Source organism: Pseudogulbenkiania sp. MAI-1 (assembly GCF_000527175.1).
Lineage (GTDB): Bacteria > Pseudomonadota > Gammaproteobacteria > Burkholderiales > Chromobacteriaceae > Pseudogulbenkiania.
Genome location: NZ_AZUR01000001.1, coordinates 3,180,772 through 3,293,247, shown reverse-complemented (window position 1 = coordinate 3,293,247; position 112,476 = coordinate 3,180,772). Strand labels below are relative to the sequence as shown.

Genomic DNA, 112,476 nt, shown 5'->3' with positions numbered 1-112,476 from the left:
ATGCTCCGCCATGACAGGAGGGGGGGGGCGCCATGAAAAACCCTCCGGTCCCGCAGGGCTGACGGAGGGTTTTCTCTCGATGGCGACCGGGCCGGCTTTATTCCGCCGCCTGCTCCGCCGTGGTGCCGGCAGGCTCGACCGGTGCCGGCACGGCCGCCGCCTTGGCGGCGATCTGGCCCTCGGCGGCCTGCTTTTCTTCCGCCGTCACCTCGCCAGCAGGCTTACAGGACAGGTCGAAGCGCTTGCCGCCACGCGCCAGCGCTTTGATGTAGCGCGGCTTGCGGCAATGGTTGGCGACCACGCGGGCGATCAGCACCGCATCGAACTGCGGCAAGGCGGCGATCAGGCTTTCGTGGATGCCGATGGCCAGCGGACGGAATTGGCGGAACACCTCGAACTTGCTGTAAACATGTTCCGCGATCATTTCGGTCTGCTTTTTCTTGCTCAGACTCTGAACCGCGCTCTTGAGAGCAGCACCCAGTGCCGTTTCGGTATTTGGCTTCATGAACTTCAATCTAGTCGGTTGATGGCGGGCAGAATATCATCCACCCGACCGAGGCTTGCCCGTGCCCGCCTCGATTCCCAAACGCTACCTCCGGCAGGACCGGTAACGCCCACAGAAGGCGTATCTTATGCCAAAACTCCGGCAAAAGTGAAACACCGGTAGACTCGGAATGCCCTTTTGAGGACAGGAAACATCACGTTGCAGGCGTCCACGGCGGCATGAATGCGTCGCGGCGACCCGGATACAAAAAAGCCGCAGCTCTCGCTACGGTCTCGTTCGTCGCTCAGTTCAGTTTGGTGCCCGGGACCGGGGTCGAACCGGTACACCTTGCGGCGAGGGATTTTAAGTCCCTTGTGTCTACCAATTTCACCACCCGGGCATGGAGGCGAGATTCTAGCCCAGTGTGCCCCGGCAGGCAATCTGCTGCCGGCGGGAGAGGACTGGGGTCATTTCTTCTCTTTGTCGTGAAATGCCTTGCTCCGATAGGTAATCACCCGGTTTTTCCCGAGCCGTTTGGCTTCGTACAGGGCCTCGTCGGCGGCTTCCAGCAAAAGGAGCGAGGAGTCGCCGCGCTGGGGAGTGATCGATGCCCCGCCCACGCTGATGGTCACGAACTCGGCAACGCTGGATGCCTCGTGGACGAGGTGCAGGGCCTCGACGTCGCGGCGCAGCTTTTCGCCCAGGTATTGCGTGCCGCTCAAGGGTGTGGCGGGCAGGATCACGGCAAACTCTTCGCCGCCGAAGCGCGCGGCCAGATCGGTCGAGCGCTCGGGGCTTCTCTGGATGGTCTCGGCCACCTGTTTCAGGATGTCGTCCCCGGCCAGGTGGCCGTAGGTATCGTTGTAGCGCTTGAAGTCGTCGACATCGATCATCAGCAAGGCGAATGGGCTCTGTTCCCGCACCGCCCGTTTCCACTCCGCCTCCAGGTACTCGTTGAAGCGCTTCCGGTTGTTGAGCCCGGTCAGACCGTCGACATTGGTCAGCCGCAACAGCTCGATGTTCATCTCCAGCAGTTGTTGCTGGCTCTCACGCAGTGCGCGGTAGGCGTCGTCGCGTTGGATCTGGTTCAGATAGGCCTTCGAGTGGTGGCGGATGCGGGCGATCAACTCGATCGGATCCGGCAGCTTGACCAGGTAATCGTTCGCGCCCAGCCGGAACGCCTCGCTCTTCACGGCGGGCTCTTCCTTGGTGGATAGCACCACGATGGGAATGTCCTGCGTGGCCGGGTTGTCGCGGTACTGGCGCACCAGCGTCAGCCCGTCCGCCCCCGGCAGGACCAAGTCTTGCAGGATCACCGTCGGCTTGATCTCTTCGGCACACCGGATGGCCTCGTCCGGATCGCTGCAGAAATGGAAGTTGATATCCGGCTGGCTGGCCAGCGCCCGGCGGATGGCCTCGCCGATGATGGCCTGATCGTCTACCAGCAGCACCATGACATCGTATCGGTTGGATAGCGGCATGGCGGCGTCCTTATGGTGAAGTTCGAGCATGATCGTCCCTTACGCCTTCCCGGAGAAGGCTCCGACCACCTTGGCGGCGATGCGGTCCACAGGCAGGATTTCCACCGCCGCCTGCAGTGCCGCCGCGGCCTTGGGCATGCCGTAGACGGCGCTGCTGGCCTGGTCCTGCGCAATGGTATGGCATCCCTGGTCGCGCAACGCCTTCAGGCCCTCGGCGCCATCCCTTCCCATGCCGGTCAGCAGCACTCCAACGGTTTCGCCCTCCCAGAGCCGGCTGACGCTATGGAAAAACACGTCGACCGACGGCCGGTACACGTAGTCGGCCGGTTCGGCCGTGTAGCCCAGCCGGTGGCTGTCCTTCAGCACCAGATGATCGTTGGTCCCCGCCAGCCAGACGACGCCACCGGCCAATTGATCCCCTTCGCGCGCGAGCCGGACCGGCAGTGCCGAATGTTGGGCCAGCCACGTCGCCATGCTGGCGGCGAAAGGCTCGTCGACGTGCTGGACGATGACCACGGCGGCGTCGAAATCGCGCGGCAGGCCGCCCAGCACGGTGGCCAGCGCGGCAGGACCGCCCGCCGAAGCGCCGATCGCCAGCAGCCGGGTGGGGGGAGGGCGCCGGGCGGGTGGGGGGCTGCCGAACAGCGTGCCGTCCGCCGGGGTGTTCCGTTCACGCAGCAGCTTGTCGATGGCGGCGATCTTCGCCAGCAAGGGCCGGGCACTGTTGTGCGAATTGCCCATCCCCAGCATCGGGGTATCGATGGCGTCGAGGGCGCCGTGCCCCATGGCCTCGAATACCTGCCAGGCGTTGGTTCCTACGTTGACCGTCACGATCAGTATCGCGCACGGCGACTCGGCCATGATCCGGCGCGTCGCCTCCACGCCATCCATGCCCGGCATGATCAGGTCCATCAATACCAGGTCCGGGGTGTCCCTGGCGCACATCTCCACGGCGTGAGCGCCATCCATGGCGACCCAGGCCACTTGGTGTTCCGGGTGAGCGAGCACGGCGCGGCGCAGCGCTTCCACCGCCATGGGCATGTCGTTGGCGATGCCGATTCTCATCGCTCGGCCTCCCCGATCAAGTCTGTCACGGCCTGCAGCAAGGTTTCGTCGTGGAAGCTGCCCTTGGCCAGGTAGTAGTCTGCTCCGGCCTCGAGACCGCGCCGGCGGTCTTCCTCGCGGTCCTTGTAGGACACCACCATGGCCGGCAGCGCCTTCAGGGCCGGATCGTTGCGGATCAGCGTCACCAGCTCGATCCCGTCCATGCGCGGCATGTCGATGTCGGTGACGACCAGATCGAAATGGCCGGCGCGCACCGCGTTCCAGCCGTCCATGCCGTCCACCGCCACCTCGACCTCGTAGCCGTGCTGGCCGAGCAGTTTGCGTTCCAGTTCGCGCACCGTGAGCGAGTCGTCTACCACCAGCACGCGCTTGCGCAAGGATGGCGCATCGCCACCGGTGCCACGCCGCACCTTGTTCAACTGGCCGGTCGATACCAGCTTCTCCACCGAGCGGATCAGGTCGGCGACGTCGACGATCAGAACCGGCGAGCCATCCTCCATCAAGGCGCCGGCGGAGATATCCTTGATCTTGCCGAGGCGTGGGTCGAGCGGCTGGACCACCAGCTCCTGTTCGCCGAGGAAGCGATCGACCAGCAGGCCATAGAGGTGATGGTGCTCACCGATGACGACGAGCGACAGTTCCTCTTCGCCGAGATCGGTCGCTTCGCAGCCCAGCACCTGGTGCGCTCCGACCAGGCCGATGCGTCGCCCGTTGAGCGGAAAATGCTGGCGGTCCTCGATCAGCTCGATGTGCGCCTTCGGCAGCTTGAGAGTACGGTCGATGTAGGCGAGCGGAAAAGCGTACGGCTCGCCGCCGATCTCTACCAGCAGCGTGCGCACCACCGACAGCGTCAGCGGCAATTGCAACTGGAAGTGCGTGCCGTGCCCCGTCCGGGAGACGATGCGCACGCTACCTCGCACCTGCTTCACCATGTCCTGCACCGCGTCCAGCCCCACGCCACGGCCGGAAATCTGGGTGACGCTTTCCTTCATGGAGAAGCCCGGTAGAAACAGGAACTCCAGCAGCTCTTCCTCGCTCAGCCGGCTGGCGGTTTCGGCATTGGTCAGCCGACGCTCGACGACGGCGCGGCGTACTGCCGCCAGGTCGATGCCGCGACCATCGTCCAGTACGTTGACCAGCAGCATGCCGGCGCTGTGGCGCGCTTCCAGCACGATGCAACCCTCGGCGGGCTTGCCGCCTGCCAGCCGCTCCGCTGGTGTTTCGATGCCGTGGTCGACGGCGTTGCGCAGCAGGTGGCCTAGCGGCGCATCGAGCCGCTCCAGGATGTCCCGGTCCACCGGCGTGGCCTCGCCGCGCAGTTCCAGTCTGACCTGCTTGCCAAGCGTGCGTGCGAGGTCGCGCACCAGGCGCGGAAACGCCTGCACGCCATCGGCGAAGGGGCGCATGCGGCATGCCACCGCCTCGCCGTACAAGCGATGCGAGAGGTCGATGGCGCGGCGATCGAACTGCTCCAGCTCGGCCAGCCGTTGCCGCAGGAACTGCTGGCAATCGAGCAGGCGGCCCAGGGCTTCGTCCAGAGCCGCCTGCGCCCGCTCGTCGGGTGCGAACTCCGACATCAGCTCGCGCAGCCGCTCGAACGACTTGCCGGCATCGGCGTGTTGCCGTTTCAGGCGCAGCAGCGACTCATGAAACGGCGTCAGCCAGCGCGACGCTACCAGCGACTCGCCCGCCAGGGCCAGCAGCCGATTCAGGTTGTCGGCGGTGACGCGCAATACGCGCTCGGTGGCGCGCTGCTCCTGAGCCGCGCCGCTGTCGGCGACAGCCTCGGGGGAGGGCGGCAAGGGCGGGGAGGCGGCCGTCCCGGCGTCGACGGCGGGACTCTCCACTACTGGGGTCTCTGCCTTTGGCGGCTCGGCTTCCTGCGGCGCAGCGCTCGCGCCATCCCCTCCGGCCTCGACGCCGTCGGCCTCGTCGGCGGTATGCCGTGCCAAGGCGGCGAGAAATTCCTCCAGCCCCTGGCCGTCCTCGGAGTTCCCCTGGGGGCCAGGAGCCGGAGCCGTGGCGATCTGCCGCAACAGGTCCACGCCGCGCAGCAACAGGTCGATCTGCCCCTGCCGCAGCGTGATGCGCCCCTGCTGGGCCGCGACGAAACAATCCTCCATCGCATGGGCCACGCTGACGCCGGTGTTCAGCCCGATGATGCGGGCTGCCCCCTTGAGCGAGTGTGCCGCCCGCATGCAGACCTCGAGCTGAGTGGCCTCGGCCGGCTCGCGCTCCAGCGCCAGCAAGCCGGCAACCAGCACTTGCGCCTGGTCGTCCACTTCCATGCGGAACAGCTCGAGCATGGAAAACTGGCTGAGGTCTTCTGTGCTCACGCGAGACTCCGGTTCAAGGTATGAAACAGCGCTGGCTCGTCGAGACAGCCGACGGATTTGCCGTTCCAGGGCAGGATCGCCGTGCAGTAGCCGGCCCCAGCGCGGACCGCGGTCGCCGGCACGTCTTGCAGTACCCGTGGGGAAAAGCGGTGAATGCCGTGCACCTCGTCGACGGGAAAGATCAGTCGCCGGCCCTCGTGCTGGACCACTAGCAGCCGCCGGGCGGCAGTGCGCGGCGGAGGAGCTGTCTCCCCCTGAAGATCCAGTCCCAGCACGCTGCCCAGCGAGACGCAGATCAGCAGCTCGCCGCGCACATTGCCGAGGCCCAGCACCACCCCGTTGCGGCGGTGCGGGAGGGAGTGGATGGCGCACAGATCGGCGACTTCGACGAACACGCCGGTCGGCAGTGCCAGCCATTCCATGCCGATGCGAAAGATGACAACGGAGCGGGTATCCTGCTCTTGAGGCAGTTTCGTCTCGGCGATATGGCGCGTCCATTCCGCCGTCGTATCGTCGGGGATGGCTCCATCCAGCAGTACCGCGGCGGCGCCGGCGTAGACGGGGCAGTTGCGACAGTGGATATGCCGTTCCAGTTCGGGACACGAGCTGTCGCCCCGTACGCCGATTCGGTTCCAGCAGTCGTGCAACTGGGCACGGGAAGAGGGGGGCATCGGCTGGGTCATATCAGCCTCCCGTGCGGCTCTTTAGGCGCCGGGCCCGAGCATGCAGACGCTGTGCGCTGTCCATATGCCCCTGCTTTTCCAGCAGTAGTGCCAAGTGGATCAGAGCTTCGCCGTGCTCGGGGTCGAGATAGAGCGCCTTGCGGTAAAAGGAGGCGGCTTCCGCTGCGTCGCCACTGGCATCGTTCACCAGCCCCAGCAAGTGGAACACCCGCGCCGAGGGGCCGTGGGTGTCCAGATGGGCCAGGCACAGGCGGGCTGCCGCCGCGAACTGTCCCTGATCGGCGAGGCGGCTGGCGGCATCCAGCTCGGTTTCGGCCTGCCTGGGCAGGCCAGGAGAGGGTACAGGCCGGGATGGGGGAGGGCTGGCCGGCCGGCTCGCCGCTGCTTGCCGGGGGGGTGGGGGCAGGAGAGGCTTGGCCGGTGCCGCCCTCGTCGTCCTAGCCGGTGCTGGCCAGGGCGGCTGCTCCGTCCGTTCGGCCTTGTGGAAGGCGAATGCTCGCGACAGCTGTGCCGGGACGAAGCCCTGGCTGGTCAGCAGGCTGGTTTCGGCATGGCCGACGAACAGCAATCCATGCGGCGCGAGTAGCTGGCCCAGCACGGCGATCGCCTGCTCCTGGGTGGGCCGGTCGAAATAGATCAGCAGGTTGCGGCAGAAGATCAGCTCGTAGCTGGCTGCTTGCGGAAATGACAGCGGAGAAAACAGGTTGCCCTGGCGGAACTGTACCAGCCGGCGAACCGGCTCGATCAGCCGGTAGCCGTGCCCGGTCGCCTCGAAATAGCGTTCGCGAAAGCCCAGGTCGCGGCTGCGAAAGGAATGCTTGCCGTAGCAGGCGGCACGGGCCTTCCCCAGCGCACGCTGGCTGATGTCGACGGCATCGATGTGGAACTGCCCCGCCGAAAAGCCCGCATCCAGCAAGGCCATCGCCATCGAGTACGGCTCCTCGCCGGTGGCGCAAGGCAGGCTCAGCAGCCGCAGCGGAGTGCCCGGCACGGTGCGAAGCGTTCCCTTTCTTGCCACCTCGACCAGCGCGCTGAAGGCTTCGCCGTGACGGAAGAACCAGGTTTCCGGTACCACCAGCGCCTCGATCAGCTCCTGCAATTCGGCCGTGGAACTCTGCAAGCGGTCCCAATAGGCCTGCAAGTCCGGCAGACCGCAAGCCTGCTGCCGCTCCTGCAGCGCGCGTTCGAGCGTCACCTCGCCAATCGTCGCGGCGCTCAGTCCCATTGCCTGCTTCAGCAGCCTCTCGAACTCGATCAGGGCCATCATGCCGTCACCGGAGGGTTATACAGCACGTCACGCACGGCGGCCGGCAGCAGCGTGCCGATGTCCAGCCACTGCACCATTCCCTGGGCATCGCTGGTTACGGGGCCGAGATAGGGCGCCTCGGCGTTGCTGATGCCCGGCGAGACGAAATCCTCCTGCCCGCGCCGGAGTGTACCGGTCACCCTTTCGGCAATGAGTCCCAGCCGGCGCCGCACCTGGCGGGAGTCGGGGTAATCCACCACGATGAGACGGGTGCTCAGGCGTGCCTCCGCCGGCCGCTGCAGCGCAAGCTGGCACAGATCGACGACCGGCACCGGCGTGCCGCGATAGTTGAAGGCGCCAGCCACACCCGGCGGCGCCAGCGGAATCCGCTTGATGTGGAGCAGCGGCAGTACTTCAACCACCTGCCGGGCATCCACGACGTAGCGCTCGTCGCCGAGCTGGAACAGAAGGAAAAGCATGGTCGATGCCCCGTTGCCGCCAGCAGCTGCGCGATCCTAGGCCTGCAGCTTGAAGCGGGAGATGCCGCCCAGCAGAAGATTGGCGACCTGGTTCAGATCGTCGATGGCAGTGCTCGACTGGCGCAGCGACTCGACCGTCTGCTGTGCCGCCTCGCTCAGCTGACCCAGGGCCTCAGTGATCTGCTCGGCGCCCGTCGCCTGCGCTTGCATCCCTTCGTTGACGGTTTCGAAGCGGGGTGCCAGCGCCTGCACCTGCTGGATGATCTGCGACAGCTGGCTGCCGATATGCTGCACTTCCTGCATGCCGCGCCGAGTCTCCTCCGCAAACTTGTCCATGCCCATGACGCTGGCGGAAACGGCCGACTGGATTTCTTTCACCATCTGCTCGATGTCGTAGGTGGCGACGGCGGTCTGGTCCGCCAGCCTTCGGATTTCGATTGCCACCACGGAGAAACCCCGTCCGTACTCGCCGGCCTTTTCCGCCTCGATCGCCGCGTTGAGCGACAGCAGATTGGTCTGGTCGGCCACCTTGGTGATGGTGGTCACCACCTGGTTGATGTTGCCGGCCTTCTCGTTGAGCACCGCCAGTTTGGCGTTGATCGAGCCGGCCGCCGCCATGACCTGATGCATGGTCTCTTCCATGTGGGAGAGACCGGTCTGACCGCTGCCGGCCAACATGGCCGAATGCTCGGCCACCTGGGAGACCTCGCCCATGGTTTTGACCAGCTCGCGGGCGGTGGCGAAGATCTCGCGCGAGGTGGCTCCGATCTGGAGGGTTGTCGCTGCGATCTCGCTCGCGGTCGCCTGCTGCTCGCGGGCAGTGGCGGCGACTTCGGTAACGGAAGTGGTTACCTGCATGCCGGATTTCTGCACCTGTCCTACCAGCGCGGCCAGTTCGTCGCTCATGCGGTCGAAGCCGTCTGCCACAGAGCCGAATTCGTCGCGCCGCGCGAGCTGCATGCGTGCGGTGAAGTCGCCTTGGCGCATCACGTCCAGCACGCCGAGCAGGCGGCCAAGCGGCTGGGCAATCGCCTGCAGCAGGAAATAGCCGCAGATGAAGGCCGCCAGCAGAGTGACCACCATGCCCGTGATGATGACCATCCGGGTACGGACGATGTCCGCCATGATGGTGCTTTCCGCTCTGTCGCTATTGGTCTTGTTGAGCGCCACGATGGCCTGGATGGCACTGCGGGTCTTCTCGAATGCCGGCCCCAGCTCATGCCGCAGCAGGGCCTGCGCCTCACGGTTTTTCGCGCCATCGCTCAGCTTCAGGATGTCCGACTGGATACGTGCGTAAGGCTCGCGCAGCTTTTTGAACGCCTCGAACAAGGCACGGTCCCGCGTGGTAAAGATGGTGGTCTCGTATTGGGCGGCCAATTCATCGAGCCGGCGCTGGTTTGCCAGCAACTTCGTGTGGAACGACTCCTCCTCGGCCTTGCTCTCCCAAACGAGGTGCTGCGTCAACACCAAGTTTTCCAGCCAGGCGGCTTCGAGTTGCTGGCTATAGTAGACGCCGGGCGCACTGTCCCGATCCAGGGCCACGACATCTTCGTTGATGCTCCCGAGACTCGCCAGGGCGAGCGCTCCCTGCACCGCCATCAGCAGCAAGATCAAGGCGAAGCTTCCCAGGATCCGCTGCCGGATCGTCCAGTTTTTCATGGATGCAGACTCCCGTTCCGTGATGAACCAGGGCTGTACGGCATCGCTCGCCGCCATCGGTTCGTGGGTGGGTGGTGGTTCACATCGCTAGGGCTACATACTTACAGAGTCTTTATAGACAAAAATCCTAATTAAGAATAAAAGCATAATCAGGATATATATTGCGGGGCGGCGGCAATTGCGCGGCTGCCGGCGGGCGGCGTTGCAGGGGAATGGCTTGATGCTGTGGCCAGGGGTGAACTGGAAAAGAAAAAAAGCCCTGAATCATCAGGGCTTTTTATCTGGAGGCGGGGGTCGGAATCGAACCGGCGTCCACGGCTTTGCAGGCCGCTGCATAACCACTCTGCCACCCCGCCATTGACTGGAGTCTCGACCCGTTTTCACGTGTCGATCAAAACTGGAGCGGGAAACGAGGCTCGAACTCGCGACCTCAACCTTGGCAAGGTTGCGCTCTACCAACTGAGCTATTCCCGCATGGTGCGATTGCATCTGACAGACGGTGGAGCGGGAAACGAGGCTCGAACTCGCGACCTCAACCTTGGCAAGGTTGCGCTCTACCAACTGAGCTATTCCCGCGTCTGTGAAACGAAATCAGGTTATCCGGTATTTGGAGCGGGAAACGAGGCTCGAACTCGCGACCTCAACCTTGGCAAGGTTGCGCTCTACCAACTGAGCTATTCCCGCATCGCCGGATATCAATGGAAGAACTGGAGCGGGAAACGAGGCTCGAACTCGCGACCTCAACCTTGGCAAGGTTGCGCTCTACCAACTGAGCTATTCCCGCTTTGTCTTTCACTGTCTCGCTGCATTGCTGCGGCGAGAGACTGCGAATTATAAGGATTAATCGGCCTCTGTCAACAGCTCAGAGATCGATTTTTTTGCCGGCGAACTCGCGCGCCGCCATGCGCAGGTAGTAAACCATTGACCACAAAGTCAAAATCACTGCCAGCACCATGAACACGTTGCCCAGCACCAGGGTGTTCAGTCCGGGTACGATCGGGCCGGCGTAGAGCAGGAGCAGGATGGCGACCATCTGCGCGGCGGTCTTGAGCTTGCCGATGTAGGCCACGGCCACGCTCTTGCGCGTGCCCATCTCGGCCATCCACTCGCGCAGCGCCGAAATGGCGATCTCGCGGCCGATGATGATCATCGCCATCCAGCCTTCGGTGCGCGACAACTGCACCAGCAGGATCAGCGAGGCGGCGACGATCAGCTTATCGGCCACCGGGTCGAGGAAGGCGCCGAAGGCCGAGGTCTGCCCCAGCTTGCGCGCCAGGTAGCCGTCGAGCCAGTCGGTCACGGCGGCGAGCGCGAAGATGACGGCGCCGGTGATGTTGCGCATGTGGGCCAACAGCATCGTGTCGGGCAAAAAGAAAATGGCCACGAAGATCGGGATCAGGGCAACCCGGAGCCAGGTCAGGAATATCGGCAGGTTAAACGGCATCGTTGTGGTCTTGTTATGTTCAGTGCAGGGCGTTGTAGATCTTTTCGGCCAGGGTCAGACTGATGCCCTCCACTTGGGCGAGGTCGTCGATGCTGGCCGCCATGACCCCGCGCAGTCCGCCAAACCGGGTCAACAGCCGTTGGCGACGCTTGGCTCCCACGCCGCCGATCTGTTCCAGCGAGGAGGCGGTGCGCGCCTTGCCGCGCCGGGCGCGGTGCCCGGTGATGGCGAAACGGTGCGCCTCGTCGCGCACGGTCTGGATCAGGTGCAGCGCGGGATGGTCGTGCGGCAATTGTAGCGTCTTTTGCCGGTAGGGGAGGATCAGCGTTTCCAACCCCGGCTTGCGCTCTTCGCCCTTGGCCACGCCGACGATGGGCAGGTTGAGGCCGATGTCCTCGAACACCTCCAGCGCCACGCCCACCTGGCCCTTGCCGCCGTCGATCAGCACCACGTCGGGCAGCTTGCCCTCGCCCTCGGCCAGCTTGCTGTAGCGCCGCGTCAGCACCTCGCGCATCGCGCCGTAATCGTCGCCGGCCTTGGCCGTGGTGATGTTGTAGCGGCGGTATTCCGAGGGCTGCATGTCGCCGCGGTCGTACACCACGCAGGAGGCCACGGTGGCCTCGCCCAGGGTGTGGCTGATGTCGAAGCATTCCAGCCGCTCCACCCCCTCCAGCTCCAGCACTTCGTTGAGCCGGGCCAGACGCTGGCTCTGCGTGGCGTGGCTGGCGAGCTTCTGCTGGATGGCGAGGCGGGCATTCTTCTCGGCCATTTCCAGCCAGACCCGGCGCTCGCCGATCGGGTTGCTGACGATGGCCAGGCGGCGCTCGGCCTGCTGCTCGAGGTAGTCGCGCAGCGTGGCTGAGACCGTGCCGTTGACGATGATCACCGGCGGCAGCGGCGCGCCCAGGTAGTGCTGCGCCAGGAAGGCTTCGAGGTTGGCCGAAGCGTCGCTGTCGTCGCTGTTGACCGGGAAGTAACTCTTGTCGCCCAGGTGGCGCCCGCCGCGGATCATCACCAGGTTGACGCAGACCACGCCCTGCTGTTCGGCCACCGCCACCACGTCGGCGTCGTGGCTGACGTTGCTCGACACGAACTGCTTCTCCTGCACCCGCGAGAGTGCCTGGATCTGGTCGCGCAGCGCGGCGGCCTGCTCGAACTCCATCGCCGCCGAGGCGGCCAGCATGCGCTCGGTCAGGGCGTCGATCAGCTCGCTTTGCTTGCCTTGCAGGAAGGCGGTGGCGTTGGCCACGTCGGCGCGGTATTCCTCCTCGCCGATGTGGCCGACGCACGGCGCCGAGCAGCGCTTGATCTGGTACAGCAGACAGGGGCGCGAGCGGTTGGCGAACACCGCGTCCTCGCAGGTACGCAGGCGGAACACCTTCTGCAGGATCTGGATGCTCTCGCGCACCGCGTAGCTGCTCGGGTAGGGCCCGAAGTACTGGTGCGGTTTCTTCGGGTCGCCGCGGTAGTAGGCCAGTTGCGGGTAGTCGTGCGCCGACAGCATCAGGTAGGGGTAGGACTTGTCGTCGCGGAACAGGATGTTGTAGCGCGGCGCCAGCGCCTTGATCAGGTTGTTTTCCAGGATCAGTGCCTCGGCCTCGGAGCGCGTCACCGTGGTCTCGATCGCGGCGATCTGGCGCACCATCAGCTGGATGCGCGGGCTCAGGTCGCTCTTCTGGAAATAGGAACTGACGCGCTTTTTCAGGTCGATGGCCTTGCCGACGTACAGCACCTTGCCGGCGGCGTCGAGCATGCGGTAGACGCCGGGCAGGTTGGGCAGATGGGCCAGGACGGGCTTGGGGTCGAACGGTGTGCTGCTACTCACTAAAACTCTCGTCTCACTTGCACCAGGTGGCCACGTCCTGCTCGGACTGGCGGATCATGTCGTTGCGCTGGGCATCGGTGGCCAGCGCGTTGCTGCCCGGCAGGCGGATGCGGCCGTTGAGCTGCAGGCCGGACAGGTTGTTCTTGGCGCGCAGGCAGTTCTCCGCGCGGATCTTGCGGTTGAGTTCCTCGGCCTGCTTGGCCAGGTCGGTCTTGTCGTTGCCCTTGTCCCCGGCCTTGGCGGCCGGCGCCGATGCCTCGGCCTTGGCCGGCGGCGGGGCAGGGGGCGCCTTGACGTCCAGCCGGCTGGCCTTCCGTCCCGGCGGCGGCTGGTCGGAGAACACGGTGCGCCCGGTGGCGTCTTTCCAGGTATAGACCTCGGCCCTGGCCGGCAAGGACAGCAGAATAAAAGTGCACCACCACCACGGTTTCATGTCGCCCCCTCAATAACCAAAAGACAGCGCGGAATTGCGAGGCATTGTACGGGCCGCTCCCGCCCGCGGCAAAACCTCTCGCACGCGGCTTTTGCCAACTGCCCCCGTCTTTCGATATAATGTTTATTTGCCGCAAAGGAAACGCCAGATGCGTATCATCGAGAAAGCCTATACTTTCGACGACGTTCTCCTCGTCCCGGCCCACTCTTCGGTACTGCCGCGCGACGTTCAGCTTCACACCCAACTCTCCCGCAACATCCGCCTGAACCTGCCCATGCTGTCCGCAGCCATGGACACGGTGACGGAAGCCCGTCTGGCCATCGCCATGGCCCAGGAAGGCGGCATCGGCATCATCCACAAGAACATGTCGATCGAGCGCCAGGCCCAGGAAGTGGCCAAGGTGAAGCGCTACGAGAGCGGCGTCGTCAAAGACCCGATCACCATCGCCCCGGACATGCTGGTGTGCGATCTGATCAACCTGACCCGCCAGCACAGAATCTCCGGCCTGCCGGTGGTGCAGAATGGCAAGGTGGTGGGGATCGTCACCAACCGCGACCTGCGCTTCGAAACCCGTCTGGAACAGCCGGTGTCCTCCATCATGACCCCGCGCGAACGCCTGGTGACGGTGAAGGAAGGCGCCAGCATCGATGAGGCGCGCGAGCTGATGCACACCCACCGCCTCGAGCGCGTGCTGGTGATCAACGACGCCTGGGAGCTCAAGGGCCTGATCACCGTCAAGGACATCATCAAGACCAGCGAACACCCATTCGCCTGCAAGGATAGCCAGGGCCGCCTGCGCGCCGGCGCCGCCGTCGGCGTCGGGGCCGGCACCGAAGAGCGCATCGCCGCGCTGGCCGCCGCCGGCGTCGACGTGGTGGTGGTGGACACCGCCCACGGCCATAGCCAGGGCGTGCTCGACCGCGTGCAGTGGACCAAGCGCAACTTCCCGCACATCGACGTGATCGGCGGCAACATCGCCACCGCCGACGCCGCGCTGGCCCTGCTCGACATGGGCGCCGACGCCGTGAAAGTCGGCATCGGCCCGGGTTCGATCTGCACCACCCGTATCGTGGCCGGCGTCGGCGTGCCGCAGCTGACCGCGATCCACAACGTGTCCGAAGCGCTCAAGGGCACCGGCGTGCCGATGATCGCCGACGGCGGCATCCGCTTCTCCGGCGACATCGCCAAGGCCTTGGCGGCCGGCGCCGACTGCGTGATGCTGGGCGGCATGTTCGCCGGCACCGAAGAAGCGCCGGGTGAAGTAGAGCTGTACCAGGGCCGTTCGTACAAGTCCTACCGCGGCATGGGCTCGCTGGGCGCCATGACCCAGGGCTCGAGCGACCGCTACTTCCAGGACAACGAAGCCAACGTCGACAAGTTCGTGCCGGAGGGCATCGAAGGCCGCGTGCCGTACAAGGGCCCGATCGCCCAGGTGATCCACCAGCTGGTGGGCGGCCTGCGCTCCTCGATGGGCTACCTCGGCTGCCGCACCATCGACGAGATGCACGCCAAGGCGGGCTTCGTGGAGATCACCTCCGCCGGCATGCGCGAGTCGCACGTGCACGACGTGCAGATCACCAAGGAAGCGCCGAACTACCACGTCGACCGCTGATCCCGCTGACGTTTCCGTACGGCAAAAACCCGCTTCTCCGGAAGCGGGTTTTTTCATGCACGGGTCTACACTGGAACAAGGTTGGCCGACAGCGCCAAGGGTTTTCTTTTTCCAGACCGCTTTCGAGGATCGACGAATGCGCTGGCTCATCGCCCCCGATTCTTTCAAGGGTTCGCTCACCGCCCGCCAGGCGGCTGAAGCCATGGCATGCGGCATCCGCCGTGCCGAACCGGCCGCCGAGTGCCGCCTGTGCCCGATGGCCGACGGCGGCGAGGGCACGCTGGACGCACTCTACGCGGCCGTGGGCGGGACTTGGTACACGGCCACCGTGACGGATGCCGAGGGGCGCCCGTGTGAGGCCGCATGGCTGCTGCTGCCGAACGGCCTGGCGGTGATCGAAGTGGCGCGCGTCGCCGGCTTGCCCGATATCGGCGCCAGCAGCGTGGACGAGCGCGATACGCGCGGGGTGGGTGAACTGATCCGTGCCTGTCTCGATGCCGGGGTGCGTCATATCGCCGTCGGCCTCGGCGGCTCCAGCACCAACGACGGCGGCGCCGGCTGCCTGGTCGGGCTGGGAGTGCGGCTGCTGGACAAACAGGGGCAGCCGCTGCTCCCGCATCCCGATCAGTTGGCCCGTGTGGCGGTGGTCGACCCCTCCGGGCTGGATGCACGGCTGGAAGTGACCAAGCTGGAGATCTGGTCCGACGTGAGCAATCCGCTGCTGGGCGAGCATGGTGCGACGGCGGTGTTCGGCCCGCAGAAGGGTGTCGCGCCTGATGCCGTGGCGGCACTCGACGCGGCCATCGCGCATTTTGCCGTCGCCGCCGACCACGCTTTCGGCCAGCCTTGTGCCGATCTGCCGGGCAGCGGCGCGGCGGGAGGGCTGGGCTACGCCCTGCATCTGTTGGGCGGACGCTCGCATTCCGGTGCCGCGGCGCTGGCGGAACATGCCGGCCTGCTCGAGGCCGTCGCCCAGGCCGACTGGGTGCTGACCGGCGAAGGCTGCAGCGATGTCCAGACCCTCTCCGGCAAGGCACCGGCGCGGGTGGCCGAACTGGCGCAGGAGGCCGGGGTGCCGGTCAGCCTGCTGTCGGGAGCCGTGCTGCCGGACGCGACGGGCCGGCTGGCCGAAACGTTCGACGGCTGCTTTTCGCTGTGCAATCGTCCGTTGCCGCTGGACACTGCGATACGGGAGGCCGGGCCGCTCTTGGCGCAGGCAGCGGAGCAACTGGCGCGTGCGGTGCTGGCGGGAAGGAGGGGATCATGAAGCGCCAACTCGGATCGACCGTGCTGGAAGTCTGGCAGGGAGACATCACGCGGCTCGACGTGGACGCCATCGTCAACGCCGCCAACAGCAGCCTGCTCGGTGGAGGAGGGGTGGACGGCGCCATTCACCGTGCTGCCGGACCGGAGCTGCTGGCCGAATGCCGCACGTTGGGCGGCTGCCCGACCGGCGAGGCGCGGCTGACGGGCGGCTATCGCCTGCCGGCGCGCCACGTCATCCACACCGTCGGCCCGGTCTGGCACGGTGGCACGGCCGGTGAGGCGGAGCTGCTGGCCTCGTGCTACCACAACAGCCTGCAGCTGGCCGCCGACCATGGTCTGCACAGCCTGGCGTTCCCGGCGATCAGCTGTGGCGTCTACGGCTATCCGCTGCACGCGGCGCTGACCATCGCCTGCGAGGCGGTCGCCGGCTGGCTGCAGACGCACGAGCACGCCATCCGGCTGGTGCAATTCGTCGCCTACAGCCCGGCGATCCGCCAGGAGTGGGAAGCGGTGCTGGCAGCGTTGCCTCTGCCCGATTGACGCGGGCTGTCTCCCTCCCCGGCGGTTCTCCCTGAATGTGGCCGGCGTTTGAGCGGGGCACGGCCGAACGGCCGTTCCAAGGTTATAAACAAACGATCTTGGTATTCGCCGGCACGCACCTATATGATGACGGGCGATAATGTGTGGCCAATCTTTGGTCAAGGGAGAATAAGCAATGCGCATCGCCAATACCGTTACCGATCTGATCGGCAATACCCCGCTGGTGAGGCTGAATCGCCTGACGGCCGACTGCGGCGCCACCGTGGTGGCCAAGCTGGAATTCTACAACCCGGCACACAGCGTCAAGGACCGTATTGCCGTCGCCATGATCGATGCGGCGGAAAAGGCCGGCAAGATCGGCCCGAACACCATCATCGTCGAGCCGACTTCCGGCAATACCGGCATCGGGCTCGCCATGGTCTGCGCGGCGCGCGGCTACAAGCTGGTGATCACCATGCCGGAAACCATGAGCCGCGAGCGCCGCATGCTGCTCAAGGCCTACGGCGCCGAGCTGATCCTGACCCCGGGGCCGGACGGCATGGGCGGCGCCATCGCCAAGGCGCGTGAACTGGTCGAATCCGATCCGGACACCTATTTCATGCCGCAGCAGTTCGAAAACCCGGCCAACCCGGCCATCCACCGCAACACCACGGCTGAAGAGGTGTGGAACGACACCGACGGCCAGGTCGATATCTTCGTCGCCGGCATCGGTACCGGCGGCACCATCACTGGCGTGGGCGAGGTGCTCAAGGCGAGGAAGCCGGGTGTCAAGATCGTCGCGGTGGAGCCGGACGCCTCGCCGGTGCTGTCCGGCGGCGCCAAGGGGCCGCACCCGATCCAGGGCATCGGCGCCGGTTTCGTGCCGCCGATCCTGAACACCGCCATCTACGACGAGATCATCCGCGTCAAGAACGACGATGCCTTCACCACCGCGCGCGACATGGCCAGCAAGGAAGGCCTGCTGGTTGGCATCTCCTCCGGTGCGGCGGTCTGGGCAGCGCTGCAACTGGCGCGGCAGCCGGAAAACGCCGGCAAGCTGATCGTGGTGGTGCTCCCGTCGTTCGGCGAGCGCTACCTGTCGACCGCACTGTTCGAAAACCTGGCCTGAGTACCTGACCCGGCGCGGGCACCCGTCACACCGGGTCGCCCGCGCTCCGGATAGGCATTACAATGGGGCCATGAAAAAGCTCGCCCTCATCTTCATGGCTGCCGCCACGCTGAGCGGCTGTACCATCATTCCGACCTTGCCGGAACCCGGTGTTCAGCAACCCCCGCGCAAGCCGCCGGCGGTGGCGCCCAGCAAGGTGGATCTGCTGCTGAAGGAGGCCAACCGGCTGGCCGACGAAGTGAAGGCAGGGCGGCTGAGCCGCACCGCCGCCGCCGATCAGCTCAACGCCTACCGGCTGCGCGCCGCCGGTCCCAACCTGGTCGACGACAACACCTTCGCCACCTACCGCTACATCGCCGTGGAGCGTGACGCGGGCCGCATGAGCCCGACGGAAGCGCAGGACAAGATGGACGCCAAACTGCGCGAATGGCTGCGCGCCTGGCCGCGCCTGCGCCAGAAGCCGGCCGATCCGGCGTTCACCAATTTCCTGCTGAAGGTCTACCGCCTGCCGCCGCTGGGCTACTAAACCATGGCCAAATCGCCTTCCCCGAGCCCCTGCCCCTGCGGCAGCCTCCGACCCTATGCCGATTGCTGCGGCCGCTTCATCGACGCCGCCGCCGATGCTCCGACGGCCGAAGCCCTGATGCGCTCGCGTTACACCGCCTACACCCTGGGTCGGGAAACCTACCTGTTGGCAACCTGGCAAGCGGCTACCCGCCCGGCGGCGCTCGACCTGGCCGACGATGCCGGCAAGGTGAAATGGCTGGGCCTGGAAGTCCGCCGTACCGAACAGGGCGGCGAGCACGACGAGGCCGGCGTGGTCGAATTCGTCGCCCGCTACAAGGTCGGCGGAAGGGCGCATCGTCTGCATGAAACCAGCCGTTTCCAGCGGGAGGACGGTCGCTGGTTCTACCTGGACGGCGAGCTGCACGAGGGCTGAGCGGCGCCTCATTGGCACGCCCTATCGCCGTTCAGGCCTGCCCGTTTTTTTCTTATCCTCATGGTGTTTTCCGCCTCCTGTCCTATTCTTAGAGGAGGTCTCTTGGGAAAGTGGAGAGGGGGAAAATGGGTGACGCCATCGCGCAACTGCTGACCGGGTTCAACACGTCGACAGACCCGGGCGAACCGCTTTGCGATCTGTCCAGTTCGTCCGTGCGTCTCGTCAAAGCGCCGGTGAGGGCGGATTTGAGCCTGCAACTCGAAGCGATGGCACATGTTCTGCATACTTCACCGGAATGCCTGGCCGGCGCCATTCTGAATGCCGCCATTGTCGACCTGGAAGAGCATCTCGATGATGCCCTGCTGAGCAAGGTGCAGCAGGAATGCCAGGCCATCATGGAGGCCAGCCGGCCGGAAAATAATCCCAGCGTCGTATTCAATATTGGTGGTACCTGAGTCTTTTCTTTCCCGCCTCCGGGCGACGTCGTTGCGGCTCCCCTCCGGGCTGTAATGGATGGTGCGGCTGGCGATCGGTTTGTCTGGTCTGAATCAAGAGGTGGCAAAAGCGCAGTGATGTCTTTGAGCTGCCTGGACTATGTCTGGCAATGGGGAACTTATCCTTAACGGAAGGAGCGAAGAGATGACAAGGGCGTTGGATGAACTGGTAACCCGCTTGGAGCACTGCCGTGAAGAAGGTCGTTGTTCCAAGGCGGTGTTGGAGATGGCTGCGGCGCGCGATCTGTCGATCTCGCTGGATCACGAGACCTGCGGCGAGTTGCGGGCGTTGGCTCAAGTGTTCAGTTGCGAACCCGCCGAGCTGGCCAGTGCCATGTTGCGTGCCGCCTGCGTCGATTTGCAGGGTCATCTGGACGATGACCTGGACAAATTGGCCGCCGCAGCGGAGCAACTCGTCAACGATCCCTGCGTTGGCGTGGCCAGCGAGGAAATTTAGCGACATCAAGAACAGCACGGGCCACGATTCTGGCCCATTGAAGAAAAACCGGCATGATTGCCGGTTTTTTTAATGGTTCTTATATGAGCGCGCTGGGGCAGGCCGGCATCAGAGCAGGGCTTCGATCTTGCCCGCCAGCGCCTCCGGTTTGGTCAGTGCCGAGTGGCGTGCCACGATCCGCCCCTGGCGGTCGATCAGGAACTTGGTGAAGTTCCATTTGACCCGGCGCGTGCCCAAGAGACCCGGTTTGGTTCGGGTCAGGTAATCCCACAACGGATGCGCTGTCGCGCCATTGACGTCGATCTTGCCGGCCATGGGGAAGCTCACGCCGAAATTCTTCTGGCAAAAGGCGCCGATCTCGGCGGCATCGCCCGGTTCCTGCTGGCCGAACTGGTTGCAGGGAAAGCCGACAACGACCAGCCCGCGGTCGCGGTAGCGCCGGTATAGCGCCTCCAGCCCGGCGTATTGCGGGGTGTAGCCGCACTGGCTGGCGGTGTTTACCAGCAGGAGCACCTTGCCGGCGTAATCCTGGAGCCTGGCCGGGGAACCATCCAGCAGCGTGAAATCGAAAGCGTACAGAGGGGCGGACATGATCAGTCGTCGTGAGGAGCCGTTCTGTATGGTAGCCGGGAACAGAAAACGGTTATAGCGATTTTACAGAAACGGACACAAACATGTTTTCGGCATAAAAAAAGGGACGAGCGGCAAGGGGGAACCGCAACGCCCCAGTAAGAAAGGTAGTCTCATGTATTCATTCGGCTTTTTGGTCGATAAACCACTGAGAACCTAGTGTTTATCGTAGTTCAACTGCCGGAAATTGCGAGCGACTTTTACAGGGCGCCAGGGCGAAAAAAAATCCCGCCGAGGGCGACGGGATGGGGACTGGAACGGACCGGATTCACGGTTTCGGCAGGGTAACCCCGCTTTGCCCCATGTATTTGCCGTCACGGTCGCGATAGGACACCGCACACTCTTCGTCCGACTCGAAAAACAGCACCTGCGCCACGCCTTCGTTGGCGTAGATTTTCGCCGGCAGCGGGGTGGTGTTGGAGAATTCCAGGGTCACGTAGCCTTCCCATTCCGGCTCGAACGGCGTCACGTTGACGATGATGCCGCAGCGCGCGTAGGTCGATTTGCCGAGGCACACCGTCAGCACGCTGCGCGGGATGCGGAAATATTCCACGGTGCGCGCCAGTGCGAACGAGTTGGGCGGAATGATGCAATAGCCGTCGCCCGACACCTCGACGAACGATTTCGGGTCGAAATTCTTCGGATCGACGATGGTGCTGTTGATGTTGGTGAATACCTTGAATTCATCGGCGCAGCGGATGTCGTAGCCGTAGCTCGAGGTGCCGTAGGAGATGATCTTCTGGCCGTCGTCGATCTTGATCTGGTTCGGCTCGAACGGCTCGATCATGCCGTGTTGCTCGGCCATGCGGCGGATCCACTTGTCGGATTTGATGCTCATTGTCGGAAGGGCCGGGGATAGTGAAGATGAGCGGATTTTACCCTTCCGCCCCATCGCTCGGCCAGTGTACTAACGAGCTAGTCCTCGACCGGGCAGCGTTTTGCTGACAATTACACTTGGTCATCCTACAATCTGTCCTGATTTTATTCACTTTGGCAATCGCCGGCCGGCTTGGCGGCTGCCCGACACAGGACGTTTTCATGCAAGGTCATCCCAAAATCATCGAGTTGCTGAATGAATTGCTGGCCGAGGAACTGTCGGCTGCCGACCAGTACTTCATCCACGCCGAAATGTACAAGGACCAGGGGCTGCAGCAGTTGTTCGAGCGTATCGACCACGAACGCGAGGACGAACTGGAGCACGCCCGCACGCTGATCGCCCGCATCCTGTTCCTCGGCGGCAAGCCGAACGTCGCCAAGCGCGTGCCCATCGTGGTCGGCGAGGACGTGCCGGCCATGCTGAAGAGCGATCTCGAGGTGGAATACCGCGTCGGCGCCCTGCTCAAGTCGGTGATCGCGCACTGCGAGAGCGTCCAGGACTTCGTCACCCGCAGCGAACTGATGGTGCTGCTGGAGGAAACCGAGAACGACCATGCCCACTGGCTGGAACAGCAGATCAAGCTGATCGAACTCACCGGCCTGGAGAACTACCAGCAGTCGCGCATGTAAGTTGCCTGCAGGGCGGGCCGAAACAGACAGGGGTGCCGCTGGCACCCCTTGTCATTTGCTTGCCCGCCGTATCAGATGCCGTGCTGCACCACCTTGGCGACGCGGCGCAGCAGCGGGTACGGCGCAACAGGCTCGGCCAGACGCAGGCGGATCGGGCCACCCAAGGCCTCGATGACGGCACCGGCGCGGTCGTCGATGGCAATGCGGCTGCCGCAGCGCAAGGCGATGTCCGTACCATGCTGGGTGAGCCAGCCGGCTCCGCCGATGCACTCCCAGCGGCTGCCGGCGGGGAGCCGGAAAATCTCATTGGGGTTCAAGCTGATCAGGGTTTCCATGGCATGACTCCTAAGGTTCGGGTAAAGATCACGCCTATAGCCTACCCCTATGGTTTTTTCGTCGGCAGAGGCAGTTCAATGTCATCTGCACAGGTATAGTTGAGCCAATTGATCAACTGTACTGCTCGATTCGCGCCACAACTGCACCTGACCGCTCCCAGGACGCTGATGCAAGATGACACCATGAAACCCGAACTCCTCCCCCTGTACGAACAGGTGGCCGACGAAATCGCCGCGACCATCGCCAGCGGCACGCTCAAGCCGGGCGAGCGGCTGCCGTCGCTGCGCAGCATGAAGCAGCGGCGCCAGGTCAGCATGAGCACGGTGCAGGAGGCGTTCAGCGTGCTGGAGGACAGGGGGCTGATCGAAGCGCGGCCGCAGTCGGGCTATTTCGTGCGCCGGCGCCTGCCCTCCGCGCCGCCGGCCTGCTCCACGCCGCAGCCGCAAGCCTTGCCGGTGGTCACCAACCCGCTGATGTGGCGCTTCCTGCGTTACGTCGCCAGCGGCAGCGATCTTGGCTTCGCCAACGCCGTGCCGGCGCCGGAACTGTTCGCGGTGGGATCGCTGCAGAGCAAGCTCAACCAAGTGGCGCGCCGTCGGCCCGAACTGTTGTCCGGCTACGGTCGCAGCGACGGCCTGCCGGAGCTGCGCCGCCAGATTGCGCGCCGCACCGTGGACTGGGGGCAGGCGCTGGAAGTGGACGACATCCTGATCTCCAACGGCTGCATCGAGGCGCTCAATCTCTGCCTGCAGGCGGTGACGCGGCCCGGTGACGTGGTGGCGATCGAATCGCCGTGTTACTTCGGGCTGTTGCAGCTATTGGAGGCGCGTGGTCTCAAGGGACTCGAGATACCCACCGACCCGCTGCACGGCATGTCGCTCGACGCGCTCGATCTGGCGACCCGCACCGGCGACGTCAAGGCGGTGATCGTGGTGAGCAACTTCAGCAACCCGCTCGGGGCGCTGCTGCCGGAAGACACCAAGCGGCGCATGGTGGAGATGCTGGCGGAGCGCGGCATCCCGCTGATCGAGGACGATATCTACGGCGAGTTCTACTTCGGCCGCGAGCGGCCGCTGCCGGCCAAGGCGTTCGACCGCAGCGGCAACGTGCTGTACTGCGCCTCGTTCACCAAGCAGGCCGCGCCCGGCATGCGGGTAGGGTGGGTGGCCGGCGGGCGCTTCCATGCCGAATTGCAGATGCGCAAGTTCTCGCTCACTTTCTGCACGCCCCCCTTGCTGCAGGCGGTGATGGCCGAATTCCTCGCCGCCGGCGGTTTCGACCGCCACATGCGCCAACTGCGTCGTGCCCTGCGCTCCCAGGTGAGCGCCACGATCGATCTGGTCACGCGCCACTTTCCGGCGGGCACCAAGCTGGCCGAACCCCAGGGCGGTTTTCTGCTGTGGCTGGAGCTGCCGCCGGGAGGCGATTGCCTGGCGCTGTTCGACGCGGCGCTGGCCGAGGGCATCGGTTTTGCCCCCGGCCCCTTGTTCTCACCTTGCGGCGAGTACGGCCGCTGCCTGCGCCTCTCCTGCGGCATGCCGTTGACGCCGGAGCGGGTGGTCGCGCTCAAGCGCCTCGGAGAACTGGCCTGCCGGCTGACGACGTGAGGTCCTGCGCCGACCTGCCTAATCTCGGCCATATCGAGGCCCAACGCTGTCGCCACTCCGATGCCATAAAAAAGAGCCGGTGCTCCGGCTCTTGTGGGGTTTTGCGTCGCGATGCGAGGCTCACTCGTCCCAGGGCACGTCGACCTCGCCGGCCACAACCGCTTCGGCGGTGGCGACGGCCGGCTGCGGCTTGGCCGGCGCGGCGGCCTGTGCCTCTTCCAGCCCGCCCAGGGCCTCGACCAGTTCGTCCACCAGTTCGCCCAGTTCTTCCACCATCAGCGTGAAGGTGGCCTCGAACAGGCTGTCGCGATCGTCGCCGGCCTGGCTGGCTTCTTCCTGCAGCACGTCCAGGAACTGCAGACGCTTGAGCTGCAGCGCGTCGGTCAGCACGAAGCGGATGCGTTCGCGCCAGATCAGGCCGACGCGCGTGACCTGCTTGCCGGTGGCGATGTGCTGGCGGATCTCGTCGGCGGTCAGGTCCATGCGCGTGCAGCGGATCACCGCGCCGTTCTCGCTGCCGTCCTTCAGCTCGCATTCGGCGTCCAGTTCGAAGCCGGCCGGCGCCTCGCCCTCGGCCAGCCAGGCGGTCATGGCCGCGTGCGGGGCGAGCTGGGTGCGCGGCAGGGCGGCGGGGAAGGGCGGCAGCGCCTCGCGCAGCTGGCTCACCAGCGCTTCGGACTTGCTGGCGGTGGCGGAGTTCACCATCAGCCATTGCCGGCGACCGTCCAGGTAGGCGCTCAGCCGGTTGCTGCGCACGAAGGCACGCGGCAGCAGATCGTCGGTGATCTGCTCCTTGAGCGCCAGCTTCTCCTTGCGACCGACCTTGCGCAGCTCCTTGTCTTCGATCTCGGCCACCTTGGCATCGACGAATTCGCGGATCACCGACGCCGGCAGGACCTTGTCTTCCCGCTTCAAGGCCACCAGCTGGCAGCCGCGCGCGCTGTACACCGGCGATTCCTGATGCCCGGCCGGCGCGACCCAGCCCTCGCTGAACCAGTCCAGTCCGCTGCAATGCTGAAACGGTCTTTTCTCCAGCGCATCAGTCAGTTGCGTCACGTCGGGGATGGCATCCCCGCTCAAACGATAAAAAGATAGTTGCTTAAACCACATATTTGCCCGATAATGCGCGTCCTCTGAGGCCGAACATTGTATCGCAGAAGCGATGCCGGACGGTGAATAACTTGGAGCCGCAAAAATCGGAATCGGGGTGTAGCTTAGCCTGGTAGAGCGCTACGTTCGGGACGTAGAGGCCGGAGGTTCGAATCCTCTCACCCCGACCAGAAATTTGATGAAGCGCTTGCGAACATCAAATGATTTTTGTAAAATGTGTTTTCTCTGAATTTTATTCAGAACTTCGGGGTGTAGCTTAGCCTGGTAGAGCGCTACGTTCGGGACGTAGAGGCCGGAGGTTCGAATCCTCTCACCCCGACCAAGATTCAAAAAAAGCCTTGATGAGCAGCATACGTCAAGGCTTTTTTACCAAGTTTGGTGTGCCGGTATAGCTCAGTTGGTAGAGCAGCGCATTCGTAATGCGAAGGTCGGGGGTTCGACTCCTCTTACCGGCACCAATAAAATCAAGGGGTTGCGAGATGCTTTCTCGCAACCCCTTGATCATTTCCAGTTCAGTGTCATGGCGGGAGGATGAGTCAAACGCCGCCTCCCTGAGGATCGAGGCCGTGGCCGGTCAGGCGCTCGCGCAACTCCTCCAAAAAGCCGCGCTGCCCAGGCAGGATACGCCGCAGCGCTTCGTCGAACACGAACCATTCTGCGCGGTCGACCTCGGGCACCTCGAGCAGCTTGCCCGAATGCGGCGGCCATTCGAGCGGAAACGTGTTGGATACCAGCAGGTTCACATCCCAATCGCCTTCACAGGCCCACACGTCGATCAGCTTGCCGCTCGGCTGCTTGCGCCGGGTCAGCGGTATGAACGGCCCCAGCGGCCGATAGCCGGTTTCCTCTGCGCACTCGCGGAGGGCCGCCTGCAACGGTTCTTCGCCAGCCGCATATTCGCCCTTGGCGATCGACCAGGCGCCCAGATCCTTCTTGGCCCAGAACGGCCCGCCGGGATGCACGAGCAGCACCTCGAAGCGCTCGCCGTTCTTGCGGTAGGGCAGAATGCCGGCACTGGTCTTGGGCATGGCAGCCTCCTTGTCAACCTGCCTTCAGCATAGACAACCGTTGGAGCCACCCCGCAGCAGTGCCGCCCTACCTGAACGGCATCAACCCGCGTTGAGCGTGCGGCCAGGTACCCGCGAGCTTAACCGAACACCGCCACCACCTGGCGTGATAGCGCCACCAGCTCGCCGTCCGGTCCGAACAGGTGCGCATCCTGGCTGCTGTAGCCGTCGCGCGCCGCGACGATCCCGGCATCCATGCGCCACCACTCACCCGACGCCACCGGCGGCAGATGGCGCACGAACTCGAGCGACCAGCTCAAGGTGCTGGCCGGTGTCGGCTGGGGCAGTAGCGACAGCGCCGGTGGCGGAATCGCATCGGCCAGCGCCACGATATGCGCCTCTTCCAGCATCCCTTCGTCGCGCTGGCGCAGGCGGATGCGCGTGCCAGGGTGCTGGCTGCCGGTAAACGGAATGCCGCCTTCAAGCCAACGGTAAACGTAATGCCGAGTGAAGTTGGGCACCACACCGGGGATAAACGGCAGCTCCGGCCCTTCCTGTTGGTCCGGCAGCGGTTTGCCCGGCTGCGGCGCAACTCGCACGATGGATTCACGCGCGGCGCCGAACACGGCCACCACGGTGGCGGCGGTCTGCTCGCCGTCCATCAGGCGCGCCTCCATCTGCATTGCCGCTCGGCCCTGGCGCAAGGTTTGCACCTGGATGCGCACCTTGCCCGGCAACACCGGCGCGATAAAGGTGGTCTGCAGTGACCACAACGGCGGCGCCTCCGGCATCGCCAGGCGCATGGCGCGTAACGCCAGCATCGCTTGCAGGCCGCCGAACAGGGTGCGCCCCTGCGCCCAGTCTTCGCTCACCTCTGCGTTGAACCAGCCCGGCACACACGCCGAGACCGACTGCAGTAATTCATCGATATGCATGTCCTGCCCCTCTGTTATTGTAAACGGACGTTTGAATTTCCCACTCTACTCCGGATCGAAGAGCTGGTCGAGGAGGGGCGCGTGTCGGTTGGCAAGATGCCACCCAACGATCGGATCCAATCGGTCACGACTACCCATGCGGTGCCTTCAAACAAATAAAAAAGACCTTGGCCGCTACATGCAGCCAAGGCCTATGTTCCCATTGCGGCAGCGAAGCTGCCCGCTACCTTTCCCAATATCCCGGCGTGTTGTAGATCTTTTTCAGATAGTCGATGAAGAAGCGCACCTTGGCCGGCAGGTAGCGCTGCTGCGGGTAGACGGCCTGGATGTCGTAGGCCGGTACCGCGAATTCGTCGAGCACGGTGATCAGTTCCCCCCGTTTGAGCTCTCCCGCGATTTCCCAGGTGGAGCGCCAGCCGATGCCCAGGCCTTGCTTCACCCAGTTGTAGAGCAGTTCCCCGTCGTTGCAATCCAGGTTGCCGCTGACCTTCACCGCTACCAGCCGGCCGTCCTTCAGGAAGGTCCAGCCACGGGGCTGGCCGCCCTGCAGATTGAAGGCCAGGCAGTTGTGCTGAGCCAGGTCCTCCAGGCTCTGCGGGGTGCCGTGGCGCTCGAAGTACGCCGGTGTGCCGCACACCACGCGGCGGTTGCTGGCCAGCTTTACCGCCACGTAGTTGGGGTCGGTGACCTCGCCGATGCGGATGGACATGTCGTAGCCCTCGCGCACCAGGTCCACTACGCTGTCGGTGAGGTTGAAGGAGAGCTTCAATTCCGGGTAGAGGGTCTGGAAAACCTGGCCGAGAGGGGCCACGTGGCGGCGTCCGAAGGCGGCCGGGGCCGACACCACCAGGTGACCGCGCACCTGGTTGCGGCCGGCGCTGATGGTCGATTCCAGTTCGTCGAACTCCTTGAGGAACTGGCGCGCCTGGTCGAGGAATTGTTCTCCCAGGTCGGTCAGATGCAGGCCGCGCGTGGAGCGGTGCATGAGCTTGACCCCCAGGCGGCCTTCCAGGCTGTCCAGGCGACGCCCCATGACCACCGGCGTGACCCGCTCCGCCTGGGCCGCGGCGGCGAAGCTGCCTTTTTCCGCCACCAGGACGAAGCTCTTGAGTTCCGTGTAGCGATCCATCTCGAACCTCCGGGAGTGCTTCCTGGCCGCTCGGGCCAGGAGCGATCAGTCCGTCTGCGGAGAATCGGGCGCGGCCGTGCGACTCTGTTTCGAGCGGCGCCCCGCTTCCCGTATGAGCCATCCCGCATCCACGGCATGGCGCCGGCGTCTCATGCGGCCTCGCGCTGACCGGCAAGGGCGGCCACGCCGGCGCGGGCAACCTGGGCATCCTCGCCGGCCTTGACGCCGGAGACGCCGACCGCGCCGATCACCAGGCCGCCGACCACGATGGGCTCGCCGCCTTCCAGCGGTACCACCGGCATCGCCAGCGCGGCGAAGCGGCCGTTGTTCACCATGTCCTCGAAAGCCTTGCTCGGCTTGCCGCTGAGTACGCAGGTGCGTGCCTTTTCAGGGGCGACGGCGGCGCTCATCAGCGGTGCGCCGTCCATGCGCTGCAGCCACAGGGCATGGCCGCCGGCATCGCATACGGCGATGCTGACCGCCCAGCCCTGGGCTGCTGCCTCGGCTTCGGCTGCGGCGGCGATGCGTTTGACCTCGTCCAGGGTCAGTATCTTGCTGTCTCTCATCTGCGGTTTCCTTCTTGCCTATCGGCGCTCGCCGAGATCGGTGAAACGGATCGCTTGCGCACCCTTCCACAGCACGGTGCGCCCCATGTCCATCAGTTGATCGGCGCCTTCGACCACGGTCAGGAAGTGGTTGCCCGCCAATTGGCCCATCTTGCTCGCGAACTGGCTGCTGCCGTAGGCGAACAGGATCTCGGTTTCGGAAAAACCTCCCGGGTAGAGCAGGATGTCGCCGCGCGAAGGGTGATTGGTGTGGTTCTCGAAGCCGAGCCCGGTATCGAAATCGCCGAGCGGCACCCACACCGCTTCGCCGCTCCAGCGCGAATGGATCACCTGATTGGAGAAGGGCAGCAGCTTCAGGAAGGCGGCGCAGGTACGCGGCGCGGCTTCTTCTTCCAGGCGGGCGACGAAATGGTAGGAACCGACATCGATGGACAGGTAACGCATGGGGTCTCCTTCTTAGGGTGGAACCGGTCGACGCCGGCCCTTCTTGAAACGCTTATTGGCCGATTTCGAAATTGGCCAGCTTCTCCAGCGCGCGCACCATCGCCGAATGATCCCAGCCGGCGCCGCCGTGGGCCGCGCAGGCGTTGAACAGCTCCTGGGCGGTGGCAGTGTTGGGCAGGGACACGCCGAGCTGGCGGCCGGTGGTCAGCGCCAGGTTGAGGTCCTTCTGGTGCAGCTCGATGCGGAAGCCCGGGTCGAAGGTGCGCTTGACCATGCGCTCGCCATGCACCTCCAGGATGCGGGAGTTGGCGAAGCCGCCCATCAGCGCCTGGCGCACCTTGGCCGGGTCGGCGCCGGCCTTGGCGGCGAGCAGCAGGGCCTCGCCCACCGCCTCGATGGTCAGCGCGACGATGATCTGGTTGGCCACCTTGGTGATCTGGCCGTCGCCGTTGCCGCCGACCAGGGTGATGTTCTTGCCCATCAGCTCGAACAGCGGCTTGACCGTGGCGAAGGCGGCCTCGTTGCCGCCGACCATGATGGTCAGCGTCGCCGCCTTGGCGCCGACTTCGCCGCCCGACACCGGCGCATCGAGGTACTCGCAGCCGAGCTCGTTGATGCGGCGGGCGAAATCCTTGGTGGCCACCGGCGAGATGGAGCTCATGTCCACCACGATCTTGCCGGCGCTGAGACCGGCGGCGACGCCGTTGGCGCCGAACAGCGCATCTTCCACGTGCGGGGTGTCGGGCACCATGGTGATGACGATGTCCGCCTGGCGGGCGACCTCGGCGCCGCTGGTGCAGACCCTGGCGCCGGCCTCGATGAGCGCCGCGGGCGTATTGCTGCGGGTGTAGGTGAAGACGGTATGCCCGCCGGCGATGAGGTGGCCGGCCATGGGCGCGCCCATGATACCGAGGCCGATGAAACCGATGTTTGCCATGATGCTGTCTCCGTTTTATGAGATTGAGTCCTGGAGCCGTTAACAAAACCCAGTGCAACGGTCTTGGCTAGGTGCGCGGCCGCAGAAAACGAGGCGTAGCCGAAGTTTCAGCGAAGCTACATGCAAGTAGTACGGCCAGACCGCGTAACAACGCCAAGAGGGTTTTGTTAGCGGCTCTTAGCGTGTCAGGGCCGTGATCCAGCCCAGCCCCTCGCGGGTGTCGGCGGCGGGCTTGTACTCGCAGCCGATCCAGCCGCTGTAGCCGAGTCCGTCGATGTGGCGCAACAGCCACGGGTAGTTGATCTCGCCGCTGCCCGGCTCGTGGCGGCCGGGGTTGTCGGCGAGCTGGATGTGGGCGATGCGCGGCAGGTGCTTGGCGATCGTGCCCGCCAGTTCGCCCTCCATGCGCTGGGCGTGGTAGATGTCGTACTGGATGAACAGGTTGTCCGAGCCGACCGCGTCGAGAATCTCCGCTGCCTGGGCGGTGCGGTTCAGGTAGAAGCCGGGGATGTCGTAGGTATTGATCGGCTCGATCAGCAAACGGATGCCCGCCTTCTGCAACTGGCCGGCGGCGAAGCGCAGGTTGTCGACGAAGGTCTCGCGCAGCGTGTCGGCCGGGACGCCGGCCGGGGCGATGCCAGCCAGGCAGTTGAGCTGGGTGCAGCCTAAGGCCCGGGCGTAGTCGATGGCGCGGCCGACGCCGTCGCGGAACTCGTCGACCCGGTCCGGATGGCAGGCGATGCCGCGCTCGCCCGCTTCCCAGTCGCCCGCCGGCAGGTTGTGGAGGACCTGCACCAGGCCGTGGCGATCGAGGCACTCGGCCAGGACCTCCTTGGCGAAGGCGTAGGGGAACAGGTACTCGACCCCCTGGAAGCCGGCCTCGGCGGCGGCCTGGAAGCGGTCGAGGAAGGGTAGCTCGGTAAAGAGCATGGTCAGGTTGGCGGCGAATTTCGGCATGGTGTCCTCCTGGTTGCTGGACGCTAGGGTCAGTCGAGCAGCGAGATGGCGGTCGGGGCGTCGGCGCCGTGGGCGGCCAGTTCCTCGAACTCGTTGACGGCGTTGATCTCGGTGCCCATGGAGATGTTGGTCACCCGTTCCAGGATGATCTCCACCACCACCGGCACGCGGTATTGCTCCATCCAGGCACGGGCCTGGGCGAAGGCGGGCTGGATCTCCTCCGGCTTGCGCACGCGGATCGCCTTGCAGCCCAAACCCTCGACCACCGCCACGTGATCGACGCCGTAGCCTTCGGTCTCGGGGGCGTTGATGTTCTCGAAGGCGAGCTGCACGCAGTAGTCCATGTCGAAGCCGCGCTGGGCCTGGCGGATCAGCCCCAGGTAGGCGTTGTTCACCACCACGTGCAGGTAGGGCAGCTTGAACTGGGCGCCGACGGCCAGCTCTTCGATCATGAACTGGAAGTCGTAGTCGCCGGAGATGGCCACCACCTTGCGCGCCGGATCGGCGGCGCAGACGCCCAGCGCTGCCGGAATGGTCCAGCCCAGCGGGCCGGCCTGGCCGCAGTTGATCCAGTGGCGCGGCTTGTAGACGTGGAGGAACTGGGCGGCGGCGATCTGGGACAGGCCGATGGTGCTGACATAGCAGGTATCCTGGCCGAAAGCCCGGTTCATCTCCTCGTACACCCGTTGCGGCTTCATCGGGGTGGTATCGAAGTGGGTCTTGCGCTGCAGGGTGCGCTTGCGCTCCTGGCAGTCGGCGACCCAGGCGCTGCGGTCCGGCAGCTGGCCTGCCGCCTTCATCTCGCGCGCCACCTCGAGCAGGCGGTCGAGCGCCGCGCCGGCGTCCGAGACGATGCCGTAGTCGGGGCCGAACACCCGGCCGATCTGGGTCGGCTCGATGTCGATGTGCACGAAGGTGCGGCCCTCGGTGTAGACCTCCACCGAACCGGTATGGCGGTTGGCCCAGCGGTTGCCGATGCCGATCACGAAGTCCGACGCCAGCATCGTGGCGTTGCCGTAGCGGTGCGAGGTCTGCAGGCCCACCATGCCGGCCATCAGCGGATGGTCGTCGGGGATGGTGCCCCAGCCCATCAGGGTCGGGATTACCGGCACGCCGGTCAGCTCGGCGAACTCCTGCAGGCGGACTGCCGCATCGGCGTTGATCACGCCGCCGCCGGAGACGATCAGAGGACGCTCGGCGGCATTGAGCATGGCCATGGCCTTCTCGGCCTGGGCGCGTGTGGCGGCCGGCTTGTGCAAGGGCAGGGACTCGTAGGTGTCGATGTCGAACTCGATCTCGGCCATCTGCACGTCGAAAGGCAGGTCGATCAGCACCGGGCCGGGGCGGCCGGAGCGCATGATGTGGAAGGCCTGCTGGAACACGCGTGGCACCAGCGCCGGCTCGCGCACCGTGACGGCCCACTTGGTGACCGGCTTGGCGATGGACTCGATGTCCACCGCCTGGAAGTCTTCCTTGTAGAGGCGGGCACGGGGGGCCTGGCCGGTAATGCATAGGATAGGTATCGAATCGGCCGACGCGGAATACAGGCCGGTGATCATATCGGTGCCCGCCGGGCCGGAGGTGCCGATGCACACGCCGACGTTGCCGGCCTTGGCGCGGGTATAGCCCTCTGCCATGTGGGAGGCTCCCTCGACATGGCGGGCCAGCACGTGTTGGAAGCCGCCATCCTTCTTCATCGCCGAGTAAAGCGGGTTGATCGCGGCGCCGGGCACGCCGAACACGGTACTCACGCCTTCCTTGCGCAACACTGCCGCGGCGGCGTCCACTGCTCTCATTCGGGCCATCGGTATTCCTCCTTGGGTGGTATCTGCTCGACTGATGGTCCCAGCATAGGGAGAAAGACTAAGTCGTTGAATTGCCGTGGCTATCGGTTCTGTCGATACTTTTGGTATCGGCTGGTGCCGAGAAGGGACGCCGCGCCATCCCTCCGGAAGGCGTTAGCCGGCGGCGAGTCCCTTCATCGGATCGCTCCGGTCAGCAGCAGATAACCCGGCAGCCACCCGGTCAGCACGCCCTGGCCGATGGCCATGCAGGCGGTGAGCCGGGCCACCGGCTTCTGCAGCGCCAGCCGCAGGAAAAACAGCAGCCACAGCAGCGCCCACGCCAGCCAGGACAGGCCGAACCACCAGTCCCAGGCGGAGCGGGCGAGGTACAGCGTCTCCGCCGCCACCGGCACCGCCGTGATCGCCACGAACAGGCTGAACCAGCCCAGCCCGCGGCCGTCGGAGCCGTTGTGACGGTTGAGGGCGACCCACAAATAGGTGAACGAGAACAGCAGGGAGAGGGCGCCCGCCTTGATCGAGGCGGCGTCCGCCCCCTCGCCGAAGGCGAGCTTGAGGGCCACCAGCAGCGTGAGGCCGCCGGCGAACAGGTTGATCACGGAGATCTCCCGGTCGCCGATGCGGCCCAGCATCCACAGGCCGTTGAGAATCAGCACCGCTCCTACGTAGAGAAGCGTCAGCCCGAGCAGCATGGCTATCCTCCTCGGCGGGGTCGGAAGGTGTCCGGCATGGTCGATGCTCCCAAGCTCAGGCCAGGGCCGGGATGATGCCGACGGTGTCGAGCCGGACTTCGTCGCAGTTGTGGCCGGGGCCGCTGCGGTCCACCACCAGGAAATCGCATACCGCGTCGAGGGCCAGCAGCGGGTGGTGCCACACCCCGGTGCGGTAGTTGACGCCCTGATCGGACCGGGCGAGGAAGACCCGCAGGTCCTCCGCCGCCGGCGGCGCCCCGGCCGGGGCCACCACCACCAGGTAGGGGAGCCCGGACAGCGGGACGAAGGCCTGGCTGCCCAGCGGGTGGCGTTCCATCATCTCCACCCGGAACGGCAGCTCACGCGGCTGGCCGCGAAAGATGGACACGATCGCCCGGCCCTCGGGCCCCGGCTCGATGCTGGCCAGATCGTGGTAGCGCTCGGTGTTGCCGCCGTTGATCGGGAAGTGGCGTACCGCCTCCGAGGCCTCGATCACGTCGCCGAACGGCGCGAAGGCTTCCCGGCTGAGCGGTTCCACCTCCAGGATGCGGGGCCTCATGGCTTGACCACCCGGCCCCACAGGCGCAGGCGCGAGACCCCGCCGTCGGGGAAGATGTTGAGGCGGACATGGGTCACCGGGCCGAGCTTGGCCAGGTCGGTGAAGGTGTGCACCGCGTCCATCGACAGCTTCTGCTCCGGCAGCAGCACCGGCCAGAACATGCTCTGGGTGGTGGCGGACTGGTCGGTGCCGCCGGTGACGAAGGCCGCCTGCAGCGAGCAAGCGTCGGGATAATTGCCTTTGTAGAAGGCGGTATCCACCTCGATCTTCTCGATGATGCCGGGTGCGCCCAGCTGCAGCACGCACCAGTCGTTGCCCGGTTCGCGGCGGCGGCGGGTCTCCCAGCCGTCGCCCATGTTCAGGCCGCGGCCGGGCAGCAGCATGTTGCTGGCGGAGGAGCCGAAGCTGGCGTCGTTCCAGGCCACCGGGCGGCCGCCGTTCTCCAGCGCGACCAGGTCGACCAGCTGATCCGGGCCGGCGGTTTCCAGGCCGCCCACCGGCTGGCCGTACACGCGCAGGCGGGCGATGCCGCCGTCCGGGTAGATGTTGACGCGCAGGTGGGTCCAGGCATCGCCGTTGGCGCATTCGAGCAGGTGATGGCTGTTGGGGCCGAGCGCGGTGGCGGGGAGGATTTCGGTCCAGTTGGCCGCCTTCAGCGCCTCCACGTCGTCCGTGGCGGAAACGGTGGCCTCGATCGACACCGCCGGCGGGTAGTTGCCGGTGAAGTGACTGGTATCCACGTCGAAGCCGCGGATCACGCCCTTCACGCCGAGCTTCACCAGCGCCCAGTCGTGGCCGGCTACGCGCTTGCGGCGCGACTCCCAGCCATCCATCCACTTGCCGTTCTCGTCGAACTTGCCGGGAACGAACTGGGCCGGTTCCGGGTTGAGCATGCGCGAGACCTCGGCGAAGAAATCGTCCGAAGCGTAAAGAGCCTGGGCGCCCAGACGCGGGTTGGCGAGGTCGACCGAGCGGCGCGCCCAATCGGGCAGCTCGGCGGCGGGGGCGATGACGGTAGGTCCGGTGGCGTGGGCCATGGTGGGTTCTCCTAAGGGTTCAGTGCGTAGATGCGGTAAGAGGCCCATCGCGGGATGGGCCGGCTCGTGTTCAGGTTGGTGCGGCGGTCACAGGCGCGACGGCGGAACGACTTCGGCCATCGGTTCGGCGCGGATCGGGGCGCGCAGATCCACCTTGATGTCGCCGTCGAGCACCTTGGTGGCGCGCTCGCGGTCGATATCCTTCTCCCACACGCCGACGACCACGGTCGCCACGCAGTTGCCGATCATATTGGTCAGCGCGCGCGCCATGCCCATGAACCAGTCCACCGACAGCACCAGCACCAGGCCGATGGCGGGGATGGCCGGGATGGCGCTCAAGGTGGCGGCCAGGATCACGATGGCCGAGCCCGGCACGCCGTGGGCGCCTTTCGAGGTCACCAGCGAAATGGCGAGGATGGTGAACAGATCGGTCAAGGACAAGGGGGTGTTGGTGGCCTGGGCGATGAACACCGCCGCCAGGGTCAGGTAGATCGAGAAGCCGTCGAGGTTGAACGAGTAGCCGGTGGGGATCACCAGGCCCACGGTCGAATCCTTCACGCCCATCAGTTCGAGCTTGCGCATCACCTGGGGCAGCACGGCATCGGAAGAGGCCGTGCCCAGCACCACCAGCAGTTCCTCGCGCAGATAGCCCAGCAGCTTGAAGATGTTGAAGCCGGCCAGCCGCAGGATGGTACCCAGTACGGCGACCACGAAGATGGTGCAGGTGACGTAGAACAGCGCCACCAGGAGGCCGAGCTGCTTGAGCGAACCGACGCCGTACTTGCCGACGGTGAAGGCGATGGCGCCCAGCACGCCCAAGGGGGCGAGCTTGACGATGAAGCCGATCAGCTTGAAGAACACCTGGCCGAGATGGTCGATGGCGGTGGTCACCGGGCGGCCGCGCTCGCCGAGTGCCGCGACGGCGCAACCGAACAGGATGGCGATCAGCAGCACCTGCAGGATGTCGCCCTTGGCGAAGGCATCGCCGAAGGTGGCGGGGATGAGCTTCATGATGAAGTCCACCGCCGTCATGTGGCCGACCTGGGAGACCCGCTCGCTATAGTCGGCCAGGGCTGCGGCATCGAGCGAGTGTGGGTTGACGTTCATGCCGGCACCCGGCTGCAGGGTTTCGGCCAGCAGCACGCCGAGCGCGAGGGCGAAGGTGGTGACGATCTCGAAATACACCAGGGCCTTGATGCCGACGCGTCCGACCTTCTTCAGGTCGCCGGTGCTGCAGATGCCGTGCACGACGACGCAGAACACCAGGGGGGCGACCAGCATCTTGATGAGCTTGATGAAGCCGTCGCCCAAGGGCTTCAGCTTGGCGGCGAAATCGGGCCAAACGATGCCGACGATCACGCCGAGAATCAGAGCGATGACGACCTGACCGAACAGGGTCTTATGAAAGCGCTTGTACATGGTTCACCTCGCAAAGCGGGTGGAGAGGGAGTTGCCGATCGCAACCAGGCTCTTGCTGAAGTGACGACGGTCAGTGTCGAGAGTCGTACTCACGTCTTTCTTATATAACGCCGCTGGGGCGGCATGCACTGCTCTTACTCGGGCCATCTGCTTCTCCTCTATCAGAATGTTTGTTGGGCCGGTTTAGGACAGCTTAGGGATAAAGCGGGAGTGCTTGAATTACCTCCGACATCGGTTCTGTCGATAGCTTTGGTATCGACTCAGGGGCCGCATGGCTCATCTCGCCAACTGGCCGGGAAGGGGTCTGTTCTCCTGCCAGCCCTTGCCGACGCGACGACGAACGGGCTGGTCTTTCCCCTTCATCGGTTGTCTGTCCTCGCCGCCGGGGTGACGTGGCGGTAAGGAGTGGTAATACATGCTTTCTGACATGTTAGATTGAATTTTTCAGATATTGCAATAAAAATGTCTATAGAGGATTGCCTGACATGGCGACTGGAATTTGCTGCTGTCGAAAGCTGATGTGACAATGGCCAATCGACGAACAAGTATGAGGACGAGAAACATGCTGGAGCCGGAAGGTTTGCTGTTGGCTGACAGGGCATTCCTGGCGTTGCGGGAACTGCTGACCGGCGGTGGCCTGCGGGCGGGACAGTTTGTCTCGATGTCGGATCTGGTCGGCGTGATCGGCCTGCCCCTCGCGCCGGTGAGGGAAGCGGTCAAGCGCGCCGAATCGGCCGGCTTCGTCCGCATCCTGCCCAAGCGGGGCGTGGCCGTGATGGAGGCGACCCCGGAGCTGATCCGCGAGTGCTTCCACCTGCGTACCATCTTCGATCAGGAAGGCGCCCGGCTACTGGTGCGCAAGCATGCGGCGGACAATCTGGGCGAGCTGCGCAAGAAACACCAGCAGGTACTCGATGCCGCCCGCGCCGGCGTGACGTCCTCGCTGCAGCGTGAAGCCATGGCGGTGGACTGGGCCTTGCACAGCACCCTGTCCGACGTCCTCGACAACGCCAGTGTCCGGGAAATCTACGCCCGCAACCGCGACCGCATCCTCGTCATGCAGCATTCCCGTCCCCTGCTGCCCGACCGGATCGTGCCGGCGATGGAAGAACACCTTGCGATCATGGACGCGATCGCCGGCGGAGACGAGCAGGAGGCGGCAAAACAGGTGCGCAACCATTTCCGCCAGACGCTGCGTTGGTGGGGCCTTATCGACCAGGCCGGGGAACTCTGAAAAGGGCTAGCCTGCAGCGGTAATGCCTGGCGGGGCCGGCCGCTGATCCGCGGGAGCGGCGACCATGAGTCTCGCTTACTGACCGCCTGGGGCGAGCAAGGGCGAGTAGCCCAGCTGACGCAGCTTGCTCATGGCTTCTTCGGCTTCGGCGCGTGTGCGGAACGGGCCGACGTGTACCCGCGTCTCGGTGTGGGCTTCGATGCCATGGGCCTTGAGCGTCTCGACCAGTTTCTGTGCATTGGTCAGGCTGGAGAACAACCCGAGCTGCACCTTGTAACCGAGCGAAGTGCCGACCGGCTTGGCTTTACCGACCGGCGCCGGGGACGGAGGCGTCTCTTCCTGGGCCAGCGGCTTGAATGCCTGGGGAGGTGGGGCGCTTTCCTCTTTGGCTTTTGCGGCGGGAGCGGCGAGCTGCGCCTTGGGGGCCGCCGGAACCGTCGGCGCACTCGGGGCTTTTCCCTGGATGGCGGCAACGCCCGGCGTCTTGCCGGTGTCCGGCGCGGGCGGTGCGGCCGGGCCCGGTGTCACCGGAGCGGGGCTGGCCGCTACGGATGCTTGCGCGGGTTGGCTGGCTTCCATGGCGACGGGGGCGCTGCTCTCGATGGCGGCCGGGGGTTCTGCCTCCGGCGCCGATGCGGCGTTGGCGATCTTGCCCGAGCTGCCTTGCGGTTCCGTCGTCGTCATGGCGACGTCACTGCGTTTGCCAAAATAGTCCAGCACCGGAATGGCGGCCAGCGCGAGCGCCACCAGTCCCCCGGCAATGAGCAGTCGTTTCTTCAGCTTGTTGCTGATGTCTTTTTCGTCTGGGCCCTTCGGCGGAGGGGAATTTGGGGTGTCTGGGCTCATTGTGCTTAAATTTTGTGCAGCAAAGGCTTGAAAAGGCTGGTAAAGTACCGGGTTCCTCAGAATTGGGTAGCCCGATTGGCTAGGCTGGAACCTAGTTTAGCCATTTGTCTTGGAATTTGGGAGAATTTTTATGGCAATTGAACGTACTCTGTCCATCATCAAGCCGGACGCCGTAGCAAAGAACGTGATCGGCAAGATCTACGACCGTTTCGAATCGGCCGGCCTGAAAGTGGTGGCTGCCAAGATGAAGCAACTGTCCCGCGCCGAAGCCGAAGGCTTCTACGCCGTGCACAAAGAGCGTCCTTTCTTTAACGATCTGGTGAACTTCATGATCTCCGGCCCGGTCATGATTCAGGCGCTGGAAGGCGAAAACGCCGTTCTGAAGAACCGCGAACTGATGGGCGCCACCGATCCGAAGAAAGCCGACGCCGGCACCATCCGCGCCGACTTCGCCGAATCGATCGACGCCAACGCCGTGCACGGTTCCGACAGCGTTGAGAACGCTGCCATCGAAGTGGCCTATTTCTTCGCCGCTTCCGAAATCTGCTCGCGTTAATTAGCTGTACTGCTGTACCGGGGTGGCCGCCAGGGCGGCTGCCCCGCGAAGAGGATTGCATGAAAACCAACCTGCTCGACTTCAATCTGGCCCAACTGACCGAACACTTTGCCGCGATGGGCGAAAAGCCGTTCCGCGCCAAGCAGGTGATGCGTTGGATGCACCAGATGGGCGAGGCCGATTTCGACGCCATGACCGACATCGCCAAGAGCTTGCGCAGCAAGCTGCACGAGTCGGCCGAGGTGCGCGTGCCCGACCTGATGGTCGAACAGGCTTCCAGTGATGGTACCCGCAAGTGGCTGCTGGACGTCGGCACCGGCAACGGCGTCGAGACCGTCTTCATCCCCGAGGATGACCGCGGCACCTTGTGCATATCATCCCAGGTGGGATGCGCCCTCGAATGCACCTTCTGTTCGACCGGGCGCCAGGGCTTCAACCGCAACCTGTCCACGTCCGAGATCATCGGCCAGCTGTGGTGGGCCAACAAGGCCATGGGCGTGACGCCGAAGAACGAGCGCGTCATCTCCAACGTGGTCATGATGGGGATGGGCGAGCCGCTGGCCAACTTCGACAACGTGGTGTCGGCCCTGCAGATCATGCTGGACGACCACGGCTACGGCCTCTCCCGTCGCCGCGTGACAGTATCGACCTCGGGCATGGTGCCGCAGATGGACCGTTTGCGCGAAGCCTGTCCGGTGGCGCTGGCGGTCAGCCTGCACGCGCCGAACGACGCCATCCGCGACGTGATCGTGCCGATCAACAAGAAATACCCGCTGCGTGAGCTGATGGCTGCCTGCCAGCGCTACCTGGAAAAGGCTCCGCGGGACTTCGTGACCTTCGAGTACGTGATGCTTGACGATGTCAACGATAGACCTGAACATGCTCGCCAGCTGATTGAACTGGTAAAAGATGTACCCTGCAAGTTCAACCTGATCCCGTTCAATCCGTTCCCGAACTCGGGCTACGAGCGTTCCAGCAACAATGCCATCCACCGCTTCCGGGAAATCCTGCAAGAGGCGGGCTACGTGGTGACGGTACGCAAGACCCGTGGCGACGACATCGATGCCGCCTGTGGTCAGCTGGCCGGGCAGGTGCAGGACAAGACGCGGCGCAAGGAAAAGTGGATTCGAATCGCGGAGGATGGTGCGGCATGAAGAAAGGGCAAATGTGGCTTGCTGGATGCTTGACGGCTTTTGGCATGACCGTGTTTGCCGCCGCGCCGACCAACGAACTGGCACAGATTCGCACCCAGCTGGCCGTGGAGTACTCCCGGCTGGGCAATTACAAGGCTGCGCTGATGTCCGCCGATCAGGCCATCACCGCCGATCAGCGCTACGTCCCGGCCTACCTGGCCAAGGCTTACGTGCTGACGCTGTTGAAAGTGGACGGCGAGGCCGAGCAGCAGTACCGCAAGGCTCTGTCACTCGAACCCGACAATCCGGAAGCCAACAATAATTACGGCGACTTCCTGTGCGAGCACGGAAGGGCGCAGGATGGCATGGGCTATTTTGCCAAGGCCCTGGCCAATCCCCTGTACGATACGCCGCAGACCGCTTACCTGAATCTGGGGCGGTGCAGCGTCATGCTGGGGCAGAAGGCGCAAGCCAACGACTACCTGTTGTCGGCCTTGCGCGTGTCCCCCAATTATCCGCCGGCGCTGAAGGAACTGGCCGCCCTGCATTATGGTCAAGGTAACGCCAAACTGGCGGCGTTCTATTTCGACCGCCTGGCCGACAATGTTGGAGAGATGCCGGCCGACGTGCTGCTGCTGGGGGTGAAAATCGCCCGTAAGACCAGTGAGCAGGGCAAGGCCGAGCTGTATGCCGCGCGGCTCAAGAGCCGTTATCCCGATTCGAAAGAAACGCAAGAGTTGTTGAGTGGTCTTTGATGGAAGCACAAACCGAACAGAATGATGCCTTCCCGCCCGTGCATGGCGGAGTGGGGGCAACCCTCAAGGCGGCCCGCGAGGCCGCCGGTCTCAGCCTGGGAGAGGTGGCCGACCGACTGAAATTGTCGCTCAAGCAACTGGAGGCGATCGAAAGCGACCGCTTCGAGGCTTTGCCCGGCCCGGCCTTCGTCCGGGGCTTCGTGCGCAACTATGCCCGTTTTCTGGGGGTGGATGCCGTGCCGCTGCTGGCGCGGCTGGAAGAGCGTTTCCCTTCCGCTGTCAAGGAAGTGGCCAATCTGGCCAAGGAGCCCGCGGCAAGCCCTTTGGCTAACGGGGGAGAAAAGACTTCCACTGCGCGCGGCAAGTGGGCGATGCTGCTGGCGCTGGCCGTCGTCGTGGTGGCGGCGGCCTTCCTGTTTGCCAGCCCGAGCAGCCAGCCGGCCCAAGAGGGCGCCACGCAGGATCTGGCCCCGATGATGACGGAACAGTCGGTTGCTCCGGCTCCTGCCGAGGCCGTACCGGCGAAGGACGCGTCGGCGCCGACGGCATCGCCAACGGCTCTTGCGCCGGCCCCGGCTGCTGCTCCGGCCGAGGCGGTGCCTGCTTCGGCTCCGGCCGCTGCGCCGTTGTCGTCGGGCGACGGGAAGGTCAAGCTGGCCGCCAGGCAGGATGCCTGGGTGTCGGTGGTCGATAGCCACGGCAAGAAACTGGTGTTCGAGACGCTCAAGGCCGGCGCGGCCAAGGAAGTGGCCGGCCAGCCGCCGTTCAAGCTCACTGTCGGGAACGCCAGCCAGGTCGAGGTGTCCTTCAACGGTCAGCCGGTGGAGATGGCCGGCAAGATTCGCGGTACCACCGCCAGACTAGAACTCAAGTAGGTAGGTAATCTGTCACATGGATAGCGTGCTGATCGCGCGACGCCTCACCCGTCAGGTACAGGTGGGGCATGTTATTGTCGGCTCCGGCGCACCGGTGGTGGTGCAGTCGATGACCAATACCGATACCGCCGACGCGGCCGCCACGGCCCGCCAGGTGTTCGAACTGGCCGAGGCCGGTTCGGAACTGGTGCGCATCACGGTGAACTCGCCCGAAGCCGCCGCTGCGGTGGCCGAGGTGCGCCAGCGTCTCGACGACATGGGCTGCAACGTGCCGCTGGTGGGCGACTTCCATTTCAACGGCGAACGCCTGCTCCGCGATTACCCGGACTGCGCGCGCGCCCTGGCGAAGTACCGCATCAACCCGGGCAACGTCGGCAAGGGCGCCAAAGGCGACGACAAGTTCGCCTTCATGATCCGTGCCGCCATCGAGTACGACAAGCCGGTGCGCATCGGCGTCAACTGGGGCAGCCTGGATCAGGCGCTGGCCGCGCGCCTGATGGACGAGAACAGCCGCCGTGCCGACCCGCTGCCGCCGGACGCCGTGATGCGCGAGGCGCTGATCGTGTCGGCGCTGGAGAGCGCGGGCAAGGCGATGGAGCTGGGGCTGCCGGCCGACAAGATCATCCTGTCGTGCAAGGTGAGCCACGTGCAGGACCTGATCACGGTCTACCGCGACCTGGGTAGCCGCTGCGATTTCCCGCTGCACCTGGGGCTGACCGAGGCCGGCATGGGCTCGAAGGGCATCGTCGCCTCGACCGCCGCGCTGTCGGTACTGCTGCAGGAAGGCATCGGCGACACCATCCGCATCTCGCTGACCCCGGCACCGGGCGAGTCGCGCAACAAGGAAGTGGTGGTGGCGCAGGAAATCCTGCAGACCATGGGGCTGCGCTCGTTCACCCCGCTGGTGACGGCCTGTCCCGGCTGCGGCCGCACCTCCAGCACCTTCTTCCAGGAACTGGCCGACAGCATCCAGACGTATCTGCGCGAGCAGATGCCGGTGTGGCGCCTGCAATACCCGGGCGTGGAAGACCTCAAGGTCGCCGTGATGGGCTGCGTGGTGAACGGCCCCGGCGAGAGCAAGCTGGCCGACATCGGCATCTCCCTGCCGGGCACCGGCGAAGTGCCGGTGGCGCCGGTCTACGTCGACGGCGAGAAGGACGTGACGCTGAAGGGCGACACCATCGCCGCCGACTTCAAGGCGCTGGTGGACGATTACGTGCGCACCCGCTACGGGGAAGGGGGCGCCAAGCGCCGCGATGCCGCCGTGCGCACGATACCGATCAAGACGATCGGCTGAACCGAAAAGAGTGAGAAGAAGCGAACGATGACGCAAAAGATCCAGGCCATCCGCGGCATGAACGACGTGCTGCCGGCCGATTCGCATCAGTGGGAGTATTTCGAGAACATCCTGCGCGGCTGGCTGGCCGATTACGGCTACCAGAACATCCGCACGCCCATCGTCGAGGAAACCCGGCTGTTCGTGCGTTCCATCGGCGAAGTGACCGATATCGTCGAGAAGGAAATGTACTCCTTCACCGACAGCCTGAACGGCGACAGCCTGACGCTGCGCCCGGAGGGCACCGCCGGCACGCTGCGCGCCGTGGTCGAGCACAATCTGCTGTACAACGCCACGCAGCGCCTGTGGTACATGGGCCCGATGTTCCGTCATGAGCGTCCGCAGAAGGGCCGCTATCGCCAGTTCCACCAGATCGGTATCGAGGCGCTGGGCTTTGCCGGGCCGGACATCGACGCGGAAATTATCCTGATGACGGCCGACCTGTGGAAACGCCTGGGCCTGGCCGACAGCGTGGAACTGCAGCTCAACACGCTGGGCAACAAGGACGAGCGGGCGGCACACCGCGAGGCGCTGATCGCCTATCTCGAGCGCCACCACGACCTGCTGGACGAGGACGGCAAGCGCCGTCTGTACAGCAATCCGCTGCGCGTGCTCGACACCAAGAACCCGGCGCTGCAGGAGATCTGCAACGCCGCGCCGCGCCTGACCGACTACCTGGGCGACGAGTCGCGCGCCCATTACGAAGGCTGGAAATCGATGATCGAAGGCCTCGGCATCCGCTACGTGGAGAATCCGCGGCTGGTGCGCGGCCTCGACTACTACAACCAGTCGGTGTTCGAATGGGTGACCACCGAGCTGGGGGCGCAGGGCACGGTGTGCGCCGGCGGCCGTTACGACGGCCTGGTCGAGCAACTGGGCGGCAAATCGGCTCCCGGCATCGGCTTCGGCATGGGCATGGAGCGGGTGATGCTGCTGTTGCAGGAAAAGAACCGTCTGCCGGCCTCGCGCGGCGTGGACGTCTACCTCATGCAGCAGGGCGCCGGTGCGCCGCTGTACGCCATGCAGCTGGCCGCCTCGCTGCGTGCCGCCGGCCTGTCGGTGATTCAGCACTGCGGGGAAGGCAGCTTCAAGTCGCAAATGAAAAAGGCCGACGGCAGCGGCGCGCAGTTCGCCGTGATCGTCGGTGAAAACGAAGTGGCCAACGGCACGGCGGTGGTCAAGCCGCTGCGCGTCGAGGCCGCCCAGGAAACCGTCGCGCTCGACGCGGTGGCCGACACCATTACCCGAATCAAGGCTTGAAAACAATAAAGGGGGAACGCGATGGCGTTCGACTTGCAGGAACAGGAACAGATCGACGAGCTGAAGGCCTTCTGGGCGCAGTGGGGCAAGTGGATTTCGGCGGCCGTGCTGGCGGCTGCGCTGGGCTATGCGGGCACCAAGGGCTGGGCGTATTTCCAGCAGTTGCAGGCCGAGAAGGCTTCCGTCGTCTATGACGAGGTGGCCGGCGCGGCCCAGGCGGGCGATCTGGCCAAGCTGAAGCGTTCCATTGCCGTGTTGCAGAGCGAGTACGGCCGTACCGCCTACGCCAGCCGCGCCGCCTTGCTGGCGGCCAAGGCCGCCTTCGACAAGCAGGATCTGGCCCTGGCCAAGTCGCAGCTGAGCTGGGCCGTGGAGCACGCCAAGGAGCCGGCCCTGCAGGCGGTGGCCCGCCTGCGCCTGGCGGCGGTGCTGCTCGACGAGAAACGCTACGATGCCGCTATCGCCGAGTTGAACCAGGAGCACGCCAGCGCCTTCGACGCCCTGTTCCTCGACCTGAAGGGCGACGTCTACGCCGCCAAGGGCGACAGCAAGGCCGCGCGCGACCAGTACAAGTCGGCCTTGGCCAAGCTGGTGGGGGATTCGCCCAATCGCCAGTACATTCAGACCAAACTCGATGCCCTGGGAGGCTGAGCGATGCGCCGTCGTCTACTGGTTTCTGCCCTGATTTCCGCCAGCCTGCTCTCCGGATGCGCCAGCTGGTTCGAGAGTTCCTCCCGTTTCGAGCCGACGCCATTGCAGGCGGTCCGCACCGAACAGCCGCTCAAGCTCAAATGGTCCGGCTCCGTCGGCGATGTGGAGCAAGGAGGCTTCCTGCCAGCCTATCAGAACGGCAACGTGGTCGTGGCCGATGCCCGCGGCCGTATCGAGGTATACGATGCCCTGAGCGGGCGCAAGGTCAATGAGCTGGAGCTCAAGCGCGAGCTGAGCGCCGGCCCGGGCGTGACCGACTCGCTGGTGCTGGTCCCGACCGCCGATGGCCGTCTGCTGGCGGTCGACCGGGCCAGCGGCGCCGTCCGCTGGGAGCAGACCCTGACCAGCCTGGCGCTCGAGGCGCCGCAGGTCGGCAGCGAGGTCGTCACGGTGCGTACCAACGACGGCCGCATCACCGGTTTTGCCCTGGCGGACGGCAAACAGCTGTGGTCGGTGGCGCGCGCCTTGCCGCAGCTGACGGTGGAGAACAACGGTTCGCTGCAGCGCGCCGGCGACGAGGCCATCCTCGCCGGCCAGGCCGGCGGCCGGCTGCTGGTGCTGAGCCCGAAAAACGGCAACGTGCTGTGGGAGGCCAGCGTGGCCAGCCCGCGCGGGGCCACCGAGCTGGAACGGGTGACCGACGTGGTGTCGCGTCCGGTGTTCGACGCCGGCCAGGTGTGCGCCGTGGCGTTCCAGGGCCGGGTGGCCTGCTTCGAGGCGCGCGGCGGCAACCTGCAGTGGGCGCGCGACGTCTCGTCCAGCCGCGGGCTGGCGGTCGACGAGCGCAATGTGTACGTCACCGGGGACGATGGCAGCCTGTGGGCGTTCGACCGCAGCACCGGCCGCAACGTCTGGAAACTGGATGATCTGAAATATCGCAACGTGTCGGGTCCGGCCATGCTGGGCCGCTACGTGCTGGTGACCGATGGCGAGGGATACGCCCATCTGATCGCCGGCGACAGCGGCCGCATCGTGGGCCGTACCAAGGTCGGGACCGAGCGCCTGACCGGACAACCGGTATCTCTGGGCGATTCGGCGCTGGTATTGGGCCGCAACGGCGTCCTGGCGATGCTGTCACTGGAATAAAGCAGTCTCTTGATGAAACCAACCGTAGCTCTGGTCGGCCGGCCCAACGTCGGCAAATCGACCCTCTTCAACCGCCTGACCCGCAGCCGGGACGCCCTGGTGGCGGACCAGCCGGGCCTGACCCGCGACCGCCATTACGGCCACGGCCGCGTCGGCGACAAGCCGTACCTGGTGGTCGACACCGGCGGTTTCGAACCGGTCGTGGACGAAGGCATCCTGTTCGAAATGGCGCGCCAGACCCTGCAGGCGGTCGACGAGGCCGATGCCATCGTGTTCCTGGTCGATGGCCGTACCGGCATCACGCCGCAGGACAAGATCATCGCCAACCGGCTGCGCCAGAACGACCGCCCGGTGTTCCTGGTGGTCAACAAGGCCGAGGGCATCAGCCAGTCCATCGCCGGGGCCGAGTTCCACGAACTGGCGCTGGGCGAACCGCTGGCGATCTCGGCCGCACACGGCGACGGCGTGCGCGAACTGATGGAGATGGTGCTCGATCCGTTTCCGGCGGCGACCGACGAGAAGGAGGCGCGCCATCCCAAGTTTGCCGTGATCGGCCGCCCGAACGTCGGCAAGTCGACGCTGGTGAACGCCATCCTGGGCGAAGAGCGGGTGATCGCCTTCGATCAGGCCGGCACCACGCGCGACAGCATCTATATCGATTTCGAGCGCGACGACCACACCTACACCATCATCGATACCGCCGGCGTACGCCGCCGCGGCAAGGTCAACGAGGCCATCGAGAAATTCTCGGTGATCAAGACCATGAAGGCCATCGAGGATGCCAACGTGGCGGTGCTGGTGCTGGATGCCCAGCTCGACATCTCCGAGCAGGATGCCACCATCGCCGGCTTCGCGCTGGAGGCGGGGCGGGCGCTGGTGGTGGCGGTCAACAAGTGGGACAACCTCGACGGCGAGAAGAAGGAGCTGGTCAAGCGCGAGATCGCGCGCAAGCTGGGCTTCCTCGACTTCGCCAAGTTCCATTTCATCTCGGCCATCGAAGGGCGCGGCATCGCCGACCTGTTCAAGTCGATCGACGAGGCCTACCGTGCCGCCATGATCAAGCTGGCCACGCCCAAGCTGACCCGTGTGCTGCAGGTGGCGGTGGAGCGTCAGGCGCCGCCACGGGTAGGGCAGGTGCGGCCGAAAATGCGTTATGCTCACCAGGGGGGCATGAATCCGCCGATTATCGTGATCCACGGCAATGCGCTGGACAAGGTTCCGGACAGTTATACGCGTTACCTGGAACATACCTTCCGCAAAGTGTTCAAATTGCAAGGAACACCATTGCGGGTGCAGTACAAGTCGGCCGAAAACCCGTTTGACGGCGAGAAGGAGAGCAAGGGCGCCAAGCCCGGCAAACTGGTGACGCTGGCCAAGAAAGGCAAGCTGCGCAATCAGCAATGAATAGTATGCCCGGCTGTTTTCTGCTAGAAAGATAGCTGGTCCTAGTGGTCGGGCAGATACCAGATTTTCAATACAACAATCATCGATTCGGAGAAAACGAATGAGCTCTAAAGGGCAAATGTTACAAGACCCGTTCCTGAACACCCTGCGCAAGGAACATGTGCCGGTGTCCATTTATCTGGTTAACGGTATCAAACTGCAAGGCCAGGTCGAGTCTTTTGACCAGTATGTGGTCCTCTTGAAAAACACGGTAACCCAGATGGTGTACAAGCACGCCATCTCCACCGTCGTGCCGGCGCGCCCGGTATCCATTCCGCACGAGCAGCCTGCTCAGAAGAACGAGCAGCAAGACGCTTGATTATTTACGCAACCCCCGGAAGGTTGGCGGGGCGCTCCATGGCGGGCGCCTTCCAGCCTTTCTTTTTGTGAGCCCGGTTATCTCAGGTGTTTGACCGTCCCGATTTAGGCGATCAGGCCATCATCGTGTGCCTGGATTTCGGTGACCCCGATTTCCAGGAAAACGTCGATGAATGCGTCGATCTCGTCAAGAGTGCCGGCGTCGAGGTCATGGGTCTCGTCCATGGCAAGCGCCAGCGTCCCGATGCTGCCCTCTTTGCAGGCAAGGGCAAGGTCGAGGAAATCGCGGCGCTGGTGCGGGCGACCTCGGCCAACGTGGTGATCTTCAACCATCAGCTCTCGCCCGGGCAGGAGCGCAATATCGAGCGCGTGCTGCAGTGCCGGGTGATCGACCGTTCCAGTCTGATCCTGGACATCTTCGCCCAGCGCGCGCGCAGCCACGAGGGCAAGTTGCAGGTCGAACTGGCGCAGTTGTCGCATCTGGCGACCCGGCTGGTGCGCGGCTGGACCCACCTGGAGCGGCAGAAAGGCGGTATCGGTCTGCGCGGTCCGGGGGAAACCCAGCTGGAAACCGACCGCCGCCTGCTCGGCAACCGCGTGAAGATGCTGAAGACGCGCCTCGAGCAGGTGCAGAAGCAGCGCAAGACCCAGCGCCGCGGGCGCCTGCGCAACGGTATCGCCTCGGTGTCCATCGTGGGCTATACCAACGCCGGCAAGTCCACGCTGTTCAACGCGCTGACCAAGGCGCGGAGTTATGCGGCCGACCAGCTGTTTGCCACGCTGGACACCACCAGCCGCAAGCTCTACCTGAATGAGCAGGCCTCGGTCGTGGTGTCGGACACGGTCGGCTTCATCCGCGATCTGCCGCATACGCTGGTGGCCGCCTTCCGCGCCACGCTGGAAGAAACGGTGCAGGCCGACCTGCTGCTGCACGTGGTCGATTCGGCGAGCCCGATGCGCGATATGCAGATCGAAGAGGTCAACCGCGTGCTGGAAGAAATCGGTGCCGACGACATTCCGCAGCTGATCGTCTGGAACAAGACCGATTTGCGCGGCCTGGAGCCGGTCATCGAGCGCGATGCCGATAACGTGCCGCAGGCGGTGCGCGCCTCCGCCCTGACCGGAGACGGGCTGGAACTCCTGCGTGAGGCACTGGCCGAACGGGTGCAGATCCTCACTAATCCCCCTAGCGAAGATAGAAACAATAATGTCGCAGCATGATCCCAAATGGGGCCGGCGCGGGAACGAAGGCCCGCCGGACCTCGACGAGCTGTTCCGCAAACTCAACCAGAAGCTGGCCCGCCTGTTGGGGGCCAAGCCGTCCGGTGGCAAGGCGCCGGAGCCGCGCGCCGCGTTCAAGGGCGGTGTCGGTGCCGCGCTCGGTGTGGTGGCGGCACTATGGCTGGCCAGCGGCTTCTACGTGGTGGATGCGCGCGAGGAGGGCGTGGTGCTGCGTCTGGGGAGCTACCACCATACCACCACGGCGGGCCTGCAATGGCACCTGCCGTATCCGTTCGAGAAGGTCGAGATCGTCAACCTGACCGAAGTGCGCAGCATCGAGGTCGGCTATCGCGGCAGCGCCAAGAACCGGGTGCAGGAAGAGTCGCTGATGCTGACCGAGGACCAGAACATCATCGACGTGCAGTTGTCGGTGCAGTACGACGTGAACGATGCCAAGGCTTTCCTGTTCAACAACGCGGCGGCCGACCGGGATGCCAAGGATATCGTCAAGCAGGCCGCCGAGACCGCCATCCGCGAGATCGTCGGGCGCAACAAGGTCGATTTCGTGCTGAACGAGGGCCGTGCCCAGATCGCGGCGGAAGCGCAGCGGCTGATCCAGAAGACGGTTGACCGCTATGCGCTGGGCGTGCGCATCGCCAAGGTGAACATCAACGACGTGCAGCCGCCGGAGCAGGTGCAGGCGGCGTTCGAGGACGCGGTCAAGGCCGGGCAGGACAAGGACAAGCTGCGCAACGAAGGCCTGGCCTACGCCAACGACGTGGTGCCCAAGGCTCAGGGTCTGGCGGCGCGGCTGACCGAGGAGGCCGAGGCCTACAAGCAGCGCACCGTCTCGCGTGCCGAAGGCGATGCCGCCCGCTTCAAGCAGGTGTTGTCCGAGTACAACAAGGCGCCCAAGGTCATGCGCGACCGCCTGTACTTCGACATGATGCAGCAGATCATGACCAACAGCAGCAAGGTGCTGGTGGACCAGAAGGGCGGCAACAGCCTGCTCTATCTGCCGCTCGACAAGCTGATCCAGTCGACCAGTCCGGGCAACGGTCTGCCGGCGGCCACGGCCGCACCGTCCCGTGCCGAACCTTCCCTGCCATCCGCGTCGGCTACCTCGCCGCGTGAAGGACGGGAAGTGATCAGAGGGCGTGATATGTTCGGAGCGGAGCGCTAAACCATGGAAAGACTGGTGTCTGTTGTCGTGGCGGTTGCCGGCCTGCTGTTCCTGGCCAGCCTGTCGTTGTTTACCGTGGATCAGCGTCAGTTCGCGCTGGTGTTCCAGTTCGGCGAAGTCGTCGAGATCATCAAGGAGCCGGGCATCCATCTCAAGGTGCCGCTGATGCAGAACGTGCGCTATTTCGACCGTCGCGTGCAGACCATCGACGCCGAGACGCCGGAACTGTTCAACACGCGCGAGAAGAAGAACGTGCTGGTCGACAGTTTCGTGAAGTGGCGCGTGTTCAACGTCGAGCAGTTCTACAAGAGCGTGGGGGGCAACGAGCTGGCCGCCGTCGCGCGCCTGAAGCAGACCATCAATGACGGTTTGCGTGCCGAATTCGGCCAGAAGACGGTTGCCGACGTCATTTCCGGTCAGCGCGACGAGGTCATGGAGGTGGTTCGCAAGCGCGCGGACGCCGATGCGCGTAAAATCGGGGTAGAAATTCTCGATGTACGCTTAAAGCGTGTCGATTTTCCAGATAAAATCAGCAGTTCGGTCTACGACCGCATGCAGTCCGAACGCCGTACCGTGGCGAGCCAGCTGCGCAGCGAGGGCGCGGCCGAGGCCGAGCGTATCCGCGCCGCGGCGGACCGCCAGCGTGAGGTGACCTTGGCCGAAGCCTACCGCAAGGCCCAGCTGCTCAAGGGCGAGGGCGATGCCAAGGCGGCGGCGATCTATGCTGAAGCCTATGGTCGGAACCCCGAGTTCTACGCCTTCTGGCGCAGCATGGATGCCTACAAGGAGTCGTTCAGGAACAAGAGCGACGTGCTGGTGCTGGAGCCCTCCAGCGAGTTCTTCAAGTACCTGAAGAGCCCGCTGTCGGCCGGCAAGGCGAAGTGACAATCCGACAATAATCGTGGCTGGCCGGTCTGTTTCCGGCCAGTTTGCCGAAGGCAAGGCGGGGCAACCACCCCCGCCTTTTATTCTGTATCGAGTACTTATGCGTAACTGGCTGCTCCCCGAACATATCGCAGATATCCTGCCCGCCACCGCGCGTCAGGTCGAAACGGCCAAGGCCGCCATGCTGGAGCTGTTCCGCACGGCCGGCTACGAGCTGGTGTTGCCGCCGCTGCTCGAATACGCCGACGCGCTGGTGTCGGAAGGCGACAGCGCACTGGATATCAAGACCTTCAAGCTGGACGATCACCTGTCCGGCCGTCAGCTCGGCCTGCGCGCCGACATTACCCCGCAGGTGGCGCGCATCGATGCCCACCTGCTGTCCAACCGTACCGGGGTGACCCGGCTGTGCTACGCCGGCAGCGTGGTGCATGCCCGCCCGAGCGGCCTGATGAGTTCGCGCGAGCCCTTGCAGGTGGGCGCCGAGCTGTACGGCTACGCCGGCATCGAGGCCGACCTGGAGATCATCGAGCTGATGCTGGCGACGTTGCGCCAGGTCGGCGTCGACAAGCTGCGACTGGATGTCGGCCACATCGCCATCTTCCGCGGTCTGGCCGCGGCGGCCGGCCTCGCGGCGGAAGACACCCGCGAGCTGTTCGGCGCCCTGCAGTCCAAGGACATCGCCACGGTGCGCGAACTGGTGGCCGAGGTGGCCGAACCCTACAAGAGCGCCTTCCTGGCGCTGCCCGAGCTGTACGGCCCGCGCCAGATTCTCGACAAGGCGCGCACCCGCTTGCCGTCGCTGCCGGAGGTGGAGCTGGGGCTGATGCAGCTCTCGGCCATCGCCAACGCGCTGGACGGGCAGGTGGAGCTGAGCTTCGACCTGGCCGAGCTGCGCGGCGATTTCTATCACACCGGCCTGATGTTCGCGGCCTATGCCCCGGGCTGGTCCGAGGCGCTGGCGCGCGGCGGCCGTTACGACAACGTCGGCCGCAAGTTCGGCCGCGCTCGCCCGGCCACCGGCTTCAGTCTCGACCTGCGCGACCTGGTGCGCATCCTGCCGGAGCGCGACGCGGCGCAGGGCATCCGCGTCAAGGCGCGCGACCTGGCTGCCGCCCGCGACACCGTCACGGCGCTGCGTGCCGCCGGCGAGCGGGTCATCATCGATTACCTGGGTGAATCGGCCGTGGCGCTGGATTGCGACCGCGAGCTGGTCTTGGCCGCCGAGGGCTGGCAGGTCGTTCCGTTTAACTGAGTTTTAGTGTTTGACAGAGAAGAGGTTCTTTCCAATGTCCAAGAACGTTGTCGTGATCGGTACCCAGTGGGGTGACGAAGGCAAGGGCAAGATCGTTGACTGGTTGACCGATCACGCCCGTGGCGTGGTGCGTTTCCAAGGTGGTCACAACGCCGGCCACACCCTGGTGGTGGGCGGCAAGAAGACCGTGCTGCGCCTGATCCCGTCCGGCATCCTGCGCGAAGGCGTGGACTGCTTCATCGGCAATGGCGTGGTGCTGTCGCCGGAGGCGCTGCTGAAGGAGATCGACGAGCTGGAAAGCGCCGGCGTCGACGTGGCTTCGCGCCTGAAGATCGCCGAGTCGTGCACCCTGATCATGCCGTACCACGTCGCCCTGGACCAGGCGCGCGAGGCCGCCAAGGGCGCCGGCAAGATCGGCACCACCGGCCGCGGCATCGGCCCGGCCTACGAGGACAAGGTGGCGCGCCGCGCGCTGCGCGTGCTCGATCTGTTCGATCGCGAGCGCTTCGCCGCCAAGCTGAAGGAAAACCTCGACTACTACAACTTCCAGCTGACCCAGTACTTCAAGGCCGAGCCGGTGGACTTCACCTCCACGCTGGAAACCACCATGCAGCTGGCCGAGCGCATCAAGCCGATGGTGGCCGATGTGTCGCGCACGCTGTACGAGCTGAACAAGGCCGACGTGCCGCTGCTGTTCGAAGGCGCGCAGGGCACCCTGCTCGACATCGACCACGGCACCTATCCGTTCGTGACCTCGTCTAACTGTGTGGCCGGCGCCGCCGCGCCGGGCGCCGGCGTGGCGCCGCAGATGCTCAACTACGTGCTGGGCATCGTCAAGGGCTACACCACCCGCGTTGGTTCCGGTCCGTTCCCGACCGAGCAGGAAAACGACATCGGCGCCTTCCTCGCCAAGCGCGGCAACGAGTTCGGTTCGGTGACCGGCCGTCCGCGCCGCTGCGGCTGGTTCGATGCCGCCGCGCTAAAGCGCTCGATCCAGATCAACGGCGTGTCCGGCCTGTGCGTGACCAAGCTCGACGTGATGGACGGCCTGGAAGAGATCCAGCTGTGTGTCGGCTACAAGATCGACGGCAAGGAAGTGGACATTTTGCCGTTCGGCTCGGAAGCCGTGGCCAAGTGCGAGCCGATCTACGAAACCATGCCGGGCTGGAGCGAGTCCACTTTCGGCGTGAAGCGCTGGGAGGATCTGCCGGAGAACGCCCGCGCCTACCTGACCCGCATCGCCGAGATCTGCGAAGCCCCGGTCGACATCATCTCGACCGGCCCGGATCGCGAAGAGACCATCGTGATGCGTCATCCCTTCGGTCTGTAAGACCGCCAGAAGCTTGACCAGAGAACGGACCCTGCGGGGTCCGTTTTTTATCGGCGCGCCGTTTTCTTACGAACCTCCCTCCCGTCCTCCCTCATGTCTGGCGTAGAGCGGACGTGGTCTCATTGCCTGCTGACGGCATCCCCTCCCGCATGCCTTTCTGTCAAATGCGTAAGCATTGCACGATGTCATTCTTTAAATTGTTGTTTAAATCACAATTCATTCCGTGGCAAAAAAGACAGGGGGCACCTATAACGAAATCAATGTGATATTTGCCACTGTTGCCGTAACGATTTGTGAAAGCTTGGGCGGTTCAATGAGTGGATCTCTGTAAAGTAAGTCGCCGGACGAGGTATCAGTGAGGAGTGCAGACGTGAAGGCAGGGCTGCGTGGCTTCATGAAACGGCACATCCAGCACGGTTTCACCTTGCTGGAGTTGCTGGTGGTGCTGGTGATCATCGGCCTCTTGGCCGGCTATGTCGCTCCGCGCTATTTCGCCCAGGTAGGCAAGGCCGAGGTCAAGACGGCGCGCGCCCAGATCGACGCGCTGGAAAAGGCGCTAGACCAGTACCGCCTCGACACCGGGCACTATCCCTCCACCGAGCAAGGCTTGGCAGCACTGTATACCCACCCGGCTGAGGAAGCGAAGTGGGAGGGGCCTTATCTCAAGAAGGGGGTCCCGGCCGATCCGTGGGGGCATCCGTACCAGTACCGGCAGCCGGGGGAGCATGGCGAATACGATCTGTTCAGCTACGGTAAGGACGGGCAGACGGGCGGCAGCGGCGAGGATGCGGATATAGGCAACTGGTAGGACGGCACATGCGCTTCGAGATAAAAGCAGTCAAGAACAACGGCGAGGTGACCCTGCTGGCACTGGAGGCTCTCAATGACAGCGAGGCCGTCAACCAGGCCAAGAGCCAGGGTTACACGGTGCTGGCGGTAAAGCAGAAGGCGTCCTCGTTCGCCTTGCCCATGCTGCCACGCAGCCGTTTCCAGCTGCTGCTGTTCACCCAGGAGCTGCTCGCCCTGCTGGAAGCCGGCTTGGCGCTGGTCGAGGCGATGGAGGCGCTGAACGAGAAGGAGCAGCGCCCCGAGTCGCGGCGCGTGCTGGAGCGCCTGATCCAGCGCCTCTACGAAGGCCAGACCTTGTCGGTCGCCCTGCAGCAGTTCCCCGACATCTTCCCGCCGCTCTATCTCGCCACCGTTCGCGCCAGCGAAAAGACCGGAGATCTGGAAAACGCCCTGGGACGTTACGTGGCGTACCAGACGCAGGCCGACCTGGTGCGCAAGAAGATGGTCAATGCCTCCATCTACCCGGCCTTGCTGATCTCGGCGGGGGGGCTGGTGCTGCTGTTCCTGATGTCCTACGTGGTGCCGCGCTTCGCCCATGTCTACGAAGCCATGGGCACCGAACTGCCGCTGTTCTCCCGCCTGCTGCTGGCCTGGGGCCAGTTGATCGAGGCCCACGCCGGCACCCTGGCGCTGGCGGTGCTCGTCCTGCTGGCGGGCATGGCCTACCTGTTCTCGCAGGCGGCGGTGAAGCGCTGGTTCGGCACCCAGTTGTGGAAAATCCCCGCCATCGGCGAGCGCATGCGCATTTACCAGCTGGCCCGCTTCTACCGCATGCTGGGCATGCTGCTGACCGGCGGCACGCCGGTGGTGCCGGCGCTGGGCATGGTCTCCGGCCTGCTGCAGGCGTCGCTGCGCGAGCAACTGCTGCAGGCCGCCCGTGACATCCGCGAGGGGCGCTCGATTTCCCTGGCCATGAACAGCAACGGCCTGACCACGCCGGTGGCCTTGCGCATGCTGCGGGTCGGCGAACGCACCGGCCAGATGGGCGGGATGATGGAGCGCATCGCCAGTTTCTACGAAGAGGAGATGGCGCAGGCGGTGGAGCGCTTCACCCGCCTGTTCGAGCCGGTGCTGATGGCCTTGATCGGGCTGGTCATCGGCGGCGTCGTCATCCTGATGTACCTGCCGGTGTTCGAACTGGCCGGGAGTATCCAATGAGCAGCGATCTGTCCCAGATGCCGGCAGAGCCGGCGCGGTTTTCCGCCGAACAACTGCAGCACGCGCGCGACGAGGGCCGGCGCCGCGAACGCTCGCCGCTGGACGTGCTGGAAGAGACGGTCGGGCTGGCGCCGGAGCGTTTCGTCCAGGTGCTGGCCGACACCTTTCACTATCCCGCCCTGGCGATGAGCGATCTCGACCGCCTGCACCCGGCGTTCGAGGTCATTCCTTACGCCGAGGCGGTACGGCACGAGTGCCTGGCGTGCCGCGACGGCGAGGGCGAGCTGCTGGTGCTGTTCGCCGATCCGCTCAACGCCGGCTTGCAAGCCTGGGCCGATCACGCCGTCGGCCGGCCGGCGCGCTGGTGCCTGGTGCACCGGGCCGACCTGAACGCCTTCCTGACCCGCCACGAGGCGTCCTGGCGCGCCGTCGACATGCTGCTGGCCGGCGAGACCAGCCAGGCCGAGGCGGCGCCCTCGGTCGAGGATATTTCGTACAAGTCGATCAGCGAGGACACCAGCCAGGTGGTCAAGCTGGTGCATTCGATCATCTACGACGCCTTGAAGGGCGGCGCCAGCGACATCCACCTGGAGAGCGACGGCGCCGGGCTGGTGATGAAGTACCGCATCGACGGCGTGCTGGGAGCGGTTGGCAGCCTGAACGGCCTCGATCTGGCCGAGCAGGTGGTGTCGCGCGTCAAGGTGATGTCGGAACTGGACATTGCCGAGCGGCGCATCCCGCAGGACGGCCGTTTCAAGATCGCGATGGAGGGGCGCGAGGTGGATTTCCGCGTCTCGATCATGCCGAGCATCTTCGGCGAGGACGCGGTGCTGCGCATCCTGGACCGGCGCACGCTGACCGATCAGATCCAGGGGCTGCGGCTGGACAGCCTGGGCTTCGATGCGGCCTCGATCGAGGAGATCCGCCGTTACGTTCACGAACCCTACGGCATGGTGCTGGTGACCGGGCCGACCGGCAGCGGCAAGACCACGACACTGTACGCCGCGGTCACCGAGATCAACTCCGGTCACGACAAGATCGTCACCATCGAGGACCCGGTCGAGTACCAGCTGCCGGGGGTGCTGCAGATCCAGGTCAACGAGAAGAAGGGGCTGACCTTCGCGCGCGGCCTGCGTTCCATCCTGCGGCACGACCCGGACAAGATCCTGGTGGGCGAGATCCGCGACACCGAGACGGCGCAGATCGCGGTGCAGGCCGCGCTGACCGGCCACCTGGTGTTCACCACGGTGCACGCCAACAACGTGTTCGACGTGATCGGGCGCTTCGTCCACATGGGGGTCGATCCCTACAGCTTCGTCTCCGCGCTGAACTGCATCTTCGCCCAGCGCCTGGTGCGGCTGAACTGTCCGTTTTGTTCCCAGCCGGAGCAGCCGTCGGCGCAGCTCCTGGCGTTGTCGGGCTTGCCACCGGGCGTGGCCGCCGGCGCCGAGTTCCGCAGCGGGCGCGGCTGTGGCCACTGCCGCGGCACCGGCTACAAGGGCCGCAAGGCGATCGGCGAAATGCTGCGCCTGACCGACGAGATCCGCGAGCTGATCGTGGCGCGCGAGCCGATACGGCGCATCAAGGAGGTGGCCCGTCGCAACGGCACGCGCTTCCTGCGCGAGGCGGCGGTCGAGCTGGTCAAGAACGGGGAAACCACTTTACAGGAAATCAACCGTGTCACTTTCGTTGCATGACCGGGTCAAGATGGCGCTGTGCCCGGACCGGGTGATCCTGGCGCGGCTGTCCCACGGCCTTCACTCCCGTCTGCTCGCCAAGCGCATCGTGGCCTGTTCCGACGCCGGCGCCGAGCCGGGCTGGCAGCCGGCGGTGACGGTGTTGCGCGAGGTGCTGAAGGAACGGGAGTGGCAACAGGCGACGGGCACACTGGTGATTTCCAATCATTTCGTCCGTTACCTGCTGGTTCCCTGGAACGATCAGCTGAGCTCCCCCGAGGAGTGGCGGGCCATGGTGCAGCACTGCTTCCACCAGGTCTATGGCGAGGTTGCCGAACATTGGGAGTGCCGCTGGAGCGGGGGAGGGTACGGCATGCCGCTGATCGCCAGCGCGATCGACCCGGAACTGCTGGCGGCCTTGCACCAGCTGGCCCAGGAGACCGGAATGAAGCTGGATTCGGTGCAGCCCTACCTGATGGCGGCCTTCAACTACTGGCGCCGCCGCATGGTCAGTGACAACGGCTGTTTCCTGCTGACCGAACCGGGGCGTGCCGGCCTGGCCTGTTTTCACGATGGCCAGTGGGGCGGGCTGGTGTTCGAACCGCTGCCGGACGATGCCGCGGCGGCGCTGCCCGACCTGTTGCAGCGCATGCTGCTACGGCTGGAAGGAGGGCCGCTGCCACATGACATCTTCGTCTTTGCCGCCGGCGTGCCGGAGACGGTGTTGCAGCGCGAGCGCGGCCCGGCCATCCGGCCCCTGGCGCTGGAACCATTGCCGGGACTCCCCCCGGAGGCCGGTGCGGAGTACGCCATGGCGCTGACGGGAGAGTGAGCATGCACGCGATCGAGCTGGATTATGTGCGCAAACACGGCGGCTATTCCGTCAAGGCGCTGCTGTTGCTGCTGGCCGCGCTGCTCGTGCTGCTGGCGGGTGCCTGGTACTACCTGGCCATGGAAGGCGAGGTGGCGCGCAGCGAACAGGCGGTTTCAGCCAACCAGCGCACCTTGCAGCGGCTGCAGCCGGTTCCCGAGCGCCCGCGCGACAAGGGGCTCGACCAGGCCATCGAGCAGGCCAACGCCGTCTGGCTGAGCCTGAACCAGCCGTGGCCGGAGCTGTTCGCGGCGCTGGAGGCGAGCAAGACCGACGATGTCGCGCTGCTGGCGGTCGAGCCGGACCCGCTCAAGCACAGCGTGCGCATCACCGCCGAGGCCAAGAAACGCGAAGCCATGCTGGCCTACATCGAGCGACTGGAACAGCAGCCGGGCCTGGGCAGCGTGGTGCTGCTGGAGCATCACATCAATCAGCAGGACAACGAGAAGCCGTTCCGTTTCTCGCTGCTGGCGGCGTGGAAGACCGGGTCATGAACGCGCTCTTGCCTCGACTGCGCTATGAGCTCCGGCAGCTGGGCTGGCCGGGGGCGGTGCTGCTGGCGGTGCTGCTGGGAACGGCCCTGGTGCATGTGACGGTCACGTTGCCGTTGCAGCAGCGCCAGAATGAGCTGCAACAGCAGCGGCGCGCGCAGGAGCGGGAGATCGCCCAGTTGCGCCGTAGCGCGCGCCAGCCCCAGATCAGTCCGGAGCTGCGCCTGGAGCGCTTCTACCAGTCGTTCCCGCCGCGCGAGAGCGCCCCGCTGTGGCTGGAGAAAATCTACGCCGCCGCCGAGGCGCAGTCGCTGACCCTGCCCAAGGGCGATTACAAGATTTCCCCGGACAAGAGCGGCCGGCTGTGGCGCTACGAGATCAACCTGCCGGTGAGCGCTTCCTACACCCGGCTGCGGGCTTTCCTGTCGCAGGTGTTGCAGGACAACCCGGCGGCCGTGCTGGCCGATCTGCGCATCAAGCGCGAGAACATCGGCAAGGACCAGGTGGACGCCACGATCCGCCTGGTGGTGCTGCTGCGGGGGGCATGAGCATGCTGTCACAACGACAACGCTGGGCGATTCTGGGCGGGGGGCTGGTGCTCACCCTGGTGCTGGCAGCCTGGCCGGATACCGAGGAGCTGGGCGCCGAGGCGGTGGTCGAGGCCGTGCCGAAATCCACCGCCTCGGCCAGGCAGGACAGGGGCAAGCAGGACAAGGGCAAGGAGCCCGTGCTGCTGGCCATGAGCATGGACACCTTGCAGCGCGGCCCGGCAGCGGAGGGAGAGGAGCAGGAAGTGAAGGATATCTTCGCCCGCCAGAGCTGGTACGTGCCTCCGCCGCCACCCAAACCGGCCCCGCCGGCGCCGCCACCCTTGCCGTTCACGTATCTGGGCAAGGTCATCGATGGCGGCCAGGTCACCGTGTTCGTGACGCAAGGGGACCGTAACCTGGCGGTGAAAACTGGCGATGTCATCGACGGAACGTATCGCGTGGACGCGATCGCCCCGCCCATGATGACGCTCACCTTCCTGCCGCTGAGCATGCAGCAATCCCTGGAGATAGGGGGGGCAAATTGAAACGCGTACTCTTCTTTCTGCTGATCGCCCTGTCCCTGATGGCAGGCTGCGCCAGCAACAAGGCCTTCGTCGAAGGCAAGCGGATGGTGGCCGAGGGCAAGGTCGAAGAGGGCTTCGCCCGGCTGGAACAGGCCGTCAAGGAATCCCCCGGCAACGCCGAATACAAGACCTATCTGTACGGCCAGCGCGAGCGCATCATCAACCAGTGGCTGGCACAGGCGTCCACGGCACAGCTGAACGGGCAGTTCGACGAGGCCGAGGCCATCTATAGCCGTATCCTCAAGATCGACCCGAATAACCCGCGCGCCAATGCCGGGCTGGACGGACTGGCCCGCGAGCGCCAGCACAAGAAGCAACTGGACGAGGCGCAGGCACTGCTGCAGAAGGGCTCGCTGGATGAGGCGCAGACGCTGGTCGGGCAGGTGCTGGCCGACAATCCGCGCCAGCGTGAGGCCAAGATCCTGCAGCGCAAGCTGAACGAGGCGCGTCCGCGCGAGCCGCTGGCGAGCCCGCAGCTCAAGTCGGCGCTGGCCCGGCCGATCACGCTGGAGTTCCGGGATGCGGCGCTCAAAGCGGTGTTCGAGGTGATTTCGCGCACCGCCGGCATCAATTTCGTGTTCGACAAGGACGTGCGGCCCGATCTCAAGGCTACCATCTTCGTGCGCAACACCACCATCGAGGACGCCATCCAGCTACTCTTGGTCACCAACCAGCTCGACCGGCGCATCCTCAACGACAACACCATCATGGTGTACCCGAACAATCCGGCGAAGCAGAAGGATTACCAGGAGCTGGTGATCAAGAACTTCTACCTCGCCAACGCCGAGGCCAAGGACACCGCCAACCTGCTGCGCGCCCTGCTCAAGACGCGCGACGTGTTCGTCGACGACAAGCGCAACCTGCTGGTGATCCGCGATACCCCCCAGGCGGTCATGCTGGCCGAGAAGCTGATCGCCTCGCAGGACCTTGCCGAGCCGGAGGCGATCCTGGAGGTCGAGGTGCTCGAGGTCAACCGGGCGCGGCTGGAGAATCTGGGTTTCGAGTGGCCGAGCCAGATCGGCTACGGACTGCTGCAGGGCGGATCCAAGACAAGCATTATCAATGACAGTGGTGTCGTTTCTGAAACGACTACACCGGGCAGTACCGTCGCGCCCGGGGTGATCGATCTGCGTGCAGAGCCTAGCCGCCTGACCACGTTCATCGCCAATCCCGCCTTGCTGCTCAACCTGCGCGCCCAGGATACCAACGCCAACGTGCTGGCCAACCCGCGCATCCGCGTCAAGAACCACGAGAAGGCCAAGATCCACATCGGCGACAAGGTGCCGGTGTTCACCAGCACCGCCGTGGTCAACGCCGGCATCGCGCAGTCGGTGTCTTATCTGGACGTCGGAGTCAAACTGGAGGTTCAGCCCAGTATCGGTCTGGACGACGACGTGACCATCGACGTCGGGCTGGAAGTCAGCAGCATCGTCAAACAGGTCGATTTCGGCGACAGCATCGCCTACCAGATCGGTTCGCGCGCGGCCGATACCGTGCTGCGACTGCGCGATGGCGAAACCCAGGTGCTGGCCGGGCTGATCCAGGACGAGGACCGCAGCTCGATCACCAAGATCCCGGGCCTGGGCGACCTGCCACTGCTGGGGCGGCTGTTCTCCAGCAATAACGACAACCGCTCCAAGACGGAAATCGTGCTGTTGATCACCCCCCGTATCGTGCACAACCTCATCCTGCCGGACCGGAAAACGTCGGAATTCCGCGCCGGCACCGAAACCAGCATCGGCGGGATGGGCGCGGTGGGCGGAGGTGGGGTGGCACCGATGGCACCTCCTCCAGCCCCGGCCCCGGCGGCACCGGCCGCGCCGGGTGGCGCTCCGACGATGGTGCCGGTGCCCGGCATCGTGCCGTATCAGCCGGCGCCGGTGACCCCACCCGCCACGCCGCCGGCGGCACCGGCCACTCCACCCGCCACTCCGGCCAGATGAGGGATCGAGGAGGAAAGGTGGACACATTCGGGCGGCGTGGCCGGTATGGCATGGGGGGAGCGGGCGGCTTCACCCTGATCGAGATGATCGTCACGGTCCTCATCGTCGCCTTGCTCGCCAGCATCGCCCTGCCCATGGCCGAACTGGCAGTGCAGCGCGAGAAGGAGCAGGAATTGCGCCTGGCCCTGCGGCAGATCCGCGAGGGCATCGACGCCTACAAGAAGGCCGTCGACGAAGGACGCATCCCCAAGGCGGCGGACGAGTCCGGCTACCCGAAGACGCTGGAGATCCTGGTGGAAGGTGTGCCGGACCCGAAGGACCCGGACAAGAAGAAAAAGTATTACTTCCTGCGCCGGCTGCCGCGAGACCCGATGGCCCGTGACGACGGCACGGTCGGCGCTGCCGATACCTGGGGCAAGCGCAGCTACGCCAGCCCGCCCGATGCCCCGGAAGAAGGGGACGACGTGTTCGATGTCTACTCGCGCTCGGAAGGAAGGGGGCTGAATGGCGTTCCCTATCGGCAATGGTGAGGTCCTTGACACCCGCTCGTGGTGGGCCGAGGCCATGAGACCGTCCCGCCCACGGGCGATTCGAGGCAAGGGCAGATCCCTATGAAAAGGCATCGCACTACCGGCTTCACCCTGATCGAGCTGATGGTGGTGATGAGCATCATCGCCCTGCTGCTGACCATCGCCGTGCCGCGCTATCTCAGCAGCGTCGAGCGCTCCAAGGAGGCGGTGCTGCACAGCGACCTCACCACCATGCGCGAAGCCATCGACAAGTATTACGGCGACCGCGCCAAGTACCCCGACACGCTCGACGAGCTGGTGTCCGGCAAATACCTGCGCAATCTGCCACGAGACCCGTTCACCGACAGTGCGGCCACCTGGGTCGTCGTGCCGCCGGAAGACCCGGCCAAAGGGGGCGTCTACGACGTGAAGAGCGGCGCCCCCGGCAAGGCGCGGGACGGCACCCCTTACAGCGAGTGGTAAGCATGCGTGGGCCGTCGACATCCCGTAACCCCGGCATTCGCCAGCGCCAGTCCGGTTTCACTTACCTGGGCGTGCTGCTCCTCGTTGCTATGCTGGGCGCGCTGCTGGCTTCCACCGGCGAGGTCTGGTTCACCGTGCAGCAGCGCCAAAAGGAACAGGAGCTGCTCTTCATCGGCCACCAGTTCCGCGAGGCCATCCGCCTCTATTACGAACGTTCCCCCGGCGGGGCCAAGCGCTACCCGCGCAAGCTCGAAGACCTGCTGCAGGATGACCGCTACCCCACCACCCAGCGCTATCTGCGCAAGATCTACTTCGATCCGCTGACCGGCAAGCAGGAGTGGGGGCTCATCAAGGCGCCGGACGAAGGCATCGCCGGCGTCTACAGTCTCGCTCCCGGCACCCCGCTCAAGGTCGACAACTTCGACGAGAAGGACGCTGCCTTCAAGGGCGCACGTCGCTACGCGCGTTGGCAATTCAGCTATCAGCTGGTGCGGCCCGGTACACCCAATGGCCAAGCCGCTACTGACAAAAATACGTCGCCAGCATCGGACGCTTCCGAGACATCCGAAGACGAGGAAGAAGAGGCGGAAACCACCTCCAACCAGTGAAATAGCGGCTTCCAGCCCGGCCAAGAGGTCTTTCCAAGCCATCCGGCACTCGTTCATATCGTTAACATTTCGTCATCTGTTGGCCTATTTAGAGCAATAGCTCAAGCGTTGTAATTTCCCCATAGTTTCTGGCCGATCAGCAGTGTTTTACCCCAAGTTTGAATGACATATTGCTAATTAAAACAAAAGCATAGCGCTTTCGTTTTATTTGGCTAGAGGGCTGGGTAACGGTCTTGGTACATGCTTTTTTCTGTGTATAGTGTGCCCCTGATCTATTAGAAATCAGGGAAAAATCACTGGCGATGTCCGGCTTCCGGGTATTCGCAATGACTTGACTGATAGCGTTTGGCGCACACCAGGCTCCCATTACAAAAACAGGGGCCAGACCAACAAAAAGGTGTGGCAGCAACAAGAACATATCGCCGCTCAGTCGTTTCCATCAGGGGGCCAAAGGGGGTCATGATCCTGTACAGGAAAGGGTGGCGTTCGTCTTGTTCGCATTCTGGTCGGGTTGGCAGGTGAAATTCCCAGACAATGAGAAAGGAACCTCATGTTTGGTACTGCCGCCGCACCTTGCGGCCAAAGGGGCTTTTTTACCCGCGCCGTTCCCAGGCTGGTTTTGGGGCTGATGCTTGCTGCCTCGCTTCCCAGCTTTGCCCAATCAACCAAGACATCTCCCCAAAACCAGGGCACGACCACGGCCGCGGAAGCCGTCGAGCGCGAAGGCGAGCTCGAAGTCGTGCACGTGCACAATGTCGACAAAACCACCGGCTACCGTTACTTCCTGCGCTCCGAGAAGGGGCGTGTCGAGCTGAAGTTCAAGAAGCGTGGCCCACGCCAGCCCAGTGGCACCAAGGTGAAAGTCAAAGGCTCGCTCAGCGGCAATGTGCTGGCGCTGGACTCCACCGGCGGCACCAGCTACCAGGTGCTGGCCCTGCCTGCGCCCAATACCTTGGGCGAACAGCGTACCGCCGTGCTCTTGGTCAACTTCCAGGATAACCAGACTCAACCCTACACCGCCGCTCAAGCCAACACGACGGTCTTCGGCAGCAGCAACGACTTCTTCAAGGAAAACTCCTCGCAGCAGACCTGGCTGAGCGGCAACGTCTTCGGCTGGTACACCCTGCCGATCGCGCAGACCTGCAGCCCTGACAACATCGCCGCCTACGCCAATCAGGCTGCGGCGGCAGCTGGTGTCGACCTGTCGCTCTATCCGCGCCGCGTCTATGTCATCCCGCGCAACAACACTTGTGCCTGGTCCGGGATGGGTACCGTCGGCGGCTCGCCTTCTTCCTCCTGGCTGAATGGCGCGCTCTACCGCGGCACAGTGACCCATGAAATGGGGCATAACCTTAGCCTATGGCATTCGCACTCGCTGGATTGTGGTACAACGACGCTAGGCAGCAGCTGCAGTCGCAATGAATATGGCGATCCTTTTGATACGATGGGGAACGGGGTTGTGCATTACAACGCCTTCCAGAAAGAACGCTTGGGATGGCTGAATTACGGCACTTCTCCAAGGATCACCACCATAGAGAGCAGTGGCGGGACGTTCACGCTGGAGCCCTATGCGGCGGCCAGCAGTGGCACCAAGGCCTTAAAGGTGCTCAAGAGCATCGATCCGACCACTGGCCAGAAAACCTGGTACTACGTGGAATTCCGTCAGCCGATCGGTTTTGATAGTGACATCTCGCGTTTTCCGCAAGCTGTGAATGGCGTGCTGGTGCATACCGGTACTGATGGTAATGGTGATAGCAGTGACCTTCTCGATATCACCCCGAACAGTTCAGCGACTGACGACATCAGTGACTCGCCACTGGGGGTGGGGCAGAGCTTTACCGATAGCACTAATGGCATCACCATCTCGCTGTTGTCTGTAGGTAGTAGTGGCGCCACGGTCAGTGTCAGCGTGGGTGGACAGTCGACAACCCAGACCTGCAAGCATGCCAACCCGAATATCGCCCTGTCACCCGGTCAGAGTGCTTCGGTAGCAGCGGGCACGCCGGTGACGTACACGCTCAGCGTGACCAATGCCGACTCCAGCGCCTGCAGCAGCTCGGTCTTCAACCTGGCGGCCTCCGTGCCTGCCGGCTGGAGCAAAACCCTCGCCAGCCCGTCCTTGACCCTGGCTCCGGGCGCCAGCGCCAGCACCACGTTGACCGTGACCTCGCCGACGTCCGTTGCAGGCGGCTCCTATGGGATCAGTGCCACGGCTGCCAACGGGACCTCCAGCGGCTACAGTGCCAGCGCCTCGGTGACGTATATCGTAGCGAGTAGCTCCACGACGACTACCAACAAGCCCCCGGTGGCGCTGAACGACAGCGCCAGCACCTTGAGCGGTACCGCCGTCAAGGTCGCCGTGCTGGCCAACGATTCCGATCCGGAAGGTAAGCCGCTGTCGCTCAAATCTGTTGGTGTTCCATCGCGCGGCAAGGCCGTGATCAACAGCGATGGCACGGTTACCTACACGCCGAATGGCAAGTTCAAAGGAGCTGACAGCTTCAGCTACACCATCAGTGATGGGGTCAACTCCGCCAGTGCCAATGTGGCGGTGCAAGTCAACAGGTAACGCTGGCAAACAGGGCAACTTGTCGCCCGGCAAGACACCCTGACCAACAAAAAGCCCGGCTCGAAAAGCCGGGCTTTTTCCATCATGCCGCCCCGATTACAGGCAGGCACTCGGCAGGTTGTTGTTGTAGTCGTCCAGGCGTTTGGCCAGGCTGTTCGCCAGGCTGGCATCGGCGGAGCTAAGCGGACCGGTGTAGCCATAGCCGGTGAACTGGTACTTGGTCAGCAGGTCGTTGGCTTGCTTAATGGCGTCGGTTACCTTCGCGCACTGAGCGGCACCTGCCGCGTAGTTGAGCTCGGCTGCCACCAGTTGTGCCGCCATGTTGAACAGCGGGTCGCTGGCTTTCTTCTTGCCATCGAAAGTCGACTTGTTGAGCAAGCTGACCGCCTTGCTGCAATCCGGCGCTTTATCCGGCGTTGCCACACTGCCATGCAGATAGAGGCCGTCTACCTGGATGCCGGTCGGCTCGGCCTTGGCCATGGTCTGGTCGAGTACCGGGGCTTGCTTACCGCTACTTTGCTTGCAAGATGCCCAGTTCTTCCAGAAGCCGATGGTCCGTGCCTGACCTTCCGGAGGCGGTACGTTGTCCACTGTGATCTGCTTGAAATCACCAGCATTGAGGGTGAATCCGACGCAGACGGTGCTGTTGTCCCCTCCATTCGGTGGGAAGAAGGCTCCCGGCAGCGAGGCCAGGCTTGTCGTCCATCCCGGCAGTACGCCTTGTTCGCACAGCTGATAGTTACCCGGAACCACCTTGTCGAAGGTAATGGTGCCTCCATTGGCCGCATTGGCTTGCAGCGTTTGCAGCGTGGTGCCATCCGACGAGGCGGACGCGCCGGTACGCAGGCTGAAGGTAAAGACCTCACTACCCGTGATCGGCAGGCCCTTGAAGGTCTTGATCACCTGTACTTCCGCGCGCTTGACGTTCTTGAATGTGCAAGAGAACACCCTGCCCGCATCGGCCGGGTAATCCACCGTGAAGGTGCAGGTCTTGAGGGCAGGGTCACTGTTGACACTGCTCAAGTCCCAACCTGTCTTTGTGGTTTCCGTGACGGTATAGCTGCCTTCCGCCAGCGAGAACGGCTGCCCGCCGACCTGGAACGGCACATAGCCTCCGTTGGCATCGGCAATGGCCACTACACCCGCTCCTGCTCCCGGACCGGTCAGAGTGAAGGTCCATTGGAAGTCAGGGTCGCCCGACTGCAGCGCTGGCTCGGTGATCTTCTGTACCTGAGCCGAAGCCGGTGCAAACGCCCGCTTGTTGTTGAACTCCGCCGTCCCTGTGCAGGTCGGCGTGCTATTGACCACCGTGAGGTTGACAGTACGCTGGCTGCCGCTAGGATCGGAAATGACGCCCGAAGTGCTGACGCCCTGGGCATTGACGAAGAGGGCTTCCTCATCGACCAGGTAGGTATCGGGTACCAGACCATCCAGAACGACCGATTTCGGCGAGGCATCACCCGGATTGAAGGTAAGTTCCTTCAGTTCCTTGTAGGTGGCGTCACCCAGCCGGGTTACGGTGAACTTGATGACGTACTTTTCACCCGTAGCCAGGAACGACATGGCTTCTGCATCGATCGATTTCTTGATCGTCAGCTCAGCCGAAGCGTCCGAGTCGATGGTGACGACAACCGGTCCGGATAGCTGAGCCGCGCCATCTTTCGGTTTCAGCGTTGCCGTGTCGGTCAATGTGCCCGTAGTAATCTTCTGGCCATCCAGATGGATGACTTTGTTGAAGACCACGGAACCACTCGTGCTCTGTTCACCGGATGTCCAGTTGACCGGGCCGGTTGTCGGCGTGCCGAGGACGTAGGCCGGATCGAAGCTGCCCGGTACGCTGCCGCCAAGACTATCAACCGAGAATTTCAGGAAGTTGCCGGTGATCGACTCGGTATCGGTGATGACGGCCGTTGCGTTGGTCGTCGTGCCGGTGCCGATGGTTGCACTGGCCTTGGCTTCCGTGTTTCCGGGCACCGGGATTCCGGTCACCTTGTCGATGTAGGTGGCAGTGGCAACGTCATTGAAGGAACCCTCGCTGCCGTCTGCTGCCGACAATACTTGCGTGTTGGTCAGAACCTTCAGTTCGGTGTTGGCGGGCACGTCAACCGGTCCGGACGATGCGGTTGTGCCGACTTGGATGGTCGGCGTCGTTCCCTTGTAGATCTTGTCGGTCACGTTCACGGTAATGGTGCGTGCAGCCGGGTTCTTGGCGTACACGTTGGTCGTTACCGTGATGACACCGGGGATGGCGGCCGATTTGGTCCACTTGATGGTGATCTCGACCGGTTTCTGGTCAGAGAAGTCCTTGGCGCAGACGTTGCCGAACGAAATGTCGGTCGGTTTGGCTTCCTTGGTGATGTTCCAGGTAAAGTCGGTATCCTGGACTGCCGTCATGTCTTTCCGCAATTCCTGCGGCAGGATCTCTTTGACAGGAATGGAAACGTCACGGGCACCGATGCCGGCTGTGCCAAAGGTCTCGTTCGTCAGGTTGGCATGCAGCGACGATCCTGGGTACAGATGCGAACCCAGCGCCAGTCGTGCGTAATAGTCGAACACGCAGGTGGTGTTTTTGGCTTGGGTGATCGTCACCAGCCGGTAGAGCGACTTGTCGGTACCGCCGATCCCTGGGCTGAGCACGTTTTGTGCACCAACGCTGATAGTGCAGCTCCCGCTCTTCTTGGTCAGGGTCGATAGCACGTCGTAACCGGGGTGGCCGGCGTCCTCATTGTCGACTACCACGGCCAGGGTGTAGCTCTGGTTGGCCGGAGAGGAGCTCCCTGTTTGCACGGTCAGGCGATAGGGCACCAGGTCCAGTTCGTTCCAGCCTTTGCCCAGGTTGCCGGTTGTATAGGCTGTATCGGGGCAGACGAACTGTCCGCTGCTGTTGGGCAGGGTAATGTCTCCATTGTTGCGGCAGCCTTCCAGGGTGAGACTCACATGATCCGGATCGGCTGCAAACGCAGAGTTGGCGCCCAACACCAGAAACAGGGTGGTGAGCAGCAGTTTGAAAAATGTTAGTAAGGTTTGTTTGACGCCCGCCGGTGTTGCTGTGGCGGAAGAGTGTGTTCTGGGCGTTGTTAGTCGCCTCCGAAAACAGCCGGGACTCATTTTTACACCTCCTCTGATTACTCAAAGGCGGTTCCTGCCAAGGAATCGCACGCATGATTCCCCTATCGCCAGCGAAATGATCGCCAGGATTTTTTATTGCTGTTGCTTCTTATTTGACCAAACCACTTTTCAGCGCTTCACCTGAATGTCGCATCTGGTCAGCACTGACTATGGTTCTTTTTCGAGTGATGTCCGATAGTTGGGTTGCTACCTCCTTTTGCTTTGCTGGCGGCAATACACACGGTTAATTTTAGTTGGTGTCATTAGGAGATTCAAAGGGGTATTTAAAATATTATTTTGTCAACCTCCGAGCATGAACTGAATTCAAATGGGGTTTTTAGGCTGTTAATTGCTACTAAACATGGGTGATGCCTGGATTAATTGCGGATGTGATTTGTTCGAGTTGTTGGCGTTTTGTTTGATATGCAACCAACGTGCCGGCAGTAAAAGAAAACAGCAGACAATTATGTTAACTGGTGACGGTGAAATCGTGCTGCCATTGCAAGCCCTATGCAATAAGATCGTACTTGGTCTATATCTGACTGTACCTTGTTTCACTGTGTACAGGGTTTCTAAAGGAGAGGGCGATGATGAAAAAAAGCAGGGTCTTGAGCGCTTGTATGGCAGGATGGCTACTGGCCGGCCTCGCCAACGCCGACGAAAAAACGGTCAAGCCGCTTTTCGAAGAGCGTTTCCCCGGACTCAAAGCGGAATCGGTTGTGAAAGAACCGCTGACGGGCCTGTATGAGATTTATGCCTCCGGCCAGATACTCTACACCGATGAGAAGGTCTCCTACGTCATTCAGGGCACCCTCGTCGATGCCAAAACCAGGCAGAACCTGACCAGCGAACGCCTGAAGAAGTTCACCGAGATACCCTTCGACAAGCTGCCCTTCGACCAGGCCATCAAGATCGTCAAAGGCAGCGGCAAGCGCCAACTGGCCGTCTTCGAAGACCCGGACTGCCCCTTCTGCAAGCAACTGGAGAGCGAGTTGAAGAAGGTCGACGACGTGACGGTCTACGTCTTCCTCTACCCGTTGGAGCAGCTGCATCCCGGCGCCACGGCCAAGTCGCAGAAGATATGGTGTGCGCCGGACCGGGCAAAAGCCTGGCTGAAGGTCATGCAGGATGGCACTGTCCCCGATGGAAAGGGTGATTGTGACAATCCCATCGCCAAACTGGCCGAATTCGGACGATCGCGCCGTATCACCGGTACGCCGACTATGATGTTCGAGAACGGCACTCGAATCGCGGGAGCCATCCCGGCCGACAGACTTGAGAAACTGTTGAGCGAGAACGCGGCAAAGCCTTGAATGAGATTGAATGAATGCCTCGTGTTGCCCCTTGGTTCTCCAAGGGGCTTGTTTTTTATGCGCATTGACTTTCTGTTTGATATTTTCAATCATATATTTTGTTATGCATTTGTTGTTTTTGATTTTATCGTAATATCTTTATGGGCTTGTCTTGGGTGCCAAGATCAAGCGGCATGTTCGCTAACGCTATGAATTATTGCTCTTTTTGCGTTTTCTTCCATTCGTATGTCTTGTTTTGCCATTATGACGAAATGATGGGTTGTCATCTGCTGTCAGCAGTGTATAGTTGGCTCGCCAATGTTAAGCAAAACATAGGAAACACCCACCGTATCGAGCGCCGATAACAAGGGCGCCATGCTGTGGCTGGTTATGTGCTAAGTAAAAATAATAAATGGCTAACGAGATGATAAAAATGGCGATAACAAAAATAATTTATTGTTGTTGCGATAGGGGCATTTTTTCATCCTGATAGCCTAGGGCGAACTGACCGGTTTGGTTGAGGTGGGGTTTCCTTTATTAATGAAGAAAGGAATCTCATGCTTCGCCATTCAAGGGGATTGCCCGGTCTGCGTGCCGGCCTGCACCGTATCCTTGCGTGTTGCGGGCTGGCACTCTTGTTTTCCGCCTCCCCCAGCTTTGCGCAATCCACTACTGGTCTGAAAAAAACTACTCAGGCCACATCGACCATCCATGCCTCTCAGCCCACGTCCGTCGCCCAGCAGACTCAGCTCGAGGGTGAGCTGGAAGTGCTGCACGAAGATGACTTCAAGAACAAAAAGAGCCGTACTCGGCATTTTCTGAAGACTGACAAGGGCGAGCGCTATGAGCTGAAATTCAAGGCCCACGCTCCTCATCACCCGACCGGCACTAAGCTGCGGGTCAAGGGTGCCAAGAGCGGTAACGTCCTTTATCTGGATAGCAGCGGAGGCAGCAATGTCCAGGTTTTGGCGATGGCTTCGACTAACACCTTTGGCGAGCAGAAAGTCGCCGTCATGCTGGTGAACTTTACCGACAACACCACCCAGCCCTTCACTTCATCCCAGGCGAATGCAGCTTTTTTTGGAAGTACTGGGAGCGCTACCAGCTTTTACAAGGAAAATTCCTTCGGGAATACCTGGCTCAGCGGCAATGTCCTTGGATGGTATACTCTGCCCATTTCCTCGACGAGTGATGCAATTACAATTGCCAGCCATGCAAAACAGGCTGCGCAGGCTGCTGGTGTTGATCTGACCGCCTACAGCCGATACGTCTACGTTTTTCCCAAGCATCCCACCTACCCTTGGTCAGGCTCGGCCACCGTTGGCGGGGCGCCTTCAGAGGCATGGTTGAACGGGACAATCGCCGTTAAGACCATCAGCCATGAGCTGGGCCACAATCTCGGCCTTGATCATGCCAAATATATGAACTGCGGCACCGTTTCCTTAGGCAGTAATTGTGGAATCAACGCTTACGGTGACCCAAGTGACAGTATGGGCGCCATTAGCACCGGGCATTTCGATGCCTTCCATAAGGAGCAGCTAGGTTGGCTCAACAACGGCGCCATGCCTCCCATTACCACTGTCTCTTCGGATGGCACCTATAGCCTGGACCCTTACGAAATCGCGGGCAGTAAATCCAAGGCGCTCAAGATTTTGAAGGGTGTCGATGCCACCACCGGGGCAAAAACCTGGTATTACATCGAATACCGCCAGCCAGTCGGTTTCGATACGGCTCTGCCGACGTTGATGTACAACAACAATCTGACCCGCGGGGTACAGGTGCGCCTCGGCACCGATGGCGACATTGGCAGCAGCTACTTGCTGGATATGACTCCTGGTAGCGAAGTAGGTCAATATGATTCGGCCTTGGTCCCTGGTCAGAGTTATAGCGACAGTACTGCCGGCATCGTGGTCACTACGCTCTCAGCCGACACTACCGGCGCTACAGTGAACGTAAGCTTTGCCAGCAAACCCACCCAGTCCTGTGTGCAGACTAACCCGTCGGTGCTGGTTTCGACGTCCCAGAATACTTCGGTCGCCGCTGGTACCTCGGTCACATATACCGTGGCAGTGACCAATAATGACAGCAGCGCCTGCAGCGCTTCTACATTTAACCTGTTGGCGAGTGTACCGTCCGGCTGGGGGGCAAGCTTTGGGAGCAGTGCGTTGACCGTCAGCCCGGGTAGTGCTGGTTCGACAACGTTCACAGTAACCTCATCGTCCACGGCCTTGGTTAGTTCGTACACTATCGGAGCTACCGCTACCAACACCTCGTATAGCGCGAGCGGTTCGGCCACCTACAGCGTCGCCAGTACCACTACTACCACTACATCTGGTAAGGGGGGCGGCAAGGGTAGAGTGAAGTAATCGCCGGAGCAAGGCCGCCATCTTGCTGAGTCGGGATGGCAGGTGTAATGGTTCAAAGCATAAGAAAAGGGCGATGGGTGAAAATCCATCGCCCTTCATGTTTGCAACTAAGCAACGTTTACTAACTAATTATAGGTTCGGCGTGAAGCCGCAACGAGCCGGCGGATTATCCGGGTTGAGGCACAGATTGCACGATTTCGGCGTGGATACAAGCAACTCGTCGGCTGTGCCAAATGGCCTTGTCCCAGTGGCCGAAATGGTATCCCTAAGCTGTGCCACATCCGGGTTCAAGGTGTTCCCAGAAGACAAGAGCTTATTGAGTGCATGGTGCGGCTTATACGTACCGGTATAATTTACGCAAGTCGGATCGGCCTCGGTGCCCGCGCCGAGCGTGAAGCTGCCATTGGTCAGGCCGCCAGCAATGACGATACCGGCAGTGCTAGCTGCGCTATCGGTACCTTCCGCCAGATCCTTGATCGTAACATTGGTGAAGGCGAAGTTATTGGTGTTGCACAACGATCCGCCGTAGCTGACATCCAGAACTACACGGTTGGCTGTGTCGGTATCATTGAGGCAAGTGGTGCAACTCTTCGAAATCGTTGGGAAACCCTCGAATTGCACGGTACACGTTGCCGTAGCACCGTTGGAACTGATAGTCGCCCCAGACGATGTGCCATGAGCAGTAATCGTGTCTTCGAAAGTTTGGACACCAGTTCCGCCCAGAATGGTGGCGCTATAGCAGATCGTGTCGCCAGGAACCAAAGAGGCGGGATCTTTCGAAGTAGTCGTCGGCAAGCCACCGCTACAAGTGAAGAAGCCGGTGGAGCCGGACTCCAGCGCAGGAACATCCGTCACCGTGATATTGGCAAGCGTGCCACCGCCAGAGTTGGTGACTTGACCTTTAACCGTGAACCTTGCCTGATTCTGCGAGACTAGTTCTTTGAAGACACAGGTCTTGGTCACATCCAGCTTGCAGACCGGGAAATCCCTGAGAATAAAGTTCTTGGTCTCGGATTTCGTGGTGGATGATGACCGGCTGGTCGCCATGAAACTGGCAAAGCACGGCTTGTCTTCCCCGGTTAGCGCCGCGACGTCAAGGCCGCCTTCCAGGAATTGGCCTGAGCCCCCCTCACCTGGAGCCCACGGGAGGGTGATCGTTGTGCTATTCGAACCTGCGCAAACGGTGTCTGCACCTGGGTTGCCTGTTCCGGAGACATCACAGAAGCGGCCGGAAATCCCGCTGGTGTTGGTGGAATTAGTCACATCCACCAGCGTGCCGGTGCCGTCGCAGGGGTCACCGCTAGTATCACTCCACTTGCGCACACGAATCGTGCCGATCTTGCCGCCATTGTCGTAGGCAACCGTTACCAGCAGATCGTTATTGCAATGGTGGGCGGGGCCTGTTCCATCGGCATTTTTGAATGTCCCAGTGGTTTCATCCAGCACAACTTTGTTCTTGAAGAACCAGTAACCGAGCTCCGTGGTGCCATTGAAGGAGCTGCGGTTGGAACCAAAGAACAACACGAGAGGAATATTAGCCCCGCTAGTGTTATGGTTATAGCCTGCCGCATAGGCATGCGTCATATCTGCCTTGGCTGGGGATGAACCTGATCGGAAATCCCATTTGCTGACATCGTCCTCGTCCTTTGACCCTTTACTGAAAACATGAGGAGTGGTATCAGTGATGATCCCGGTAAAGACGTCCGCGTGGGAGGAGCCCTTTTTAACCGTGTCTGAATTGGAACCATTGGGGCCAAAATTGTTCCAGTCGTCGGGAAGAGCACTGGGGGGTAAGCAGGGGAATGTATTACTTGCCCCTGAACAGTTGGGGTCGACCGTGTCTGGGACATTCGGTCTATCCAACTCGAAGAGCGAATTATCGCTTACTACACTTGCGAACGCTGGAGGCGCCAAGCCAACGCCCATGAGGGCCGCCGTACATGTAATGGCGACGGCCCGACAAAGTTTATTGAAACTGCACGTACTCATGTCACACCTCCTCTGAATGACTCAAAGGCGGTTCCTGCCAAGGAATCGCACGCATGATTCCCCTTTCCCGCGAAATGTTCCGCCAGGATGACCTATCGCTATTAATTTTTATTCGGGTGCAGAATCATCAAGCGAAACACCGGGACGCAGCCCGGCGGGTTGGTGATCATGGCACTCTTCCAGAGCGACATCAGTACGGTCGAATCGTTACCTCCTCCCTCTGTGATGGCGGAATTTCACATGCTTCATGCTAGTATTCGCTGACAAGTAATTCAAAATAATATTTAAAATATAGTGATGGCAATAATGGGGTGTAATGCTGCTCCAGCTGGCATTTTCCGGAGATGGTAGGGTGTGGAAGGGGCGTCAGGGTTGCTGTTGATTGCGGGCGTAACCGCTCATGACGCGAGGAACATAATTCAGCGTCTCCTTATATGGTGGAATGGTGTTGCCATGGCGGGCGACGGCCAGTTCGCCAGCGTTATAGGCCGCCAGCGTCAGCTTGAGGTCGTTGTCGAAACGGCCCATCAGGTCGCGCAGGTACTGCGCGCCGGCGCGGATGTTTTGTGCCGGGTCGTAGGGGTCGGTCACACCGTAGCGTTTTGCCGTGGCCGGCATCAGCTGCATCAGGCCCATGGCCCCCTTGGGTGAGACGGCGCGCGGATTGTAGCCCGATTCGACGGCGATGACGGCGTGCAACAGTGCGGGGTCCATATTCAAGCTCCGCGCGGTTTCTTCGATCAGGCCGTTCAGCTGGGCGCGCAGTTGCGGGTCGATGGCCGGCCCTCGCCGTTCGCTGGCCGGTGCGGAACTGTCCGCGGCAGCGGTCTCGCCGGCGAGTGGCTCCTTGGGGGTGCGCATCAGCAAGGTGTAGCGTTTGTCCTGAGGGATGTTGCTGAAGTGCAGGGTGCCGTCGGAGTCCTTGAAAGCGTAGATGTCGGCCCGGACCGATTGAGCCCACGGGAGCATCAAAAGCAGGATGGCTACGCGGACGGTGAGCCGCCCCGGCAGGGTAAGGTTGGTCTTCATGGTTATCTCTCTGCCACTTCTATAAAGGTAGACCGCCATGGCGGGTCTCGCGTTCAGGCTAGTTGCAGGGCCTATCCCGGTAGGCACCGTGGCCGCGCGGGATAGCGCTCAATACATGCCGGTACGGAAACGATACCCCTTGTAATTCAAGACGATACCATCTGGCAAGATGGTTTCCAGTTTCATGCCGGTGGCGACCTCATCGCCCGCGCGCCGCGCCCGGTCATTGATGATGGCCATGCGCTCGTTGTTGTCCGCGGAGAATGAGGAGCCGGAGACGATCACGTTCTCCTCCACTTCCTTGCGCAGCTCCGGAGGGAGCTCGCCGAGGTCGAGGATGCGGTTGCTGCGTTTCAGCGTAACCGCTGGTGTGGCCTCGGCTGGCAGAGGGACCGACGCCACAGCGTCCGTCTCCGCCGAGGGGGCGGGGGCCGTCGGGGCGGCGGGCGACGCCATGCGCCGTTCGTGGGAAGGCGTTTTGTCCCGTGTCATCGTGGCCACGGTGGCGGGGGGAGGAGCGGTCTGCGCTGTCGCCGGGGGAGTCGGAGTGTGGAGGGGGGCGACAGCGGCAGACAAGGGAGCGTTCAGGCGGGGCGGTTCCACCTGTGGAGAAGCGGTTACTTTTTCCAGGTGTTTTGCCGGAGCAGCCGGGCTGGGCGTGGCCGCTTGGGCTTGAGCCGAGCGTTCCGGTGCCGAGGCCGCCGGCCGTATGCCGAGCAGCAGGCCGCTCACCAGCAGTCCGCCGCCCAGGAGCGTCAGCAGCACGGGGTAGAGCCAGCGCCTGCGTGGGCCGGATGGTTCTGCGACATAGGGGGCATGCACGGAGTTGAGCGTCGGCGTCGCATTGCGCTGACGCTCCTGATCCGCTTTGAGCAAGGCGTCGAGGATATATGACATGGCTACTCCTTGGTGGCCGTGGTCATGATCGTGCCGGCCAGTCGGGGGGAGGACGCATCGCTGGCCCGGGTCAGCCGGATCAGCGTGTGCGGCCCGACGATGCCGTCTGCCGGCAAGCCATCGCTGCGCTGAAAACGCATCACCCGTTCTTCCAGGGCGCCGTCAAACAGCCATTCTTTTGCCGGGCCGGGGTGTTGCTCCTGGCGCGGGCCAAGCTGGTGGTGCAGCCAGGCCACCAGCGGCCCTCGGCTGCCGCGGGCCAGCGGCTCGCGATAGTTGGGAGGGGGCTTCCACAGCAGGGTGTAGCGTCCCGTCCAGGCCTGACTCAGCATCCTCACGCCGATGATCTGGGTATGCTTTCCCTGCCCGATGGTGGCTTGCTCGCCCTGCAAAGCGCTCAGGAGGACATGGCTGACGCCGCCATTCGGCAGGCGCACCTGAAGCACCGCCGGCCGATCGAGGCGGCGCAACTGCTCCAGCTCGCCAGACTCGCTCAGGCAGAGCAGACCGAACGCTGCCGCCTGCAGACAGGCGCTCGGCTCGCCATCGGCCTGGGCCGGAATCTTCCAGAGCGCCAGCAGGGCCTGGTAGGCCAGTTTCTGGGCGTCGCGCTCCGTACCCTTGGCTACGAGGGTCGACAACTGCTCCGGCGTGCCCCGTTGCCCAGATGGCGTGGGCGTTTCGACCATTGTCTTGCCGCTGACCAAGGCCGGTTTCGAGCCTGCCGGCTTGGCCAGCGCACTTGGGGTACGGCCGAACGGTTCGGCGTAGTAGAGCAAGGCGGTGGCCAGGGCCGTGGCGCTGAGCAGGGCCCCCAGCCCCACCACCAGCTTTTGCCACGGCTGGGGCGTGTTCTGGCCATACACCTCCTTGGCGGCCTGGCGCAGGATGTCGCGGTCCACCTCGCCTTTCCCTTGCACGTAGGCACCCAGCAGGGCGCGGTCGCACAGGATGTTCAGCTTGCGCGGAATGCCGTCGCTGAGGCGGAACAGCAAGCGGATGACGGACGCTGGAAACAAGGTCCGGCTGCCCCCGGCGACATCGAGACGGTGATGGATGTAGGCGGCGATTTCCTGCGGCTGCAACGGCCCGAGGTGATAGCGGGCGATGATCCGTTGCGAAAGCTGCTGCAACTCGGGGCGGGCCAGCTTGTCCCGCAGCTCCGGCTGCCCCAGCAGGATGATGTGCAGCAGCTTGCGCTGGTTGGTTTCCAGGTTGGTCAGCAGCCTGACCTGCTCCAGTACCTCGCTGTCCAGATTCTGCGCCTCGTCGATGATGAGGATCGTCGTGCGCCCCTGGGCATGGGCGGCCAGCAGGTGGTCGTTGATGCGGTCGGTCAGCGCCTTGTTGCTGGCGCTGTCCTGGGGGTAGGGGATATGGAGCTCTTCGCAGATCGTCGACAGCAGCTCGAGCACGTTCAGCTTCGGGTTGAAAATGAAGGCGACGTCGCAGTTGTCCGGCAATTGCTGCAGAAAGCAGCGGCAAATGGTGGTCTTGCCGGTGCCGATCTCGCCGGTCAGGAGCACGAAGCCCCCGTCCCCGCTGATGCCGTACATCAGGTGGGCGAGCGCTTCGCGGTGCCGCTGGCTCATGAAGAGATAGCGGGGATCCGGCGCGATCGAAAAAGGCAGATCGGCCAAACCATAGTGGTTCGTGTACATGGTGCTGCCTATAATGGCGTTGTACTCGATGACTGCTTAAAAAAATTATAGACGTGAGTTTAGAATGTGCTAAGCGGACTGACTGGCTTTTTTGTTTTGAATAGACGAAAGCAATGAGTGGGCGGCAAGGGGTTGCCGATGGCAATTTTCCAGGGGGAGTTTGTGAAGAAGGCGGCCCCACCACATGGAAGGGCCGCCGGAGACTAGTGCTCTGCGGTTTGGTTCGGTGTCAACGTTGGCTCGTCACAGCTTGTTGCAGCGTACGGGGCCAAAAATCGTCTTGCCGTTCAGGAGGATGGAAACGTAGGGGTTTCCGGTAACGCCGTCAGGTTGCGATCCCTGTTTGGGGAGCTTGATTGCATCCTTGATTTCCAGGGAGAAATCGACATTCTTGACGACATCCTCATCATGCTCCCCGCCGCCATCAAAGCGTACTGTCACGGGTACATCATGTAGAGTAAGCACACCCGGCCCTAAGGTAATCCACGGACCCGGACTATTGCTGCAGCTGCCGGAAAAATCCAAACTCAACGTTGCCGGCCAATCGATATTCGTGGTCACCTTGCCTGCGATAGCTGGGGATGCCCCCAGTGCAAGACCAGTACATAGCATGAGTGACCGGATTAATGGGGTATTAAGCTTAGACATGGTTCACCTCTTCTTGGTAAAGAAAAGCGTTTACCCTTAGTTGTTAAGGGAGCACGAATTCCCCTTTCCTTAGGATAGGTAACCCCTCGTCTATCTCGATTTTCCTCCGGATCTTCCCAATTCATCACTCGTCACAAACCCGCAGCCTCATTCAGCAGGGGCGCCGTGACGGGCATGGCTATTCGCCTCGCTTGCTCTCCCGCATGGCTCCAAGGAGCTGATGCAGCGGCAAGCTGGCACTAAACATCAATGCGGAATGGTTTGCCATGCTTTTCAGGAAAGCCATTGAAAAATCGGCAAAACACATCCTGCTGTCTTTGATTGATCGAAGACAGCGTTTCCACAGGAATCGCACGCAAGATTCCTTTCTCGTGCCATATTTCGCTGGGATGTTCTATCACTCTTCCTTGTTATTCAGGTGCAGAATCATCAAGCAAAAATGCCGGACTACAATCCAGAGGATTGAAGTTCTCGGCACTCATTCCTCCTTGGGATTTAACTTCTTTGATCTTTCCCTCCTTTCGGCATCATCGTGGAAATCCTTCTTTACTATGCTAGTATTTATCAACAAGACAAACAACAAAACCTTTAAAATATAGCAATAGAAAATTAGGGAAACAAGTACGTTGAAATCGGCATTTTTGCGAGGGTTTGTGCCAGTAAACTTCGTTGGGGCTATGATTGATTGCGTAGTACCCAAACTGGCTGCAAAAGGAGTGATTCAGCATCTGCTTATATGGGGCGATTCGAAGACCGGAAAGAGGGGGCTGCTTGGCAAGTGTCGGCTGCGGCACTGGAAGGCGACATGCCCGTCCAGTCACCATAGGAACGGTTCCAGGGGTGGTTCATGGTGCCGCTGTGGGGAGAGAGGCATCCCGAGGGACGCCTCGAAAGCAAAAAGCCGTTGAGTTGAACTCAACGGCTTTTGTACTGGTGCCCAGGAGAAGACTCGAACTTCCACAGTGTTGCCACCGCTAGGACCTGAACCTAGTGCGTCTACCAATTCCGCCACCTGGGCATAAAACTTTAAATTGTAACTGCAGACCGGCTATGATTAAGCCAATCTTAAATGATTCCGTGGTGCCCAGGAGAAGACTCGAACTTCCACAGTGTTGCCACCGCTAGGACCTGAACCTAGTGCGTCTACCAATTCCGCCACCTGGGCATCGCTTTGCTGTATCATCTGCGCCACAGCAGTGCTGCGATGAGATGCGAATTATAAGGAGCCCCCAGAAATTGTCAATGCCTTCGAAGCAAAAAAAACAGAAAAACACCTCCCTGCGTTTGCAGGACCCGCACCTGGAGCGGGAAAAACTCAAGTATGACAATCCCTTACCGAGCCGGGAGTTCGTCATCCAACTGCTTACCGAGCAGGGCGTGCCCCTGTGGCCGGACGAACTCGCCCAGATGCTCGACATCAAGAAGGACGAACTTCGCTACTTCGAACGCCGCTTGCAGGCCATGGAGCGTTCCGGCGAGATCATCATCAACCGCAAAGGCGCCATCTGCGTTGCCGACAAGCTCGAGCTGATCCGCTGCAAGGTCTCCGGCCACCGTGACGGTTACGGATTCGCCATCCCCGAAGAGCCGGGCGTCGAGGACATCTTCCTCTCCGAGCGCGAGATGCATAAGGTGCTGCACGGCGACCGGGTGATGGTCAGCATCACCGGCACCGACAAGCGCGGCCGTAACGAAGGACGCATCGTCGAAGTGCTGGAGCGCGCGGTACAGAAACTGGTGGGGCGCATTTACCTGTCGCGCGGCGTGTGGCTGGTGGTGGCCGAAGACAAGCGCATCAATCAGGACATCTTGATCGAACCGGGCGGTGAGGGCGGGGCGCAGCATGGCCAGGTGGTGATCGTCGAACTCTTGTCGCAGCCGGACAGCTATCGCCAGCCGATCGGCCGGGTCGTGGAAATCCTCGGCAACTACGCCGACCCCGGCATGGAAATCGAGATTGCGCTGCGCCAGCATGATCTGCCGCACGTATTCTCCGACGCCGCCGTCGAGCAAGCGCAGGCCACGCCGAAGAAAGTACGCAAGTCCGACCTCAAGGGCCGGGAAGACCTGCGCGAGCTGCCGCTGGTGACCATCGACAGCGAAACCGCCCGCGACTTCGACGATGCCGTTTTTGCCGAGCGTGTCGGCAAGGGCTACCGACTGGTGGTGGCGATTGCCGACGTCAGCCATTACGTCAAGCCGGGCGACGCCTTGGACCAGGATGCACTGGAGCGCGGTACCTCGGTCTACTTCCCGCGCCGCGTCATCCCGATGCTGCCGGAAGCGCTCTCCAACGGTATCTGTTCGCTCAACCCCGACGTCGAGCGGCTCTGCATGGTCTGCGATATGCAGATCAGCGCCAAGGGCGAGGTCAAGCAGTACCGCTTCTACCCAGCGGTGATGCAATCCAAGGCTCGCCTCACCTACAACATCGTATGGGACTGGCTACAGCACGGCTCCGATCATCCACTGCTGCCCAAGCTGCAAACCCTATATGAGTTGTTCAAAGTTCTGTTGGCAGCGCGCGAACAGCGCGGCGCCATCGAATTCGACAGCACCGAAACACAGATGGTGTTCAACGAGGACGGCAAGATCGACAAGATCGTGCCGGTGGTGCGCAACGATGCCCACCGCCTGATCGAAGAGTGCATGCTGGCGGCTAACGTGTGCTCCGCCGATTTCCTGCTCAAGCACGAACACCCCTGCTTGTACCGCGTGCACGAGGGGCCGACACCGGAAAAACTGGAAAACCTGCAAGCCTATCTCAAGCTGGTCGGGCTGGCGCTGGGAGGCGGCGCAACGCCGACCGCAAAGGATTACGCCAAGCTGGCAGAGCAAATCCATGGCCGCCCCGATGCGCCGGTGCTGCAGACCATGCTGCTGCGCTCCATGCAGCAGGCCATCTACAGCCCGGACAATATCGGCCACTTCGGGCTGGCGTACGAGGCTTATACCCATTTCACCTCCCCGATCCGCCGCTATCCCGACCTCGTGGTGCATCGCTCCATCAAGGCGGTCCTTGCTGGGCATCACTATAAGGCGGGCAAGTGGGAGCAACTGGGTGAGCACTGCTCCATGACCGAGCGCCGAGCCGACGAGGCCAGCCGCGACGTCGAAGCCTGGCTCAAGACCTACTACATGCGCGACAAGATCGGCGAGGTGTTCGTCGGGGAGATCAGTGCCGTCACCAGTTTCGGCGTCTTTGTGTTGCTCGACGGCATTTACGTTGAAGGCCTGCTGCACATCTCCGAACTGGGTAAGGACTACTTCCACTACCGCAAGGACATCCAGGCCATCGTCGGCGAGAAGAGCGGGGTGCGTTACCAGTTGGGCGGGCGCCTGGCGGTCAAGGTCGTGCGGGCCGACCTGGAAAGCAGCCGTATCGATTTTGTCCTGGCGCCGGAGACCGAATTGCAGGCCGAGAGCGAGAGCAAGCCGGCAAGCAAGAAGAAGCGCAAGGTCAGTTGAACCAGGTTGGATGGCGCTTTCCAAGCAGATACAAGGGTTGGCTTCGGCCAACCCTTGTTGCGTCTGGGATAGACTTTCCTTTTAGATCAATGGTTTGCGTGTGGTGTGCCAACTTTCTGCAAATTTCCCGCAAAAAAGCGTTGACGAGGGTGGGGGCGGGGCGTATAGTTCGCCTCCTCAGCTGACGACGCAAACGAAACAGCGACGCAGCACCGCTCTTTAACAGACCGAATAACCGATAGGTGTGAGTGCTCGGCGAAGCCGAACACTTGCACTGCAAGACAGGAAATACCTGATATTTCTTTGATCTTGCGTGCCAGAAATATTGCTATGAGATTGAACTGAAGAGTTTGATCCTGGCTCAGATTGAACGCTGGCGGCATGCTTTACACATGCAAGTCGAACGGCAGCGCGGGCTTCGGCCTGGCGGCGAGTGGCGAACGGGTGAGTAATGCGTCGGAACGCACCGAGTACTGGGGGATAACGCAGCGAAAGCTGTGCTAATACCGCATACGCTCCGAGGAGGAAAGCGGGGGATCTTAGGACCTCGCGGTATTCGAGCGGCCGACGTCTGATTAGCTAGTTGGTGAGGTAAAGGCTCACCAAGGCTTCGATCAGTAGCGGGTCTGAGAGGATGATCCGCCACACTGGGACTGAGACACGGCCCAGACTCCTACGGGAGGCAGCAGTGGGGAATTTTGGACAATGGGCGCAAGCCTGATCCAGCCATGCCGCGTGTCTGAAGAAGGCCTTCGGGTTGTAAAGGACTTTTGTCAGGGAGCAAATGCTGGGCGCTAATACCGCCCGGAGCTGAGAGTACCTGAAGAATAAGCACCGGCTAACTACGTGCCAGCAGCCGCGGTAATACGTAGGGTGCAAGCGTTAATCGGAATTACTGGGCGTAAAGCGTGCGCAGGCGGTTGTGCAAGTCTGATGTGAAAGCCCCGGGCTCAACCTGGGAACGGCATTGGAGACTGCACGGCTAGAGTGTGTCAGAGGGGGGTAGAATTCCACGTGTAGCAGTGAAATGCGTAGAGATGTGGAGGAATACCGATGGCGAAGGCAGCCCCCTGGGATGACACTGACGCTCATGCACGAAAGCGTGGGGAGCAAACAGGATTAGATACCCTGGTAGTCCACGCCCTAAACGATGTCAACTAGCTGTTGGGGGTTTGAATCCTTGGTAGCGTAGCTAACGCGTGAAGTTGACCGCCTGGGGAGTACGGCCGCAAGGTTAAAACTCAAAGGAATTGACGGGGACCCGCACAAGCGGTGGATGATGTGGATTAATTCGATGCAACGCGAAAAACCTTACCTACCCTTGACATGTCCGGAATCCCGCTGAGAGGTGGGAGTGCCCGAAAGGGAGCCGGAACACAGGTGCTGCATGGCTGTCGTCAGCTCGTGTCGTGAGATGTTGGGTTAAGTCCCGCAACGAGCGCAACCCTTGTCATTAGTTGCCATCATTTGGTTGGGCACTCTAATGAGACTGCCGGTGACAAACCGGAGGAAGGTGGGGATGACGTCAAGTCCTCATGGCCCTTATGGGTAGGGCTTCACACGTCATACAATGGTCGGTACAGAGGGTCGCCAAGCCGCGAGGTGGAGCCAATCTCATAAAACCGATCGTAGTCCGGATCGCACTCTGCAACTCGAGTGCGTGAAGTCGGAATCGCTAGTAATCGCAGATCAGCATGCTGCGGTGAATACGTTCCCGGGTCTTGTACACACCGCCCGTCACACCATGGGAGTGGGGGATACCAGAAGTGGCTAGGATAACCTTCGGGAGTCCGGTTACCACGGTATGCTTCATGACTGGGGTGAAGTCGTAACAAGGTAGCCGTAGGGGAACCTGCGGCTGGATCACCTCCTTTCTAGAGAAGGGCCGAGTCGAGTACTCACAGCCTATCGGTTATTCGCGTTAAGGGCATAGTCAACCTGTGAGAACGGGTTGATGAAGTCAACTGGGTTTGTAGCTCAGCTGGTTAGAGCACCGTCTTGATAAGGCGGGGGTCGTTGGTTCGAGTCCAACCAGACCCACCATTTGACCTGTTGGGGGATTAGCTCAGTTGGGAGAGCACCTGCTTTGCAAGCAGGGGGTCGTCGGTTCGATCCCGTCATCCTCCACCATCACGATGCAAACACAAGCGCATTGGCTGAAGAAAAAAATCAGTCAGTGAGTTTCTGTTTGCGTTGTAAAACGCCCGATCTTTAACAAACTGAAGAAGCCGAATTAGAAAGACGGCGAGAAGCGAGAGGAAGTTAATTCTGCCTCGAGTGACTTGCTGACTTTGGGTAATTTGATTGTATCGATGTCATGTCGCCATCACAAAAGGGGCGGTGTGACATGTCGCACAAACATTCACTGTCGTGGACGTGCTTGAACCCGCCGCAAGGTTGGTCCAGGTCACTGAAATGATAGGGTCAAGCGACTAAGTGCATCTGGTGGATGCCTTGGCGATCACAGGCGATGAAGGACGTGTAAGCCTGCGAAAAGCTTCGGGGAGCTGGCAATAGAGCGATGATCCGGAGATGTCCGAATGGGGAAACCCACCTAGCAATAGGTACTCTCTGCTGAACACATAGGCAGAGTAGAGCGAACGCGGAGAACTGAAACATCTAAGTACCCGCAGGAACAGAAATCAACCGAGATTCCGTCAGTAGTGGCGAGCGAACGCGGAACAGCTTGTACGTGTTATGGATTGTGTTAGTGGAAGGCTCTGGAAATGGCCGCCATAGTGGGTGATAGCCCCGTACACGAAAACGCATTCCAAGGACTAGGCGTACGACAAGTAGGGCGGGACACGCGAAATCCTGTCTGAAGATGGGGGGACCATCCTCCAAGGCTAAATACTCGTGATCGACCGATAGTGAACCAGTACCGTGAGGGAAAGGCGAAAAGAACCCCGGGAGGGGAGTGAAATAGAACCTGAAACCGGATGCATACAAACAGTGGGAGCCCTGTAAGGGGTGACTGCGTACCTTTTGTATAATGGGTCAGCGACTTACGTTCAGTAGCGAGCTTAACCGAATAGGGGAGGCGTAGGGAAACCGAGTCCGAACAGGGCGATTGAGTTGCTGGGCGTAGACCCGAAACCGAGTGATCTATCCATGGCCAGGATGAAGGTGCGGTAACACGCACTGGAGGTCCGAACCCACTAGTGTTGCAAAACTAGGGGATGAGCTGTGGATAGGGGTGAAAGGCTAAACAAACTCGGAGATAGCTGGTTCTCCCCGAAAACTATTTAGGTAGTGCCTCATGTATCACTTCCGGGGGTAAAGCACTGTTATGGCTAGGGGGTCATTGCGATTTACCAAACCATGGCAAACTCAGAATACCGGAAAGTGCGAGCATGGGAGACAGACGGTGGGTGCTAACGTCCATCGTCAAGAGGGAAACAACCCAGACCGCCGGCTAAGGTCCCAAATGATCAGTTAAGTGGTAAACGAAGTGGGAAGGCCCAGACAGCCAGGATGTTGGCTTAGAAGCAGCCATCATTTAAAGAAAGCGTAATAGCTCACTGGTCGAGTCGTCCTGCGCGGAAGATGTAACGGGGCTCAAACTGATAACCGAAGCCGCGGATTTGCACTTAGGTGCAGATGGTAGGGGAGCGTTCTGTAGGTCTGTGAAGGTGTGTCGTAAGGCATGCTGGAGATATCAGAAGTGCGAATGCTGACATGAGTAGCGATAAAGCGGGTGAAAAGCCCGCTCGCCGAAAGCCCAAGGTTTCCTACGCAACGTTCATCGGCGTAGGGTGAGTCGGCCCCTAAGGCGAGGCTGAAAAGCGTAGTCGATGGGAAACGGGTCAATATTCCCGTACTCTCGTATAGTGCGATGTGGGGACGGAGAAGGTTAGGTCAGCCAGGTGTTGGACGTCCTGGTTTAAGCCGGTAGGTGGGAGCGGTAGGCAAATCCGCCGCTCTATTAACACCGAGACGTGATGACGAGGCTCTACGGAGCCGAAGTGACTGATACCACGCTTCCAGGAAAAGCCACTAAGCTTCAGCTATACGAGAACCGTACCGCAAACCGACACAGGTGGGCAGGATGAAAATTCTAAGGCGCTTGAGAGAACTCAGGAGAAGGAACTCGGCAAATTGATACCGTAACTTCGGGAGAAGGTATGCCTCTTAGGGTGTAGGACCTCGCGTTCGAAGCCTCGAGAGGTCGCAGAGAATCGGTGGCTGCGACTGTTTATCAAAAACACAGCACTGTGCCAACACGAAAGTGGACGTATACGGTGTGACGCCTGCCCGGTGCCGGAAGGTTAAGTGATGGGGTGCAAGCTCTTGATCGAAGCCCCGGTAAACGGCGGCCGTAACTATAACGGTCCTAAGGTAGCGAAATTCCTTGTCGGGTAAGTTCCGACCCGCACGAATGGCGTAACGATGGCCACACTGTCTCCTCCTGAGACTCAGCGAAGTTGAAATGTTTGTGAAGATGCAATCTCCCCGCTGCTAGACGGAAAGACCCCGTGAACCTTTACTGTAGCTTTGCATTGGACTTTGAACAGACTTGTGTAGGATAGGTGGGAGGCTATGAAACCAGGACGCCAGTTCTGGTGGAGCCGCCCTTGAAATACCACCCTGGTGTGTTTGAGGTTCTAACCTTGGTCCGTGATCCGGATCGGGGACAGTGCATGGTAGGCAGTTTGACTGGGGCGGTCTCCTCCCAAAGTGTAACGGAGGAGTTCGAAGGTCACCTAGGTACGGTCGGAAATCGTGCTGATAGTGCAATGGCAAAAGGTGGCTTAACTGCGAGACCGACAAGTCGAGCAGGTGCGAAAGCAGGACATAGTGATCCGGTGGTTCTGAATGGAAGGGCCATCGCTCAACGGATAAAAGGTACTCCGGGGATAACAGGCTGATTCCGCCCAAGAGTTCACATCGACGGCGGAGTTTGGCACCTCGATGTCGGCTCATCACATCCTGGGGCTGTAGCCGGTCCCAAGGGTATGGCTGTTCGCCATTTAAAGTGGTACGTGAGCTGGGTTCAAAACGTCGTGAGACAGTTTGGTCCCTATCTGCAGTGGGCGTTGGAAGTTTGACGGGGGCTGCTCCTAGTACGAGAGGACCGGAGTGGACGCACCTCTGGTGTACCGGTTGTCACGCCAGTGGCATTGCCGGGTAGCTAAGTGCGGAAGAGATAACCGCTGAAAGCATCTAAGCGGGAAACTCGCCTGAAGATGAGACTTCCCTGAGGGCTTGACCCTCCTGAAGAGTCGTTCGAGACCAGGACGTTGATAGGTCGGGTGTGGAAGCGCTGTGAGGCGTGAAGCTAACCGATACTAATTGCTCGTGAGGCTTGATCCTATCATTTGAGTGGCTTGGGCCACGCGGTGAAGTGTGCGACGTACGATCGATTACCCGAATTCGAAATGGAAGCCGACAGGCTTCCAGGCTTCTTCCAGTTTGTTGACAGTTTATGTCTGGCGGCCTTAGCGAGGTGGTCCCACTCCTTCCCATCCCGAACAGGACCGTGAAACGCCTTAGCGCCGATGATAGTGCGGCCTTGCCGTGTGAAAGTAGGACACCGCCAGACTCCCCTCAAGAAAGCCCAGCTCAACCGAGCTGGGCTTTTTGCATTCAGGGTATTTGCTGCCAATGATGGCACTTACAGTGTTTTTAGTTGTACAGTCACATCTTTCCAACTGCACACGCCGGCCGATTCTCATGCCTGTTTTACCTCATGCCGGCCGTGCCGCTCTCGCCAATCTGTCAGCTTGAATGGAATAGTCGCGTTTGAAATCGTTGCTAGCCCTTACCTCCAAGATCAAGAAATCCGCCTTGCCCATCCTGGGGTGGTGCCTTTTGTGTTTCTTGACGGCCTTGCTCTGGCTCCAGATGGAGCGCAGCCGCTTGGAAGAGGGGTTTGAAAAAGACGGGCGGGCGGCTTACGTGCAGATTGCGCGCAAGCTGGACCAGAACGAGGCCGTACTGCAAGCGGTGCACGCCATGGTGGCGTCGCGAGACCAGTTGGACATCCCGGCCCTGAGCGCCTTTTCCCGTGAGATCCTCGGTAATTATCCCAAGCTGTACACGGTACTTTTCTTGCAGAAGGTGGAGAAGCCGGAGCGGGATCATTACCAGGAGCAGTTGACACAACAGGCCGGCGAAGCTGTCCATATCACGGATTTCGATATGAACCGGCGACGTTCCTGGGTGCCGGCACCGTCACGCGATATCTATTACCCGATCTCTCTGGTGGAGCCGGCGACCTTGGTGTCGCGTCGGCTCTATGGCTATGACATCCTGCATGAGCCAAGACTCACCCGGGAACTCAAGCAGGCCATTGCGACGGGGGAGATCGTGGTCTCGATGCCCTTCGAGCTGAAAGAGGGGGAGAGGGTCTACCTGTTGATGAAAGGGGTGTACCGCAACGGCGGCCCTGGCGTGATACCTCTGCGGCCCGACTCTCCCTTGGTCGAGGGTATTGTTGCCGTGCAGGTGCACTTTGAGCAGTTGCTGGCCCCGCTGCGACTCGAGTCCCAGTCCCTGAACATCGCCTTGTATCAGAGAGAGCTGCCGGGAGTGCACGGTTCGCTGCTGCTCTACGAGCGCTCCTTCAAGCCGGCCAAGGCTTCGCAATGGCCCTTGTTCCAGCGCTTCGAATCCAAGATGGACCTGCCGAGCGAGGCGCAGCCCTTTGTGTTGAGACTGTCGCGCGACGTGACCTGGGCTGAACTGCGCTTGAGTGTGCTGGTTTTCCAGGAGTTGCTGGTGACCTTGCTGCTGCTGGCGTTGTGGCAGGTGTACCAGCAGCGTCTGCACCTGCACCGTGCGCGTTCATCCGCCGACGAGGCGCTGTTCAGCCAGCGCGAGCGGGTAGAGGTCGCCCTTAACGCTATCCGCGACGGTGTGATCACGTTGAGCCATGATCGCCGGGTGGAGTGGATCAATCCGATGGCCCAGGAGCTGTTGGGGCTCCAGCCGGAACAGATTCTGGGGCGCGATTACAAGGAGGTGTTGCGGCTGCAGCTGGGTCTGGCCGACGTCTCCCGGGTCGATCCGATCGGCCAGAGCTTTCTGTATCAGCAGGTGGTGGAATTTCCGGATGAAGTGCTGCTGTCGACCTTCTACGGGGAGACGCGCTTGGTCGAGGGTTCCGTGGCCCCGCTGTTTTCCCGTACCGGTGAGATGAATGGCGCCGTGTGCGCGATCCGCGACATGGGGCCGATCCGGCGCCGGGCCCAGGCGGTGCTGGAGGCCAGCGAGAGCCGGGTGCGGGACCACCTCGAGAAACTGTCCCATGTCGCGCGTCTGCACACCATGGGGGAGATGGCCTCGGGCATTGCCCATGAATTGAATCAGCCGCTGGCGGCCATCAGCAACTACTGCGCCGCGTCGCTGGCCATGCTGGAGGATGTCGAGGAGGCGCCGGCCCAGGTGACTGACGCCCTGAAGGCAGCCATCCGCCAGGCCGAGCGTTCCGGTGAGATCATCAAGCGTCTGCGCGCCTTCGTCAGCAAGCGCAGCATGGACGTCCGCCAGGTCGACCTGAATCTGCTGGTGGGCAATAGCTTGTTCCTGGCCGAGTACGACCTGCGCAGCAACGGTGTCCAGGTGGTGCAGATGCTGTCGTCGAATCCGGTGACGGTGATGGCGGACAGCATCCAGATCGAACAGGTATTGATGAACCTGCTGTCCAACGCGATCGAGGCGATGAAGGGGGAGAGGGAGGGCTGCCGTCAGCTGGTGATCCACAGCCATGTGGCGCTGTCCCAGGCCATCCTGGAGGTGCGCGACAGCGGCCGGGGGATATCTCCGGATGTGCAGGCGGTGTTGTTCCATCCCTTCTATTCGACCCGGGAGGGCGGCATGGGTCTGGGCTTGTCGATCTGCCAGACCATCGTCGAGCAGTATGGCGGTTCGATCGAAGCGGAAAACATTCCGGGTAGCGGGGCGTGTTTCCGCCTCCGACTGCCTTATGCACCGCCTTTGGCGTTGTCGGAGGCGGTGCCGTCGGCGGTGCCAGTGAGCGCTACTCGCTAGCGGTTTTGCCGGTATTGCGCGACGAGCGTTCCTCGCGCGGGGTGATGCCGAAGTGGTTGCGGTAGCTGCTGGAGAAGTGCGGGCCGCTGGAGAAGCCGCAGGCGAGCCCGATCTGGACGATGGACTTGGAGGTCTGCTGCAGCAGCTGCCGGGCACGTTTCAGGCGCAGCTCGAGATAGTATTTCGAGGGCACCGCCGACAGGTGTTGTTTGAACAGACGCTCCAGTTGCCGCCGTGAGATGCCGACATAGTAGGCGATGTCGTCGGTGGTCAGCGGTTCTTCGATGTTCGCTTCCATCAGGCTGACGGCTTCGGTCAGCTTGGGCTGGCTCGCGCCGATGCGGGTGGCCAGCGGGATGCGCTGCCGTTCGTTGCCGGGGCGGATGCGCTCCATGCTGAACAGCTCGGAGAGCTGGGCGGCGAAGTCGTGTCCTTGTTGTTGTCCCACCAGCACCATCATGAAGTCCAGCGTCGAGGCGCCGCCGGCGCAGCTCATCCGGTTGCGGTCGATTTCGTACAGATTGGATGAGACGATGACTTCCGGGAATTCTTCGGTGAAGCGGTTGATTTCCTGCCAGTGGATGGTGCTGCGGTAGCTGTTCAGCAGGCCCGCGCGGGCCAGCCAGTAGCTGCCGCAGCCGATGCCGATCAGTTGCAGCTTGTCGATGGCTTGGGCGTGGATCGTCTTGCCCAGTTCGTCGACATCGACGTCGCCGGCGATTTCGTCGGCGAGCACGAACAGTCCGTCGAGTTTCGGCGCGTAGCTGAGCGGCAGATCGACCGGTGTTTTGATGCCGTTGGTCAGGGGCATGGCGTCGCCGCTGGGCGAGAGCAGTAGAAACTCGTAGAGCTTCTTTTCCGCCAGTTGATTGGCGCGGGACAGCACCTCGGTGATCAGGGCCAGATCGGCCATGGCGGCATGGGGCAACAGCAGGATGCCGTAGCGGAGCGGTTTGGCGACTTGCGTCTGCATAGCCATAGGTGACCGAAAAACAAAACTGCCGGGGAAAAGACTCTGCCAAGTCCGGGACTTGGCAGAGTGTCTGTTTTAATGCCGTAATTGTATGATTATTTCAGGCTGCCCGAGAGGAATTGTGCCAGCCGCTCGCTCTTCGGCTTGACCAGCACTTCCTTCGGGTTGCCTTGTTCTTCGATCCGGCCCTGGTGCAGGAAGATGACGTGGTTGGAGACTTCGCGGGCGAAGCCCATTTCGTGCGTCACCACCACCATGGTGCGGCCTTCGCGCGCCAAGTCCTGCATCACGCGCAGCACTTCGCCGACCAGCTCCGGGTCGAGCGCCGAGGTCGGTTCGTCGAACAGCATCACTTCCGGTTCCATCGCCAGCGCCCGGGCGATGGCGACGCGCTGCTGCTGGCCGCCGGACATGTGCGACGGGTACTTGTCTTCGACGTTCTTCAGGCCGACTTTTTCCAGATACTTGCGAGCGCGGGCCACGGCTTCGTCCTTGGGGACGCCGAGCACGTGCACCGGGGCTTCGATGATGTTTTCCAGCACGGTCATGTGGGCCCACAGATTGAAGTGCTGGAACACCATGGCGAGCTTGGTGCGCAGTCGCGCCAGTTGTTTGGCGTCGCCGGCCTTGAGGGCGCCGTGGCGGTGGTCCGGAACCAACTGGAGTTCTTCACCGGCGGCGAAGATCTTGCCGCTGTTGGGCTGTTCCAGCAGGTTGATGCAGCGCAGGAAGGTGCTCTTGCCCGAGCCGGACGAGCCGATGATGCTGATCACGTCGCCGGCGTGGGCGGTCAGCGACACGCCTTTGAGCACTTCGTGGCTGCCGTAGCTTTTGTGGATGTCGGCAACGTGCAGCTTGACTTGGCTGTCGAGGCCGGCGGTGGTGGCGTTGGGGTGTTCGATCGGTTTCATCGCTCAGCAAATCCCTGTCTTGAATGCGTGGTGGGTGGCGAACCGGGCCACCGTGGGGGCGGCCGGTCGCGGTACGTGGGCGTGCGCCGCACGCCTTATGCCGTAGTTGGATTTCTTTGTTGCCTTGCTCCCGCCTCAGTGCTTGCGCGGTGCCAGATAGGCCAGCCAGCGTTTCTCGGCCAGCTTGAACAGCCAGACGAACAGGAAGGTGAAGGCGAGGTAGATCAGGCCCGCCGTCAGGAACGGTTCGAACGGCATGTAAGTGTCGCTGTAGATGCGGCGGGCGACGCCGGTGACGTCGGCCAGCGTGACCAGGCCGGCGATCGAGGTGCCTTGCAGCATCATCACCACTTCGTTGCTGTAGGCCGGCAGGGCGCGGCGCAGCGCGGCGGGGATGACGATGCGGCGCATCATCAGCCACTTGCTCATCCCCATGGCCTTGGCGGCTTCGATCTCGCCCCAGTGCGTGTTGCGGATCTGGCCGGCGATGATCTCGGTGGTATAGGCCGCGGTGTTCAGCGTGAAGGCCAGCAGCGCGCAGAAATAGGCTTCCTGCAGGTATTCCCAGGTCCAGCTCTCGCGCACCGCTTCGAACTGCGACAGGCCGTAATAGATGATGAACAGCTGGACCAGCATCGGCGTGCCGCGGAACACGTAGGTGTAGAGCCAGACCGTGCCGGCCACCAGGCGATTCTTGGAAACCCGCATCAGCCCCAGCGGAATCGACAGCAGCAAGCCGCCGAGCAGCGAGAAGAACAGCAACTCCAGCGTCAGGATCAGGCCGTCACCGGTGGACAGCACCGGTTCGCCGTTGCCGCCGCCCAGGAAGGATGGGAAATTGTCGATGATCAGGTTGGCGTCAATCACAGCTCACTCTCCCTCACGCCCGTCGAATAGCGTTTGTTCAGCGCGTTCAGGGCCACAATCGAAACCGTGGTGATGGCGAGGTAGATCGCCGCCACCACCATATAAACGGTGAAGGGTTCCTGGGTGATGGATTTGGCGGTGTCCGCCTTGTACATCATGTCGTTCAGGCCGATCACCGAGACCAGCGCAGTGGATTTGACCAGCACCAGCCAGTTGTTGGAGAAGCTCGGCAGGGCGAAGCGCACCATCTGCGGCGCGGTGATGCGGAAGAACACCCGCAGCGGCGACATGCCGTAGGCGAGGCCGGCCTCCATCTGGCCCTTGGGCACGGACATGATGGCGCCGCGGAAGGTTTCGGTCATGTAGGCACCGAAGATGAAGCCGATGGTCAGCACGCCGGCGATCATCGGGTTGATTTCCGGGGCCGGCAGGCCGAAGCGCTCGGCGGCATCGTTGATCAGCATCTGTCCGCCGAAAAACAGCAGGAACATCCAGACCAGGTCGGGCACGCCGCGTACCACGGTGGAGTAGAGTTCGGCCAACCACACCAGGGCGCGGGAATGCGCCATCTTGAACATGGCGCCGATCAGGCCGAGCACGACCGACACCACCAGCGAGGCGGCGGCGACTTCCAGCGTCAGCGCCGCGCCTTCCAGAATGCTGGGAAGATAACCCTGCAAAAACATGCTGCTCTCCATGGAGCGCCGCACCGGCGTCGCACGCCGGCGCGGCCATCCCTATCAGTTGCCGTAGATGTCGAAGGAGAAGTACTTCTTCTGGATCTTGTCGTAGCTGCCGTCGGCACGAATCTGCTTGAGTGCCTTGTTGATGCGCTCGAGCAGCGCCGTGTCGGCCTTGCGCACCGCGATACCGGCCCCTTCGCCGAAGTATTTGGCGTCACTGTAGGCCGGGCCGGCAAAGGCGAAGCCCTTGCCGTTCGGCGTCTTCAGGAAGTCGGTGTCGCCCACGGCGGCATCGACGAAGCTGGCGTCCAGGCGCCCGGCCTTCAGGTCGAGGAAGGATTCCGGCGCCTTGCCGTACGGCACCAGCTTGGCGCCCAGCTTGACCCAGCGGTCGCGGGCGTATTTTTCCTGAATGGAGGAGCGCAGCACGCCGATCTTCTTGCCCTTGAACCAGGCGTCGTTGATCGCGGTGCCGCTCCTGGCGACCAGGCGGCTCGGCATGTTGTAGTACTTGTCGGAGAAGTTGACCGCTTTCTTGCGCTCGTCGGTGATGTTCATCGAGGCGATGATGACGTCGAACTTCTTGGCGTTGAGCGCCGGGATGATGCCGTCGAAGTCTTGCGGCACCACCTCGCAGCTCACTTTCATGGCCGCGCATAGGGCTCGGGCGATGTCCGGATCGAAGCCGGCCATCTTGCCGTCGGGACCTTGTTGGGAAAACGGCGGGTAGCTGGCATCGGTGGCGAAACGCAGCGTTTCGGCGTGGCTAGCGGCCGTCAGCGCGCACAGCAGCGCACCCAGCGTCAGCAAGGGCTGTTTCATGCAGTCTCCAGCAAAATGGGGTAGAGCGCGAATATGGCCCGCACCGTGTGTGGGCGCGGGCCATCCGGGGTTGGTCGAAGCTCAGTGGCCGTACACGTCGAAGGTGAAGTACTTGTCCTGCACCTTCTTGTAGGAACCGTCCTTGCGGATTTGCTCGATGGCGTTGTTCAGGCGCTCGCGCAGAGCCTTGTTGCCCTTCTTCACGGCAATACCGGCGCCAAGACCGAAATACTTGGTATCGGCATATTCCGGGCCGACGAAGGCGTAGCCCTTGCCGCGCGGGGTCTTCAGGAATTCCTGGTCGCCCACGGCTCCGTCGACGAACACGGCGTCGAGCCGGCCGCTGGTCAGGTCGAGGAAGGACTCGGGAGACTTGGTATAGGCCACGATCTTGGCACCGGCCTTGCCCCAGTAGTCCTTGGCGAACTTTTCCTGGGTCGAGGCACGCAGCGCGCCGATCTTCTTGCCCTTGAAGCTGTTCTGGTCGACGGTGGTGCCGGCCTTGGCGATGATGCGGCTCGGGATGTTGTAGTACTTGTTGGTGAAGTCGACGGCCTTCTTGCGCTCATCGGTGATCTGCATCGACGACAGGATGGCGTCGAACTTGTTGGTGTTGAGCGCCGGGATCAGGCCGTCCCAGTCCTGCGGAACGATTTCACAGGTGACCTTCATCGCTGCGCACAGCGCATGGGCCATGTCGATGTCGAAGCCCTGCGGCTTGCCATCCGGCCCCTGCTTGGAGAACGGGGGGTAATTCAGGTCAACGCCAAAGCGGATGGTCTCTGCCTGGGCAGCGGACGCAAACAGCGGGGCGGCCAGCGCCACTGCCATCAAAACCTTTTTCATCGAATGCCTCTCTATTTCTCAGAACGTGAACCGGGTGTCAGAAGGGTGGTCTGACGTGGCCCCGCTTAATGCCGTGCCGAAGTGGTAGGCCTTGCCGGGATGCGGCCGGCTACCCGTCGGTTTCTAGTCGGCCGGCTGTGCTCCGGCCCTTGTGTGAGCCCATGGTGGCACGAACATTTGCCGTCTCACAATCCACCGGCCACGGCGGAACGGGGTGGAAAAATCGAAGGCGCGCATTCTACCGGGTTTTTGGTGTTCTGAAAAATATTAATAAAAACAAGGTGTTACGATTTTTCTTTGGCGGGGCGGCAAGAAAATGCCACAAAAGTCTTTTTATAATTGGCTGTCGCATTGCTATAAGCCTATGAGTGGTGGAAAAAGCAATCCTCCGCTCATGTCCAGACAGGGATGCTGCAATGCAACCAAAGAAGATGTAAGAGCGTGTCGCTTTATGGAAATCTTGTGCTGGTCGACCCCTCTACAATCCCTGCTCAGCAGAACCCTTACTCCTGCACAATAACCCAGCACGACAACACAGAGAAAACCCAATGTCCCTCACCAACATGACAGAACACGCCAGCCTGATCGATGACATTCAGGCGGAGGCCGACAGCAAGCTGTCCAGTGATGAGCAACAAAAACTGGCCCCTTTCTTTCCGGTCTATTTCGAAGAAGCAGAGTATGACGATCTGCGCCGGTACTCGTCGCTGGATCTGTTCGGCGCCGCGATCGCTCATTACGACTTTGCCCAGCAGCGTCAAGCCGGCATCCACAAGGCCCGGATCTACAACCCCGATTTCGAGCGTGACGGCTGGCAGAGCACGCACACGGTGATCGAGGTGGTCAACGACGACATGCCGTTCCTGATTGACTCGCTGGCCATGCTGCTGTCGCGCTACAACCTCAATCTGCACCTACTGATCCACCCGGTAGTGGCCGTGGCGCGTGATGCCAAGGGACAACTGGTCGAGCTCAAGCGCACTCAAGGCCGCGACCTGCCGCTGGAATCGTGGATTCACGTCGAGATCGACCGTGTGTCCGATCCGGCCACGTTGAAGCGCCTGGAAGCCGATCTGAACCGCATCATTTCCGACATCCGCCTGGTGGTGAACGACGAGCCGAAGATGCGCGCGGCACTGGCTGAGATCGCCGACGATTTGGCCAAGGTCAAGGGCGCGCGTGCCGACGAGGCGCAGGAGGCCATCGACTTCCTGCACTGGATGGGAGACAACCATTTCCTGCTGATGGGTTACTGCGACTACGACCTGGTCAAGCGCGACGGCAAGGACAGTCTGAAGATCGTCAAGGACAGCGGTCTGGGTATCCTGAAGGAGCAGGGCGACAAGGAGTATTCCGCCAGCTTCGAACAACTGCCGCAGGAGCTGCGCGAGCTGGCCCACCTGCCGCAACTGATCATCCTGAACAAGTCGCAGACGCGTTCGATCATCCATCGTCCGGCCTATATCGACTTCGTCGGCATCAAGCGTTTCAATGGCAAGGGCGAGGTAATCGGCGAGCGCCGTTTCCTCGGCCTGTACACGGCTCAGGCTTACCACGTGCCGCTGAAGAACATCCCGATCCTGCGTCGCAAGGCCGAATATGTCGTCAACTACTGCGATTACGTCGACAACAGCTACAAGGCCAAGACGCTGACCTTCGTGCTGGAAAACTATCCGCGCGACGAGCTGTTCGAGATTCCGGCCGAAACGCTGGCGCCGATCATCGAGGGCATCGTCAACCTGCAGGAGCGCCCGCGCGTCCGGCTGTTCGTGCGCACTGACCGCTACCACCGCTACGTCAGCTGCCTGGTGTACGTGCCGCGCGACAGTTTCAACACCGAAGTCCGCCTGAAGATCGAGAAGGTGCTGCTGAGCGCCTTCAACGGCACCTCGGCCGAGTTCAGCGTTCAGATCGGCGACGGCACGCTGGCGCTGGTGCACTACACCATCCGCACCCACGCCGCCGACCTGCCGTCCTTCCACGAGTCGGACATCGAGGCGGAAATCGCCCGTGTGGTGCGCGGCTGGCAGGAGGAACTGCACCAGCTGCTGGTCGAGGCGCACGGCGAAGAGCAGGGCAACGCGCTGTACCATCGCTACAAGGGCGCGTTCCCGGTGGCGTACCGCGAAGAGTTCGCCGCCCGCAACGCGGTGCTCGACGTGCAGCTGATGGAATCGCTGGGTGGCGAGCAGCGCCTCGGCATGAAGCTGTACCGCCCGCTGCATCGCGGCACCAACGCCTTCAACCTGAAGCTGTTCAGCGCCGGCGAGCCACTCGGCCTGTCCGCCAGCCTGCCTATCCTCGAGAACATGGGCGTGCGCGTGCGTGACGAACACCCCTACCGCGTGCAGACCTCGGACGGCGCCACGGTCTGGATCAGCGACTTCGGCCTCGACGTCGGCAACGCCTTCGAGCAGATGGCGCGCGAAGAGGTGCAGCGCGACTTCCAGGAACTGCTGTCGCAAGTGTTCGCCAAGCGCTGCGAGAACGACGGCTTCAACCGCCTGGCGCTGGTGGCCGGCCTCGACTGGCGTGAAATCTCGCTGGTGCGTGCACTGGCCAAGTACTTGCGCCAGGGCGGCCTGACCTTCAGCCAGGCCTATATCGAGCAGTGCGTGGCCAACTACCCGGCCATCACCCGTAACCTGGTCAGCCTGTTCCAGGCGCGCCTGAACCCGGTCAACGCCGACGATGCCCAGGCTGAAACCCTGCAGGGCGAACTGAAGCACCTGCTCGATCAGGTGGCCAACCTGGACGAGGACCGCATCCTCAACGGCTTCCTGTCGGTGATCCTGGCGGTGCGCCGCACCAACTTCTGGCAGAAGGCGGAAGACGGCCAGTTCAAGTCCTACATCTCGTTCAAGCTGGAATCCAACGCCATCCCGTTCCTGCCGCAACCGCGTCCGATGTTCGAGATCTGGGTGTACAGCCCGCGTGTCGAGGGCGTGCATCTGCGCGGCTCGAAGGTGGCGCGCGGCGGCTTGCGCTGGTCCGACCGCATGGAAGACTTCCGCACCGAGGTGCTGGGTCTGGTCAAGGCGCAGATGGTGAAGAACTCGGTGATCGTGCCGATGGGTTCCAAGGGCGGCTTCGTGTGCAAGCAGCTGCCGCCGGCGAGCGATCGCGAAGCCTTCATGGCCGAGGGTATCGCCTGCTACAAGACCTTCATCTCGGCGCTGCTCGACGTGACCGATAACCTGGTGACCGGCCAGATCGTTCCGCCGAAGGATGTGCGCCGCCTGGATCCGGACGATCCGTACCTGGTGGTGGCCGCCGACAAGGGGACCGCGACCTTCTCCGACATCGCCAACGGCATCTCGGAACAGTACGACTTCTGGCTGGGTGACGCCTTTGCCTCGGGCGGTTCGGCCGGCTATGACCACAAGGGCATGGGCATTACCGCGCGCGGCGCCTGGGAATCGGTCAAGCGCCACTTCCGCCACCTGGGCATCAACACCCAGGAGCAGGATTTCACCGTGATCGGCATCGGCGATATGGCCGGTGACGTGTTCGGCAACGGCATGCTGCTGTCCGAGCACATCCAGCTGATCGCGGCGTTCAACCACATGCACATCTTCCTCGACCCGACCCCGGACGCGGCGGTCAGCTTCGCTGAGCGTGCACGCCTGTTCAACCTGCCGCGTTCGAGCTGGGCCGATTACAACCGCGAACTGATCTCCAAGGGCGGCGGCATCTTCGAGCGCAGCGCCAAATCGATCCCGCTGTCGCCGGAAGTGAAGGCTTGGCTGGAGACCGACAAGGACAGCATGGCGCCGAACGAGCTGATCCACGAGATCCTCAAGGCGCGCGCCGACATGCTCTACAACGGCGGTATCGGTACCTACGTCAAGGCCTCTACGCAGAGCCACGCCGATGCGCGCGACCGTGCCTGCGACCCGGTGCGGGTCGACGGCCGCGAACTGCGCGTGAAGGTGGTGGCCGAGGGCGGCAACCTGACGTGCACCCAGCTGGGCCGCGTCGAGTTCGCGCTCGCCGGCGGCCGCATCTGCACCGACGCCATCGACAACTCGGCCGGGGTGGACTGCTCCGACCACGAGGTCAACATCAAGATCCTGCTGGGCGCGGTGATGCAGGCCGGCGACATGACGCTGAAGCAGCGCAACGAGCTCTTGGCCGAGATGACGGACGAAGTCGCTCAGCTGGTGCTGCGCAACAACTACCTGCAGACCCAGGTGCTGGCGATCAAGCGGCTGGAGGCGGCATCGATCCTGTCGACCCATGCCCGCATGATCACCCACATGGAGAAGACCGGCGAGCTGAACCGCGAGATCGAGTACCTGCCGTCCGAGGCCCAGATCAACGACCGCCGCCTGGCCCGTCAGGGGCTGACCTCGCCGGAAGTGGCGGTGCTGCTGGCCTACAGCAAGATCTCGCTGGACCAGGCGATCCTGGCGACCGACGTGCCGGACGATGCCGATTTCCTGCCGGTGCTGGTGAACTACTTCCCGAAACCGCTGCAGGAGCGCTTCCGCAGCCAGATGGAAAACCACCATCTGAAGCGCGAGATCATCGCCAACCAGCTGGCCAACCAGATCATCAACCGCATGGGCACGACCTTCGTGTTCCGCCTGCAGGAAGAGTCGCCGTTCTCCGCGGCCGACATCGCCCGCGCCTGGTGGATCGCCAGCCGCGTGTTCAACGCCGAGCAGCTGTGGGGCCAGATCGAGGCGCTGGACAACCAGATTCCGGCCGATCAGCAGATGGAACTGATGGTGATCGTGCGTACCCTGATCGAGCGCGTGACGCGCTGGGTGCTGCGCAACAAGCGTCCGTTCTCGTCGGTGAACGCCGTGATCGAGCAGTACGGCGCCAAGGTGCAGGCCCTGCTGGCCGCGCTGCCGGAGCTGATCAGCGCCGAGGACTACCCGTCTGTGGCGGCGATGGAAGCGCGTCTGGACATCCCGAACCTGCCGGCCAGCCTGGCGCGCGTGCTGGCGCGCCTGGAGTTCGCCGTGCCGCTGATGGATATCATCGAGATCGGCGAGGGCGAGGATCTGACCCAGGGCGTGCTGGCGGGCAACTACTACCGCCTGGGGCAGGCGCTGCAGTTCGACTGGATGCGCGAGGCCATCACCCGCCTGCCGCGCGATAACCGCTGGCAGTCGCTGGCGCGTTCCGCGCTGCGTGACGACCTGTATCGCCTGCACCGCAAGGTGGCCAAACTGGCGATCCAGGAGTGCAAGGGTGTGGAAGACCTGGCCGGCGCCTGGCTCGAGAAGCGTCATCACGACGTCGAGACCTGCCACCAGATGTTCGCCGAACTGCAAGCCTTCCAGGCGCTGGATCTGGCCATGTTGTCAGCCGGCATGCGCGAGCTGAACAACCACCTGTTGGCTTGATAGACTCTTTTTCTCCCTTCAGACCGGCCGCAAGGCCGGTTTTTTTATTTTTACCGTTTAATATCCTCACCGGTTCTTGTGGTTAAAAAAATAAACATTTCGCGCTTTATTAAACATTTTTCGAAATTAAGCGCCTTTATTTGTAATTGTTTGTATAAAACAACTGGATTTGTTCAACGTTTGTTGTATTTATTTAACGCTTTGGGCTTTGTGGTTTTGCTTGAAATTAAACATTGTTGCCGCGCCGCGCCGTTGTGGGCTATCGTTGCGCTACAGGTTGCCAGCAACGGCTCGACACCGGCCCGCTCGTGAGGGTGGGACGAAAACAGAAGCCGAATGGCCTATAACACGGCGGCCTGTGCGAGAAATGGAATCACGTTCCGCTGGTCGGACATTTAGTTTCAGAGGAGAAACCATCGTGCCCGAAGTCGTCCCCGACAATGAGGTGCTGGTCAGCTTTCGCGGTGTTCAGAAGAGTTACGATGGCGAGAGCCTGATCGTCAAGCATCTGGATCTCGATATTCGGAAAGGCGAGTTTCTGACCCTGCTCGGCCCTTCCGGCTCCGGCAAGACCACTTGCCTGATGATGCTGGCGGGGTTCGAGACCCCGACGCATGGCGAGATTCGTCTGAACGGCGCTCTGCTCAACCACGTGCCGCCGCACAAACGCAATATCGGCATGGTGTTCCAGAACTATGCCCTGTTCCCCCACATGACGGTCGGCGAGAACCTGGCCTATCCGTTGAAAATCCGCAATTTCTCCAAGTCGGACATCGACGCCAAGGTGATGCACGCGCTGTCGATGGTCAAGCTGGAAAAACTGGCGCACCGTTATCCGGCCCAGCTCTCCGGCGGCCAGCAGCAGCGCGTGGCGCTGGCGCGCGCGCTGGTGTTCGAACCGCAGCTGGTGCTGATGGACGAGCCCTTGGGCGCGCTCGACAAGCAGCTGCGCGAGCACATGCAGATGGAGATCAAGCACATCCACGACTCGCTCGGCGTGACCGTGGTGTACGTGACCCACGACCAGGGCGAGGCCCTGACCATGAGCGACCGCGTGGCGGTGTTCAAGGACGGCATCATCCAGCAGATCGACAGCGCCTATACCCTGTACGAGGCCCCCTCCAACTCCTTCGTCGCCAGCTTCATCGGCGAGAACAACACGCTGGAGGGCGAGGTGCAGAGCCTGCGGGACGGTTTCTGCCAGGTGAAGCTGGGCGACGGCATCGGCCTCACGGCGAAGGCGGTATGCGCCGACAAGCCCGGTGCCCGCACCACCATGTCCATCCGCCCCGAGCGAGTGCGCCTGAACGGCGCCTCGGAGCAGTGCGCCAACCGCTTCACCGGCAAGCTGCAGGAGTTCATCTACTTTGGCGATCACGTCCGTCTGCGCATGGACGTGGCGGGTAACCCGTCCTTCATCGTCAAGGTGCCGGTCAGCGAACTCGACGGCTCCTGGTCGGTCGGCGACTCCATCGCGCTGGGCTGGAATCCGGAAGACATCCGGGCGCTGGACCCGCTCAATCCGTAGTTTTTCACACACACACAAGACAAAACGGCGCCCCTGCCACGTCGTAATGAGCCCGGACACATGGGCCTGGCAGATCATTAACTGAACTGGGTTTCAGAGGAGAAACTGGATGAAGAACGTTAGCAAGAAAATCATCGCTGCCGCCGTACTGGGCGGGGTTTCGCTGTCGACGCTGGCGGCCGAGAGCCTGACCGTCATCTCCTTCGGCGGGGCGAACAAGGATGCCCAGGCCGCGGCCTATTACCAGCCGTACGAGAAGGCCACCGGCACCAAGATCACTGCCGGCGATTACAACGGCGAAATGGCCAAGGTGAAGGCCATGGTGGAAGTGGGCCGCCCGACCTGGGACGTGCTCGAGGTGGAGTCGCCGGAACTGCTGCGCGGCTGCGAAGAGGGCATTTTCGAGAAGATCAACTGGGCCCAGGTGGGCAACAAGGCCGATTTCGTCAAGCCGGCGGTATCCGAGTGCGGCGTGGGCATCTTCGTGTGGTCGACCGCGCTGGCCTACAACGCCGACAAGCTGAAGGCGGCCCCGACTTCCTGGAAGGATTTCTGGGACGTGAAGAAATTCCCGGGCAAGCGCGGCCTGCGCAAGGGCGCCAAGTACACGCTGGAATTCGCCCTGTTGGCCGACGGCGTGCCGGCCTCCGACGTCTACAAGGTGCTGGCCACCAAGGCCGGCGTGGACCGCGCCTTCAAGAAGCTCGACCAACTGAAGCCGCACATCCAGTGGTGGGAAGCCGGCGCCCAGCCGCCGCAGTTCCTGGCCTCCGGCGACGTGGTGATGAGCTCGGCCTACAACGGGCGCATCGATGTCGCACAGAAGGAAGGCAAGAATCTGAAAGTGGTCTGGAACGGCAGCATCTACGACGTCGATTCCTGGGCCATTCCGAAAGGCGCCAAGGTGAAGGAAGCGATGAAGTTCATCAACTTCGCCAGCAAGCCGGAAAACCAGAAGAACTATTCGGCCCGCATCGCCTACGGCCCGACCAACCTGAAGACGGTGAAGCTGATGGACGCCAAGCTGGCCGCCAACCTGCCGACCGCGCCGGCCAACCTGAAGGGAGCGTTGGCGCTGGACGTGCCGTTCTGGGTTGAGCATGGCGAAGACCTGGAAGAGCGCTTCAACGCCTGGGCAGCACGCTGACCTTGAGGCCGACCCGGCATCTCTGCCGGGCCGGTATGTAACTGCGGCTCCCGCCGCCGGGCGGCGGAGCCCCTCTCTCAGGTTGATGACATGTCGGATAGTCTTATCATGAATGCGCCGTTGACGGCCGCCGATGGCGAACCGCTCAAGAAGAAACTGGCGCGCGAGCAACGCCTCAAGCAATTCAAGGCGATCGCTCTGGTCGCGCCGCTGGCGCTGTTTTTGTTGCTGACCTTCATGGTCCCGATCACCTCGCTGCTGTTCCGCAGCGTCGATAACCCGGAAGTCGTCACCGCGCTTCCGCAGACCAGCCAGTTGATCCGTTCCTGGGACCAGCGCGGCCTGCCGTCGGACGCGGTGTTTGCCGCGCTGGCCGGGGATCTGGCCCGCGCCAAGGCGGAGGGTACGCTGGCGGACGCCTCCAAGCGCCTGAACATGGAAATCAGCGGCTACCGTTCGCTGCTGATGCGTACCGCGCGCAAGATGCCCTTGCAACTGGCGCCGGGCGAGTCGGTGCGCGATCACTTCATCCAGATCGACGAGCGCTGGGGCGACCCCGATCACTGGCATGCCATTGCGCGCAACGCCAAGTCGGTGAGTCCGTATTACCTGTACCGTTCGCTCGACCTGCGCGAGACCAAGAGCGGCGTGCCGCAGCTGGCACCGGTCGCCGAGCGTGCCTACCTCAGCATCTTCGGCCGGACCATGTGGATGAGCCTGTGGGTGACGGTGTTCTGCATGCTGCTGGGTTACCCGGTGGCCTACTGGCTCGCCAACCTGCCCAAGCGCCAGAGCAACCTGCTGATGATCCTGGTGCTGCTGCCGTTCTGGACCTCCGTGCTGGTGCGGGTCGCGGCGTGGATCGTGCTCTTGCAGTCCGAGGGGCTGATCAACAGCGGCCTGATGGCGCTGGGTATCGTCGACCATCCGCTGCAGCTGGCGTTCAACCGCGTCGGCGTGTACATCGCGATGGTGCACATCCTGCTGCCGTTCGTGATCTTGCCCTCCTACAGCGTGATGAAGAGCATTCCGCCCTCGTACGTCAAGGCGGCCATTTCGCTGGGTGACCACCCGTTCGCCGCGTTCTGGAAAATCTACTTCCCTCAGACGCTGCCGGGCGTGGCGGCCGGGGCCTTGCTGGTGTTTATCATGTGCCTGGGCTACTACATCACGCCGGCCTTGCTGGGCAGCCCGGAAGACCAGATGGTGAGCTACTACGTCGCCTTCTACACCAACGTCACCATCAACTGGGGCATGGCCGCCGCGCTGGGCAGTCTGCTCCTGGTCGCCACGCTGGCGCTGTACGCGGTGTACAGCAAGCTGGTGGGCACCGATCGTCTGAGCCTGGGGTAAATCATGCTGCCTAACTACGCCTCTCCCGTCGAGAAGCTCTGGTACTGGACATTCCGTCTCTTGTGCGTGCTGGTGCTGGTGTTCCTGATGTCGCCGCTGTTGGCGATCATCCCGCTGTCGTTCTCGGCGGACAGCTTCCTGGTCTATCCGATCAAGTCGTTCTCCTGGCGCTGGTACGCCGAGTTCTTCGGCAACGGCGAATGGATGCACTCGTTGAAGAACAGCTTCATCGTGGCGCCGGCCGCCACGCTGCTGGCGACGGTGCTGGGTACGCTGGCGGCGGTCGGCCTGACCAGCTCGAACTTTCCCGGCAAGTCGCTGCTGATGACGGTGCTGATTTCGCCGATGGTGGTGCCGGTGGTGATCGTCGGGGTCGGCGCCTACCTGTTCTTCTCGCCGCTGGGGCTGACCAACAACTACCTCGGCCTGATCCTGGTGCATGCCGCGCTGGGGGTGCCGTTCGTGGTGATCACGGTGTCGGCGACGCTGAGCGGCTTCAATACCAGCCTGATCCGGGCCAGCGCCAGCCTGGGCGCGAGCCCGCTGCTGACCTTCCGCAAGGTGGTGCTGCCGCTGATCGCGCCGGGGGTGGTGTCGGGCGCGCTGTTCGCCTTCACCACGTCGTTCGACGAGGTGGTGGTGACGCTGTTCCTGGCCGGTCCGGAACAGGTGACGCTGCCGCGCCAGATGTTCAGTGGCATCAAGGAGAACATCAGTCCGGCCATCGCGGCGGCGGCGGCGGTGCTGATCCTGTTCTCCACCGCCTTGCTGCTGACGCTGGAGTGGCTGCGCGGGCGTGCGGAGCGCATCCGCACCGCCAAGGTCTGAGTCGGTTGTCTCAGGATGAACAAAAGCCCGGTTAAACCGGGCTTTTGTCTTTTTGGGGGGGCTCGGGGCGTGTGAAAGAAATCGTCACGAGCTCTCAGTGTCGGCCGCTGCTGCCGAACCCGTTCTCGCCGCGGTGCGAGGCGTCGAAGTCGTCGACGATGTTGAAGCCGACCTGCACCACCGGCACGATCACCATCTGGGCGATGCGTTCCAGCGGCGCCAGCGAGAAGGGGCTGTGACCGCGGTTCCACACCGAGACGAACAGCTGGCCCTGGTAGTCGGAGTCGATCAGCCCGACCAGGTTGCCGAGCACGATGCCGTGCTTGTGGCCGAGGCCGGAGCGCGGCAGGATCATCGCCGCGAGGCCGGGGTCGGCGAGGTGGATGGCCATGCCGGTGGGGATCAGCTGGGTCTCGCCCGGCTTGATTTCCATCGGGGTGTCGATGGCGGCGCGAAGGTCGAGCCCGGCCGAGCCGCTGGTGGCGTAGTCCGGCAGCTTGTCGTGCAGGCGGGGGTCGAGAATCTTGACGTCGATGACGGGTTTCATGCGGGGTCCTTGAAAAAACATGAGGGTTGGCCGACACTTCGGCCAACCCGGATGGGGTAGGGCCTATGCCGCCAGGCACAGTCGCCTGACGGAACGGGCGCTCAGCGTTGCGCCAGCAGCGTGGCCAGGTGCGCGACGATGGCGTGTGCCACCTGCTCCTTGGGCTGGATCGGCAGCGGGTGCGCGCCGGCGTCGTCGAGCAGCACCACCTCGTTGTGGTCGGCGCCCATCGCCTGCTGCGCCAGGTTGGCGACCAAGAGCGGCACCTTCTTGCGCCGGCGCTTGGTTTCGGCGAATTCCAGCAGGTTCTGGCTCTCCGCCGCGAAACCGACGCAGAACGGCGCCGCCGGCAGGCCGGCCACGGTGGCGAGGATATCCGGGTTTTCTTCCAGTTCGATGACCGGCACGCTGTCGCCCTTCTTCAGCTTGTGCTCCGAGCGGTTCTTCACACGGTAGTCGGCCACCGCCGCCACGGCGATGAACACGTCGCTGCGGCCGACCTCCTGCAACACCGCCTGGTGCATCTCGGCGGCGCTCACCACGTCGAGCCGGCGCACGCCGACCGGGCAGGGCAGGCCGGTCGGTCCCGAGACCAGCGTCACCTCGGCACCGGCATCGCGGCAGGCGCGTGCCAGTGCGTAGCCCATCTTGCCGGAGCTCACGTTGGTGATGCCGCGCACCGCGTCGATCGGTTCGAAGGTCGGGCCGGCGGTCAGCAGCACCTGCTTGCCGGCGAGGCGCTTCTCGACGAAGAAGCCTTCCATGCGCTCGGCGATCTCTTCCGGCTCCAGCATGCGGCCGAGGCCGACTTCGCCGCAGGCCTGCTCGCCCGCGGCCGGGCCGAACACCGTCACGCCGTCGGCCACCAGCTGGGCGACGTTGCGCTGGTTGGGCGGGTTGTCCCACATCTGCTTGTTCATCGCCGGGGCGACGATCAGCTGACAGGTACGCGCCGCCGCCAGCGTCGAGATCAGGTCGTCACAGGCGCCGTGCGCCAGCTTGAACAGGCAGTCGGCGCTGGCCGGGGCGATCAGGAACACGTCGGCGCGGCGCGACAGCTCGATGTGCGCCATGGCGTTGTCCGGGCGCGGATCCCACTGGCTGGTGTAGACAGCGTGGCCGGACAGCGCCTGGAAGGTGGTCGGGGTGACGAAGCAGGTGGCCGCTTCGCTCATCACCACGTCGACGCGGTGCCCGGCCTTGACCAGGAGACGGGTCAGCTCGGCCGCCTTGTAGGCGGCGATGCCACCGGTGACGCCCAGAAGAATCCGTTTGGCAGACATGGAAAGCCTTTGTGCAACCTGAAAAAAAGAAAGTTTACCGGAAATTGCCGCTGACGGTGACGGCGCCGCCGCCACGACCGTCCTCCCTATGCTTTCCGCATGGCATTGGGTTTAATGGTGAAAACAGGCTATAGCACAATAAGGAGTCGGTCATGTCGATCTGCGATTGGCCCGCGGCGGAACGTCCCCGGGAAAAGCTGCTGGCGCACGGGGCGGAGCATCTCTCCGATGCCGAGTTGCTGGCCATCTTTCTGCGTACCGGCATCAAGGGCCTGTCGGCGGTCGACATGGCGCGCCGGCTGATGAACGAATTTGGCTCGCTGTCCTGCCTGCTGTCTGCCGATCTGGCCGAGTTCGAGCGCCAGCCCGGCCTGGGAGCGGCCAAGTATGCCCAACTGATGGCGACCAAGGAGCTGGCGCGGCGGGCGTTGGCGGAGGAGATGAAGCTGGCCGATGCGCTGTCCAGCCCGCAGGCGGTGCGCGATTTTCTGCGGCTGTCGATCGGCATGCGCGATGTCGAAGTCTTCGTGGTGATCTTCCTGACGGCACAAAACCGCGTTCTGGCGGTCGAAGAAGTATTTAGCGGCACCTTGAGCGAGACCCGGGTCTATCCGCGCGAGGTGGTGCGCCGGACGCTGGCGCACAATGCGGCCGGCGTCATCGTGGCGCACAATCACCCTTCCGGTGTGGCCGAACCGTCGTCGGCCGACCGGGCGCTGACCGATACCCTCAAGGCGGCGCTGCAACTGGTGGATGTCCGTCTGCTGGACCATTTCGTGATCACGGGGAGCCATGCGGAGTCGTTTGCCGAGCGTGGCTGGCTGTGAGGTGAGCGACAGGTGACGCCCGGTCGTCGACAGTGCGGCCCGGCGCGAGTCGCCTCCGAAGTAGAAGCAACTGTCGAGCTTGCCCCTACATTCTTCGCATCACAAGGAGGTTGCCATGAACATCCTGCGCTTGCTGAATGAATCAGAGTACATCCAGGTGAACAACCAGTTCATCAAGCCCGACTATCAATACGCCTCGGAAGAGTTCGCCGACGACGAGGACATCGCGCTCGCCGCCCAGCTGGACGGCCAGGAGCTGATCCTGACTGTGGCCGAGCTGGAAGAGGCGACCCCGCTGGCCGACGGTGGTTTCTGGCTGGAAGGAGTGGGCTACCTGCGCTTCCTGTCCCGTGAAAGCCTGCATTGAGTCCGTCCGGCCCGTCTGCCTGGCGGGCCGGTAGCGTCCCTTTGGCTCCCGCGTGTTGAGCCGGCCCCGGTTTTATCCGACACTTCCTCTCCTGATCCCTCGTCAACCTGACCTGCCGGCTGTACTGCCGGACAATAACGGGAAAAACCATGCCCAAGATCGTGGTGGTCGGCAGCATCAACATGGACCTGGTATCTCTGTGCGGGCGCTTCCCGGCTCCGGGCGAGACGCTCATCGGCGAGCGCTTCTTCACCTGCCACGGCGGCAAGGGGGCCAACCAGGCGGTGGCGGCCCGCCGGCTCGGCGCCGAGGTGATGCTGGTCGGGCGCGTCGGCGACGACGGCTTCGGCCGTGAACTGCTCGCCGGACTGCGGCAGGAGGGCGTGGATATGCGTCACGTTGCGGTCACGCCGGGGGTCGCCAGCGGCGTCGCCACCATCACCGTCAGCGGCGGGGAGAACGCCATCGTCGTCGTGCCCGGCGCCAACCATGCGCTGAGCCCGGAGGATGTCCGCCGGGCCGAAACCGACATCGCCGCCGCCGACGTGCTGTTGACGCAGCTGGAGATCCCGCTGGAAACGGTGGCGGAAGTCGCCCGCCTGGCCGAGCGGCACGGCGTGCCGCTGATCCTCAACCCGGCGCCGGCGCAAGCCTTGCCGGCAGAGCTGCTGGCGCGGGTTGCCTACCTCACGCCGAATCAGCACGAGCTGGCGCAACTGCTCGGCGCGACGGCGGCGACGGGTCTCGATCAACTCCCGCCGCCCCTCACCGGCAAGGTGGTGCTGACCCAAGGGGCCGAGGGCGCCACGTATGCCGACTCCGCCGGACAGCTGCGGCACCAGCCGGGGCGGGCGGTGGAGGTGGTCGACAGCACCGGGGCCGGCGATACCTTCAACGCTGCGCTGGCGGTGTTCCTGAATCGAGGCATCGAGGCGGCGCTACAGCGCGCGGTGGCCGCCGGGGCGCTGGCGGTGACGCAGCCGGGTGCGCGCGGCGGCATGCCGACCGTGGCGCAGTTGGAGGCTTTCCTGGCCGGCGCCGGGCAACGGTGAAAAAAGTGTGAAACTTGCCGGTGAGAGCCGGTGTCGCCCTTGCCGAGGTCGCCGGCTGTTTCCACAATGGTGCCATCCCGACCCGAGGCGGCGCTGCCGCCGGACGCCTTCATGAAGCTCGGCATCACTTCCAAACTGTTTTTCGCCATCCTGTTCTGCTGCGTGGTAGTGGCGCTGGCCATCGGCGCCGCCAGCCGCCTGAGTTTCAAGCAGGGCTTTCTCGACTACGTCAGCCAGCGCGACGCCCAGCGGCTGGAAACGCTGAAAAGCAGCCTGGTCGAGGCCTACCGCGAAGAGGGCAGCTGGGCCTTCCTGCAGGGCAACGAGCGCTTGTGGCGCCGGATAGTGCGCGCCGAGGCCAGGCTCGAGCGCCCGCCGGGGCGGGCAGACCACCCGCTCGGGCATCATGGTTTTCGTCTGCCCTTGCCGCCGCTGACGCTGCTGGATGAGCAGGGGCGGGTGGTGGCAGGAGCGCCGAATTGGCCGTCTGACGCCACCCGCACCGCCCTGCAACTGGATGGCCGGCCGGTCGGCTGGCTGGTGAGCATGCCGGTCAGCCGCCTGACCAACGCTGCCGACCTGCGTTTCCAGGAGGGACAGCTCAAGGCCGGCTGGCTGTTCGCGGTGCTCGGCGTGCTGCTGGCCGCCGCGGTGGCGATGCTGCTGGCGCGTGTCATGCTGGTGCCGGTCAAGCGCCTGGCGGCGGCGCTGCACCAGCTGGCGGCCGGCGACTACAGCACCCGGGTAGAGGCCAGTTCGCGTGACGAACTGGGACGGCTGGGGGGCGACTTCAACCGCTTGGCGCGCGTGCTGGAAAACAACGAACGGATGCGGCGCCACTTCATGGCGGACATCTCGCACGAACTGCGCACCCCGCTGGCGGTGCTGCGCGGCGAGCTGGAGGCGATGGAGGACGGCGTGCGTACGCCGACGCCGGAGGCGCTCAAGTCGCTGCAGGCCGAGGTTTCCACGCTGAGCAAGCTGGTGGACGACCTGTACGAGCTGTCGCTGGCCGATGTCGGCGCACTGAGCTACCACATGGAGGTGTTCGACCCGCTCGAGGTGCTGCAGCAGGCCTTGGGTGCCTTCGGCGAGCGCCTGCAGAGCCGTGAGATCACGGTGGAGAACCGGATTCCGCCGGCGGCCGGCTGGATGGTCGAAGCCGATCCGCAGCGTTTGCTGCAACTGTTCAACAATCTGCTGGAAAACGCCGTGCGCTACACCGACCCCGGCGGGAAGCTGCGGGTCGGTGTCAACCGCGACGGCGACAGGCTGCGCGTCGACTTCCAGGATTCGGAACCGGCAGTGCCGCCGGAGGCACTGCCGCGATTGTTCGAGCGGCTATACCGTGTGGAGGGCTCGCGCAACCGCGCCAGTGGCGGCGCCGGCCTCGGGCTGGCGCTGTGCCGCAGCATCGTCGAGGCGCACGGCGGCGAGATCGAGGCCCGTCCCTCGCCGCTGGGCGGGCTGTGGATTTCCCTGACATTCCCTTTACGGACACGATGAGAGCATGAACCCCTCTGCCAAGCCCGCCTACGTCCTCGTGGTCGAGGACGAACCCAAACTATCGCGCCTGCTGGCGGACTACCTCGCCGCCGCCGGCTTCGAGGCCGCCTGCCTGGCGGACGGCCTGGCCGTGCTGCCCGAGGTGCGCCATCGCACGCCGGACCTGATCCTGCTCGACCTGATGCTGCCCGGTCGCGACGGTCTCGACATTTGCCGCGAGCTGCGCAGTTTCAGCGACGTGCCGATCGTCATGGTCACCGCCCGGGTCGAGGAGATCGACCGCCTGCTCGGCCTGGAACTGGGGGCCGACGACTACATCTGCAAGCCGTACAGCCCACGTGAGGTGGTGGCGCGGGTCAAGGCCATCCTGCGGCGCAGCCAGCGTCGTGACCAGAGCGCCGCCGATTCCGGGCTGACGATCGACGAGGAGGGCTACCTGGCCTCGTGGCAGGGACGGCGGCTGGAGCTGACCCCGGCCGAGTTCCGCCTGCTGCGCACCCTGGCCTCGGTGCCGGGCCGGGTGTTCTCGCGCGACCAGCTGCTCGATCACCTGTACGCCGATCATCGGGTGGTGACCGACCGCACCGTCGACAGCCACATCAAGAACCTGCGTCGCAAGCTGGACCAGGTCGCGCCGCAGCAGGAGCTGATCCGTTCGGTGTATGGCGTCGGCTACAAGCTGGAGTTGTAAAGACGCGCTAACACTTGCTTCACCATTTCTCCACGCTTCCTCTCCAGTTGCCTGACATTTCCTTTCTAAGCTGTCTCCCATCGGTGGTAACGAACCCATCACCCTTCACAAGGAGATTGCAATGAAACGGAAAATCGGACTGACGCTGCTGATGGCGCTGATCAGCTTCTCGGCGCTGGCCGCCGCGGACAGCGGCGCCGCCAAGGAGCCCCGGCTGGGAGGGCCAACCGCGCGCTTCGCCCAGGCCGATACCAACGGCGACGGCCTGTTGAGCAAGGCGGAGGTGCAGGCGGCGCTGCCGCGCCTGGCCGACGACTTCGACAAGATCGATGCCAATCACGATGGCCAACTCAGCCGCGACGAGCTGTACGGCTTCATGCGCGCGCACTTCCCGCGCCGGCATGGCATGCGCCACCACTTCCAGCAGTGCTTTGCCCAGGCAGACAAGAATGGCGACGGCCAGCTGAGCCTGGAGGAGGCCCGCGCTGGTATGCCGAGGCTGGCCGACGACTTTG

The 112,476-nt window shown here is 62.9% G+C and carries 96 protein-coding genes, 13 tRNA genes and 3 rRNA genes (1 of these 112 only partly in view); 61 read left to right on the top strand and 51 right to left on the bottom strand.

Annotated elements, in window-relative coordinates; all coding sequences use genetic code 11:
• Window positions 1-97: 97 nt before the first annotated feature.
• The 17 genes from PSEMAI1_RS0115370 to PSEMAI1_RS0115290 form a co-directional block, all read right to left on the bottom strand.
• The gene (locus PSEMAI1_RS0115370; protein ID WP_024303722.1) at window positions 98-505 is read right to left on the bottom strand and encodes a ProQ/FINO family protein; all 408 of its coding nucleotides are present in this window, start codon (window positions 503-505) and stop codon (window positions 98-100) included.
• Between the two features lie 294 nt (window positions 506-799).
• Window positions 800-884 (bottom strand) — tRNA-Leu (locus tag PSEMAI1_RS0115365).
• 67 nt (window positions 885-951) lie between these two features.
• Window positions 952-1,995, bottom strand: coding sequence for a diguanylate cyclase domain-containing protein (locus tag PSEMAI1_RS0115360; protein ID WP_024303721.1), 1,044 nt, complete (start codon window positions 1,993-1,995; stop codon window positions 952-954).
• Between the two features lie 9 nt (window positions 1,996-2,004).
• Entirely contained in the window at window positions 2,005-3,030 is a 1,026-nt protein-coding gene (locus PSEMAI1_RS0115355; RefSeq protein ID WP_024303720.1) for a chemotaxis response regulator protein-glutamate methylesterase, read from the bottom strand.
• Window positions 3,027-5,366: a hybrid sensor histidine kinase/response regulator gene (locus tag PSEMAI1_RS0115350; protein ID WP_024303719.1), complete on the bottom strand. Its 2,340-nt coding sequence runs from the start codon at window positions 5,364-5,366 to the stop codon at window positions 3,027-3,029. The genes PSEMAI1_RS0115355 and PSEMAI1_RS0115350 overlap by 4 nt, the downstream gene beginning before the upstream one ends.
• Window positions 5,363-6,037, bottom strand: a complete 675-nt coding sequence (locus tag PSEMAI1_RS0115345) for a chemotaxis protein CheW (protein WP_029770758.1) — start codon at window positions 6,035-6,037, stop codon at window positions 5,363-5,365. Before PSEMAI1_RS0115345 ends, PSEMAI1_RS0115350 begins: the two co-directional genes overlap by 4 nt.
• A gap of 13 nt (window positions 6,038-6,050) precedes the next feature.
• On the bottom strand, window positions 6,051-7,316 hold the full coding sequence (locus PSEMAI1_RS0115340; protein ID WP_051460234.1) for a protein-glutamate O-methyltransferase CheR: 1,266 nt from the start codon (window positions 7,314-7,316) through the stop codon (window positions 6,051-6,053).
• Window positions 7,313-7,774: a chemotaxis protein CheW gene (locus tag PSEMAI1_RS0115335; protein ID WP_024303716.1), complete on the bottom strand. Its 462-nt coding sequence runs from the start codon at window positions 7,772-7,774 to the stop codon at window positions 7,313-7,315. Before PSEMAI1_RS0115335 ends, PSEMAI1_RS0115340 begins: the two co-directional genes overlap by 4 nt.
• Before the next feature lie 36 nt (window positions 7,775-7,810).
• Window positions 7,811-9,433: a methyl-accepting chemotaxis protein gene (locus tag PSEMAI1_RS0115330; RefSeq protein ID WP_024303715.1), complete on the bottom strand. Its 1,623-nt coding sequence runs from the start codon at window positions 9,431-9,433 to the stop codon at window positions 7,811-7,813.
• 282 nt (window positions 9,434-9,715) lie between these two features.
• Window positions 9,716-9,789 (bottom strand) — tRNA-Cys (locus PSEMAI1_RS0115325).
• Between the two features lie 42 nt (window positions 9,790-9,831).
• Window positions 9,832-9,907: transfer RNA gene (locus PSEMAI1_RS0115320), tRNA-Gly, on the bottom strand.
• Between the two features lie 26 nt (window positions 9,908-9,933).
• A tRNA-Gly gene (locus PSEMAI1_RS0115315) sits at window positions 9,934-10,009 on the bottom strand.
• A 32-nt stretch (window positions 10,010-10,041) separates the two neighbouring features.
• Window positions 10,042-10,117, bottom strand: a tRNA-Gly gene (locus tag PSEMAI1_RS0115310).
• A gap of 24 nt (window positions 10,118-10,141) precedes the next feature.
• A tRNA-Gly gene (locus tag PSEMAI1_RS0115305) sits at window positions 10,142-10,217 on the bottom strand.
• Between the two features lie 78 nt (window positions 10,218-10,295).
• Window positions 10,296-10,877 carry a CDP-diacylglycerol--glycerol-3-phosphate 3-phosphatidyltransferase gene (gene pgsA, locus PSEMAI1_RS0115300; protein WP_024303714.1) on the bottom strand — a complete coding sequence of 194 codons (582 nt, stop codon included), beginning with the start codon at window positions 10,875-10,877 and terminating at the stop codon, window positions 10,296-10,298.
• A gap of 19 nt (window positions 10,878-10,896) precedes the next feature.
• On the bottom strand, window positions 10,897-12,702 hold the full coding sequence (gene uvrC / locus PSEMAI1_RS0115295; RefSeq protein ID WP_024303713.1) for an excinuclease ABC subunit UvrC: 1,806 nt from the start codon (window positions 12,700-12,702) through the stop codon (window positions 10,897-10,899).
• Between the two features lie 13 nt (window positions 12,703-12,715).
• Window positions 12,716-13,135, bottom strand: a complete 420-nt coding sequence (locus PSEMAI1_RS0115290) for a DUF4124 domain-containing protein (protein ID WP_024303712.1) — start codon at window positions 13,133-13,135, stop codon at window positions 12,716-12,718.
• A 148-nt stretch (window positions 13,136-13,283) separates the two neighbouring features.
• Between PSEMAI1_RS0115290 and guaB the strand changes: the two genes are divergently transcribed.
• The 8 genes from guaB (at window position 13,284) to PSEMAI1_RS0115250 (ending at window position 19,552) form a co-directional block, all read left to right on the top strand.
• Window positions 13,284-14,747 (top strand): IMP dehydrogenase, encoded by a 1,464-nt coding sequence (gene guaB, locus PSEMAI1_RS0115285; protein ID WP_024303711.1) that lies wholly within the window; start codon window positions 13,284-13,286, stop codon window positions 14,745-14,747.
• 136 nt (window positions 14,748-14,883) lie between these two features.
• Window positions 14,884-16,014 (top strand): glycerate kinase, encoded by a 1,131-nt coding sequence (locus PSEMAI1_RS0115280; protein WP_024303710.1) that lies wholly within the window; start codon window positions 14,884-14,886, stop codon window positions 16,012-16,014.
• The gene (locus PSEMAI1_RS0115275) at window positions 16,011-16,553 is read left to right on the top strand and encodes an O-acetyl-ADP-ribose deacetylase (RefSeq protein WP_024303709.1); all 543 of its coding nucleotides are present in this window, start codon (window positions 16,011-16,013) and stop codon (window positions 16,551-16,553) included. Before PSEMAI1_RS0115280 ends, PSEMAI1_RS0115275 begins: the two co-directional genes overlap by 4 nt.
• Before the next feature lie 175 nt (window positions 16,554-16,728).
• Entirely contained in the window at window positions 16,729-17,661 is a 933-nt protein-coding gene (cysK, locus tag PSEMAI1_RS0115270) for a cysteine synthase A (RefSeq protein WP_024303708.1), read from the top strand.
• A 70-nt stretch (window positions 17,662-17,731) separates the two neighbouring features.
• Complete coding sequence (locus tag PSEMAI1_RS0115265) at window positions 17,732-18,187, top strand: hypothetical protein (RefSeq protein ID WP_024303707.1); 456 nt, start codon at window positions 17,732-17,734, stop codon at window positions 18,185-18,187.
• A 3-nt stretch (window positions 18,188-18,190) separates the two neighbouring features.
• Window positions 18,191-18,601 (top strand): YchJ family protein, encoded by a 411-nt coding sequence (locus PSEMAI1_RS0115260; protein ID WP_024303706.1) that lies wholly within the window; start codon window positions 18,191-18,193, stop codon window positions 18,599-18,601.
• Between the two features lie 125 nt (window positions 18,602-18,726).
• Window positions 18,727-19,056, top strand: coding sequence for a hypothetical protein (locus tag PSEMAI1_RS0115255; RefSeq protein WP_024303705.1), 330 nt, complete (start codon window positions 18,727-18,729; stop codon window positions 19,054-19,056).
• Between the two features lie 184 nt (window positions 19,057-19,240).
• Window positions 19,241-19,552 (top strand): hypothetical protein, encoded by a 312-nt coding sequence (locus PSEMAI1_RS0115250; RefSeq protein WP_024303704.1) that lies wholly within the window; start codon window positions 19,241-19,243, stop codon window positions 19,550-19,552.
• 108 nt (window positions 19,553-19,660) lie between these two features.
• On the opposite strand, the gene PSEMAI1_RS0115245 is transcribed toward PSEMAI1_RS0115250, so the two are convergent.
• Window positions 19,661-20,143, bottom strand: a complete 483-nt coding sequence (locus PSEMAI1_RS0115245; protein WP_024303703.1) for a glutathione peroxidase — start codon at window positions 20,141-20,143, stop codon at window positions 19,661-19,663.
• Window positions 20,144-20,450: 307 nt separating this feature from the next.
• The gene (gene dcd, locus PSEMAI1_RS0115240) at window positions 20,451-21,020 is read right to left on the bottom strand and encodes a dCTP deaminase (protein ID WP_024303702.1); all 570 of its coding nucleotides are present in this window, start codon (window positions 21,018-21,020) and stop codon (window positions 20,451-20,453) included.
• A 200-nt stretch (window positions 21,021-21,220) separates the two neighbouring features.
• On the opposite strand from dcd, the gene bfr reads away from it, so the two are divergent.
• The gene (gene bfr, locus PSEMAI1_RS0115235; protein ID WP_024303701.1) at window positions 21,221-21,688 is read left to right on the top strand and encodes a bacterioferritin; all 468 of its coding nucleotides are present in this window, start codon (window positions 21,221-21,223) and stop codon (window positions 21,686-21,688) included.
• A 71-nt stretch (window positions 21,689-21,759) separates the two neighbouring features.
• Here the strand turns inward: bfr and PSEMAI1_RS0115230 are convergent, their stop codons facing one another.
• Window positions 21,760-22,023: a hypothetical protein gene (locus PSEMAI1_RS0115230; RefSeq protein WP_024303700.1), complete on the bottom strand. Its 264-nt coding sequence runs from the start codon at window positions 22,021-22,023 to the stop codon at window positions 21,760-21,762.
• 183 nt (window positions 22,024-22,206) lie between these two features.
• On the opposite strand from PSEMAI1_RS0115230, the gene PSEMAI1_RS0115225 reads away from it, so the two are divergent.
• Window positions 22,207-23,631 (top strand): PLP-dependent aminotransferase family protein, encoded by a 1,425-nt coding sequence (locus PSEMAI1_RS0115225; protein WP_029770757.1) that lies wholly within the window; start codon window positions 22,207-22,209, stop codon window positions 23,629-23,631.
• Window positions 23,632-23,751: 120 nt separating this feature from the next.
• Here the strand turns inward: PSEMAI1_RS0115225 and PSEMAI1_RS0115220 are convergent, their stop codons facing one another.
• Window positions 23,752-24,741, bottom strand: coding sequence for a recombination-associated protein RdgC (locus PSEMAI1_RS0115220; protein ID WP_024303698.1), 990 nt, complete (start codon window positions 24,739-24,741; stop codon window positions 23,752-23,754).
• A gap of 93 nt (window positions 24,742-24,834) precedes the next feature.
• On the opposite strand from PSEMAI1_RS0115220, the gene PSEMAI1_RS0115215 reads away from it, so the two are divergent.
• The 3 genes from PSEMAI1_RS0115215 to PSEMAI1_RS0115205 all read left to right on the top strand — a co-directional run bounded on the left by PSEMAI1_RS0115215 (window position 24,835) and on the right by PSEMAI1_RS0115205 (window position 25,199).
• Window positions 24,835-24,911 (top strand) — tRNA-Pro (locus PSEMAI1_RS0115215).
• A 75-nt stretch (window positions 24,912-24,986) separates the two neighbouring features.
• Window positions 24,987-25,063, top strand: a tRNA-Pro gene (locus PSEMAI1_RS0115210).
• 60 nt (window positions 25,064-25,123) lie between these two features.
• Window positions 25,124-25,199: transfer RNA gene (locus PSEMAI1_RS0115205), tRNA-Thr, on the top strand.
• Window positions 25,200-25,277: 78 nt separating this feature from the next.
• Here the strand turns inward: PSEMAI1_RS0115205 and PSEMAI1_RS0115200 are convergent.
• The 12 genes from PSEMAI1_RS0115200 to PSEMAI1_RS0115145 all read right to left on the bottom strand — a co-directional run bounded on the left by PSEMAI1_RS0115200 (window position 25,278) and on the right by PSEMAI1_RS0115145 (window position 36,225).
• Window positions 25,278-25,769 (bottom strand): NUDIX domain-containing protein, encoded by a 492-nt coding sequence (locus tag PSEMAI1_RS0115200; RefSeq protein ID WP_024303697.1) that lies wholly within the window; start codon window positions 25,767-25,769, stop codon window positions 25,278-25,280.
• A gap of 119 nt (window positions 25,770-25,888) precedes the next feature.
• Window positions 25,889-26,683 carry an acyl-CoA thioesterase II gene (locus PSEMAI1_RS0115195; protein WP_024303696.1) on the bottom strand — a complete coding sequence of 265 codons (795 nt, stop codon included), beginning with the start codon at window positions 26,681-26,683 and terminating at the stop codon, window positions 25,889-25,891.
• A 223-nt stretch (window positions 26,684-26,906) separates the two neighbouring features.
• Entirely contained in the window at window positions 26,907-27,812 is a 906-nt protein-coding gene (locus tag PSEMAI1_RS0115190; protein ID WP_024303695.1) for a LysR family transcriptional regulator, read from the bottom strand.
• A 149-nt stretch (window positions 27,813-27,961) separates the two neighbouring features.
• On the bottom strand, window positions 27,962-28,378 hold the full coding sequence (locus PSEMAI1_RS0115185) for a heme-binding protein (RefSeq protein WP_024303694.1): 417 nt from the start codon (window positions 28,376-28,378) through the stop codon (window positions 27,962-27,964).
• Between the two features lie 18 nt (window positions 28,379-28,396).
• Window positions 28,397-28,822 (bottom strand): DUF3830 family protein, encoded by a 426-nt coding sequence (locus PSEMAI1_RS0115180; RefSeq protein WP_024303693.1) that lies wholly within the window; start codon window positions 28,820-28,822, stop codon window positions 28,397-28,399.
• Window positions 28,823-28,874: 52 nt separating this feature from the next.
• Window positions 28,875-29,759, bottom strand: a complete 885-nt coding sequence (locus tag PSEMAI1_RS0115175) for a 2-hydroxy-3-oxopropionate reductase (protein WP_024303692.1) — start codon at window positions 29,757-29,759, stop codon at window positions 28,875-28,877.
• Between the two features lie 177 nt (window positions 29,760-29,936).
• On the bottom strand, window positions 29,937-30,716 hold the full coding sequence (hyi, locus tag PSEMAI1_RS0115170; protein ID WP_024303691.1) for a hydroxypyruvate isomerase: 780 nt from the start codon (window positions 30,714-30,716) through the stop codon (window positions 29,937-29,939).
• A 29-nt stretch (window positions 30,717-30,745) separates the two neighbouring features.
• Window positions 30,746-32,521 (bottom strand): glyoxylate carboligase, encoded by a 1,776-nt coding sequence (gene gcl, locus PSEMAI1_RS0115165; protein WP_024303690.1) that lies wholly within the window; start codon window positions 32,519-32,521, stop codon window positions 30,746-30,748.
• A gap of 173 nt (window positions 32,522-32,694) precedes the next feature.
• Window positions 32,695-33,210, bottom strand: coding sequence for an AmiS/UreI family transporter (locus PSEMAI1_RS0115160; RefSeq protein ID WP_024303689.1), 516 nt, complete (start codon window positions 33,208-33,210; stop codon window positions 32,695-32,697).
• 55 nt (window positions 33,211-33,265) lie between these two features.
• Window positions 33,266-33,769, bottom strand: a complete 504-nt coding sequence (locus PSEMAI1_RS0115155; RefSeq protein ID WP_024303688.1) for an ureidoglycolate lyase — start codon at window positions 33,767-33,769, stop codon at window positions 33,266-33,268.
• Window positions 33,766-34,806 carry an allantoicase gene (gene alc, locus PSEMAI1_RS0115150; protein WP_024303687.1) on the bottom strand — a complete coding sequence of 347 codons (1,041 nt, stop codon included), beginning with the start codon at window positions 34,804-34,806 and terminating at the stop codon, window positions 33,766-33,768. The genes PSEMAI1_RS0115155 and alc overlap by 4 nt, the downstream gene beginning before the upstream one ends.
• An 87-nt stretch (window positions 34,807-34,893) precedes the next feature.
• A complete protein-coding gene (locus PSEMAI1_RS0115145) occupies window positions 34,894-36,225 on the bottom strand; it encodes a C4-dicarboxylate transporter DctA (RefSeq protein ID WP_024303686.1) in 1,332 nt (443 codons plus the stop codon).
• A gap of 562 nt (window positions 36,226-36,787) precedes the next feature.
• On the opposite strand from PSEMAI1_RS0115145, the gene PSEMAI1_RS0115135 reads away from it, so the two are divergent.
• A complete protein-coding gene (locus tag PSEMAI1_RS0115135) occupies window positions 36,788-37,459 on the top strand; it encodes a GntR family transcriptional regulator (RefSeq protein ID WP_024303685.1) in 672 nt (223 codons plus the stop codon).
• A 75-nt stretch (window positions 37,460-37,534) separates the two neighbouring features.
• On the opposite strand, the gene PSEMAI1_RS0115130 is transcribed toward PSEMAI1_RS0115135, so the two are convergent.
• Window positions 37,535-38,305, bottom strand: coding sequence for an SPOR domain-containing protein (locus PSEMAI1_RS0115130; protein ID WP_024303684.1), 771 nt, complete (start codon window positions 38,303-38,305; stop codon window positions 37,535-37,537).
• A gap of 130 nt (window positions 38,306-38,435) precedes the next feature.
• Between PSEMAI1_RS0115130 and ndk the strand changes: the two genes are divergently transcribed.
• From ndk to PSEMAI1_RS0115000, 26 genes are all read left to right on the top strand, one after another.
• Window positions 38,436-38,861: a nucleoside-diphosphate kinase gene (gene ndk / locus PSEMAI1_RS0115125; RefSeq protein ID WP_024303683.1), complete on the top strand. Its 426-nt coding sequence runs from the start codon at window positions 38,436-38,438 to the stop codon at window positions 38,859-38,861.
• Window positions 38,862-38,920: 59 nt separating this feature from the next.
• On the top strand, window positions 38,921-40,015 hold the full coding sequence (rlmN, locus tag PSEMAI1_RS0115120) for a 23S rRNA (adenine(2503)-C(2))-methyltransferase RlmN (RefSeq protein WP_024303682.1): 1,095 nt from the start codon (window positions 38,921-38,923) through the stop codon (window positions 40,013-40,015).
• A complete protein-coding gene (pilW, locus tag PSEMAI1_RS0115115) occupies window positions 40,012-40,749 on the top strand; it encodes a type IV pilus biogenesis/stability protein PilW (RefSeq protein WP_029770753.1) in 738 nt (245 codons plus the stop codon). The genes rlmN and pilW overlap by 4 nt, the downstream gene beginning before the upstream one ends.
• A complete protein-coding gene (locus PSEMAI1_RS0115110) occupies window positions 40,749-41,624 on the top strand; it encodes a RodZ domain-containing protein (protein WP_024303680.1) in 876 nt (291 codons plus the stop codon). The genes pilW and PSEMAI1_RS0115110 overlap by 1 nt, the downstream gene beginning before the upstream one ends.
• A gap of 16 nt (window positions 41,625-41,640) precedes the next feature.
• Window positions 41,641-42,921 carry a flavodoxin-dependent (E)-4-hydroxy-3-methylbut-2-enyl-diphosphate synthase gene (gene ispG, locus PSEMAI1_RS0115105; protein WP_024303679.1) on the top strand — a complete coding sequence of 427 codons (1,281 nt, stop codon included), beginning with the start codon at window positions 41,641-41,643 and terminating at the stop codon, window positions 42,919-42,921.
• A 27-nt stretch (window positions 42,922-42,948) separates the two neighbouring features.
• Window positions 42,949-44,220, top strand: coding sequence for a histidine--tRNA ligase (gene hisS / locus PSEMAI1_RS0115100; protein ID WP_024303678.1), 1,272 nt, complete (start codon window positions 42,949-42,951; stop codon window positions 44,218-44,220).
• 21 nt (window positions 44,221-44,241) lie between these two features.
• Window positions 44,242-44,871 (top strand): tetratricopeptide repeat protein, encoded by a 630-nt coding sequence (locus PSEMAI1_RS0115095; RefSeq protein WP_024303677.1) that lies wholly within the window; start codon window positions 44,242-44,244, stop codon window positions 44,869-44,871.
• A gap of 3 nt (window positions 44,872-44,874) precedes the next feature.
• The gene (gene bamB / locus PSEMAI1_RS0115090) at window positions 44,875-46,017 is read left to right on the top strand and encodes an outer membrane protein assembly factor BamB (RefSeq protein ID WP_024303676.1); all 1,143 of its coding nucleotides are present in this window, start codon (window positions 44,875-44,877) and stop codon (window positions 46,015-46,017) included.
• 12 nt (window positions 46,018-46,029) lie between these two features.
• Complete coding sequence (gene der, locus PSEMAI1_RS0115085) at window positions 46,030-47,421, top strand: ribosome biogenesis GTPase Der (RefSeq protein ID WP_024303675.1); 1,392 nt, start codon at window positions 46,030-46,032, stop codon at window positions 47,419-47,421.
• Window positions 47,422-47,521: 100 nt separating this feature from the next.
• Window positions 47,522-47,779: an RNA chaperone Hfq gene (hfq, locus tag PSEMAI1_RS0115080; protein WP_024303674.1), complete on the top strand. Its 258-nt coding sequence runs from the start codon at window positions 47,522-47,524 to the stop codon at window positions 47,777-47,779.
• 86 nt (window positions 47,780-47,865) lie between these two features.
• On the top strand, window positions 47,866-48,999 hold the full coding sequence (hflX, locus tag PSEMAI1_RS0115075; protein WP_024303673.1) for a ribosome rescue GTPase HflX: 1,134 nt from the start codon (window positions 47,866-47,868) through the stop codon (window positions 48,997-48,999).
• Window positions 48,986-50,182 (top strand): FtsH protease activity modulator HflK, encoded by a 1,197-nt coding sequence (hflK, locus tag PSEMAI1_RS0115070; protein ID WP_024303672.1) that lies wholly within the window; start codon window positions 48,986-48,988, stop codon window positions 50,180-50,182. The genes hflX and hflK overlap by 14 nt, the downstream gene beginning before the upstream one ends.
• A gap of 3 nt (window positions 50,183-50,185) precedes the next feature.
• The gene (gene hflC / locus PSEMAI1_RS0115065) at window positions 50,186-51,067 is read left to right on the top strand and encodes a protease modulator HflC (protein WP_024303671.1); all 882 of its coding nucleotides are present in this window, start codon (window positions 50,186-50,188) and stop codon (window positions 51,065-51,067) included.
• 100 nt (window positions 51,068-51,167) lie between these two features.
• Entirely contained in the window at window positions 51,168-52,319 is a 1,152-nt protein-coding gene (locus PSEMAI1_RS0115060) for an ATP phosphoribosyltransferase regulatory subunit (protein ID WP_024303670.1), read from the top strand.
• Window positions 52,320-52,353: 34 nt separating this feature from the next.
• Window positions 52,354-53,649, top strand: a complete 1,296-nt coding sequence (locus PSEMAI1_RS0115055) for an adenylosuccinate synthase (protein WP_024303669.1) — start codon at window positions 52,354-52,356, stop codon at window positions 53,647-53,649.
• A gap of 370 nt (window positions 53,650-54,019) precedes the next feature.
• Entirely contained in the window at window positions 54,020-54,457 is a 438-nt protein-coding gene (gene gspG, locus PSEMAI1_RS0115050; protein ID WP_024303668.1) for a type II secretion system major pseudopilin GspG, read from the top strand.
• 8 nt (window positions 54,458-54,465) lie between these two features.
• Complete coding sequence (locus tag PSEMAI1_RS0115045; protein ID WP_024303667.1) at window positions 54,466-55,656, top strand: type II secretion system F family protein; 1,191 nt, start codon at window positions 54,466-54,468, stop codon at window positions 55,654-55,656.
• Window positions 55,653-57,353, top strand: coding sequence for a GspE/PulE family protein (locus PSEMAI1_RS0115040; protein ID WP_024303666.1), 1,701 nt, complete (start codon window positions 55,653-55,655; stop codon window positions 57,351-57,353). The genes PSEMAI1_RS0115045 and PSEMAI1_RS0115040 overlap by 4 nt, the downstream gene beginning before the upstream one ends.
• Window positions 57,334-58,164: a hypothetical protein gene (locus PSEMAI1_RS0115035; RefSeq protein WP_024303665.1), complete on the top strand. Its 831-nt coding sequence runs from the start codon at window positions 57,334-57,336 to the stop codon at window positions 58,162-58,164. The genes PSEMAI1_RS0115040 and PSEMAI1_RS0115035 overlap by 20 nt, the downstream gene beginning before the upstream one ends.
• A 2-nt stretch (window positions 58,165-58,166) precedes the next feature.
• Window positions 58,167-58,697, top strand: a complete 531-nt coding sequence (locus PSEMAI1_RS0115030) for a membrane protein (RefSeq protein WP_024303664.1) — start codon at window positions 58,167-58,169, stop codon at window positions 58,695-58,697.
• Window positions 58,694-59,242 carry a hypothetical protein gene (locus PSEMAI1_RS0115025; RefSeq protein ID WP_024303663.1) on the top strand — a complete coding sequence of 183 codons (549 nt, stop codon included), beginning with the start codon at window positions 58,694-58,696 and terminating at the stop codon, window positions 59,240-59,242. The genes PSEMAI1_RS0115030 and PSEMAI1_RS0115025 overlap by 4 nt, the downstream gene beginning before the upstream one ends.
• A 2-nt stretch (window positions 59,243-59,244) precedes the next feature.
• Complete coding sequence (locus PSEMAI1_RS0115020) at window positions 59,245-59,769, top strand: hypothetical protein (protein WP_232219932.1); 525 nt, start codon at window positions 59,245-59,247, stop codon at window positions 59,767-59,769.
• Window positions 59,766-61,751, top strand: coding sequence for a tetratricopeptide repeat protein (locus PSEMAI1_RS0115015; RefSeq protein WP_024303661.1), 1,986 nt, complete (start codon window positions 59,766-59,768; stop codon window positions 61,749-61,751). The genes PSEMAI1_RS0115020 and PSEMAI1_RS0115015 overlap by 4 nt, the downstream gene beginning before the upstream one ends.
• A 17-nt stretch (window positions 61,752-61,768) precedes the next feature.
• The gene (locus tag PSEMAI1_RS0115010; RefSeq protein ID WP_232219931.1) at window positions 61,769-62,281 is read left to right on the top strand and encodes a type II secretion system protein; all 513 of its coding nucleotides are present in this window, start codon (window positions 61,769-61,771) and stop codon (window positions 62,279-62,281) included.
• Between the two features lie 81 nt (window positions 62,282-62,362).
• Window positions 62,363-62,743 carry a type IV pilin protein gene (locus PSEMAI1_RS0115005; protein ID WP_024303659.1) on the top strand — a complete coding sequence of 127 codons (381 nt, stop codon included), beginning with the start codon at window positions 62,363-62,365 and terminating at the stop codon, window positions 62,741-62,743.
• Between the two features lie 2 nt (window positions 62,744-62,745).
• Window positions 62,746-63,351, top strand: coding sequence for a type II secretion system protein (locus PSEMAI1_RS0115000; RefSeq protein ID WP_029770751.1), 606 nt, complete (start codon window positions 62,746-62,748; stop codon window positions 63,349-63,351).
• A gap of 136 nt (window positions 63,352-63,487) precedes the next feature.
• On the opposite strand, the gene PSEMAI1_RS22055 is transcribed toward PSEMAI1_RS0115000, so the two are convergent.
• The gene (locus PSEMAI1_RS22055) at window positions 63,488-63,769 is read right to left on the bottom strand and encodes a hypothetical protein (RefSeq protein WP_198019625.1); all 282 of its coding nucleotides are present in this window, start codon (window positions 63,767-63,769) and stop codon (window positions 63,488-63,490) included.
• A 132-nt stretch (window positions 63,770-63,901) separates the two neighbouring features.
• Between PSEMAI1_RS22055 and PSEMAI1_RS0114995 the strand changes: the two genes are divergently transcribed.
• On the top strand, window positions 63,902-65,920 hold the full coding sequence (locus tag PSEMAI1_RS0114995) for an Ig-like domain-containing protein (RefSeq protein ID WP_024303657.1): 2,019 nt from the start codon (window positions 63,902-63,904) through the stop codon (window positions 65,918-65,920).
• Window positions 65,921-66,016: 96 nt separating this feature from the next.
• Here the strand turns inward: PSEMAI1_RS0114995 and PSEMAI1_RS0114990 are convergent, their stop codons facing one another.
• A complete protein-coding gene (locus PSEMAI1_RS0114990; RefSeq protein ID WP_024303656.1) occupies window positions 66,017-69,028 on the bottom strand; it encodes a hypothetical protein in 3,012 nt (1,003 codons plus the stop codon).
• Window positions 69,029-69,615: 587 nt separating this feature from the next.
• Here PSEMAI1_RS0114990 and PSEMAI1_RS0114985 point away from each other — a divergent pair.
• Both PSEMAI1_RS0114985 and PSEMAI1_RS0114980 read left to right on the top strand, forming a co-directional pair.
• Entirely contained in the window at window positions 69,616-70,341 is a 726-nt protein-coding gene (locus PSEMAI1_RS0114985; RefSeq protein ID WP_232219930.1) for a DsbC family protein, read from the top strand.
• A gap of 536 nt (window positions 70,342-70,877) precedes the next feature.
• Window positions 70,878-72,686, top strand: a complete 1,809-nt coding sequence (locus PSEMAI1_RS0114980; RefSeq protein WP_024303654.1) for an NEW3 domain-containing protein — start codon at window positions 70,878-70,880, stop codon at window positions 72,684-72,686.
• A 129-nt stretch (window positions 72,687-72,815) separates the two neighbouring features.
• Here the strand turns inward: PSEMAI1_RS0114980 and PSEMAI1_RS0114975 are convergent, their stop codons facing one another.
• The 7 genes from PSEMAI1_RS0114975 to PSEMAI1_RS0114940 all read right to left on the bottom strand — a co-directional run bounded on the left by PSEMAI1_RS0114975 (window position 72,816) and on the right by PSEMAI1_RS0114940 (window position 80,075).
• Window positions 72,816-74,675 carry a hypothetical protein gene (locus PSEMAI1_RS0114975; protein WP_156943156.1) on the bottom strand — a complete coding sequence of 620 codons (1,860 nt, stop codon included), beginning with the start codon at window positions 74,673-74,675 and terminating at the stop codon, window positions 72,816-72,818.
• 366 nt (window positions 74,676-75,041) lie between these two features.
• On the bottom strand, window positions 75,042-75,704 hold the full coding sequence (locus PSEMAI1_RS0114965) for a lytic transglycosylase domain-containing protein (protein ID WP_024303652.1): 663 nt from the start codon (window positions 75,702-75,704) through the stop codon (window positions 75,042-75,044).
• Window positions 75,705-75,812: 108 nt separating this feature from the next.
• Complete coding sequence (locus tag PSEMAI1_RS0114960) at window positions 75,813-76,601, bottom strand: general secretion pathway protein GspB (protein WP_024303651.1); 789 nt, start codon at window positions 76,599-76,601, stop codon at window positions 75,813-75,815.
• Window positions 76,602-76,603: 2 nt separating this feature from the next.
• The gene (locus PSEMAI1_RS0114955; protein WP_024303650.1) at window positions 76,604-78,262 is read right to left on the bottom strand and encodes an ExeA family protein; all 1,659 of its coding nucleotides are present in this window, start codon (window positions 78,260-78,262) and stop codon (window positions 76,604-76,606) included.
• A gap of 243 nt (window positions 78,263-78,505) precedes the next feature.
• Window positions 78,506-78,910 carry a hypothetical protein gene (locus tag PSEMAI1_RS21865; protein ID WP_156943155.1) on the bottom strand — a complete coding sequence of 135 codons (405 nt, stop codon included), beginning with the start codon at window positions 78,908-78,910 and terminating at the stop codon, window positions 78,506-78,508.
• A gap of 931 nt (window positions 78,911-79,841) precedes the next feature.
• Window positions 79,842-79,928, bottom strand: a tRNA-Leu gene (locus PSEMAI1_RS0114945).
• A 60-nt stretch (window positions 79,929-79,988) separates the two neighbouring features.
• Window positions 79,989-80,075: transfer RNA gene (locus PSEMAI1_RS0114940), tRNA-Leu, on the bottom strand.
• A gap of 77 nt (window positions 80,076-80,152) precedes the next feature.
• Between PSEMAI1_RS0114940 and rnr the strand changes: the two genes are divergently transcribed.
• The 7 genes from rnr (at window position 80,153) to PSEMAI1_RS0114905 (ending at window position 90,370) form a co-directional block, all read left to right on the top strand.
• Window positions 80,153-82,378, top strand: a complete 2,226-nt coding sequence (gene rnr, locus PSEMAI1_RS0114935; RefSeq protein ID WP_084612707.1) for a ribonuclease R — start codon at window positions 80,153-80,155, stop codon at window positions 82,376-82,378.
• Window positions 82,379-82,716: 338 nt separating this feature from the next.
• Window positions 82,717-84,252 (top strand): 16S ribosomal RNA (locus PSEMAI1_RS0114930).
• Between the two features lie 92 nt (window positions 84,253-84,344).
• A tRNA-Ile gene (locus PSEMAI1_RS0114925) sits at window positions 84,345-84,421 on the top strand.
• Window positions 84,422-84,432: 11 nt separating this feature from the next.
• Window positions 84,433-84,508: transfer RNA gene (locus PSEMAI1_RS0114920), tRNA-Ala, on the top strand.
• Window positions 84,509-84,800: 292 nt separating this feature from the next.
• Window positions 84,801-87,691 (top strand): 23S ribosomal RNA (locus PSEMAI1_RS0114915).
• A gap of 115 nt (window positions 87,692-87,806) precedes the next feature.
• Window positions 87,807-87,920 (top strand): 5S ribosomal RNA (gene rrf / locus PSEMAI1_RS0114910).
• Together the 16S, 23S and 5S rRNA genes with 2 tRNA genes alongside form the textbook arrangement of a ribosomal RNA operon.
• Window positions 87,921-88,237: 317 nt before the next feature.
• Entirely contained in the window at window positions 88,238-90,370 is a 2,133-nt protein-coding gene (locus PSEMAI1_RS0114905; protein ID WP_232219929.1) for an ATP-binding protein, read from the top strand.
• Here PSEMAI1_RS0114905 and PSEMAI1_RS0114900 read toward each other — a convergent pair.
• The 6 genes from PSEMAI1_RS0114900 to PSEMAI1_RS0114875 form a co-directional block, all read right to left on the bottom strand.
• Window positions 90,360-91,343 carry a GlxA family transcriptional regulator gene (locus PSEMAI1_RS0114900; protein ID WP_024303648.1) on the bottom strand — a complete coding sequence of 328 codons (984 nt, stop codon included), beginning with the start codon at window positions 91,341-91,343 and terminating at the stop codon, window positions 90,360-90,362. The two genes, PSEMAI1_RS0114905 and PSEMAI1_RS0114900, sit on opposite strands and share 11 nt — an antisense overlap.
• 95 nt (window positions 91,344-91,438) lie before the next feature.
• A complete protein-coding gene (locus PSEMAI1_RS0114895; protein WP_024303647.1) occupies window positions 91,439-92,254 on the bottom strand; it encodes an ABC transporter ATP-binding protein in 816 nt (271 codons plus the stop codon).
• 135 nt (window positions 92,255-92,389) lie between these two features.
• On the bottom strand, window positions 92,390-93,121 hold the full coding sequence (locus PSEMAI1_RS0114890) for an ABC transporter permease (RefSeq protein WP_024303646.1): 732 nt from the start codon (window positions 93,119-93,121) through the stop codon (window positions 92,390-92,392).
• Complete coding sequence (locus PSEMAI1_RS0114885) at window positions 93,118-93,807, bottom strand: ABC transporter permease (RefSeq protein ID WP_024303645.1); 690 nt, start codon at window positions 93,805-93,807, stop codon at window positions 93,118-93,120. The genes PSEMAI1_RS0114890 and PSEMAI1_RS0114885 overlap by 4 nt, the downstream gene beginning before the upstream one ends.
• A 54-nt stretch (window positions 93,808-93,861) precedes the next feature.
• Window positions 93,862-94,626, bottom strand: coding sequence for an ABC transporter substrate-binding protein (locus PSEMAI1_RS0114880; RefSeq protein ID WP_024303644.1), 765 nt, complete (start codon window positions 94,624-94,626; stop codon window positions 93,862-93,864).
• Window positions 94,627-94,707: 81 nt separating this feature from the next.
• Window positions 94,708-95,472, bottom strand: coding sequence for an ABC transporter substrate-binding protein (locus tag PSEMAI1_RS0114875; RefSeq protein WP_024303643.1), 765 nt, complete (start codon window positions 95,470-95,472; stop codon window positions 94,708-94,710).
• Window positions 95,473-96,020: 548 nt separating this feature from the next.
• On the opposite strand from PSEMAI1_RS0114875, the gene PSEMAI1_RS0114870 reads away from it, so the two are divergent.
• From PSEMAI1_RS0114870 to PSEMAI1_RS0114850, 5 genes are all read left to right on the top strand, one after another.
• Window positions 96,021-100,832, top strand: coding sequence for an NAD-glutamate dehydrogenase (locus PSEMAI1_RS0114870; RefSeq protein WP_024303642.1), 4,812 nt, complete (start codon window positions 96,021-96,023; stop codon window positions 100,830-100,832).
• Between the two features lie 418 nt (window positions 100,833-101,250).
• Window positions 101,251-102,360, top strand: coding sequence for an ABC transporter ATP-binding protein (locus PSEMAI1_RS0114865; protein ID WP_232219928.1), 1,110 nt, complete (start codon window positions 101,251-101,253; stop codon window positions 102,358-102,360).
• Between the two features lie 109 nt (window positions 102,361-102,469).
• Window positions 102,470-103,507 carry an ABC transporter substrate-binding protein gene (locus PSEMAI1_RS0114860; protein WP_024303640.1) on the top strand — a complete coding sequence of 346 codons (1,038 nt, stop codon included), beginning with the start codon at window positions 102,470-102,472 and terminating at the stop codon, window positions 103,505-103,507.
• A 90-nt stretch (window positions 103,508-103,597) separates the two neighbouring features.
• Window positions 103,598-104,860 carry an ABC transporter permease gene (locus PSEMAI1_RS0114855; RefSeq protein ID WP_156943154.1) on the top strand — a complete coding sequence of 421 codons (1,263 nt, stop codon included), beginning with the start codon at window positions 103,598-103,600 and terminating at the stop codon, window positions 104,858-104,860.
• Between the two features lie 3 nt (window positions 104,861-104,863).
• Window positions 104,864-105,688, top strand: coding sequence for an ABC transporter permease (locus PSEMAI1_RS0114850; protein ID WP_024303638.1), 825 nt, complete (start codon window positions 104,864-104,866; stop codon window positions 105,686-105,688).
• Window positions 105,689-105,782: 94 nt separating this feature from the next.
• On the opposite strand, the gene dut is transcribed toward PSEMAI1_RS0114850, so the two are convergent.
• On the bottom strand, window positions 105,783-106,235 hold the full coding sequence (dut, locus tag PSEMAI1_RS0114845; protein ID WP_024303637.1) for a dUTP diphosphatase: 453 nt from the start codon (window positions 106,233-106,235) through the stop codon (window positions 105,783-105,785).
• Window positions 106,236-106,336: 101 nt separating this feature from the next.
• Window positions 106,337-107,518, bottom strand: coding sequence for a bifunctional phosphopantothenoylcysteine decarboxylase/phosphopantothenate--cysteine ligase CoaBC (gene coaBC / locus PSEMAI1_RS0114840; protein ID WP_024303636.1), 1,182 nt, complete (start codon window positions 107,516-107,518; stop codon window positions 106,337-106,339).
• Between the two features lie 152 nt (window positions 107,519-107,670).
• Here coaBC and radC point away from each other — a divergent pair, with 152 nt between their 5' ends.
• From radC to PSEMAI1_RS0114810, 6 genes are all read left to right on the top strand, one after another.
• Window positions 107,671-108,345 (top strand): DNA repair protein RadC, encoded by a 675-nt coding sequence (gene radC, locus PSEMAI1_RS0114835; protein ID WP_024303635.1) that lies wholly within the window; start codon window positions 107,671-107,673, stop codon window positions 108,343-108,345.
• Window positions 108,346-108,460: 115 nt separating this feature from the next.
• Entirely contained in the window at window positions 108,461-108,712 is a 252-nt protein-coding gene (locus tag PSEMAI1_RS0114830) for a hypothetical protein (RefSeq protein ID WP_024303634.1), read from the top strand.
• A gap of 149 nt (window positions 108,713-108,861) precedes the next feature.
• Window positions 108,862-109,764 (top strand): ribokinase, encoded by a 903-nt coding sequence (gene rbsK / locus PSEMAI1_RS0114825; protein ID WP_024303633.1) that lies wholly within the window; start codon window positions 108,862-108,864, stop codon window positions 109,762-109,764.
• 66 nt (window positions 109,765-109,830) lie between these two features.
• Window positions 109,831-111,270: a sensor histidine kinase efflux regulator BaeS gene (baeS, locus tag PSEMAI1_RS0114820; RefSeq protein WP_232219927.1), complete on the top strand. Its 1,440-nt coding sequence runs from the start codon at window positions 109,831-109,833 to the stop codon at window positions 111,268-111,270.
• 4 nt (window positions 111,271-111,274) lie between these two features.
• Entirely contained in the window at window positions 111,275-111,961 is a 687-nt protein-coding gene (gene baeR / locus PSEMAI1_RS0114815) for a two-component system response regulator BaeR (protein WP_024303631.1), read from the top strand.
• A 121-nt stretch (window positions 111,962-112,082) separates the two neighbouring features.
• On the top strand, window positions 112,083-112,476 hold the 5' portion of the coding sequence (locus PSEMAI1_RS0114810; RefSeq protein ID WP_024303630.1) for an EF-hand domain-containing protein. The gene runs 251 nt beyond the window's last position; the window shows 394 of its 645 coding nt (coding positions 1-394); it begins with the start codon at window positions 112,083-112,085; the stop codon falls past the right edge of the window.

What these genes read in the sequence shown, in the direction of transcription:
- PSEMAI1_RS0114980 (WP_024303654.1), top strand. Translation starts at nt 70,878, where the DNA reads ATGCTTCGCCATTCAAGGGGATTGCCCGGTCTGCGTGCCGGCCTGCAC.
- PSEMAI1_RS0115045 (WP_024303667.1), top strand. Translation starts at nt 54,466, where the DNA reads ATGCGCTTCGAGATAAAAGCAGTCAAGAACAACGGCGAGGTGACCCTG.
- PSEMAI1_RS0114990 (WP_024303656.1), bottom strand. Translation starts at nt 69,028, where the DNA reads ATGAGTCCCGGCTGTTTTCGGAGGCGACTAACAACGCCCAGAACACAC.
- PSEMAI1_RS0114850 (WP_024303638.1), top strand. Translation starts at nt 104,864, where the DNA reads ATGCTGCCTAACTACGCCTCTCCCGTCGAGAAGCTCTGGTACTGGACA.
- rlmN (WP_024303682.1), top strand. Translation starts at nt 38,921, where the DNA reads ATGAAAACCAACCTGCTCGACTTCAATCTGGCCCAACTGACCGAACAC.
- alc (WP_024303687.1), bottom strand. Translation starts at nt 34,806, where the DNA reads ATGGCCCACGCCACCGGACCTACCGTCATCGCCCCCGCCGCCGAGCTG.
- PSEMAI1_RS0115020 (WP_232219932.1), top strand. Translation starts at nt 59,245, where the DNA reads ATGCTGTCACAACGACAACGCTGGGCGATTCTGGGCGGGGGGCTGGTG.
- PSEMAI1_RS0115230 (WP_024303700.1), bottom strand. Translation starts at nt 22,023, where the DNA reads ATGGAAACCCTGATCAGCTTGAACCCCAATGAGATTTTCCGGCTCCCC.
- PSEMAI1_RS0115345 (WP_029770758.1), bottom strand. Translation starts at nt 6,037, where the DNA reads ATGCCCCCCTCTTCCCGTGCCCAGTTGCACGACTGCTGGAACCGAATC.
- radC (WP_024303635.1), top strand. Translation starts at nt 107,671, where the DNA reads ATGTCGATCTGCGATTGGCCCGCGGCGGAACGTCCCCGGGAAAAGCTG.
- PSEMAI1_RS0114870 (WP_024303642.1), top strand. Translation starts at nt 96,021, where the DNA reads ATGTCCCTCACCAACATGACAGAACACGCCAGCCTGATCGATGACATT.
- hflK (WP_024303672.1), top strand. Translation starts at nt 48,986, where the DNA reads ATGTCGCAGCATGATCCCAAATGGGGCCGGCGCGGGAACGAAGGCCCG.
- baeS (WP_232219927.1), top strand. Translation starts at nt 109,831, where the DNA reads ATGGTGCCATCCCGACCCGAGGCGGCGCTGCCGCCGGACGCCTTCATG.
- PSEMAI1_RS0115225 (WP_029770757.1), top strand. Translation starts at nt 22,207, where the DNA reads ATGAAACCCGAACTCCTCCCCCTGTACGAACAGGTGGCCGACGAAATC.
- PSEMAI1_RS0115185 (WP_024303694.1), bottom strand. Translation starts at nt 28,378, where the DNA reads ATGAGAGACAGCAAGATACTGACCCTGGACGAGGTCAAACGCATCGCC.
- PSEMAI1_RS0114855 (WP_156943154.1), top strand. Translation starts at nt 103,598, where the DNA reads ATGTCGGATAGTCTTATCATGAATGCGCCGTTGACGGCCGCCGATGGC.
- PSEMAI1_RS0115135 (WP_024303685.1), top strand. Translation starts at nt 36,788, where the DNA reads ATGCTGGAGCCGGAAGGTTTGCTGTTGGCTGACAGGGCATTCCTGGCG.
- gcl (WP_024303690.1), bottom strand. Translation starts at nt 32,521, where the DNA reads ATGGCCCGAATGAGAGCAGTGGACGCCGCCGCGGCAGTGTTGCGCAAG.
- ispG (WP_024303679.1), top strand. Translation starts at nt 41,641, where the DNA reads ATGGATAGCGTGCTGATCGCGCGACGCCTCACCCGTCAGGTACAGGTG.
- PSEMAI1_RS0115260 (WP_024303706.1), top strand. Translation starts at nt 18,191, where the DNA reads ATGGCCAAATCGCCTTCCCCGAGCCCCTGCCCCTGCGGCAGCCTCCGA.
- PSEMAI1_RS0115180 (WP_024303693.1), bottom strand. Translation starts at nt 28,822, where the DNA reads ATGCGTTACCTGTCCATCGATGTCGGTTCCTACCATTTCGTCGCCCGC.
- PSEMAI1_RS0115355 (WP_024303720.1), bottom strand. Translation starts at nt 3,030, where the DNA reads ATGAGAATCGGCATCGCCAACGACATGCCCATGGCGGTGGAAGCGCTG.
- PSEMAI1_RS0115160 (WP_024303689.1), bottom strand. Translation starts at nt 33,210, where the DNA reads ATGCTGCTCGGGCTGACGCTTCTCTACGTAGGAGCGGTGCTGATTCTC.
- PSEMAI1_RS0115275 (WP_024303709.1), top strand. Translation starts at nt 16,011, where the DNA reads ATGAAGCGCCAACTCGGATCGACCGTGCTGGAAGTCTGGCAGGGAGAC.
- guaB (WP_024303711.1), top strand. Translation starts at nt 13,284, where the DNA reads ATGCGTATCATCGAGAAAGCCTATACTTTCGACGACGTTCTCCTCGTC.
- ndk (WP_024303683.1), top strand. Translation starts at nt 38,436, where the DNA reads ATGGCAATTGAACGTACTCTGTCCATCATCAAGCCGGACGCCGTAGCA.
- baeR (WP_024303631.1), top strand. Translation starts at nt 111,275, where the DNA reads ATGAACCCCTCTGCCAAGCCCGCCTACGTCCTCGTGGTCGAGGACGAA.
- PSEMAI1_RS0115155 (WP_024303688.1), bottom strand. Translation starts at nt 33,769, where the DNA reads ATGAGGCCCCGCATCCTGGAGGTGGAACCGCTCAGCCGGGAAGCCTTC.
- PSEMAI1_RS21865 (WP_156943155.1), bottom strand. Translation starts at nt 78,910, where the DNA reads ATGTCTAAGCTTAATACCCCATTAATCCGGTCACTCATGCTATGTACT.
- hflC (WP_024303671.1), top strand. Translation starts at nt 50,186, where the DNA reads ATGGAAAGACTGGTGTCTGTTGTCGTGGCGGTTGCCGGCCTGCTGTTC.
- pgsA (WP_024303714.1), bottom strand. Translation starts at nt 10,877, where the DNA reads ATGCCGTTTAACCTGCCGATATTCCTGACCTGGCTCCGGGTTGCCCTG.
- PSEMAI1_RS0115340 (WP_051460234.1), bottom strand. Translation starts at nt 7,316, where the DNA reads ATGATGGCCCTGATCGAGTTCGAGAGGCTGCTGAAGCAGGCAATGGGA.
- PSEMAI1_RS0114875 (WP_024303643.1), bottom strand. Translation starts at nt 95,472, where the DNA reads ATGAAAAAGGTTTTGATGGCAGTGGCGCTGGCCGCCCCGCTGTTTGCG.
- PSEMAI1_RS0115055 (WP_024303669.1), top strand. Translation starts at nt 52,354, where the DNA reads ATGTCCAAGAACGTTGTCGTGATCGGTACCCAGTGGGGTGACGAAGGC.
- PSEMAI1_RS0115145 (WP_024303686.1), bottom strand. Translation starts at nt 36,225, where the DNA reads ATGTACAAGCGCTTTCATAAGACCCTGTTCGGTCAGGTCGTCATCGCT.
- PSEMAI1_RS0114895 (WP_024303647.1), bottom strand. Translation starts at nt 92,254, where the DNA reads ATGAAACCGATCGAACACCCCAACGCCACCACCGCCGGCCTCGACAGC.
- PSEMAI1_RS0114860 (WP_024303640.1), top strand. Translation starts at nt 102,470, where the DNA reads ATGAAGAACGTTAGCAAGAAAATCATCGCTGCCGCCGTACTGGGCGGG.
- PSEMAI1_RS0114960 (WP_024303651.1), bottom strand. Translation starts at nt 76,601, where the DNA reads ATGTCATATATCCTCGACGCCTTGCTCAAAGCGGATCAGGAGCGTCAG.
- PSEMAI1_RS0115095 (WP_024303677.1), top strand. Translation starts at nt 44,242, where the DNA reads ATGGCGTTCGACTTGCAGGAACAGGAACAGATCGACGAGCTGAAGGCC.
- bamB (WP_024303676.1), top strand. Translation starts at nt 44,875, where the DNA reads ATGCGCCGTCGTCTACTGGTTTCTGCCCTGATTTCCGCCAGCCTGCTC.
- PSEMAI1_RS0115040 (WP_024303666.1), top strand. Translation starts at nt 55,653, where the DNA reads ATGAGCAGCGATCTGTCCCAGATGCCGGCAGAGCCGGCGCGGTTTTCC.
- PSEMAI1_RS0114975 (WP_156943156.1), bottom strand. Translation starts at nt 74,675, where the DNA reads ATGAGTACGTGCAGTTTCAATAAACTTTGTCGGGCCGTCGCCATTACA.
- rnr (WP_084612707.1), top strand. Translation starts at nt 80,153, where the DNA reads ATGCCTTCGAAGCAAAAAAAACAGAAAAACACCTCCCTGCGTTTGCAG.
- PSEMAI1_RS0114880 (WP_024303644.1), bottom strand. Translation starts at nt 94,626, where the DNA reads ATGAAACAGCCCTTGCTGACGCTGGGTGCGCTGCTGTGCGCGCTGACG.
- PSEMAI1_RS0114830 (WP_024303634.1), top strand. Translation starts at nt 108,461, where the DNA reads ATGAACATCCTGCGCTTGCTGAATGAATCAGAGTACATCCAGGTGAAC.
- PSEMAI1_RS0115000 (WP_029770751.1), top strand. Translation starts at nt 62,746, where the DNA reads ATGCGTGGGCCGTCGACATCCCGTAACCCCGGCATTCGCCAGCGCCAG.
- dcd (WP_024303702.1), bottom strand. Translation starts at nt 21,020, where the DNA reads ATGAGCATCAAATCCGACAAGTGGATCCGCCGCATGGCCGAGCAACAC.
- PSEMAI1_RS0115280 (WP_024303710.1), top strand. Translation starts at nt 14,884, where the DNA reads ATGCGCTGGCTCATCGCCCCCGATTCTTTCAAGGGTTCGCTCACCGCC.
- PSEMAI1_RS0115255 (WP_024303705.1), top strand. Translation starts at nt 18,727, where the DNA reads ATGGGTGACGCCATCGCGCAACTGCTGACCGGGTTCAACACGTCGACA.
- PSEMAI1_RS0115360 (WP_024303721.1), bottom strand. Translation starts at nt 1,995, where the DNA reads ATGCTCGAACTTCACCATAAGGACGCCGCCATGCCGCTATCCAACCGA.
- PSEMAI1_RS0114995 (WP_024303657.1), top strand. Translation starts at nt 63,902, where the DNA reads ATGTTTGGTACTGCCGCCGCACCTTGCGGCCAAAGGGGCTTTTTTACC.
- pilW (WP_029770753.1), top strand. Translation starts at nt 40,012, where the DNA reads ATGAAGAAAGGGCAAATGTGGCTTGCTGGATGCTTGACGGCTTTTGGC.
- PSEMAI1_RS0115200 (WP_024303697.1), bottom strand. Translation starts at nt 25,769, where the DNA reads ATGCCCAAGACCAGTGCCGGCATTCTGCCCTACCGCAAGAACGGCGAG.
- PSEMAI1_RS0114900 (WP_024303648.1), bottom strand. Translation starts at nt 91,343, where the DNA reads ATGCAGACGCAAGTCGCCAAACCGCTCCGCTACGGCATCCTGCTGTTG.
- PSEMAI1_RS0115370 (WP_024303722.1), bottom strand. Translation starts at nt 505, where the DNA reads ATGAAGCCAAATACCGAAACGGCACTGGGTGCTGCTCTCAAGAGCGCG.
- PSEMAI1_RS0115030 (WP_024303664.1), top strand. Translation starts at nt 58,167, where the DNA reads ATGCACGCGATCGAGCTGGATTATGTGCGCAAACACGGCGGCTATTCC.
- PSEMAI1_RS0114985 (WP_232219930.1), top strand. Translation starts at nt 69,616, where the DNA reads ATGATGAAAAAAAGCAGGGTCTTGAGCGCTTGTATGGCAGGATGGCTA.
- PSEMAI1_RS0115110 (WP_024303680.1), top strand. Translation starts at nt 40,749, where the DNA reads ATGGAAGCACAAACCGAACAGAATGATGCCTTCCCGCCCGTGCATGGC.
- PSEMAI1_RS0115220 (WP_024303698.1), bottom strand. Translation starts at nt 24,741, where the DNA reads ATGTGGTTTAAGCAACTATCTTTTTATCGTTTGAGCGGGGATGCCATC.
- hisS (WP_024303678.1), top strand. Translation starts at nt 42,949, where the DNA reads ATGACGCAAAAGATCCAGGCCATCCGCGGCATGAACGACGTGCTGCCG.
- PSEMAI1_RS22055 (WP_198019625.1), bottom strand. Translation starts at nt 63,769, where the DNA reads ATGTTCTTGTTGCTGCCACACCTTTTTGTTGGTCTGGCCCCTGTTTTT.
- hfq (WP_024303674.1), top strand. Translation starts at nt 47,522, where the DNA reads ATGAGCTCTAAAGGGCAAATGTTACAAGACCCGTTCCTGAACACCCTG.
- PSEMAI1_RS0115290 (WP_024303712.1), bottom strand. Translation starts at nt 13,135, where the DNA reads ATGAAACCGTGGTGGTGGTGCACTTTTATTCTGCTGTCCTTGCCGGCC.
- bfr (WP_024303701.1), top strand. Translation starts at nt 21,221, where the DNA reads ATGCAAGGTCATCCCAAAATCATCGAGTTGCTGAATGAATTGCTGGCC.
- PSEMAI1_RS0115130 (WP_024303684.1), bottom strand. Translation starts at nt 38,305, where the DNA reads ATGAGCCCAGACACCCCAAATTCCCCTCCGCCGAAGGGCCCAGACGAA.
- PSEMAI1_RS0114955 (WP_024303650.1), bottom strand. Translation starts at nt 78,262, where the DNA reads ATGTACACGAACCACTATGGTTTGGCCGATCTGCCTTTTTCGATCGCG.
- PSEMAI1_RS0114965 (WP_024303652.1), bottom strand. Translation starts at nt 75,704, where the DNA reads ATGAAGACCAACCTTACCCTGCCGGGGCGGCTCACCGTCCGCGTAGCC.
- der (WP_024303675.1), top strand. Translation starts at nt 46,030, where the DNA reads ATGAAACCAACCGTAGCTCTGGTCGGCCGGCCCAACGTCGGCAAATCG.
- PSEMAI1_RS0115025 (WP_024303663.1), top strand. Translation starts at nt 58,694, where the DNA reads ATGAACGCGCTCTTGCCTCGACTGCGCTATGAGCTCCGGCAGCTGGGC.
- cysK (WP_024303708.1), top strand. Translation starts at nt 16,729, where the DNA reads ATGCGCATCGCCAATACCGTTACCGATCTGATCGGCAATACCCCGCTG.
- PSEMAI1_RS0115190 (WP_024303695.1), bottom strand. Translation starts at nt 27,812, where the DNA reads ATGGATCGCTACACGGAACTCAAGAGCTTCGTCCTGGTGGCGGAAAAA.
- PSEMAI1_RS0115330 (WP_024303715.1), bottom strand. Translation starts at nt 9,433, where the DNA reads ATGAAAAACTGGACGATCCGGCAGCGGATCCTGGGAAGCTTCGCCTTG.
- rbsK (WP_024303633.1), top strand. Translation starts at nt 108,862, where the DNA reads ATGCCCAAGATCGTGGTGGTCGGCAGCATCAACATGGACCTGGTATCT.
- PSEMAI1_RS0114885 (WP_024303645.1), bottom strand. Translation starts at nt 93,807, where the DNA reads ATGTTTTTGCAGGGTTATCTTCCCAGCATTCTGGAAGGCGCGGCGCTG.
- PSEMAI1_RS0115195 (WP_024303696.1), bottom strand. Translation starts at nt 26,683, where the DNA reads ATGCATATCGATGAATTACTGCAGTCGGTCTCGGCGTGTGTGCCGGGC.
- PSEMAI1_RS0115060 (WP_024303670.1), top strand. Translation starts at nt 51,168, where the DNA reads ATGCGTAACTGGCTGCTCCCCGAACATATCGCAGATATCCTGCCCGCC.
- PSEMAI1_RS0115265 (WP_024303707.1), top strand. Translation starts at nt 17,732, where the DNA reads ATGAAAAAGCTCGCCCTCATCTTCATGGCTGCCGCCACGCTGAGCGGC.
- hyi (WP_024303691.1), bottom strand. Translation starts at nt 30,716, where the DNA reads ATGCCGAAATTCGCCGCCAACCTGACCATGCTCTTTACCGAGCTACCC.
- dut (WP_024303637.1), bottom strand. Translation starts at nt 106,235, where the DNA reads ATGAAACCCGTCATCGACGTCAAGATTCTCGACCCCCGCCTGCACGAC.
- PSEMAI1_RS0115245 (WP_024303703.1), bottom strand. Translation starts at nt 20,143, where the DNA reads ATGTCCGCCCCTCTGTACGCTTTCGATTTCACGCTGCTGGATGGTTCC.
- PSEMAI1_RS0115175 (WP_024303692.1), bottom strand. Translation starts at nt 29,759, where the DNA reads ATGGCAAACATCGGTTTCATCGGCCTCGGTATCATGGGCGCGCCCATG.
- PSEMAI1_RS0115335 (WP_024303716.1), bottom strand. Translation starts at nt 7,774, where the DNA reads ATGCTTTTCCTTCTGTTCCAGCTCGGCGACGAGCGCTACGTCGTGGAT.
- PSEMAI1_RS0115250 (WP_024303704.1), top strand. Translation starts at nt 19,241, where the DNA reads ATGACAAGGGCGTTGGATGAACTGGTAACCCGCTTGGAGCACTGCCGT.
- PSEMAI1_RS0115005 (WP_024303659.1), top strand. Translation starts at nt 62,363, where the DNA reads ATGAAAAGGCATCGCACTACCGGCTTCACCCTGATCGAGCTGATGGTG.
- coaBC (WP_024303636.1), bottom strand. Translation starts at nt 107,518, where the DNA reads ATGTCTGCCAAACGGATTCTTCTGGGCGTCACCGGTGGCATCGCCGCC.